Genomic DNA, 115,343 nt, shown 5'->3' with positions numbered 1-115,343 from the left:
GATAAGAAATCTGTAAAATCAATCGGTCTACTTAAATCGTTTTCAAATATCTTTTTAAAGTCTTTGTACTCTTCATCAATATCTAAAGCAGGTATATGTGCATTTGGTCTATCTGTATAAGGTTGTTCGTCTTTTAAGATAAGTTTCTGTAAATCTTTTGGAAATCCGCCAACGGGTTGCCCTAAATCACCTTTAAAAAATTGAACTACAGACTGCGGAAAAGAAATGGTATGTCCGCGTTCTAACACATCTTGCACCGTTAAGTTGTTACTAACTAGGTACTGTGCCATGTCACCCACAACCTTGGAGCTTGGTGTAACTTTTACAATATCGCCAAAAAGTAAGTTTACATCTGCATACATTTTGGTAATTTCATGAAAACGATCTTCCAAACCAAGTGCTTGCGCCTGTGGCTTTAAGTTCGAATATTGACCACCCGGAATTTCGTGTTTAAAAACTTCACCAGAACCCGCTTTTAAACCAGACTCAAAAGGGTAGTAGTAATCTCTTACTGTTTCCCAGTAATTAGAATATTCGTTTAAAGATTGATTGTTTAAATTGCTTGCTCTGTCGTTAAATTTCATCATTTCTACCACAGAGTTAAAGTTGGGTTGCGAGGTTAAACCAGACAAACCACCCAAAGCAACATCAACAACATCTACACCTGCTTCTATTGCCTTTAAATAGGTAGCAGCTTGTATAGAAGAGGTATCGTGCGTATGCAAATGAATCGGAATATTTACCGTTTGCTTTAAAGCACTTACCAATTCGAAAGCAGCATAAGGTTTTAACAAACCAGCCATGTCTTTAATTGCCAAAATATGCGCACCCGCATTTTCGATGTCTTTGGCTAAAGTGGTGTAATATTGTAAGTTGTACTTGGTGTTTTCAGGATTTAAAATATCGCCAGTATAGCAAATAGAACCCTCTGCCAAACCATTGGTTCTGGTTCTAACATGTTCTATACAAGGTGCAATCGATTCCATCCAGTTTAAAGAATCGAAAATTCGAAACAAATCGACACCATGTTCCCAAGATTGTTCTACAAACTTGGCAATTAAATTATCTGGATACGCCGTGTATCCTACACCATTTGACCCACGAATTAGCATTTGCAACAATACATTTGGCATTGCTTTTCGTAACAATTGCAAACGTTCCCAAGGGTTTTCTTGTAAAAAACGCATGCAAACATCAAAAGTAGCGCCACCCCAAACTTCCATACTAAAAATGTTTGGGTTGTTTTTAGCATATCCTTCTGCAACCTTTAACATATCAAAAGTTCGCATTCTTGTTGCCAGCAAACTTTGGTGTGCATCTCTCATGGTAGTATCAGTAAAATGAATTTGCTTTTCATTTTTTAACCATTGCGCAAATGCATCAGGGCCTAATGCAGTTAGTTTGTCTTTTGTACCTTCAGGATACGCCGCATTGGCATCAAATTTAGGTACAACAGGTTTTATAAATTTCTTTGTAGGATCTAATTTTTTAACATCCGCATTTCCGTTTACAATCACATCACCTAAATAGGTAACTAATTTGGTAGCTCTATTTCTAGGCGCTTTAAACACAAATAAATCGGGTGTTTCTTTGATAAAATTAACAGTAACATCTCCTTTTCTAAAAGTTTCGTGTTTTAAGATATTGTCTAGAAAAGGCATATTGGTTTTAACACCTCGAATACGAAACTCTGCCATGGCTCTGCGTACTTTTCTACACGCGCCATCTAAAGTTCTACTATTTGCAGTAACTTTTACAAGCATCGAATCGAAAAAAGGCGAAATAATAGCCCCTTGATACACACTACCAGCATCCAATCGAATTCCGAAACCAGACGCACTTCTATACGTGGTAATTTCACCATAATCAGGTTTAAAATCGTTCTGCGGATCTTCTGTAGTAATTCTACATTGCAGCGCATATCCATTTATTTTAATGGCATCTTGACTCGGTATTTTAATCTGTTGGTCGGTTAATTTATAACCACCCGCAATAAACAATTGAGTTTTTACCAAATCGATATTGGTAACAACCTCTGTAACCGTATGTTCTACTTGTATTCTTGGGTTTACTTCTATAAAATAAATAGCACCATCATCATCAACTAAAAATTCTACTGTACCAATATTATTATAATTTACAGCTTTACAAATGGTAATTGCGTAGTTGTACAAAGCATCTTTTGTTTCTTGCTTTAAATTGTAAGAAGGTGCAAATTCGATTACTTTTTGGTAACGACGTTGTACAGAACAATCGCGCTCAAACAAATGCACTGTATTGCCATAATTATCGGCAACAATTTGTATTTCTATATGTTTTGGATTGGCAACAAACTTTTCTAAAAAAACGGTATCGTCTCCAAAGGCATTTAGTGCCTCTCGTTTACTTTCGTTAAAAGCTTTTTTTAATTCGGCAGCCTCTCTAATAACACGCATACCTCTACCACCACCACCAGAGGCTGCTTTTAGCATTACAGGATAACCAATTTTAGAAGCTTCTTCTAAAGCTGTTTCGATACTGTCTAAAGGGTTTTCGTTACTTTTAATAACGGGTATGTTATTGGCAATCGCCACTTCTTTGGCTGTAATTTTGTCGCCTAAAGATTGAAGAACTGTAACTTTAGGACCTACAAAAATAAGACCATTGTCTTCACATTGTTGCGCTAAATCTGCATTTTCAGACAAGAAACCGTAACCAGGGTGTATGGCATCTGCACCACTTTTTAAAGCGATTCTTATAATTTCTTTGATATCTAAATACGGCTTTAATGGGGCATTGTCTTCACCTATTTGATACGATTCGTCTGCTTTGTACCTGTGTAACGAATAGCGATCTTCGAATGTGTAAACTCCAACGGTTTTTACATTTACCTCTGTACAGGCTCTAAAAATTCGAATGGCAATTTCACCGCGATTGGCAACAAGTACTTTTTTAATCTTCATTTCTTTGGATATTGTTTTTAGTTTTTAGTAAAAATTTCTTGCTAAAGATACTAAGCGAAATCGATGTAGTTGGCTTTTTTTTGATTTTTTTTAAGATTTCCTTAACATTTAACGGTTTTATTACTGATGTATGAATTTAAACGGGTGCTTTTTATATAATGACGATTTTTTGAATGTGTGGGGTTTGGGGTGAGAGGGAAGAGTAGAGAGGTAAGAGATAAGAGGCAAGAAGTAAGAAACAAGAGTCAAGAAGAGAGAATAGAGAGTCAAGAAATAAGAGACAAGAGGTAAGAGGAGGAAGTTATGATAACATACAGTAACGACCTATTTTAAATTTCGTAAGAATTCAAATTGTAAGTAACGGCAAGCATCCAAAGAGGACAGAGCGTAAAGTAAATGTCCAGTGGACATTTATAGCGAATGGGCCAGCTTGCGCTATGGCGTCTGGATGCGATAGTGGATTACAAAGTAGAATTCAAGAAAATTAAAAGTACGTCTAGATTTTTGGTTCTTTTCATCAATGGAAAAGAATAAGAGCAGAAAGAAAAATGAGTCAAGAAATAAGAGGTAAGAAATAAGAAGCAAGAAGCTAGAAGAAAGATAATAGAAGTGAGGCAAGAGAACTATGATAACATACAGTAACGACCTATTTTAAATTTCGTAAGAATTCAAATTGTAAGTAACGGCAAGCATCCAAAGAGGACAGAGCGTAAAGTAAATGTCCAGTGGACATTTATAGCGAATGGGCCAGCTTGCGCTATGGCGTCTGGATGCGATAGTGGATTACAAAGTAGAATTCAAGAAAATTAAAAGTACGTCTAGATTTTTGATTCTTTTCATCAATGGAAAAGAATAAGGATTAAAGAAAAATGAGTCAAGAAATAAGAGGCAAGAAATAAGAGAAGAGAGACAAGAAGTAAGAAACAAGAGTCAAGAAGAGAGAATCATGATAACGTACAGTAACGACCTATTTTAAATTTCGTAAGAATTCAAATTGTAAGTAACGGCAAGCATCCAAATAACGCAGTGGTCTGGATGCGATAGTGGATTACAAAGTAGAGTTCAAGAAAATTAAAAGTACGTCTAGATTTTTGGTTCTTTTCATCAATGGAAAAGAATAAGGGTAGAAAGAAAAATGAGTCAAGAGGCATGAGACAAGAGACAAGAAATAAGAAGCTAGAAGAAAGAAGAAAGAAGAAAGAAGAAAGATAATAGAAGTGAGGCAAGAGAATCATGATAACATACAGTAACGACCTATTTTAAATTTCGTAAGAATTCAAATTGTAAGTAACGGCAAGCATCCAAATAACGCAGTGGTCTGGATGCGATAGTGGATTACAAAGTAGAATTCAAGAAAATTAAAAGTATGTCTAGATTTTTGGTTCTTTTCATCAATGGAAAAGAATAAGGGCAGAAAGAAAAGAAACAAGAGTATGTGTCACATCGAGTGAATTTTACGATTGCAATGAGTAAAATTAGTATCGAGATGATTTTTGTAGAAGGTTATAAAAGTTCTCGATATAATTTTTTGTACCTCAAAATCACTCGAACTCACAAAAACCAACTAATCCCTTTTTCCAAAAGGATACAACTCCTGTTTTACAAAACCCTTCGGAAATTGCTCATCACCTTCAAAACCAATTTCGATGTCTCTACCAGAATACGGTATATAATTCGTTTTAAAAAGATAATCCCAAATACTTAGGGTAATTCCGAAATTAACGCCTTGTTTGCGTTCTTCTGGCAATACTTTTGCATGATGCCAAATGTGCATTTTTGGATTGTTTAAAATATACTTTAACCAACCATAATCCCAATTGATGTTGGCATGGTTTAAGTGCCCAATGGTAATATTAAAAAAATGGACAACTGCTACATCTTGTGCGGTAAAGCCGCCAATAATGGCTAACGGAATGTACTTTAAAGAATTGTACACTACGGGTTCCATCCAATGGTAACGCAAATGCGCTGCAAAACCCATTTCTTTTACCGAGTGGTGTACTTTATGAAAGTTCCATAAAAACTCATAAGAATGCAATAATCTGTGTGTGCACCATTGCACAAAATCAATTACAATAAAAAAGATAAAAATACGGAGTGCAAACGGCAAAGTGTTGAGTTCTAATAGCTGAAAATTGGCAATAGACAAGCCTACAACGCCTAAGATATCATTAAAAACTTCGGCGGCAGCATTTGATAAAGCAATCAATACCAATAAGTTTAACAAAAAGAAATTGAAAAACATGTAAAAGGTATCTAGCCAAAAATCTTTACGAAACAACGACTGATTCTTACGCCAAGGAAAAACAGCTTCTAAACCCCAAACCAAAAGCGAAATTAAAATCAATCCGTAAAAATAATTCTCCCAATTCAATTCAAAAAGAACAGATTGTTTGATGTAGTTCCAGTAATCGGAATACGAATTTTTAAAGAGTTCTATATACTTGTTCATTGGTGCTAGGCTAAACTATTTGTAATTGTAAATAATTGGTCTGTTTTCTTTAAAAGACCTTACATTAAAAGAGATTATTCTATGTTACTCTGCTGTTTACAAAATTAAAGTTTTTTAAGCCTACAGAAAAGCAAGCAAGTGTATTTATGGTAAATTCGTTTTTTTTGTTAAAAACTTCAAGGGATTTGTGAATACCTTTTTCTTTTTTAAAAAGAAAAAGGTATTAGTTTTACAACAAGTTATTATTCAGTCGTTGTAAACGTTAAGTGTGTGTACTGTATTTGTAACTTAATTCTAAAAATTCGAGTTATTTCAAGAAATTAGAATACATGTAGTATCTTTATAAAATACAAAAAAGCCGATAAGATGTTGCTTAAAGGCTTTTTGTAAACGGTAACACTAAAAGAAGTGTGTAGTTTCATATTGAGACCATAAAATTACAATTCTTCTTTAAGCTTACCAAATTTATTTTATTAAAAATAAAGCAGTACAACAGACTGCAACTTGGTAAAAACATGACTTAATTTTTTTAGCGCAAACTCCTGTAAGCAAAAGTATTTGCTTGTGGTTTAACTACATAAAAACGTATGTGGTTGGGCATTGTAGTGCAGAGTTTTAAAAGCGTACCCAAAGAGGAATCTCCTTACATGTGCCTCTAAAAACAAAGCTTGTAAGAAGAAATGTAATTTTAAAATAGATAACAAATGTCAATTAAATATAAAACAATAGAGAGAAAAAATCCGCAGGATAGAACATTAGACGCAAAATATTATGCAGCAGTAGTTGCTAATGGTAGCGTAGATTTTGAAACGTTAGCAGAAATGATTTCTGAACAATCGGCATTGTCGGAAAGTGATTGTTTGTCGCTGTTAAACATCTTAGAGGTAAATATTATTAGAGAGTTAAAACAAGGGCGTATTGTGCGTTTGGGTAAATTAGGAAACTTTCAAATAAGTTTAAGTTCGAAAGGCTTTGAAACTAAAGGAGAAGTTTCTGCAGAAGGCATTACCAATACACGCATTCTTTTTAGACCTGCGGTAAAGTTAAGAACGATGCTTAAAAACTTAAAGTTTACCAGAACAACCTAGTACGCTTTTGTAATTACAAGGTGTAAACATCAAGTAATTTTTAAAAACCTCAATAACTTTAGTTATTGGGGTTTTTTGTTGCCTTTTTTTAGCCTAATTGCGTACGTACCCAACTTTTATTGGAGCAGGGTGCAGTAAAAGTTGCACCCTGATGCAGTAGCAATTGCATACGGATGCAGTAAAAGTTGCGTGTAGAAGTGCTTGTAAAACCTTATTAAAGTACTTTTTAATAGAAAAAAGGTGCTTGTTTAGTAGGGGTTAGTCGTGTAAAAAACACTTGATAAGGTGGTTTTTTATGCTTTACATATGTTTAGAAATTAACATACTATTACGTAAAACCGTAATTTATAGCTATTAAATTAAAGTATTTTTAAAGTTTAGAATTATAGTTGTCATGTTTTTAAATTTAGCTTCTATTCATTTCTTCATAAAAGAAAAGATTGCTACATTTAATGCCAAAAGCTATGATATTCTACAAATACCTATTTAATGAATAAGAAAAACCTGTCTGAAAGAGATATTTGCACCAAGTTTATAAACCCTGCCATTGAAAAAGCAGGATGGAATATGAGAACACAAGTAAGGGAAGAAGTTTCTTTTACAGACGGACGAATCATTGTACAAGGTAAAATGCACACCAGAGGAAAAAGTAAAAGAGCAGATTATATTCTTTACTATAAATCAAATATTCCCATTGCTATTATTGAGGCAAAAGATAATAAAAAAGCAGTAGGGCATGGGATGCAACAAGCATTAGAATATTCAGAGATTTTACAAATACCGTTTGTATTTACTTCCAATGGAGATTCTTTTGTGTTTCATGATAAAACAAGAGCAGACGGCGTACTAGAAGAAGAACTAACCTTAGATAACTTTCCTTCACCAGAAAATTTGTGGAATAAGTATTTGAAGTATACAAATATAGAAACCTCAGAAGCGAAAGAAATTGTAGCAAAAGAATATTACGCAGATGATAGTGGTATGACACCTAGGTATTACCAACAAAACGCAATTAATAGAACCATAGAAGCAGTTGCTAAAAAGCAAAATAGAATTATTTTAGTGATGGCAACAGGTACTGGTAAAACCTATACTGCGTTTAATATCATTTGGCGTTTATGGAAAACAGGTGTTAAGAAACGTATCTTGTTTTTAGCTGATAGAAATGCCTTATTGACCCAAACTAAAAATGGCGATTTTTCTCCTTTTGGGAATGACATTATGCACATTATTAAAAACCGTAAAATAGATAAATCCTATCAAATATATTTTGCATTATATCAAGGATTAACCAGTAATGACGAAGATAAAAACGCCTACAAAGAGTTTAGTCCAGATTTTTTTGATTTAATTGTGATTGATGAGTGCCATAGAGGAAGTGCTTCTGAAGCTTCTGCATGGCGAGATGTATTAACGTATTTTGATGCAGCTACACATATAGGTTTAACAGCAACACCCAAAGAAACCAAAGACGTTTCTAACATGGAGTATTTTGGGAAACCTGTATATACCTATTCTTTAAAACAAGGTATTGATGATGGTTTTTTAGCGCCTTATAAAGTTGTACGAATTACTACAAGTGTAGATGATGGTTGGAGGCCAACTGCTGGTTTAATTGATAAATATGGAAATGAAGTAGAAGACCGTATTTACAATTTAAAAGATTATGATAAGAATTTAGCCATTGATGAGCGAACACAGGTCGTAGCAAAGAAAATAACCGAGTATTTAAAGGCAACAGATCGTTTTGCAAAAACCATTGTGTTTTGTGTAGATATAGACCATGCTAATAGAATGCGACAAGCATTGATTAATGAAAACGCAGATTTGGTTGCCAAACATTGGAATTATTGTGTAAAAATAACAGGTGATGATGAAGTTGGGAAACAAGAACTAGATAATTTTACAGATGTTGAAGAACGTTTTCCGGTAATAGCAACAACATCAAAAATGTTAACCACAGGTATAGATACTAAAATGGTAAAAGTTATTGTATTAGAATCTAACATACAATCGGTAACAGAGTTTAAGCAAATTATTGGTAGAGGTACAAGAATTCGTGAAGCAGAAGGTAAAGTGTTTTTTACCATTATGGATTTTAGAAAGGCAACCAATATTTTTGCAAGACCCGATTTTGATGGAGACCCAGTTCAAATTTATGAGCCATTGCCGCATGAAACAGTTGTGCCACCAGATGAAGAAGAATCTACGACACAGCCTATTGAAGGAGAAACACCTTTAAATCCTGATGATTTTAGACCCACAACTCCAGATGTTGGTATTGATAGTGGAGAAGAAGAAGTAACAAAATATTATGTAAACAACATACCTGTGTCTGTAGTAAATGAACGTGTACAGTATTATGGAAAAGACGGAAAGTTAATTACAGAATCTTTAAAAGATTATTCTAGAAAAAATTTAGAAAAAGAGTTTTCATCTTTGGATGATTTTATTCAAAAATGGAATGCATCAGAAAAGAAAGAAGAACTCATAAAAGAGCTTGCAGAACATGGTGTTTTCCTAGAGGCAATGCGTGAAGATGTGGGGCAAGAACTAGATGCGTTTGATTTAATTTGCCATGTCGCTTTCGACCAACCTGCATTAACCAGACAAGAACGCGCAAACAATGTACGTAAGCGTAACTACTTTGCTAAATACAGCGAAACCGCACAAAAAGTATTAAATAGTTTATTAGATAAATACGAACAAGAAGGTATAACATCTATAGAACAAGGTGCTATTTTAAAAGTACAGCCCTTAAACCAAATGGGTTCTGCTGTAGAATTAGTGCGCGCTTTTGGAAAAAAGAAGGACTTTGACCAAGCCGTTAAAGATTTAGAAAACGAAATATATAATATTGCGTAGTTGAATATTCAAACTAAAATACAACAACCCGAAGGTAGGCGTCTTGAATTTAAAGAAGTCTTACCTAAAAATGCAGAATTAGCAAAAACCATAATTTCTTTTGCTAATGATGCTGGTGGTGAATTATATATTGGTATAAAGAATCAACCAAGAGAAATTTCGGGTTTGCAACATGACCAGTTAGATACTATTGAAAATCAAATTAGTAATATTGTAAACGACCAATGCACTTCAACCATTTTACCAGAAATTTCTTTTATAGAAGAAAATGGAAAACATATCATAAGAGTTTACATTCATAAAGGAAGTAAACCACCCTATTTTATTACTGCTAAAGGAAAAGAAAAAGGAACCTTTACGAGGGTTGGTTCTTCGAATAGATTGGCTTCTCTTGAAATTATTCAGGAACTAGAAAGACAAGGCCAGAATATTTCTTTTGATGCTGAATTATTTTTTAATAAAAATTACGAAGCCTTCAATCTTAATAATTTTAAAAGCTTTTTCAAAGAAAAAACGAATGAAGACGTAACAGTTGAGGTTTTAAAAAAATTAGAACTTGTAAAACAAGAACAAGGTCAGTTTTTGCCTACCAATGCTTTGATTTTATTATCTGATGATAAAATACGTACTCAAATTTTTCCGAATGCTAAGGTAGAGTGCGCAAGATTTAAAGGTACTATTCCTGGAACTTTTATTGATCAAAAAACGATTGATATAAGTATTGCTTTACAGGCAGAACAAGCCTACCAATTTGTATTGCGTCATATTTCACAAGGCACAGAAGATTATAAAGGTGTGTATAGAAACGATCGTTGGGAATATCCTATAGTAGCAATTAGAGAAGTTATTAGAAATGCTATAATTCATAGAGATTATTCCCTTACAGGAAAAGATATTAAAATAGCCATTTTTGATGATAAATTAGAAATCACAAGTCCTGGTAAGTTATTACCTACTGTTGATTTTAATGAGATGGATGCTGGTCAATCTGATGTAAGAAATAAAGTGCTTGCACCCGTTTTTAAACGTTTAGGTATTATTGAGCAGTGGGGAAATGGATTGCAGTTAATTGCAGATGATTTAAAGGAATATCCAGAAATTAAATTGGCATGGAAAGAACCTGGTGTCGCTTTTAGAGTTTCTTTTATAAAGGTAAAATACAAGCAACAGCTAGAGTTGCAGCTAGAGTTGCAGCTAGAGTTACAGCTAGAGATGCAGCTAGAGATGCAGCATGAGTTAAGGCACGAGTTGGAGCACGAGTCTATGTATACTCAAATACTGTTAATAGTGAAAGAAAAAACTTCTTCCAAAAAAGAAATTTCAAGAAAATTAGGGCAGAAGTCTATATCAAGTCAATTAAATATTATTTCAAACAAATTACTAGAAGATAATCTAATTGAAAGAACAATACCAGAGAAGCCCAAAAGCTCCAAACAACAATATAAAATAACAGAAAGAGGAGTTGTGTTTTTACAACTTCTTAAAAAATAATATATGAGTAACATAACAACCAACATAAAAGGTATACGCGATATTATGCGTAAAGACACAGGAGTAGATGGAGATGCACAACGAATCTCGCAAATGGTCTGGATGCTTTTTATGAAAATATTTGCCGATAAAGAAGAAGAATGGGAAATTACTATTGACGATTACGAATCACCAATTCCCGAACATCTAAAATGGCAAAACTGGGCAGCAGATGATGAAGGCTTAACAGGCGATGCCTTAATGGAGTTTATAGAAAACGAGTTGTTTCCAACTTTAAAAGAGTTGGATATTACCATAAGTCCGCAAGCAAAAATTATACGTTCTGTTTTTGATGATACCTATAATTTCATGAAAAACGGAACGCTCTTCCGTCAAGTCATCAACGTGATTAATGAGATTGATTTTAATAGCACTAGCGAACGCCATGTGTTTAATGATATTTACGAAACCATTTTAAAAGACCTACAATCTGCAGGTTCTTCGGGTGAATATTACACACCAAGAGCTGTAACGCAGTTTATGGTAGATATGATTAATCCGCAATTAGGAGAAAGCGTATTAGATCCTGCTTGTGGTACAGGTGGTTTTTTAACCTGTACTATTGATGCGGTTCGTAATCAAGTAAAAACACCAAAAGATAGAGACATACTACAAACATCCATACGTGGTATTGAGAAAAAACCATTACCACATTTATTGTGTACTACCAATTTAATGTTACATGGTTTTGATTTACCTGCTGTACGTAGAGATAATTTACTAAGCAAACCCTATGCAGATTGGGGAGCTAAAGACAAACTAGATATCATTTTGTCAAATCCGCCTTTTGGTGGTGTAGAAGAAGATGGTACCGAAACCAACTTTCCTAAAAAGTTTAGAACCAAAGAAACAGCCGATTTATTCTTAGCCTTAATCATTAAGCTATTAAAAGACAAAGGACGTTGCGCTATTGTTTTACCAGATGGAACTCTGTTTGGCGAAGGCATGAAAACACGTCTAAAAGAAGAGTTGCTGGACAAATGTAACCTACATACCATTGTACGCTTACCAAATGGCGTATTTAACCCTTATACAGGTATTAAAACCAATTTGTTGTTTTTTGAAAAAGGCACACCCACCAAAGAAGTTTGGTATTACGAGCACCAATACCCAAAAGGAGCTAAAAGCTATAATAAAACCAAACCCATTAACATTAAAGAGTTTGATGTAGAAAAAAAATGGTGGAACAAACGTGTAGAAAATGCATTTGCTTGGAAAGTCTCTATAGAAGAGATTAAAAAACGTGGTTATAATTTAGATATTAAAAACCCACACCAAGAAGTAGATACCGTAGAAAAACCAGAAGTGATATTAGAAAAATTTAGAACTACGGAAACTAAAATTTCTAGCATACAAGATAAAATTATAAATGTATTAACCGAAGCTTTAAAGTAATATGCAGCTACTAGAACACTTTAAAGAGTTAACCATTCATCCTAAAAATGCCATAGAATTAAAAGGATTGATTTTGCAATTGGCAATACAAGGAAAATTGACCTCAAAATGGCGAAAAGACAATCTTAATGTTGAAGTATCAAATGATTTATTGAAGAGAATAAAACATTATAATTCAGAACAGTTAAAACTCAATAAAAGAAGAGTAAACATACCTAAAGGTGAAATTAAAAAACTTAATTATTTACCAAAAGGTTGGGTTAAGGTTGTTAATTATGAACTATTTAATCTGCAAAAAGGAAAAAACCCTAAAGATTTATCGGAAACAGTAAAAAAATATATTTATCAAGATATTGCATCTTTAGATAGAGGAAATGTTAGAAGATATAGTGATGATGAAAAAGCACCAAAATGTAAAGAATCAGATATTTTAGTTGTATGTGATGGCTCTCGAAGTGGTTTAATTCTTGATGGAAAACCAGGTATCGTTGGTTCTACTTTAGCTGTTATTCATACACCACCATTTATAAAAGATTACATTAGACTAATTTTTTTACAAGATTTTGAAAGGGCTAATGCTAATATGATTGGCGCTGCAATACCTCATTTAAATACTAAGGGGCTTTTACTTACTACAATTGGTCTTCCACCACTAGAAGAACAAAAAGAAATCGTAAACGTAGTAGAAACTCTTTTTAAAGAAGTAGAGCAATTAGAGCAATTAACGGTAGAGCGTATTGGTTTAAAAGAAGATTTTGTAACGTCTGCTTTAAACCAGCTTACCACCAAGAATGCCAACCAAGAATGGACTTTTTTACAAGACCATTTTAAACCTTTCTTTAATGAAACTACCAATATTAAAAAATTACGAGAAACGGTTTTACAATTAGCAGTACAAGGAAAGTTGACGAGTGAATGGCGAACGAGTCATCCTGAACTCATTTCAGGAACGCATCACGCAAGCCAACTCTTAAAACGCATACAAGAAGAGAAAGCACAACTTATTGCAGACAAAAAAATAAAAAAAGAAAAGGCGTTGCCGAAAATTACTAAAGATGAAATTCCTTATGAATTACCTGAAGGTTGGGTTTGGTGTAGGATGCAAGAAATAGGTTTATTTGAAAGAGGTAAATCAAAACATCGTCCAAGAAATGATTTCAGATTATTTAGTGATGGTAAATATCCACTCGTTCAAACAGGTGACGTTTCTAGTGCAAAAAAAAATGGAGGAATTATTAATACTCATAAATCTCTTTATAATGATTTTGGTTTAGCTCAAAGTCGAATGTGGGATAAAGGAACTTTATGTATTACAATAGCTGCAAATATTGCTGAAACTGGTATACTAGGTTTTAACGCTTGTTTTCCAGATAGCGTTGTTGGATTTACGGAAATAATAGATAATGGAAATTCTTTAGCTAGTTATGTTGAGTATTTTATAACAATTATGAAATCGGATTTAGAAAAGTTTGCGCCTTCAACTGCTCAAAAGAATATAAACTTAGGAATTTTATATCAACTTAAATTTCCACTTCCACCATTAGAAGAACAAAAAGCTATCGTAGAAAAAGTAAATGCTCTAATGGGTCTATGTGATAGTTTAGAGCAAGAAGCACAACAAAGCCAAGAACATAGTGAGATGATGATGCAGAGTTGTTTGCGTGAGGTTTTTGAGGGGGAACGTAAAATGGAAGAGGTATGAGTGAGCAAGAAAAGAATAATACCTTTTTATTAATTTGTGTAATAGTAATTATAATTATTATTTATGTTGGTTCTTTTGGACAAGTAGACTTAACATTAGAAAAAGTATCTAATCAAAATGATGAGGAAAAGCTTAATTTAGGTAAACTACAATCTAGATATAATAAGCTAAAAACTTTAATTCAGAAAAAAGAATCACTAAATTTAAAATTAAATAAAAAATTTAAACGCATTTATTTTGGAGTTCGCTTTGCCCTAGCATCACTTTATTTAGGATATAATGCAATGCTTTATTTTGTTTTTGATATAACTAATTTAGGTGATTTATTGAACTGGAATCAATTTGCTTTAATAATAATAGCGCTATTTTCTTTTATTGCTTTTGGCACATTAACAAATGTTCAAGATTTCATTAATAATATTAAAATGAGATTAGAGTCTAGAACTTATGATAAATATGTTGATATTACAGAGCAATTAGAATTACATAAAAAAGAGGCTATTAAATTAACAGCAACAATATCTAAAACTAAAGCTCAAATAGAGTTGTCTAATAAAGTAATTGTTGAAAACCCTGTTTTAATTGAGGATCGAGATGATATTGGTTAACTAACTTTTATTACTAAAATACTTAAAACACTAGAAGAATAAATAGCATTGTATAAGAAGTAAGTATTGTGGTTGGGGTAAGTGTTATTTATTTAAAGCGCTACTGAAACAGCCTGTTTTACTTGAGGTTTATGACAAAGAATTTTTAAATTATAATATGCTTAATGATTAAAACAATACACGAAAATTGGTTAGAGGAATTCAATTCTGAATTAAAGAACACAAAGACTATATGCATCGTTTCTCCTTTTATTACTGATAATATGGTTAAGCATTTAATAGATAATTTTAAAGGCAAATCTATAAAAGTCATTACTCGTTTCGATTTAAATGATTTCAGAAAAGGTGTTTCTAGTTTAACAGCAATAGAAAGTTTGCTTAAAAATAAAGCTCAAATCAAAGGAGTAATGGGTCTACATAGCAAACTCTATATCTTTGATTTTAAAAGTGTAATTATTACTTCTGCTAATTTCACAAATGGTGGTTTTTTCAATAATAAAGAATTTGGAATACTTTCAGATGAATCTAGAACAATTGAAGAATCTTATAGTTATTTTAAGGATTTGTGGAAAATTGATTCGGGTATATTAAATCAGAATCAAATAAATGAATGGAGAGATACAATTGCTAATTCTAAACCATTGCCTAAAACAAGTGAAGCGCTTCCCGACTATGGTGTTTCTTATCAAAAATCTATAATTGGTAAAAGAAGATATTTTATAAAGTTTTTTGGTAAAGGTGACAACAGATTAACATTAAACCATAAAATTACAGATGAATTAAAAGGAGGGTGCAGTCATTTTGCGTTATCTTTCTCTAGAGCCAAAAATGATGCGCGACCTAGAAGATACAAAAATGGAGATGTCGTTTTTATGGCTAGAATGACCAAAGAACCAAATGATTATGTCATTTTCGGTAGAGCAATTTCTTATACTCATGATAAAAACAGAGATATTGCGAGTAAAGAGGATATTAAGCATATTCCTTGGTTAAAGGAATGGCCAATATTGGTTAGAGTTAAAAATCCAGTATTTATAGATTCTATTTACGGTAATTGTCCAAAACTATTTAATCTAATTGAAGAATTAGATTATGATAGTTTTGCTAGTACAAGGATTAAATATGATAAAGGTATCAGAAATATTAACCCTAAGAATACTCTTATGAGAAAAGGAGATGTTATTCTAAGTGAATCTGGTGCTCAGTGGATGGAGTTAGCTTTTAAAAAGGCAATTGAGCAAGAAGGTGAAGTTGAAAAAACATTAATAGCAAAACTTTATCAAGGACAAAAGATTTTTTAAATATGGCAACAAAACCACAAACCATACAAATATTTTTACCAGACGGTTCACCAACTAGTATTCGTGAAGCAGAACTAACCAATAGATTAGTAAAAGCGATTTTGTTTCCTAGAAACAAAATGCAAGAAGTTGCAAAACGTGAGATGGTTCATTTTACAGGTGTGTATTTTTTGTTTGGTAATACAGAAGATGGCGCAAAACCCTTAGTTTATATAGGAGAAGGTGAAGATTGTTTTACTCGTATTCAATCACACAACCGTAAAAAAGACTTTTGGACACATTGTGTTATCATTACCACCAAAACAGACGAGTATACCAAAACAGACGGAAAATATTTAGAGCATTATTGTTTAGCAAAAGCTAAAGAAATTGGTAGATATGCTACAGACAATGATACTGGTTCTAAAAAGCCATCGATAAGTGAAAGTAGAGAATATGATTTGTTAGATAATTTTGATACTGCCAAAATATTATTGGCAACTTTGGGTTATCCAATCTTTGAAGAAAAACGAAAAGCAAAAAGCCCAAAAGAATTGTTTTATTGCAATGGTAAAGGTGTATCCTCAGTTGGTGAGTTAACAGACGACGGATTTTTAGTGTACAAAGGTGGTACTTCTAGTATTAGTGTTACCAATAGCATGAATAAATGGATTGCTGTATTGCGTAATCGTTTACTAGCAGAAGGCATTCTTAAAGAAGATAATGATATGTATGTTTTTCAACAAGATTATATATTTAACTCACCTAGTGCAGCTGCAGCAACAATTTTAGGACGCTCTACCAATGGCTGGACAAAGTGGAAAGATAAAGAGGGCAGAACATTAGACGAATTAAAAAGAAAGTAGACGTTAAACTCCAAGTAAATTTCTTATTTTAGAAATTATTGTTTGCTTTTCATTATCACCAATAGTAAATTCTTGTTTGCAGTCTAAAAGAGAAAGTTCTTTATTATTTCTTACATTAATTTTAGATAGATTTACAATGGTACTTTGGTTAATTTTTTCAAAACCATAGGGTTCTAATTTTTTAGATACCTCATAAATACTAATTCTAGCATTAGTAACAATAACCTCATCTTGTGCACCAAAAAAATGAACACAATTTTTATTAGCGTGATATTTGTTTACATTTCTTGAAGAGGAAATGTAATAGATGTCGTCTGGGTAAAAGCCAATGTCTTTATTAACGCCTATAGCAAGTGTTAATCGTTTTCCTTTTTTTATAGTTTTATGTCTATTTATTTTATCAATAACTTTATTCTTTAAAATGTATTCAAATTCATCTAGTTCAAAAGGTTTGCTCAAAAAACCAGAAATATCTAAACTATTAATCACCATTTTTTCATTATTAATTGTAGAGGTTAAAAAGATAACTTTTTTATTAGGAGCTATTTTTTTAGCCAATTCTAAACCATTATAGACAGGCATCTCAAAATCTACGATAAGTAAATCAAAGTCGTCTTCGTATATCTCTTCAAAAGCCTTTTTAGAGCTATCGTAGCTTTTAACGTGGTGTAAATCATAATCTTTACTAATAGAAACAATTTTTTCTTGTACTCTTTTTAAAGTTTGTGGATCATCGTCCACAAGAATATAACGTATCATTTAATTTAAGCTCAAAGTTAATTCTGATAAATATTGGTTATTAGGCAATGTTTTATGCTCTAATTTACTTTTTGGATAATAAGCGTTTAACAACTGTTGTAGTGCATTGAGTCCGAAACTACTAGATGTAGCAACTTTAATATCATTATTTAAACCTTGTTCTACACTATTTACCAAACAATAACTTAATTGTTTCTGCTCGTTTTCTTTTAAAATAATACTAATAAAGGAATCGTTGTTATTTAAGCTACCATGTTTTAAAGCATTTTCTACAAACGGAAAAAATAGTGTGGGTTTAATTTTAATAGTACTCTTTTGTTCTCTATTTAGCGTATTGTTAAATGCAATTTTGGTGTTGGGTTTCAAATATTTAATTAAATCTAAAAACATCTGAATATGTTCTAGTTCTTCTTTTAGTGAAGTGTTTTCTTTATGTAAAGCAGTAACATTATAATCTAATAATTTAAAGATGTTTTTTAAAGCCTTAATTGGTGGTATTTTATTTTTATTTGTTTTTATGCTGTAGCTTATTCCTAAAAAAGATTTGTAGCTCCTTTCGGTTTGCTCCATATCATCATAAATTTGACTAATTACATTTTTAATAAAATGTGCGCCTAATCTCGTATTATTTGCTTCTACATTTTTAAAATTAACATACTGCTCATAAGTTCTTTTTTGATGTTTATTAGTTTCTTTGTGTTTGGCTATTTCTTGTTCTTTTTTACTTAAACTTTCAAAATGAATCTTTTTAGTTTCAGCAAGTTCTTGCTTTAATCTTAATAATACATTGTTACTTTTAAGATTTTCACTTTCTAGTTTGATGTAATTATCTAGTTTTTGTTGGTTTTTAGATTTTTCTTTTAAAAGCTGTTCATTTTGTGTTGTTAATTCCTCATTTTCACCTCTATAATAACGTTTAATAATATAGTTGTACAGGTTTCGAAGTATAAATAATGCTAAAATAATTAAGAAAAAAGGTGCATTGTCAATAAGATACTCAAGTTCATCTAAGAACTTATAATAAAGATTTTTCATTAGGGGTGTATTTCAATTTTTTAAAACTAAAATACTATTTTTTATAGAAGTTTTATTAGAAATCACAAAAAAGACAACTTTTATCACAAATACGAGCACTCTTTCACAAATAAGAAAAATTAATTGTAATCATCTGCATCTTTGAAGTATGAAAGGAAGTAAAGTACTTCTTAAAAACTTTAAATAAATTATTATGAGTAAATCAAAACCAATGTCAAGTTCAGCAGCTTCAAGAATTCAAAGTAGTGCTGCAGGCGCATCTAAATCAGGTGGTGTAGCTAAGGGAAGTTTTGCAGCAAGAGCACAAAGTGCAGCTGCAAAGAATTCTAAAAAGTAATTATTGGTGATTCCTCGTCTTTATTCTAAAGGCGGGGAATAACTAGACTGTAGTTAAAGGTCAAAAACAGTATTTAGTAGGCAAAGTATCTACATCACTTTACTAGCCAAGTACTTTTGTACTTCGTATACGTTAATGCTTTTGTTAAATTTTTTGCTTACAGAGGGGATGTTTTCGCTCGAAATCCAAATTTTTAATTCGGCATCCAAATCAAAAGTACCAGAAGTTTCTAAAGAAAATCTAGAAATGCTTTTGTAAGGCAACGATTTGTATTCAACTTTACTACCAGTAATACCTTGTATGTCTACTAAAATTAAGCGTTTGTTGGTAAACATAAACGTATCTCTTAACAATTTAAAACCAAGTTCTATTTGTTCGTTATCCACCAACAATTGTTGGTACTTGTCTGTTAGTTTTTCTGTAGAAATTTCGCTGGCATTGCCTAGTATTTTATTAAATAATCCCATGGGTTGCTATTCAAGTTTAAAAACTGAAAGTTACTAAATCTCTATGAAGTCGCCATAAGCTTAAGTACTAAAATCTTAAAACAGTATTTAAACAAGTTAAGTTTTATCAGTTCTAAGAAACCCACTATCTTTATAGAAACAAACTTTATATAGAATTACTATGGATATCAAACTAGCAGTATTAATAGACGGAGATAACATACCTTCTGCCTACGTTAAAGAAATGATGGAGGAAATTGCCAAATATGGTAACCCAACCATCAAACGTATTTATGGAGATTGGACCAAGCCACATTTGTCTAAATGGAAAAACATGTTGCTAGAAAATGCCATTACACCTATTCAGCAATATGGCTATACTACTGGTAAAAATGCCACAGATTCTGCCATGATTATCGATGCTATGGATATTTTATATTCAGAAAAAGTAGATGGTTTTTGCTTGGTGTCTAGTGATAGCGATTTTACACGTTTGGCAACACGTTTAAGAGAAGCAGGCATGAAAGTATATGGTTTGGGAGAAAAGAAAACACCGAACCCGTTTATTGTAGCCTGCGATAAATTTATTTACATAGAAATCTTAAAGCAAGAAAACGATGACAACGAAGATAACGAGCAAGAGACAACAACAACGGCTCGCGTACCAAAAAATAAGTACGATACCATTACCCAAAAAGAAATTCGATTTATAGCAAGTACCATAGACGATGTTGCTGATGATGATGGTTGGGCATTTTTAGGAGATGTTGGTGGTTTGTTACAAAAGAAACAACCTAATTTTGATTCTAGAAATTACGGTTTTCAAAAATTAACCCCTTTGATAAAATCGATACCAGCTTTCGAAATTGAAAGAAGAGATACGGCAAACGGACGCTTAAAATTAATTTATGTACGTATTAAAGAAGTAAAAGTAGCGATAAAGTCGAAAAAGAAAACATCGATGTAATAGTTGCAGTATACAGGTAATGTTTCTACTGTAAACCATAGTTTGTATTGATAGTTGCATTGCAAGAATTAACAGATTCTTAGCGCCAACTACTAAAAAGGTTCGGTAACTTTGCGGTCCCCTAAAAAGTAACAAAGAGTTATTTACAGACAAACGCTTACATATTATGAACGCTAAGAATACCTTATATTCGATTTTAGATTTGGCTTTGATATCGCAAAACGCCACCTTAAAAGACACCTTTGCAAATATTGTTGCACTAGCACAAAGTGCAGAAAAAGCAGGTTTTACAAGATATTGGTTGGCAGAGCACCACAACTCAGAACACATTGGTTCTAGTGCCACAGCAATTTTAATAGGGCACGCTGCACAGGCAACCAACACCTTACGTATTGGTTCTGGCGGAATTATGTTGCCCAATCATTCGCCTTTAATTGTGGCAGAACAATTTGGTACATTGGCAGCATTGCACCCCAACAGAATCGATTTAGGGTTGGGTAGAGCACCAGGAACAGATAGAGCAACAGCGGCAGCGATTCGTTCAGACTTTATGTCGGCAGCCCAAGATTTTCCTAGAGAAGTTGCTAAAATTCAGCAATATTTTTCGAAAGACAATAGGAATGCCGCAGTAAGAGCGCCAGTAGCAGAAGGGGCAGCAGTACCTATTTATATTTTAGGTTCTAGCACAGATAGCGCACATTTAGCAGCCCAAAAAGGCTTGCCGTATGCATTTGCAAGTCATTTTGCAACCACCTATTTAGCAACTGCCATAAAAATTTATAGAGAAGAGTTTCAGCCTTCGGATGCCTTAGAAAAACCCTATGTAATGGCAGGTGTAAATATTATCATAGCAGATACAGATGAAGAAGCAAAGCGCATTGCAACCTCTTTAATACAATTAATTGTAGGCTTGCTTACAGGTAAAAGAAGTGGTGTAAAACCACCCACAACATTTACAGAAGAACATCAAGAAATTTTAGACCATCCGCAAGTAGATCAAATGTTAAAGTATTCTTTTATAGGAAGCAAAGCTACTGTAAAAGCACAAGTAAAAACGTTTTTAGAAGAAACGCAAGCAGATGAATTAATTGCGGTAACCAATATTTATGACATTGGAGACCGCGTTAAATCGTACCAATTATTTGCAGAAATTATGCAAGAACTACATACAGCATCCTAAAGATGTTATACTTAAAAACCCCAAACATTTGTTTGGGGTTTTTAATTTAAAAGCGAAGTGTTTTGAATACTATTTTTTTAGAATTTTCATGATTTTATGAAACACCTCGTTGTTTTCATAAACTCCCTGAAATTCGTGAGACATTGGCCCGTAAGCAAAAATAGGCACCATAATAGCCGTGTGGTCATACGAAGCAAAATAACCTTCTATTTGGTGTTTTTTTACATTACCCTGCGGAATGCTAAAGCCCGAAGTTTCGTGGTCTGCGGTAATAATTACCAAAGTATCTGGATGCGTGTCTGCAAACTTTAAAGCCTCTGTAATGGCTTTGTCAAAATCGATTGATTCAGCTAAAATACCGGCGGTATCATTTGCATGACCTGCATGGTCTATTTTGGCAGCTTCTACCATTAAAAAGAAGGGTTTATTTTTTTTATGCAAAAAATCTAAACCTTTTTTTGTAGCGTTGGCAAGTAAGTTTCCTCTACCGTTCATAACCGTTTTTAAACCATGTGCAGCCGTAAATATACCCACTTTATCTGCCGTTGAATTTTCTAAATTGTCTAAAGAAGGCAAAATGGTAAAATTACTAGCCAAAGAGGTGTTTTTAAAATTAGCACCGCCACCACCAATAAATAAGTTGAGCTTGCTATTGATAAGATGCTTAGAAATGATAGCATCATCAGACCTGTCGATGGCATGTGCATAAAAAGAAGCAGGGGTAGCCCCGATAATATTGTCTGTTGTTATGCAAGCCGTAGAAAAGTTAGAACTGCTTAAAATTTCTGTAATATTCTGAATTGGTTTTCTAAACGGATCTGTACCAATGGCTCTGTTATTTGTTTTGATACCTGTAGCCAAAGCTGTACCTGCAGCAGCAGAATCTGTAGTAAAATCATCTGCAGCTTGTGTTTTTATAAAACCAATACTTTTTAGTTGCGTTAAAGACAAGTTGCCATTATTTGCCAAAGTTGTGGCAGATATCTGAGCCAAACCATTACCATCACCAATTAACAGAATAATATTTTTTACTGGTAACTCTTTTTGATCTGCACTGTAAGAAGGTTGGTATACCTTAGAAAACGTTGTTGCCGTAATAGCTCTATTTGGCAAAGATTTAAAGTAAGAGGCACATAAAAATGGCTTGTCTGTATTTATAATGTCTACCCCCATATCAGTCAAAGTTCTCCAAGCTCTTTTAGAATCTGGACTTGCCCAAAAACGAAAAGGCTTTTTTGTTTTTTTTGCTTTTGCTATGATGTTTTTAACTTTAGTAGCATCATCGTGCGTCAATCTTCCTTTACCATTCCATTCAGAAAAACGTTTAAAACTTAAACTTACCATTCCTATTTTATCCCATGCTTTTTTTGATACTTCTGTACCTAATTCTTGATAATCAAAATATATATAAGAAGGATAAGTGTTGTAGGTGTTTGCAGGAGGTCTGTTACCAGAAATTACAATTTTGATGTTGTTACTATTGTGTATGCTAGGATATTTTTCGAGTACAGAAATTACATTATTTAATGTAGATACCGCTTCTGATTTGATATCGATTAAAAGCAAAAGTTTTTTACCTTCTTGATATTGTAAGTTTAAAACAGTTTTTAGCGGCTTTGCATACAGTGTTTCAAAAGTGTTTTTAGGTTGTATTTCTGATTGCGTATGCGCCACAAAAAGTTGCTTGTCTTTTAAAAAAACATCGGCTTCAAAAGAAGTAGCGCCGTTAGAGAAAGCGTTCCAGAAAGGAACAGATTGTAAGTAATCATTATGAGAATGAATGATGGGCTTTTGTTGCCCAAAAAGCGTGCAATGCACTACTAAAGTAAGTAGGAACAAAACGCGTGTTATTTTAGAGTAGTATTTCATTATTTTTATTTGTTGTGAATGGCTTTTAAAATTTTATGATAAATTTCATTGTTTTCATAAATGCCTTTAAAAAGTGGTGCACCTGGTCCTTTTGCAAAAACAGGGATTAAAGTACCGCTATGTTGATCGTTGTTAAAGTTGATAGAAACATTGGTTACTTCTTCTTGTTTCTCGCCTGTAGCTTCATCAATAACATACGATTTCCCAATACTTACGCCTCCTGTTTCGTGGTCTGCAGTAACTACCAAAAGTGTGTTTGGGTATTTTTTTATGTAGTTTAAAACAACCCCTAAAGTTTTATCAAAATCTAAAACTTCTTGCTTTAAAAGTTCGGCATCCATGGCGTGTCCGCCCCAATCGATATAAGAACCTTCAATCATTAAAAAGAAAGGTTTCTCTTTTTCTGTCAAATAGTCTAAACCCAGTTGTGTAGCATCTTGAAAAAAGCTTTTTCTACCTTCTAATTTAGATGGCAAACCATCGTTTGCTAATAAATACCCATTTCTTTTGTGAATATTATAAGGAGATAATGCTACAGAATCTAGTTGGTAATTTTTAGCTAGCAATGCAGCATACAAATCTTTCTTATCTTTTCTACGCTTTAAATATTTTAAACCACCACCTGCAAAAAAATCGATATTCGCATCGATAAGGTCTAAAGCGATTTCTTCGTGCGAATCTCTATCTTTTACATGGGCATAAAAAGCCCCAGGTGTAGCATGGGTTATGGGTGTTAAGCTTACCAAACCAGATTGATAACCTTTTTGTTGTAAGGTCTCTATTATGGTAGGAATAGGCAAACTGTCTTTAGAAACACCAATGGCTCTTTTGTATGTTTTTTGACCTGTTGCAAATGCAGTTGCACCTGCGGCAGAGTCTGTAATTGTGTGACTTGTACTTTGTGTTTTTATAAAACCGATTTCTTTAAATTGCTCGAAATTTGGTGCGTCTTTTCCGAAATAAAATGCTGTAGAAACTTGGGCAAGACCCATACCGTCTCCTATCATCAAAATAACATTTAAAGGTTTTTTAGATGTTTCTTTTTTACAACCTATGTACAAAATAGATAGCAAAACCAATAGTGTGTTTTTCAAAATGTTTTTCATGCTATACTTTTAGTGAATCTGATAAAAAAAGGGAGCCCTCTTATTAAGAAAAGCCCCCATACATCAAACATAAAATCTAATATCCTTTATTTTGTTCTAAGTAACCTGGTGTGTTAGAAGCACCATCTATGGCAACTTGTGGTATTGGAAACAACCTGTTGTTTACATTCGCATCTGTTTTTTCTGTCCACGAATCTTCGTAATGACTAAAACGGATTTGGTTTGTTCTTCTTAAACCTTCCCAATAGAACTCGAAACCTAACTCTCTGTATAAAATATCTAAATTGATACTGTTTAAAGCAGTTGGTATAGGTGCACGTGCAGTTCTAGACGTTCTTACAATGTTTACATCTGCTAAGGCAGCCGCATTGTCTCCTTTTCTTAGTTTAGCTTCTGCACGCATCATGTAAATTTCTGCATAACGCATTAATACTAAATCTACGCTACTAAAGTTGTTACCGTTAGGAGAGGTGCGACTAAATTGATATTTAGACACACGAAAACCTGTATGATGTGCTCTACCTTCGTTGGTAAAATCTACTTTTTCTGTAAGGTTTACATAGGCAACATTTTTATCTTTTCCGTTTCCTTTTATTTGTTTTACCGGGTAAATTCTGTATCCATCGCTACAAGTATAAAATGCACCATTTTCATCTTTTCTTGCAGCCCAAGGCACACCTCTTAAAATACCTCTATCAATTTCGAAGTCTTTGGCAGCTACGCAGTAATAGTTATTCTCGTCGTTTAAAGGAGAAAGACCTGTAAGATCTGCTACACCATTTGCTGCTTCTTGTGTGTTTTTTTGTAAAAACCTAGGATCTGCATCTGCTGGGTCTACACTACCATACGCAGCTACCCAAGTTTGATAAAAGTCTGATGTAATTGCTGGTCCATCTGTACCGTCTGCACTTAAGTGTTCTGGTCTTGGGTACATAGAACCAGGAATAGACCAATACGCCCAACGACTGTGTTCTCTTTTTAAGACACCACGTTGGTCTAAAGCAAATATCAATTCTGCATTGCTATTATTATCATCATTAAACAAGTCGAAATATTCTGGTGATAAAGAAAATTGCCCTGAATTGATAATGTTATTGGTATATGTAATAACCTTATCCATATCTTCTGTCGTAAAGTTTGGTGTTCCGTAAGGATCTCTATACACAGCAGCATTTAAGTGTAATCTTGCTAAAAATCCCCAAACCGCAGCTTGTGTCATTCTACCCGGACCTTTATTATTATTTATAAGGTCTACAACAGATAGTAATTCACTTTCTATATAATCTACAGCCTCTTGATTTCTTAAGATTTCTGAATCTTGGCTAGATAATTCTTTTTTAAACACTAAACCCCAACTGTCTAATGTTAACATATTTAAATAGGCTCTTAGCGCAATCATCTCGTACAAAGCACCTGCTGCTTCTGTATTACCTGCATCTGCCAAAGGTCTTAAAACTTCGATGGCACTTACAGTTCTAGAGATGTTGATAGTTAGCTCTGTCCATGCACTTTTAACCAAATCATTTGTAGGTGTGATAGAGTGCGTATGTGCAGCTAAAAATTTACCACCATCATACCAGTCTGTACCACCTCTGTAAGGTAAAATAGCCTCGTCACTAGGTATCAATTGCAAACCGTAGTAGTTTGTGTGTCTCCAAGTCCAAGAAACTTGCCCGTATGCCGGTGCAATAGCACCACTTATGGCTTCTGCTTGTCCGCTACCAGTTAAAGATTCATCTAAAACCTCTTCATTTAAATCGCTACAGCTATAGATACATAAGAAGCTGAATGCTATAAGTGTACTTTTTATTATATTTTTCATTATTTTTTTATTAAAATTCTACGTTTAAGCTTAAAAGAATTGTTTTACTTTTTGGGTAACTAAAGTAATCGATACCAAAAGTTTGGATACCACCTAAAGGACTACCTGTATTAATTTCTGGATCGAAACCGCTGTAATCTGTTATTACAAATAGGTTTTGACCTGTAACTGATAAGCGTAAATTTTTAATGCTTTCGCCAAAACCGATACTTTCTGGAGATAAATTATACCCTATGGTTGCATTGTTTAATCTTAAGAAACTACCATTTTCTAAGTACCTTGTAGAAACTAGGTTAGAGTTTGTGGCAGCTTCGTTTAAAAACTCGACAGCTCTGTTTGTCGTATTAAAAGAGTTGGCTAGGTTACCTTTGTTAAAAGAAGACATGGCTACATGGTTGTATATTTTGTTTCCGCCAGCACCGTTAAAATTAAAACCTAAATCGAAGTTTTTGTAAGTAAAGTTTAAGTAAAAAGCATATACATAATCGGGTAGGGCATTGCCAACTACAGTTCTATCATCATCTAAAATTTCGCCATCATTATTAGAATCTTTAAATTGATTTAAGCCATCTGCACCAATACCTGTAAACTCTTGCATGTAAAAAGCACCAATAGATTCGCCATTTAAAACGCCATTAATAGTAGCACCTGTTTGTCCTGCTCCTCGAGCAGCACCTGTAGTTAAAATTTTGTAAGGCGAGTTGTTTACTGTGTTTTTTGTAAAAGATATATTACCTCCAAAATTATAAGAAAAACGATCGTTTACATAGTCTTTATAATCTAAAGCGATTTCTACACCATTGTTTTCGATTTCCATATTCGGAATGTTAGTCCAGTAAGTAGAAACAGGAACAATAGGATCTGTAGGAGCAACTTCTAATAAGATGTTGTCTGTAACTTTATTAAAATAATCGATAGTACCCGTTAATTTATAATTAAGTAAACTAAAGTCTAAACCAATGTTGGTTTGTGTAGCAACTTCCCACTGAATATTTGGATTGGCTAAACGTGTGAAAATAGAACCGTAAGGGTAACCACTTAAATCTGTAGCACCACTATCTAAAGGATATGTGTCGTTATTAGAGTTGCTTTCTGTATAACTTGCTTTGGTAATTTTAGAAGGTATTTCTTGACTACCTGTTTGTCCCCAACTTGCTCTTAATTTTAAGTTGTTAATTGCAGTAGAATTGGCTAAAAAGTTTTCGTTGCTTATATTCCAACCCAATGCAACCGAAGGAAAATATCCATATCTGTTATTCTTACCAAACTTAGAAGAACCATCTGCACGCATTGTTGCTGTTACTAAGTATTTATTGTCGTAGGTATAATTAAGCCTTCCGAAGAAAGATTGTAACTCGTTTTTAGTTGCAAAAGCCGATTGCGTTGTTTGTTGATTTGCAGTTTCTAATTGATATCTTGGTTCTACACCATTGTCTGGAAAACCTTCTAAGAAAAATTGTTTTTGACTAACTTCTGTTTGCTGGTAAGTATGACCTGCTAAAAATGTAAAACTACTTTTATCACCATACAAATTGTAAGTTAACGTGTTTTCTACAAGTGTATTGCTGTTTTTTGTAGTAGCTGTATTTACACTACCCAATGTTGTATTGGTTTCTGTAGCATATGGTAAGTTTTGCACATCTCTTTCTGTGATAGAGTAGTCTACACCCATGTTTAACTTATAAGTTAACCCTTTTGTGATTTTATAAGAAGGTGCAATGTTTGCTAGAATACGATTGTTATTTGTAAAGTCTCCGTAAAGTGATTCTGCAATAAACGGATTTAAAATATCGTTGCTTAAATTTCCTTTTAACGTACCGTTTTCGTAAGGTGTATCCGTAGGATTTAAACTTAGCATATTACCAACAACTGCATTAGAATTTGGTCTTGTGTTGTCTAATTTGGTAGCAGTTAAATTAAAAGTTACGTTTAATTTATCGTTTATTGCTTTTTGTGATAAATTTAAACGACCAGAATAACGTTTTAAATTACTGTTTCTTAAGATTCCTTCTTGGTCATCTAAACCAATAGAAGCAGCATAAGAAGAATTTTCTGTACCACCACTCATAGAAAAGTTAATGTTATTAGAAATGGCAGCTCTTGTAAGTTCTTTTTGCCAATCTGTAGCGCCACCGCCATCTACTAAAGTACCGTTTACGGCATTTACATTAGCTCTAAATTCATCAGCAGAAAAAACTGCTATTTTATTAGCAATAGTAGCATAACCACTAGAAAGTGTTAGGTTTATTTTTGTTTTCCCTTTTTTTCCTTTTTTAGTAGTAATCACAATAACACCATTGGCAGCTCTAGAACCATAAATTGCTGCAGAAGATGCATCTTTTAAAACTTCTATACTTTCGATGTCTTGAGGATTGATAAAGTTTAAAGGGTTAGAAGCAACACCATTATTTGTGTTGTCTAAAGCAAAACCATCTACAATGTAAAGTGGTGTTGTACCAGATCTTAAACTACCAACTCCTCTAATAATTACATCTTGTGTAGCACCAGGTTCACCACTATTAGAGGATACATTTACACCGGCAACTTTACCTTGTAATAATTGTCCTGCATTGGCAACAACCCCTTTGTTAAAATTTTCGCTTTTTACAGAAGATATTGCACCAGTAACATCTGATCTTTTTTGAGAACCGTAACCAACAATTACAATTTCGTCTAAAGAACTTGAAGTTTCTTTTAACGTTACCTTTAAAACTTGATTACCGTTAAAAGCCATTTCTTTTGTTTCGTAACCTAAAGAAGAAAATACTAAAGTACCTGTTTGATTGTTTAGAGATAATTTGAAATTTCCGTCAAAATCTGTAGCAGTTCCTTTACTGTTATTCCCTTTAACAGTAATAGATACATTTGGTATTGGGAGGTTGTCTGTATTGGAAACTACACTCCCTGTTACCTTTACTTGTGCGCCGGTATATGCTATACACCCAAAGACAAGAATTAATAATAAGTAAAAATTTTTCATTTAAATTGTGTTTTTAGTTTTGATAAAAGTAGTTGGGCAAAATGCTCGGTAGGTGTAAAATTGTTTCTAAGAGGAGTATAAATCGTTCAAATTGGTATATAAAAGATACAGATTGGGTGTAGTTTTGTTACAGTAACAATTCTCTAACATTTAGAAAATCCTACAGTAACAATACTTTTAACAAAACTGTTGTTTAAATTCTTTAGGACTTTTACCATAATGCTTCTTAAATGCTTTGGCAAAATATTTAGGATCGTTATAACCACACTCAAAACTTATTTCTGATATATTTAGTTTTTGCGTTTTTAACAACGCTTCTGCTTTTTGGAGTCTTAAAGACATGATTACATCTGATGGCGATTGTTTTAAACGCTCTTTAAATAATCGATAACATTTTACCCTAGAAATATCTAAAGTATCTACCAACATTTCTACATTAAAAGTTGGGTTGTGAATTTCACTTTTAATAATATGTAAACTCTTTTTTAAGAGCTTGTCATTTGCTGTCTGTAATTGTTCTTTATCAGTTAAAATATCAAATATTTGTTGTTGAAATTTATGGTCTAAGGGTGCGTTGCTTATAGTGTTTATTAAAGAGGCTATCTTTTTTTGTACAAACGAGGTACTTGCTGGTAATTGAATTATAGTATCGATACCAAACTCTACAGACTGTTCTCTTAATTGTGTATTAAAATCTTCTGATATATAGATAAGCGGAATTTTTCTGTTTTTAATTTCATCAGAATTTTTAAGAAAGTACAAGAGTTCTTTAGAAAAAGCAACGTCATATAATACAATGCTATGTATTGTAAGTTGTTTTGTAGCTGCATTTAAATTACTAGCGGTATTTTCGAAAATTAAATTATAGTTGTTTTCTAATACGATTTGATTTGCTGCACTAGTGTTTTCTTTATCACAAAAAACCAATACATTTTTTTTGTCTGAAGCGAGGTTATCTTGTTCGTTAAAATGTTTCCAAGAGATGGTTTCTATTTGTGCATCATTAGTATTAATTGCCGTTATAGGTATTTGTAATAATACTTTAAAAGAACTTTCTAAGTTAAAGTTGTAAAACTCGCCATTTAAATCTTTTATTAAAGTTTGAAACGCTTTAAAATAAGGACTGTAATGCATTACACGATGCCAACTATTTAAAAGTAAACTACTGTTAGAGGCAATTTGTACATTAAAATTACCTGCGTTGTATTTAATTTGTAATTCTAATTGACTGCCTTTATCAGAATATTTTTGAATATCATTAAATAAATATTGAAGCATCAAACGAAAACGTAAAACATCTACTTCTACCCAATTTGGTGTTTTGTTAATGTGAAAACTAAAATCTACTTTGTGCTGTTGCAATGCGTTTTCTAGTTTATTAACACTATTTTTTACGATAGGTAATAAATCTACTACCGAGGTTTTTATTGCGCCAATATCTTTAATTTGACTTAAATAATTCCACTCAGAAATTACTGTAATTAGTTTGTTAGCTTGTGAAAGAATACTTTTTTTGTTTTCTGAATTTTCTGATAAATCGCTTGCTTTTTTTATGATATTAGAAACAGGTTCTTGAAATTCTGATAGCACAAAGGTTTTAAATTTTTCGATTTCAAAATCTTCGTTCTTCAATTGATTGTGTAATTCTAATAGTTTTTCTTTTTGAAGCAGTATTTTTTTATTCTTTTCATCGAGTTTAGAGTTGATGTCTTCTAAATCCTTTTTTTGATTTTCGATTACTTTAGTTCTTGCAATTATTTTTTCTTCTAATTTTTTCTGTTGTCTAATCGCAGCTTTATTTTTGATGTAAATAAACACAACGGCACTCATTAAAATGAGCGCAGTTACTATTATAAAAAATAGAAAGGTTTGGTAAAAAGGTTTTTTAATTTCTAAATTAAAAAGTAGTTTTTGATTACTGTTTTTACCTTCTTTAACTAAAAAAGTATACTTACCAGGTACAAGGTTGCTATAACTTATTTTGTTGTTAAGATTTAGTAAAATCCATTTTTTGTCTTTACCTTCTAATTTGTAATAAATATTTTTTTCTACTTTTATAGGAAATCGAATAGGAATCAAATCGATATCGATGTGGTTTTGATTGTGCGTTTTTACAATGTTTTTTGTGAAGTTTTCATTATAATCTACCCATAATTTTAGTTTTACTTCTGTGTTATTAAATTGAATATTATCAGGATTAAAATAGTTTAGGCCGTTTATACCTCCAAAATATAAATCGCCTTTCGCATCTTGATAATAAGCACCTTCAGAAAACTCAGAAACCTGCCAACCACCCTTTGGGTAGAAAGGTTTTACAGAGAAATTAGTTTTATTAATAATTGCAATGCCTTTGGTTGTACTTATCCAAACATCATTTTTATTGGTTAAAATACCATATACAAGCTGACTTGGTAAACCTTCTTTTTCAGTAATATTTTTAATAATACCTTTTTCCTTATCAAAAATGGTCAATCCGCCTAAAGTTGCTACCCAATAATATCCTGTTTTTAAATCTTTATATACGGCGTAGGTACTGTTGCTTAAGATTCCGTTTTTAGTAGTTATCGTTTGTAGCTCACCATTTTTTAAATCCAATAATTTTATATGATTACTACCAGAAGTAATACTTTTATCTTCTTTATGAAAATTAGAAAGACCTTTTTTAACAGGAATGGTTTGTAGCTTTTCTTTATGCACATCAAATAAGCGTAAACCATTGTTTTCTGTCGCTAAGATTAACTCGTTGTCTATAAAACTTACATCTCTAACATGGTACTTTTCTAATAAATGTTGCCCTTTGTAGCTTTCAAATTTATTTGAATTTAAATTAAATTTGGCAACACCACCCCAACATGCAATCCATAAGTGTTTGTTGGTATCTTCGTAAATGCTATAATTTCTATTTTTAGGAAAATTAGCGGTTTTTGTAGCATCATATAAAGTGTAATCTCCGTTTTTCTTTATTCTGATAATTCCGGCATAAGTTCCTGCCCATATTGTACCATCTGATGCTGTAAATAATGTGCGTATGCGTTTCCAATCTGGTTGTTCTTTTGCTTCTTTAATTACAAACTTTTTATAATTTTTACTATCAGCATTATAAGAATACAAGCCTTTGGTATAATAGCCCAACCAAAGTTTGCCATGAATATCTTTGGTAATTGCGCGTAGCGTTTCGTTTGGGATATTAGGGGTATCTATAGGATGCGGAGCTATAGAGAGAATTTTATCAGAATTTGTATAAGCCATACTTATACCACCATCTTTAGCACCCAACCAAATATTACCAAAGACATCTTCATGCAAGGTTTCTATTTCGTTACTATTAAAACTTGTAAGAGAATAAGGATCTTTAAGATAGTTCTCTATATGGTATTTATTAGATTTATTTAGTTTGTTTCTTATGATAAACAAACCATTTTTACGTGTAGCATACCAAATATTACCTGTTTTGTCTTTTAAAACATCATTAATAACTAGGTTTGGATACTTGGTGAGTAAGATATTTTTTAATCTTACATTTTTATCGTTGGGTAAGTTTGTTGATCTGTTTTTAAATTGGCCTTCAATAAATTCATAACAATTGTTTTTGGTGTAGATAATGATGTTTTCTTTATTTGATATTGAAATGTCTATAGGTTTTTCTTTAAAAGAGTAATTTTTAAACTTTTTATTACCGATGTATCTGCTTACTTTAAAATCTTCGGTAAGTATCCAAATACGACCCTTGCCATCCTTTTTAATTTTAGCTATAAAATTACCTGCAATCGTATTTTTATCATCGATATCATTTTTAAAAATTTTAAAGCTGTAGCCGTCAAAATAGTTCAAACCATCCCAAGTAGCTACCCATAAACCACCATTATTGTCATTTTCAATATCTTTAACAGAATTGTTAGATAAGCCATTGTTAACAGAAAAGTTTTCGAATTTTACTTCTTGACCTAGGGTTTGTAATAAAATAAAAAAAGCAAAGAAAGTGACTCTAGTCATGTTGTAAATTTAAACTTACAAGCATATAACTATAAGATTACTTAAACGTGAATAGTGTGTTAAGTAAAAGCAAAAAAGAAAGGCTAATTGTTATTTAAAGTTGTTAAATTTTAAAAAATAAATAATATTTTATATAAGTAAAAAGAGAATATTTTTAGGTATGCCAAATGGCACTCTAAAGATATTCTCTTTTTAGTATTCTAAAGAATACGTTTATAATTCTTTAACCACCTCTTTAAAAAGTGTAATCATTTTTGGTTCTGCTTTACCAGCAATAGCAATAATTTCTGCAATATCTACAGGTTGTAAATTCTTAGGATCACACTCGTCTGTTAATACCGAAATTGCAGCACATGGCAGGTTTAATTGTTTGGCAACAATTACCTCTGGCACAGTACTCATACCAACAGCATCGGCCTCTAAAATTTGCAACATTCTATATTCTGCCCTCGTTTCTAACTGTGGCCCAAGAACACTGGCGTACATACCTTGATGTAATTGAATTTTATGCGCTTTTGCGATGTCTTTTATTTTTATATTGATTGCTTTTGAATACGGTTCTAGCATATCGGCAAAAATATTACCAAAGGCATTTGCACCGTTAAAAGCTAATGGCGAACTACCTTGAAGATTGATGTGGTCTTCTATCAACATTAAATCTCCTTTTTTATAATCTAGGTTAATAGCACCAGCAGCATTAGAAATTAATAGATTTTGAATGCCCAAGCCGTGCATCGTTCTAATGCCGTAAGTTACTTCCCATGGCGTATAACCTTCGTATAAATGAAATCTACCCGCCATTACGATAACTTTTTTACCAGACAAATCACCATAAATTAATTTTCCAGAATGAAACTCTACAGTAGCTACCGGAAAGTTAGGAATGTCTGCATACGGAATTTCTTTTTCGATGGTAATTTCATCTACCAACTTACCCAAACCTGTACCTAAAACAATACCTGTAGCGGGATTTGTAATACCTTTTGCTTTTAAAAAATCGATGGTTTCTTGTAATTGCTGTTGTTTCATAATTTTAGTTTGGTCTATTTTTATAATAAATGTTGAAAAGCAGGATGGTTTGCTATATCTTCATAAACATCTACATCATTCAATTCGTGTAACAAATGTACTTTTTTATCTTGTAAATCTTTTAAAGTTGCAGCTCTAACCGTTTCTGTGCCCCATTCTTTGTTTTGAAACACTTTTTCGTGCAAGCGATTCATCCCTAACAAATAATAACCACCATCTTCTGCAGGCCCAATAACTACATCATTAGTATCTAATTGATGAAAAGCATGGTCTACCGTTTCTGGTGTTAAATCGTACAAATCGCTACCAATAATTAAAACCTTGTCATAGCCGGCTGTAAAACCATTGTAAAAAGCATTTTGCATTCGAATACCTAAATCTTCGCCTATTTGTTGGTGCTTTTGAAAAATATTAGCATCCCAAAGATCGTTTTCTCTAATTTTAACGGAATAGTACACCGCTTTGTCGGCGTTTACTTGGCTTGCAATAGTTCTTGTTCTATCTAATAGAAACTTGTAAATTTCTAAAGCTTTTTCGTCGCCAACTGTTTTTGCTAAACGTGTTTTTGCTTTTCCTAATTCTGGATTTCTAGTGAAAACAAGCAATAGGTTTTTATGATTTTTAGCCATCGTTTTTTATGAATTTATTCGTAAACTTTTGTGCCTTTATGCAACCACTTGCCCCAGTTTTTGCTGAAAGCATGTACTTTTTCTGTGGGTTTGCCTAAGGTATCTACTACTTTAAAATTGTTGTTTTTCCATTCGAAAATACCACCATATAAATTGTAAACATTAGTATAACCTTCTTGAATTAATTTGTGCGCAATGGTTTCTGAACGGATGCCTAAAGAACAATACACTACAATTTTAGCGTCTTTATCTTTGGGCAATTTTGGAAGTGTTTCTTCGAGTTGAAATTTATCGTATCCAACGTAAATGGCTTTTTTTAAATGGCTTACCTCAAACTCTGCTTTTTCTCTAGCATCTAATAAAATAGCATTGGTTTTTGGCAATGCTAAGGTTTCTACGGATATATAAGGTACGTTTCTAGTGTTCCATTTATTTAATAGTTTGTCTAGTTTTTTTTGTGAAAATGCAGTAGAACTGATTACTAAAAAAAGGATGCAAAGTTTTTTCATTATTTAAGGTTTTATATCATTTTAATGCTTTTAAAAAATAGCAACTAAAAGCTTCTATTAACAACAGCCGCCACCATCGTAATGATATGTAGATTCTGAAAAGAAAATATCATCTCTACCCAATGCTTTTAAGGCAGCCGCAGTTTTATCGCAAATTGCCAACGGTTGATTTTTTAATAAAGTATGGCCCGCTCCATCGTCAAAAAAGTCTTCATCACCATAATAAATAGCTGCTTTACCTGTAAAAATACAAGGGCCATCTGCTGGCATTGGGTCTTTAATTGCGGCAACTTCTATCGATTCTATATAAATTAACTCTTCTGTTGGATAATTTTTAGGGTCTAAAATTCGATACGGCTTTCTAGCTCTAATTTCTATCGTTCCAAAGCCAGCGTCTGTTAAGGCTTTTACGTAATCTGCAATCGACAAACTTCCGCTTAAACATAAGGCACGTAAACGCTCATCATTACGTAATTCGTCATTCATTTCTTGCTCGCAAGTTGGGTCGCTCATTACCAATTTACCATGCGGTTTTAATACTCGGTACATTTCTGCAATGGCTTTCTTTAAATCATCTGACTTAAAAATATTGAACAAACAGTTTTGTGCAGCAACATCAATAGAATTATCTTCTACTGGCAATGCCATAGCATCTCCTTTTCTTAAATCGACAAAATCACTTTGAAACCAATCGTTTTGAGCTTCTGCCTCTTTAAAGTTTTTACGAGAAGCTTCTAACATTTCATCTACAACATCTAAACCAATAACACCACCTTTGTTTCTGTTAAAATACGCAAATTGTAGCAACTCCATACCACCACCAACACCAACGTATAACATTTTTGGGTTGTTGGTTAAGTCTCTAGCATGCACAGTAGAACCACAACCGTAGTTCATTTCTTGCATAATTCTTGGTATTTTTAAACCAGGAAGTTCCCAAATAGGGTTGGTAGTACAACACAAACCAACGTCTGGTGTTAATGCTGCTTCTTTGTATACATTGTGTGTTGTTTCTAAATAGCTCATTTTTTTCTTTTTTTATGTTATAATTGAATTCCGAATCCTTGTAAACCTGTTTCTATGGCAGGTAATATTTCTGTATTATCCCAAATACCCGTAACAATAGTTCTAGAGTATTCTTCTGGCAGCAAACCGTTTTGCATTAATTTGCTTGTTAATTTATAATTATAATTTAAAGTATGATGTGTATAATTAAAATTTTCTTTAGCATCGTCTAAAATTGCATACCAAACACTTGGGTTGCCATCATTTGCTGGCATACCAATTACACCAGGATTTAGCCATAGTTGCCCATTTTGTTGATCTTGAAATGGCAAACCACAATGGCCCGCAACAATTACATCGCTATTGGTAGCAATAAAATTTGGTGCTTTTTTAGACCAATCGGTAGATTTAAATATAAATTCTGATACATTGAAATAAGAACCATGTACTACAGTTGCCTTTTTTGAAGCATACTCAAACTGTATTGTGTTTGGCAAAGTTTTTAAAAATTCTAAAGAGTTGCTAGATAATTTGCTTTGTGCATACGGATACCAAAGTTGCGAAAAACCATCGCATCTAGAGCCTTCTCTAAAATCGCAACCACAGTCTGCTGCATTTTCACGCAACTGAATTTCTACGTTGCCAACAATACTTTTTGCGCCCCACAATTTAAATAATTGCACCGTTTCTTCTGGTTGTGCACAATAACCAACAATATCGCCTGTACAAATACAGTTTTCTGGCGGAATGCCTTCTTTTTCGGCAATTTGTTTTAGCGCTTCTATAGCTTGTAAATTGCTATAAACACCACCAAAAAGCAGTGTTTTACCAGATAGTTTGCCTAAATTTTCTATTTTCTGATCCATGATGGTATATAGTATAATAAAACACAACTTAAAATTCCCCAAACATTTACCCAAAGTAAATCGGCATATTTTCCTGTTGTAAAAATGAGTGTTTCTGGAAAAGCATTAAATAGTAGCAAGAACCCAAAGAGCAAACCACAAGATACGCTTAGGTAGTAACTAATTTTAGGTACTTGCGCTTTCCAACAAATAAATATAGGAGTCAAACCAATAACCATTGTACCCGATATAGTGGTTGCAGATAAGATTTCTGCATTTAAAAAAACAGGAATCGTACCTAAAACGGCTACGGTAATCATCGTAATTCTTCCAAAAGAAACCGACTTTCCTAAATTTAAATCAATTGCTAAAAGTTTAGAAAAAGAAGAAAATGTAGAGTCTAAAGTTGAGGCTGCAGAGGTAATCATTATAAAATTGATAACTAATAGTAATACAACACCCAAGGCTTTACCTACTTCTACAGCTGCTTGCCCAGACATTCCTTTAGTTTGTGCATAGACACCAATTAAACTGAATAAGATAATACAAATTGCACCTAAAATACTTGCCCATAAAAAACTTTTACGCGTTACTTTTGGTGATGAAATAAAACCTCTATCAGTTAAAACAGGGTCGTGAAATGGATAACTAAATGATTGCAATAACGCTGCAAAAAAGAGGTTTAAACCCAATTCGAAACTCCATGTTCCAGAACTTATAATTTCTTCGGATGAAAAATCATCCGTAGTAAAAATTGTACCTAAAATAATTAGCAATAAAACAGAGAAAAGCACCATTTGTATTACGTCTGTAAAAATAGAACTGCTTAAACCGCCTTTTAATGCGTAGGCAAGTGTTAGTAATGTAAACACAATTATTGCGGTAAAATAAGGTGTGCTACCTTGTGCGCCGAAATAGCTTCCAATTACCATGGTGTTGCTCCATACTTCATTAAAAAGTCGAAAAGCAATTAAAATCGAAAAGATTGCCATGGCTTTTTTACCAAATTTTGATATTAGAAATTGATGAATACTTGTAAAACCACCAACAGTTCTTAATTGATATATAATAATACCAGCAATGGCAAAAGAAAGGTAATAACCTGCGTACGCAACACCACCAACCAAACCAAAAGCCAAACCTAAGTTGGCTGCATTGGTAATGCTTTTCGCAAAAATCCAAGAAATGATTAAACTACCTGTTAATACTACTGTATTTGGCGCTTTCTTTTTATGGACTGCTTTAAAAAACTGCGACGTTGTTTTTGCATACGGCGATAAAAAGAACAAGACAAGACTTGAACTTATAATCAATAACCATTGCCAATTTATTACATCCATACTTTATTCGTTCCACCAAACTTTAGCATCCAAACTGTTGCCGTTTGTTGCCGCTGCTGCTTTGTTATAATTTTCTGAATTTAAACTTGCTGCTTCTGCAGGATACGGCATTCGTACCGGAATTAAACCTGCGTTTAAACTTGCAGAAACATCTTTTAATACCGGAAAACCGGTACGTCTATATTCTATCCAACCTTCGTAACCATTTATTAGGGATGCAATCCATTTTTGGGTAATTATTTGGTTTAACGGCGTGCTGTTTGCTGCGTTGTAATTTGCATTTGTTGCTAAATACGTTGCAGGTAAATCGGTGTTCCAAAACTCAAAAGCTTGCGTTACACCTGTGTTGTACAACGTTTCTGCATCAGCATTGATAAATCCTTTTGCGGCAGCTTCGGCTAATAAAAAACTGGTTTCCCAGGCAGTCATAAAATTAGCATCTAAAGTAGATGTGTCTTCTCTAAAAGCAGTACCAGCCAAAGAATAATCTGACAAAGCAACGGATGTTGAGGAGGCATCAATACCGTTTATCAATCCGTTATAATCATTACCCGTTGCATTTGCAAAAGGTCTAAAAAAGGTGCTGATTCTGGTGTCTTCTAAATCGGTTAACACTTCTTCCATCGTTTCCGAAAGTACAAAGTTGTTAAAATCTCCAACTCTTAATTGCGCCAATCTAAAACTGTTTGGTTCTGAATTTGTGAAATCGAAAACAGCATTTTCTGAATTGGATTGAATGTAATTACCATTGTTAAACAAAGTTTGTAATTGTGCAGCTACATCTACTTTTGCAGAAATACGAATGAGGTATTTTATTTTTAGCGAGTTTGCAAACTGAATCCAACGATTTAAATTACCGTTGTATATAATATCGCCTTCTAAAGGTATTGAACCTGTATACGCATTTATTGCTGCGATTCCTTTATCTAAATTGTCTAAAATTCCGTTTTCATTTTGATAAATGTCTTCTTGTAAATCGTAAGCCGGGGTTACCGTTCCTTCGATACCATTAAAAGCTTCAAAATAAGGCACATCGCCAAATAAATCTGTTAATCCGGCAGCCATATATGCTTTTAAAATTAAAGCAGGTCCTTCGTAAACCGCAAAGGCAGGTGTTTCTTTGGCTTGCTTTAAAATGATTTCGTTGTCGCGTAAATTGGTGTAAAAAATACTCCAAGGATTACCACCTAATTGCGGACTTTTTAAATCGTGTCTATCAAACAAATTAAAATCTAAAGCTGTACGGTGTTGTGCCAGTAAATCTCCAGCAACAAAACCTTCGTAACTCATGTTTTCGCCAAAATTATAAAGTACTTGTCTTAACAAGAGATTTGGTTGTACCGCAACTGGTGCGTTTGGATTGGTATTTATTTCTTCAAAATCTGTGGTGCAACTTGCAAAGATTATCGCAAAAATTGCAAGGATGTATATGTGTTTTTTCATGGTGCTTTCTTAAAAATTAAATCCTACTTTAAAACCGAAACTTCTACTTGTAGCATAACTCATGTCTTCTACACCGCTTACAAAACCATTGCCTTGTACTGCCAATTGTTCTGGATCGAAATGCGGATTTTCTGTAATAACAAATATGTTATTACCGATAAAAGAAAAGTTCATGGTAGAAGTGTCTTTTAAACCTAAAAAGCCTTCTGCTAAATTTAAAGTATAACCAATAGAAAACTGACGAAGTTTTAAATAAGAAGCATCGTATACATTGTTTTCTTCATGATTTCTATCATAATATTGTCTGTAATAACTTTCTGCAGAAACAGCAACAGTGTTTGGTTGGCCAGTATTTACATTAACACCTTGCGCCACAATACCTGCATCTGGTCTAAAAGAAGTTTCTGCCAATTGACCACCAACATTACCCAAAGCGCTAGTTCTAGACACAATTTCGCCACCTTGTCTCCAATCAAATAAGAAATTGGCATTCCAGTTGTTATATGCAAAACTATTGTTCCAACCCAAAGTAAAATCAGGATTGTAGTTTCCTAATTTTATCAACTCGTTATTGGCAATATAACGGCCGTTATCATCAATTAAAAACTCACCATTTTCATTTTTCTGATAACCCGTACCGTATAAATCTCCTACTTGTCCGCCTTCTTCTACTTGAAACCAAACGGTTTGGTTGGCACTATTGTAAATTCTACTATACGCCAATGTTAGTCTACCTTCATCTTGTGGCAAATCTTTAATAGTAGATTTGTTAGTAGCAAAGTTGAAAGTAGTATTCCATTTAAAATTAGATGTTTTAATTGGGGTTCCTCCTAAAATAATTTCGATTCCTTTGGTGTTTACCTTTCCGCCATTGATTACTTGTTGATTGTAACCTGAAGAAATTGCAATAGGTAAAGAAATAATTTGGTCTTTGGTAGTTGCGTTGTAATATGTAAAATCAAAATTTAAACGATCTCTAAAAAAACGAATGTCTGCACCAATTTCATAAGACGTAGTTAATTCTGGTTTTAAGTTTGCGTTTGGTATAAAATCTTGATTGCTAAAAGTAGGTTGCCCATTAAAAGTAGTCTGCGACACAAAAGCACCAGAAGTTTGGTACGGATTGGTATCGTTACCAACCTGTGCAACACTAGCTCTTAGTTTTGCAAACGAAATACTTTCTGGTAATTCTGTATAATTCGAAAGTATAAAACTAGAAGACACAGAAGGATAAAAGAAAGAAGTACCATCTACAGAAAAAGGAGTTGCCAAAGCGCTAGACCAATCATTTCTACCAGTAATATCTAAGTATAAAAAGTTCTTATAACCAAATTTTGCAATTCCGTATAACGAATTAATTCTCTTTTTAGAATCAAACTGAAACACTTCTATCGGAGAAGCGGCATTGTTTAAACTAAAAATACCAGGTTGTGCCAAATTAGTTGTTTGCGATTGTTTTGTTGATGCCGTTTGGTCTAATCTGTTACCACCAAAAGAAGCATCAAAAGTAAAATTACCAAAGGTGTTTTTGTAGTTTATTAAAAAATCGGTATTAATTTCTCGATAAAAAACATCATGTTCTGCATACGCTCCGTTTTTAAAACGATTAGAACTAAAATTACGTTTAAATTGTCTTTTTTCTGATGAATAATCCATTCCAGAGCGCAAAGAAACACTTAAGTTCTCTGTAAAATTATGGTTGATGGCGACATTACCAAAAACACGATCTCTGTTAAAAGAATTGGTGTTTTCTTTTAAAATAAAGTACGGATTATCGAAATAGGTATAGTTAAATGAATATTGTTGCACGCCTTCTAAACCTGGTTGCCAATAATTTTTTAAACTGTTGATGTCTAGAGAACGAGGTCCCCAAGCTACTAAAGAATAATTTACGTTTTCACTACCGTAACCATTAGCTGGTCTATTATCACTGCTAGAATTTACATAATTTACACTACTCGTAATTTTTGTTTTTTCTGTTGGACGAAAGGTCATTTTTAACGCTGCCGTTTTTCGTTCTAAATTTACACCAGGGATAATAGATTCGCTATCTAAATCGGTTAGTGATAATCTGTAAGAACCTGTATCAAAAGTATTGGTTATAGCAACATTATTTACGGTTGTAACACCTGTTTGATAAAAGTCTTTTAAATTATCTGGGTTCGATTTAAATAACGTAGGCGTGATATTTTCGCTAGAATACAGCGATGTGTCTCCACCTCGCACAACAGTTCCGTCTTGTAAAGTTACAGGCGAATCGAACTGAGCTATAAAATTACCAGCATCTAATCGAGGTCCCCAAGAGTAGGTGATTAAATCGTTAGTACCGCCACCTAAGCCGTCTACATATTCGAAGTTGCCAGCATTTCCTTGACCATATTCATTCTGAAAATCTGGCAAACGAAAAGCATTATCAAAAGTAATAGAAGAGTTAATGCTTACGCCTAAACCTTTCTTTTTGCTACCATCTTTTGTCTTGATCACAATAACACCGTTAGATGCTCTTGTACCATACAATGCTGCGGCACTTGGCCCTTTCAAAACGGTTACAGATGCAATGTCATCCGCATTTACTTCCATAGCACCATTTCCGAAATCTATTTCTTGGAATCCGGCAGCGGCTTCATTGGTAAAATTAAAAACAGTATTGTTGTTAATTGGCGTTCCGTCTACCACAAATAACGGATTGTTATTAGAAAAAGAAGCCTCACCACGAATGGTGATTTTAGAAGATGAACCAACGCCAGTTGCACCTTGTGATACCGTAACACCGGCTAATTTACCAGATAAGTTGTCTAAAAAGTTAGGTGTTTTTACTTCGTTAATATCCTTAGATTTGATTTCTTGAACTACATAACCTAATTCTTTGGTTTGCCTGTTTACACCTAAAGCAGTTACAACAACTTCATTTAAACTAGTTGCAAGTTCTTCTAAAGCGATATCTATTGCAGTGTTATTATTGATGGCTACTTTTTTAGTTTGGTAACCTAAATAGCTAAATGTTAAAAATTGGGTGTTTTTAGAAATAGTTATGGTATAATTACCATTTAAATCTGAAGTTGTACCGTTTGTATTTGTAGCTTTAATGCTAACGTATGGCAAAACTTCGCCAGAACTTTTATCAGTAATAGTTCCTGTAATTTTTTGTTGTGCAAAACCAATGCTTGTAACAAGCATAAGTATACACATAGTAATGTATTTCATCGAGTGAATTTTTGTGTAAAATAAGGTTGATTTGTATTGTTAAACAATACTAAAATTATAGATACGCAAAAAATAGGGGAGAACCCTTGTTGTAGTTTTTAGTAAATGAAGAAGTTTTATAAAACGAAACCTTGCTAATATTGTATATTTTAATAGCAAAAATTGTTTTCTTTAAAAGTAGAAAAACATCTAAAGAAAGTGTTTTAAAACTTTGTAAAATCGTTTTAATATCTTCTAGCGCATCAATATCTATTAATAACTCTAAAAAAGAGATTTGTTCTTTTTTAATTGTCGAAATCGCACCAATAGACGCTTGTAGTTTATTAGTTTGCCATGGTAATTTTAAAAAGGTTTCTTTATTAAAATGTGCCTTTTTAAGTCCCATTAAATAAAATCCACCATCTTTAGAAGGCCCTATAACAAGTTGTTTGTTTGTTAAAGATGTATTCGCATCTAATAAGTGCTTTGTTTTTAAATGAGGTGTATCATTACCAATGGTAATAACATTATCAAACCCTTTTTTAAAAATGAAATCGATAGCATTGGTAAAACGTTCACCAAAAGAAGCTCCTGTTTGTTCTTTTTCTGAAATAACAAAATAAGGGAGTTTCGATTTTTTAGCCGTTTTTAAAGTCTGCTTGTTTAAAGCACTAAAAATCTCTGCAGATAGAAATTCTTTTCTCTCTACTTCTTTAGCTGCTGAATTTGCAAAAATTAATAAGGCGGTTTTTTGATTCATAGATTACGCTACAACTCCTTGGCAACTACTTCCTGCACCGGCGGTACAACCATAACAATGCTGATTGATAATAATATTTCTATTTTGTAATAATTCTTCATTATAATCAGAAACGTGCTTTACTTTACTGGCAACTTTTAAATTAAGCATTTGGTTAAAATCACAATCATACAACCAACCGTCCCAACTTATAGAAATTGTGTTTGTACACATTACATTTTCTACAGCAGCAGGATTGTAGGCGTCTAATAAAGAATGCATATAATCTTCGTAATTATCTGAAGCAATTAAATAATCTAAAAAACGACTAATTGGTAAATTTGTAATGGCAAATAAACTATGAAAATCGATGTCAAAATCGGCTTTTAAAGCTTTCTTAAAATCGTTTTCTAATGCCATTTGATCTCCTGGTAAAAAGGCTCCTGACGGATTGTAAACCAAATCTAACTTTAAATTAGAACCCGGCATACCATAACCTACAGCATTTAATTCTTGTAAAGCTTTAATCGATTTATCAAAAACACCATCACCACGTTGCTTATCTGTTTTTCCACGCGTCCAATGTGGCATCGAAGAAACAACATGTACATTGTGTTTTTTGAAAAACTCTGGTAAATCGTAGTACTTTTTATTAGCTCTAATAATTGTTAAGTTAGAACGTACAATAAAATCTTTAATTCCGGCTTTAGAAGCTTCTTCTACAAACCATCTAAAATTAGGATTCATTTCTGGTGCACCACCAGTTAAATCTAGCGTGTGTGCTTCTGTTTTTTTAATAACATCTAAACACTGTTGCATGGTTTCTACCGTCATGATTTCTTTACGATCTGGACCAGCATCTACATGGCAATGTTCGCAAACTTGGTTACACATATAACCTAAGTTTATTTGTAAAATTTCTAATTTTTTAGGACGTAAAGGAAACTGATTTGTTTCTTTAATTTTAGCAGCAAAAGTTGGTAATTCTCCGTTTGCAAATATGCCGCTAGAAAGAATTTCCATTTGACGAGACGTATTAGCAATATCGTTATTTCTTGCTTTTAATGATTTTGTAGCCATTTATTTTTTAATATTCTTTAGCAGTTGCAGTTTTCAGTTGGTTTTTGGTAACCTTTATCTGTAAACCGTTTGCATGTTTCGCTTTATTTTAAATAAAAAATTGTTCGCAGTATTTACGAAGAAATTTGTGTTTCGGTTTTAGATTGATAAAATATAAATGTTTTTAGATGCATGCTTGCGCGGAAATAAGCAATTTACACAAAAACGAATGAACGTTTTTGGCACTCTAATTTACATTTCTAATTTGTTTACTTTATTCATCATTTGCACACCGTGTACCAAAGTAGCACCACTTTTAATGGCAGCACCCACATGTATAGCTTCCATCATTTCGGGTTTTGTAATACCACGTTGCAAACCATCTTTAGTATAAGCATCTATACAATACGGACACTGTTCTGTATGTGCAACGGCTAAGGCAATTAAAGATTTTTCGCGGGCAGTTAACGCACCCTCTTCAAAAACTTTACCATAATAATCAAAAAATTTATTTCCTAATTCTTCGCTCCATTCCGTTATTTTTCCGAATTTTCTTAAATCTGATGCGTCGTAATATGTTTTTGACATTCTTTGTTTTTTAGAATTGAAATTGAAAGATACAAATAGTTTTCAAACAAAAATAGCATTTTAGAAATGCTATTTTTCGTTCAAGCTCCAATCGTAATTTAAGTAACTGATTTTTGCCTTTTTATTGATTTTGATATCAGCATATTTATTTAAATAATCGATAACAGACCCTTCTTTTGTAAAATCATCTTTAAACCAATTAAATATTGAAGAAATTTTTACTTTTTTTTCTGATAACTTGTTTCTAGAGCTATCATTTACAAACGCTGTCATTAATTTTTCTAAAGCGGAATCAATATTTTGTTCCGTAAAAGCCATATTTGCTAATTTAGGACAAGAGCCCGATGCACAATTAACACCCACATGAATTCTTGGATCGAATAAATTTTTACGTAAAATTTCGTGTTCTATATGGTCTAAAGTATAGGTCTTTCCACCAACTTTGGCAAAGGGAATTTTCCAAGCAGTTTTTCCATCTTCTTTAATATCGGTAATACTTTTTAATGGGTAATTGTCTAAAATTATTTTTAAAGTATAAGCATTATAGGCGTTTATCCAAAAAGCTTTTTGTTTAGCAACAGACCAAGAAGAAGTTGGTTTTGTTTCTTCTAAGTAAGAAATGTATGTGTTTAATTTTGCCTCGTCTGCTTTTAAGTTTTTATAATTTACCAAACCTTGTTTAGAAACGTGTGTTTCTAATAAATTATTAAAAATAGAAGTTTGTGCTTGTAATTGCATAAAGCTAAAAGAGACGAAAAGGAAGAATGTTAGTTTTTTCATTTTTATAAATTGTATGTACTTTTTTAGACGCAGTAATTTTAATTCAATTACAAAATTTCTTCTCCAATTTTTAAATGAAACCTTTTTCGAAACAAATAAACCAAGCCATATAAAATCGGAGTATCTAATGCTGCTACAATAACTTTGAATAAAAAGCCACTAATTAGTAAGCTAGTAAATATAGACCACGGTAAAATTTTAAAAGAAGATAATAAAAATAGCACGGTAAAAGTGTCTATAAATTGCGAGGCAAAAGTAGAAAAGTTATTGCGTAACCAAAGATGTTTGCCGTTGGTTTTCTTTTTCCAGAAATGAAAAATTTTGATGTCTACAAATTGCGCACACAAATAAGCCATCATCGAAGCAAAAACAGCAAGCCGAGAGAGACCAAATACTTTATGAAATTCATTATTATTAATAGGAGAGTTCTCTATTGCAGGTGCAAAATCTGCTACTAAAATAATTAGCATCGAAAAAAAGGAAGCGAAAATACCAGCAATTACCACTTGATTCGCTTTCTTTTTACCATAAATTTCTGATAAAATATCTGTAATTAAAAAAGTAATAGGATACGGCAAGATACCAACAGAAACCTCAAATTTATAAAGACCAAAGGGTTCCCAATAAAAGAATTTTTGAAAAATCAAATTAGAAGCTACCAAAGAAGCGATAAATAACGCCGCCAACGTAAGGTATATTGTATCTGCTAATTGTCTGTCTTTTTCTCTCATAAGAACGAAGGTACTAAATATTAGTTTTGTTTCATGAAAAAACTAATGTATTAAACAAAGTTAATTTAGTACATTAATAATTATATGCTTAATTTGATAAAAATAGTAGTTTTACAGTCTCTAATAAAAAGGTTATTTTTGCGCCACAAACAACAAAAAAAGAATAAAAATGAAAGCATATATTTTTCCGGGACAAGGAGCACAGTTTACAGGAATGGGATTGGATTTGTATGAGAAATCTGCATTAGCCCAAGAATATTTCGAAAAAGCAAATGACATATTGGGGTTTTCTATTACCGATATTATGTTCGAAGGAACTGCAGAGCAATTAAAAGAAACAAAAGTTACACAGCCTGCAATTTTTTTACATTCGGTAATTTTAGCAAAAGTTTTAGGAGATTCTTTTAAACCAGAAATGGTTGCAGGGCATTCTTTAGGTGAATTATCTGCTTTAGTTGCTAACGGAGTTTTATCTTTTGAAGACGGATTGACATTGGTTTCTAAAAGAGCTTTAGCAATGCAAAAAGCCTGTGAAATTGCACCGTCTACAATGGCAGCAGTTTTAGGGTTAGCAGATGAAGTTGTAGAAGAAACTTGTGCAGCTATAGATGGAGTAGTAGTTGCTGCAAATTACAATTGCCCGGGACAATTAGTTATTTCTGGAGAAATTGAAGCAGTAGAAAAAGCCTGTGAGGTTTTAACAGAAAAAGGAGCAAGAAGAGCATTGTTGTTGCCTGTTGGTGGTGCATTCCATTCACCAATGATGGAGCCCGCAAGAGAAGAATTAGCCGCCGCAATTAAAGCAACTACTTTTAGTGAGCCAACCTGTGCGGTATATCAAAATGTAGTAGCAAAAGCAGTTACTAATCCAGAAGAAATTAAAGAGAATTTAATAGCACAACTAACGGCACCAGTAAAATGGACGCAATGTGTACAGGCTATGATTGCTGATGGAGGAACAGAGTTTATAGAAGTAGGGCCAGGTAAAGTATTACAAGGATTAATGCGTAAAATAGATAGATCTGTTGCTGCAAGTGGAGCTGTTTTAGCAGAATAAATAAAGGAATTTTCAAATAATAAAAATCCCAATTTCAATATTTTTGAAATTGGGATTTTTTATTCTAATAAACTAAGATTTTAATTCTTAATTTTCTTTTGTCTTTCGTTCAATAAAACCGGTTCACCATACCCTAATTCTTTCATACGATTTAATTGTGTTTCTGCATCACCAACAATTAACCAAATCATTTTATTAGGATTTACGTATGTGTTTGCCAATTCAGAAATTCTTTCTTTGGTCATGTTATTCACAGTTTCTTCTCGATCGCTTATATAATCTGCTTTCATACCGTAATTTGCAATATTAGATAACATTCTTAGTTTAGCACCAGCAGTTTCGAAAGCTCTGGCATTACTTTTAATTAAGAAACCTTTGGTTGTTTCTAAATCTTTATCAGAAAATGTTGTAGGATACTCTTCTAAAATTTTCTTAACTGCTTGTGCAGATTCTAAAGTAACATTAGATCTTACACCACTAGAAATTGTAAAAGTTCCTTTTGCTTTTGTTCCTGAAAAACCAGAACGAATACCGTAAGTATAACCTTTTCCTTCTCTTAATTCTTGCGTTAAACGAGACGCAAAACCACCACCACCAAGAATATAATTCATAACAGAAGCAGCGTAATAATCTTTATCTGTAGCTGCTAATGCTGGTGCGCCAAATTGTAAAACAGATTGTTTTGCATTTGGTATATCATAAAAATAAACAACAGGTTTGTTAGGTGCATTTGGTGTTTTATATTCCGGTATTGTAACAGCTTTTGAGTGCCAGTTTGTGTTTAAAGAAGCCAGAGAATTTACAACAGTTTCTTCTGTAATGTCACCAACAACTAACATTTTTGCAACAGAAGGAGAAATGTAATTGTTATAGTATTCTTTTAAATCTTCTATAGAGATATTTTCTACTGATGAAATTGTACCTAATGTGTTTTTAGATCGGATGTTGTCTTCACCATAAATTAGAGTATTGTATGCATTTCTTGCAACCGAGTTTGGACTTGCTTCTTGTTGTCTTAAATTAGAAATAGTTGCTTTTTTAAGTAATGCAAATTCTGTTTCATCAAATCTTGGTTGTAACAACATTTCTTGTGCTAAAGCCAAAGTTTTGGTATAGTTTTTAGCTAAAGTTGTTCCGCTTAAAGTAATGTTTTCTTTAGTTGCGTAAATGTAGATAGAAGCACCTAATTCTTGAATAGCTTCTTCTAATTGTTGTACGCTTTTGTTTTTAGTTCCTTTATTTAACAAGTCTGCAGTTAAATTAGCAACACCCAATTTATCTAAAGATTCTAATAACTGTCCACCATCAATAGTCAAGTTAAAACGCACTAATGGAACTTCGTTATTTTCGATCCCGTAAATTTTTAAACCATTTTCTAAATCTGCTTCGTAAACTTTTGGCACTGCTAATGAGGGTGCTTTACCATATTCTGGTTCTATACTTCTATCGAAAGAAGATGGAGTTTTCTTATAAGTAGCTGCAATTTTAGGGTTAAAAGTTTCTTCTGCGCCATTAACAATTTTTTCTTCTACAACATTTGCCAAAGTAGAACCTTTAAGAGCAAGTTCTGCGCTATTTTTAGGAACAAAACTAGTAGCAATGTAATTTTTATCTTTAATATACGTATTGTAAACTCGCATTACATCGTCTTTAGTGACTGCCAGTGTTTTTTTGATATCTTCTGTAGCAAAACCAGGATTTCCTAAATATGTATTATTAGAAGCTAAGTTAGATCCTTTCCCTAAAACACTCGATAAACCTAAATAAAATTGAGTTTCTTGTCCTGCTTTTATTCTTTGCAAATCTTTATCAGAAATACCTTCAGATTCAAACTTTGCAAACCCCTTTTCTATACCTGCTTTTACTTCATCTAAATTTTTACCGTTAAAAGCTCTAACAATTAATTGAGTTTCACCAGCCAATTCAGATGCATAATTATACATCACTGTGTTAGATGTTAATTTTAAATCATCTACTAAAACAGTGTTAAGTGGTGCAGATTTTCCGTCTGATAAATACTGAGTTAAAACTTCTAAAGCATACGAATCTTCGTGATACATTTCTACACTTGGCCAAACCATTGTTAATTGTGGTACTCTGGCAAAATTGTCTTCGTAATATAAAAACTTTGTTTCTTTAACTTCACCCGGTTTTTTCTCTAAAGCCGGAATTTCTTCTCCTTTAGGAATTTCATCAAAATATTTATGAACCCATTTTGTTGCTTCTTCAATATCAATATCTCCAGAAAGAACTAAAGTAGCATTATTTGGCACATACCATTTCTTGTAAAAATCTTTTACATCTTGTAAAGTTGCATTTTGTAAATCTTCTAAAGAACCAATTACTTGCCAATTGTAAGGATGATTTTTTGGGTACAAGTTTTTACCGATTACGTATTGATTGTGTCCGTAAGGTCGGTTATCTACACTTTGTCTTTTTTCGTTTTTTACAACTTGTTTTTCTTTTGCTAAAACAGGTTCTGTAACCGTATTTATAAAATACCCAAGTTTGTCTGCCTCTGCCCAAATCATTTTTTCTAAAGCATCTTTTGGCACTGTTTGTAAGTAGTTTGTTCTGTCTCTAGAAGTAGAACCATTAGCACCAGAACCACCAATTCTTGCACTCATTTTATCTAAACCACCTTTTCCTAAGTTTTCTGATTCTAGAAATAGTAAGTGTTCAAATAAATGAGCAAAACCTGTTCTACCTTCTTTTTCTCTTGCAGAACCAACATGAACCATTAGTTCTACTGCAACAACAGGATCTGATTTGTCTACATGAAAAATTACATCTAAACCATTGTCTAATTCGATTTTTTTGTAGTTAACACGAAGCTCTTTTGTTTTTTCTTTCGAAGAATTGTTACAAGCTATAAAACTTGCAATTGCTATAAAAGCAATACATATTTTTTTCATTTTAGTTGATTTTAAGACTTTAAAGTTACTAAAATAGAAAGTGAAGATTTATTGTTTTGCTGTTAAATTATAACTAAAAAAAAATCTCAAAACATTTGTTTTGAGATTTGAACTTTTATTTAGCTAAAACACAATCGCTACAATCTTTTATTTGACCGTAATATGTTTCTCTATATTTATGTACCGTTTTAATAGGTATTACGTTTAAAATTGTTTTTTTAATGTAAGTTACGTTTGTGTGAAGTCTACCCATTTTTGGTGTGTAACGCTTTTCTAAACGTGTTTTTCTTTTAATTTTAATCAGTTTCATGTTTTCTAGTATCATTGTAATTAATATGCTGCAAAGTTAGAGCGATAAAAAAGCGATGTCAATTTATAAGTGTTAAAACCCTAAGATAAACGCTAGAAATAAGAATCTGAAAATAGAAGTTGGTTGCAATTGTAAATATGATAATGCTAGCGGAATATAATTGTCATATAAAAACTCATTTTTCGTTAATTTTTGATAAAAAACACAAAAAATCACCATAAATTAACATAAAATACGTCAATTTATAGTGATTTCTTCTAAAACTTACTTTTTTAAAAAGCTATTTATTTTGTTGCTGTTGCCATTTCCAGGCAGATGCTAATGCTTCTTCTAAAGATTTTTCTGTCTTCCAATTTAATTCTTTATTGGCAATAGTTGTATCTGCATAAGCAGCTGTTATATCGCCTTCTCTTCTGCCAACAATTTTATAATTTAAAGATTTTTTAGCGGCTTTTTCAAAAGCTTTAATTACTTCTAAAACAGAGCTTCCTGTACCTGTACCAACATTAAAATACTCAAATTTTTCTTTGTTGTTTTTCTCTAACAGACGTTGTAATGCTGCAATATGTGCTTTGGCTAAGTCAACCACATGAATATAATCTCTTACTGCTGTACCATCTGTTGTATTGTAATCATCACCAAAAACTGATAATTCTTTTCTTATTCCTGCTGCGGTTTGTGTAACATACGGAATTAAATTTTGAGGAACACCAATAGGTAACTCACCAATTTTAATACTTTCGTGCGCACCAATAGGATTAAAATAACGCAAAGCAATTGCATTTATGCCATGTGCTTTACAGGTTTCTTGTATAATTTCTTCTCCTATTTGTTTGGTATTGCCGTAAGTAGATTCAGCTTTTTTAACAGGTGCATTTTCGGTAATTGGTAATTCATCTGCTTGCCCATATACGGTACAAGAAGAAGAAAAGATAAAGTTATCGATATTTCTATCTCTCATTTCTTGCAAAATGTAAACCAAACTACCAATGTTATTTTCGTAATAATCTAAAGGATTTTGAACACTTTCTCCAACAGCTTTAAAAGCTGCGAAATGAATAATTCCGTCAACTTTATTGTTTTTAAAGAAATTATTTACATCACTTTTTATACGTAAATCAATTTGATGAAACTCTGGTTTAGTACCAGTTATATCAGCAATATTATCTAAAACACTAAGCGTAGTGTTAGATAAGTCGTCTATAATAACTACTTCAAAACCTTTTTCTTGAAGTTCTACAACTGTATGCGAACCAATAAAGCCTAAACCACCTGTAACCAATATCTTTTTCATAGAAAGTTGTTATTTGATAAAGTTATTTATTGTATTTGTAATAAATTCTAATTGCTCTGTATCTAATTCTGTGTGCATTGGTAAAGAAATTACCGTTTGAATTAGCTTGTTAGTAACAGGAAAATCCGTTTCATTATACCTATCGTCTTTATATGCTTTTTGTGCGTGTAAAGCAACAGGGTAATAGATTGCATTCGGAATTCCGCTGTCTAACAAGTGCTTGTGTAGTTCATCTCTTTTGCCATTTGTAATTTGCAATGTGTATTGATGAAAAACATGACAATCACAAACATCACAAATTTCACCGCAACTGTTAGTCGCGTTCGATTTTGTGGTTGGTGTAATAATATTAGGATTGTTTGCAAATGCTTTGTTGTAAAACCTAGCAGCATTTCTTCTTGCATTGCAATAACTATCTAAAAGCGGTAATTTAGCTTTTAAAACACCCGCTTGTATAGAATCTAATCTAGAGTTTACACCAACAACATCATGGTAATAACGTGTGTACATTCCGTGATTTACAATTCCTCTAATTGTATGTGCGAGTGCATCATCATTTGTAAAAATAGCACCGCCATCTCCGTAACAACCTAAGTTTTTAGAAGGAAAAAATGAGGTTGTACCTACATTACCAATAGTACCAGCTTTTTGTTTTTTACCGTTTTTAAAAGTATAATTAGCACCAATTGCTTGTGCATTATCTTCAATAACAAACAAATTATGTTCTTTTGCAATTTCCATTACTGCATCCATATTGGCAACTTGTCCAAATAAATGAACCGGCACAATAGCTTTTGTTTTTGGTGTAATTGCTTTTTTTAGTGCATCAATATTAATATTAAAAGTATCTTCATCTACATCAACTAAAACTGGTGTTAGTTTTAATAGTGCAATTACTTCTACAGTTGCAGCAAACGTAAAATCTGCTGTTATAACTTCATCACCTTGTTCTAAACCCAAGCCCATCATTGCTATTTGCAATGCATCTGTACCATTTGCACAAGGTATTACGTGTTTAACACCTAAATATTTTTCTAAATCTGCTTGAAATTCATGAACCAAAGGACCATTAATATAAGCCGATGTATTTAGTACTTGTTCTATAGAATTATTTACAGAGTCTTTAATTTTTGCATACTGACCTTGAAGGTCTACCATTTGAATTTTTTTCATGAAGTATGATTTAATAATCAGTTTCAAAAATACAACTTAAATCTATTATCTTTGGATTTATGAAACACATTTCGATGAAAATTATCAAAAAAATTGTAGCAATTTTAATTGTCATAGTAATAAGTTTAGGAATAGCAAGTTGGATTTATTTTAATAGTTTAAAACCAACATACAATGGCGAAATACAATTAAAAAATACAACAAAAGATGTAGCGGTTTATTTTGATGAAATAGGTGTACCACACATAGCGGCAGAAAACCAAAAAGATGCTTACTTGGCTTTAGGTTATGTGCATGCGCAAGATAGATTGTGGCAAATGGAACTGATAAGAAGAATTTCTGCCGGAAGGTTGGCTGAAATTTTCGGAGAAAAGTTAATTCGAACAGACAAACTATTTTCTGGTTTAGGAATCGAAGAAGCATCAGAAAAAACAATACAAAATTTAGATAAGAATTCTGAAGCTTATAAAATGGCTACGGCTTATTTAGACGGAATAAATCAATATATAGAAAACGGAACAACACCGATAGAATATCGATTGGTTGGTGTAAAAAAAGAAAAATATACGCTAAAAGATATGTATAATGTTTTTGGTTATATGGCTTTTAGTTTTGCGATTGCGCATAAAACAGATCCAATGCTTAATGAAATTAAAGAGAAATTAGGCAGTACATATTTTAATGAATTGATTGGTGTAGAAGATAAAAACTTAACTCTAATTCCTAACGAAAAGAATGCAGAAATAACAGGTGCTTTTTCAGAAGCAATGCAAAATCTTACAGCAGTATTGCCAATAGCCCCTTTTATTGGAAGTAATTCTTGGGTTATTGGAGCAGATAAAACAAAAAACGGAAAGGTAATTTTTGCAAACGATCCTCACATTGGTTATTCGCAACCTTCTGTTTGGTATCAAGCACATATTAAAACTCCAAATTATGAAATGTATGGTTTTCATTTGGCATTAGTTCCTTTTCCTCTTTTAGGACATAATAAAGATTACGCATATGGTTTAACAATGTTCGAGAACGATGATATCGATTTTTATGTTGAACAGAACAACCCAGAAAATAAAAACCAATATTTGTATAAAAATGAAGTGCTAAATTACAAGAAAATTCAAAAAAGATTAAAAGTTAAAGACGCTAAAGATTCTTTATATACAATAAAAGTTAGTAAACATGGGCCGTTAATGAACGGAATTATAGACCAATTGCAAACAGAAAAACCAATAGCAATGCAATGGATTTATACCAAGTTAGAAAACCAAATAATGGATGTTGCTTATGAAATTTCTCATGCAAAATCTTTATCAGATTTTAAAAAGGGGGCAAGTAAACTGCATGCGCCTGGTTTAAATATGATGTACGGAGATGCTAAAAATAATATTGCATGGTTTGCTTCTGGTAAATTGTATAATTACAGAGATTCTTTGTACACAAAAACATTTTTAAACGGATCTTCTGGTACAGATGAGATTTTAAATTATATAGATTTTGATGAGAATCCGCAAGCCATTAACCCTACAAGTAATTATGTATATTCTGCAAATAATCAACCAGATTCTATTCAGAACAAATTATATCCTGGTTATTATTTAGTAGAGGATAGAGCCAAAAGAATAGAAAATTTGTTAACTCCTAAAAACGATTGGTCTAAAGAAGATGTGGCAAAAATGCTTATGGATGTTACATCGCCCGTTATACCAGAAATTTCTAAAGATTTAATAGCAGCATTAGATCAAAGTGATTTTTCTGCAAGTGAAAAAACAGCAGTAGCTATTTTAAAAGAATGGCAAGGTAATTTTGACAAAGAAGAAGTTGCGCCTACAATTTATAATAGATTTATTTACGAGTTTCAAAAAAATACTTTTGCAGACGAAATGCAAAAAGGATATTTTCAATTTATAAACACGCCTTTTGTAGAAAAAGTGTTGCCCGTTCAAGCAAAAAGAGAAAATTCTGTTTGGTGGGATAATGTGAATACTGTTAATAAAATAGAAACCAAGCAAGAGATAGTTACTACATCATTTAAAAAAGCATTTCAGTTTTTAGAAAATCAATTAGGAGCCAATGTTGCTGGTTGGAAATGGAAAAGAGTACTAACTGTAGAACACAAACATGCTGTTGGCGAAGTAGCTTTGCTTAGAAAATACTTTAATGTTGGCCCGTTTACAACCAATGGCGGAGACCAAGTAATAAACAATCAAATTTACGATATCGATTCTACAGGATATTATAAGGTAAAAGCAGGACCATCTACAAGAAGAGTTGTCGATTTTTCTGATGTAGAAAATAGTTTGTCTATTATACCAACAGGTCAATCTGGTCGTGTATTTAGCAAGCATTATAAAGACCAAGCTCAAAAATACTTAAATGGTGAGTATGTAAAAATGATGCTAAATCAAACAGAAATTAAAAACAGTAATAATCTTTTAATCTTAAAAGCGCAGCAGTAATTAGTATAACTAATTTTAAAATGTACTTTTGCTGCATAAAAAATAAATAATGAGTTTACAACAAGAATTAGAAAGCAGAAGCGGTAACCAATGCGAATTATGTGCTGCAACAAATAATTTATCAATTTACGAAGTAAAACCAACTTCTACAGGTGGTGTAGATGGTAGTTTGTTAGCTTGCGAAACTTGTATAACTCAAATAGAAAATCCAGAAGCTACAGATGCCAATCATTGGCGATGTTTAAATGATTCTATGTGGTCTGAACACAGAGCTGTAAAAGTTGTTGCTTGGAGAATGTTATCTCGCTTAAAAAACGAAGGTTGGCCACAAGACTTGTTAGATATGATGTATTTAGAAGATGACGATTTACGTTACGCTAAAGAATCTGGAGATCATTTAGACGAAAGTGAAAAAATTATTCATAGAGATGCCAACGGTGCTATTTTACAAGCCGGTGATTCTGTTGTTTTAATTAAAGACTTAAAAGTAAAAGGTTCTAGTATGGTTGCCAAACAAGGTACAGCAGTTCGTAGAATTTCTTTAGATCACGAAAATGCAAAATATATAGAAGGCAAAGTAGGACCAACGCAAATAGTAATTATTACAGATTACGTTAAAAAAATGGCAGAAAAAGAGTAAACAGCTTAGAGTAAATTTCTTAAAGAAAATTGTATCAAGAAGTTGGGCGTTACCTTTCAGGTCGCGCTTTTCACTATATCTTTTTTTCGTACCTCAAAAAAGGATGCCGTTGCAATCGCTAACGCAACTACCTGCCAACAAATAGCATTACAACATTTTTTGTTGCTTCTTATAAAAAGAATCGGCTTGCAATTTCATTAAATCGCGAGCCATTTTTTGTTTGTATTTATACAACTCTTCTTCTTCGGCAATATCTTTATAGACTTTATTGTTCAAGTCTATATCGGCAGCCAACATTACTTCTCTTTGATGCACTTGTTGTTGCACCCAAGTTTTAATAGCAGATTCTTGTTCTTCTAGTTTAAAATCATATTCACCTTTCGGAGCAATTAACTTTGCAAAAATTGGAGATGTTTCTATGGCTAAAAACAACAAGAAAATAAAAAAGGATGGCAACCAAGGCAATTTGTTTAATGCATTTACTCGAGCCATTAAACCGTCAAAATTAGCAATGATAGGTTGTGTTTTAGTCTCATTTAATTTCTGATTTTCAATTAAAGCGGCAATTGCTAATTCTTTGGTTTCTATTTTTGCAGCATTGTCTTTTTTAAGTTGGTTTAATTCAGCCAAAGCAATATCGTGTTTTTCTCTTTTTTCTTTATACACAGGTCCTTTACCTAATAGTTTGGTTCCTTTTCTTCCTTCTGCTTCGGCAATATAAGTGTCATATAACGCATTAGTAGTAATTTCTTTTTCGACGATTTCAGTTTTTAAAGCATCGATTTCGCTATTAATTTTAGTGATTTCCGGATTAAATTGTGCGGCTATTTGAGTTTTGTTATCTAAAGTCATCTGATTTTTTTCTGTTAACAAAACCTGATTGATCTCTTTTTCGAATAACTTTAACTCTAATGGTTTAGAAATAACTGTTGCAATAATAATTGCCAATATTATTCTTGGTGATGCTTGTAAAAACTCTTTCCATTTAGAATCTCTTTTTTTAATTGTAGCTACTATAAATCTGTCTAAATTAAAAATTAGCAAACCCCAAACTACTCCAAAAATAAGAGCAGTAAAAATAGTATCGAAAACAGTATATAACGCATAACTTGCAGAAATTGTAGCCATAATTGCTGTAAAAAATACAGTTGCACCAATACCAACATATTTATTTTGTTCTCCGTCGGCACAATTATTTAGAAGATTTTTATCTGCACCAGAGCAAATAATAAAGAATTTTTTAAGCATAAGATGCAATTTAGTTGTTGATGGAAAATTTTTATCAATTTTTTTTCTCGTTGTCGTAAACCATCAACGCTAGAAAAATGAATTTATTTTACTTTTTAGAAACTTTTAGTCTGTAACAAAGAGTGTTAGATGTCGTCTTCTTAGTATAAATCAATAAAACCAAATACCATGAAATATTTACAATCAACTACCGTATTAGAAAGAGGAATTTTAACTTCTAGTTATAAGAAAGAAATAAAAAATAGTATTGCTAGAGAAAAAGGAAAGTCTATTTCTAAAATAAAAAGCTTTGTTTTTAATCATCAAACAAGACAAGAAAGTCAAACCGCAGTTATTTTACAAGTTTCTTTATTTGTATTTGCGTTGGTTATGATTTCTATTTAATAGCTTATTTAAAATAGTTGGCAAGTATGCATGCGTGAAGGATTGCAGCATTTGTTTGAGCTCTTTTGTGAAGTATGAACAAAAAGCGAGTGCAAAAGCCTGACCTGAAAGGGCACGCTAAAACAAAAAAAAATCCATCTTAAAACAAGATGGATTTTTAAATAATTTATGTTTTGCTTTTAACTTAAAGCTTCTTTAATTCTTTTAATTGCTTCTCTTAACTGCAATTCTGATGCTGCATAAGACATTCTAATACAATTTGGCGCACCAAAGGCTTCACCAGTTACTGTTGCAACATTTGCTTTTTCTAGAATAAATAAAGAAAAATCGCTTGCATTTTCAATGGTAACACCGTCTATTGTTTTGCCAAAAAATGCAGAAATATCAGGAAAAACGTAAAAAGCACCTTCTGGTACATTTACTTTAAAACCTTCTATTTCTCTTAATAAACCAACAACAAGATCTCTACGAGTTCTAAACTCGTCTACCATATATTGTATTTTAGAAACTGGCGCTAATACAGCTGTAATTGCAGCTCTTTGCGCAATACAGTTTGTACCAGAAGTAACTTGTCCTTGCATTTTAGTACACGCTTTTGCAATCCATTCTGGGGCACCAATATAACCGATTCTCCAACCTGTCATGGCAAATGCTTTTGCTAAACCATTTACAGTTATTGTTCTATCGTACATGCTTTCTATGGCAGCAAAACTAAAAGGCTTTGCACCGTAGTTGATATGTTCGTAGATTTCATCTGATAATATATAAACTTGCGGATGATTTTCTAATACAGCTGCTAAAGCTCTGTATTCTTCTTCGCTGTACATAGAACCACTTGGGTTGTTTGGCGAGTTAAAGAAAATCATTTTTGTTTTTGGCGTAATTGCACGTTCTAATTGCGCTGGCGTAATTTTAAAATCGTCGTCTATTGAAGACGGAATTTCAACAAATTTAGCCTGACTTAATATAGATATTGCAGAATAACTAACCCAATATGGTGCAGGTAATAAAACTTCGTCACCTGGGTTTAACAATACTTGAGCAACATTTGCAATAGACTGTTTTGCACCCGTAGAAACTACAATTTGATTTGGTTTATAATTAATATTGTTATCACGTTCAAATTTTGTGCAAATTGCTTCTTTTAACTCTAAATAACCGTCTACTGGCGTGTAAGAATTATAGTTTTGATTTACAGCTTCTATTGCCGCTTCTTTTATAAAGTCTGGAGTGTTAAAATCTGGTTCTCCTAAACTTAAACTTATAATATCTTTTCCTTCTGCCTTTAATTCTCTGGCTTTAGCAGCCATTGCTAATGTTTGCGAAACAGGTAAGCTGTTAATTCTGTCCGATAATGGATGTTTCATTGTGTACTACTGTTAGTTGTGTGTTTTTGTTATGCTATTTCTGGGTTTTTTCCTAAAACTCCTAAGTGTCTAAAATGTTCTATAATTGCTTTACGCATGGTATCGTATTCATTATAAGGTAAATTAAACTCACTTGCAGTTTCTTTTACAATTTTAGCTAATTTATTATAATGTACATGAGAAATATGCGGAAAAATATGATGTTCAACTTGATGATTTAAACCACCCGTATAGAAGTTTACCAACCAATTGCTAGGAGCAAAGTTAGATGTGGTATATAATTGATGGACTGCCCAAGTGTGTTCTAAATTACCATCTTTATCTGGTAATGGCATGTCTGTATTTGGTACAATGTGTGCTAATTGAAAAACCAAACTCAAAATCATACCAGCAGTATAATGCATTACAAAAAAGCCAATAATTACTTTCCACCAAGAAATATCTAATACTAAAATTGGTAAAGCAATCCATAGTGCGTAATAGGCTATTTTCGAGATTACTAGTTTTGTCCATTCTGTAGTAGGATTCGGAAATTTACCATAAGATAATTTTCTTTTTAAATACCTACGCATTTGTTTTACATCTGTAGTTATTGCCCAGTTTATTGTTAACAAACCGTACAAGAAAATAGAATAATATTTTTGAAATTTATGAATGTTAAACCATTTAGAATGTTGTGAGAAACGTATTATTCTACCAGCGTCAATGTCTTCGTCATGACCTTCTACGTTAGTAAATGTATGGTGTAAAACATTGTGTTGCACTTTCCAGTTATACACGTTACCAGCTAAAATATAAATGCTGCTACCCATTAGTTTATTTACCCATTTTCTTTTAGAGAAAGATTCGTGGTTCGCATCGTGCATAACATTCATACCAACTCCTGCCATACCAACACCTGTTAAAACCATTAATAAAGCCATTGCCCATTGTGGCATTGATACAGTTAAAACTAGTATAAACGGAATTAAAAATAGAGAAAACATAATAATTGCTTTTGAGTACAATTTCCAGTTTCCGGTTCTTTTGATGTTATTTTCTTTAAAATAGGTATTTACTCTTTTATTTAGAGTTCTAAAAAATTTAGCTTTATCGACTCTAGAGAAAGTTATTGTTTTCATTCAGTGTTTTAATATTGATTTGCAAAAATAATCTTTTTGAAATTGCTTTTTATGATAAACGTCAGGTTTTGTTACTAATTGTTTGTTAACAATAACTATTTTTGCAATTCAAACATTACAAAGATGGATATCATTCACAAATATTTTAAAAATTTATCAGAAACACAAATAGCACAATTTAGCAAGTTGCAAGAATTGTACAAAGATTGGAATTTAAAAATTAATGTTGTTTCTAGAAAAGATATAGACGAGTTGTATTTACGCCACGTTTTACATTCTTTAGGTATTGCAAAAGTTATGCAGTTTAAACCAGGTTCTAAAGTTATGGATGTTGGTACTGGTGGTGGTTTTCCTGGAATTCCGTTAGCAATTTTATTTCCAGAAACTCAATTTCATTTAGTAGATTCTATTGGTAAAAAGATTAAAGTTGTAAATGAAGTTAAAGAAGGCTTAGGTTTAGAAAACGTAAAAACTTCGAATTGTAGAGTAGAAGAAATTAACGATACCTACGATTTTATTGTAAGTAGAGCAGTAGCACAAATGGAAACTTTTGTTGGTTGGACAAAAGGTAAAATTGCTAAAAAGCAAAATCACGATTTAAAAAACGGAATTTTATATTTAAAAGGTGGTGACTTGTCTGAAGAGCTTAAATTATATACTTCTGCAACAATTTATGATTTGCCAGATTATTTTGAAGAAGATTTTTTCGAAACAAAAAAAGTAGTGCATTTAGGCATGAAGTTTAAAGGCTAATCACCTAACAAATCATTAGTAAACGAGTTTGCCCTTTTTCTTTTGGCGCTCTGTGTATACAAGGTAAAACTTTGCTTGTAGGATGGTCTACAGCTAATTTCCAGAAATTTCCAATGCCCAAATTTGTAATTTGTGCGTTGGGATTTGCTTGGTAATGCAAATCAAAATAAAAGTCTGATAAAAAAGTTTCAAAACCTTCTTCTTTACCGTTGTGTAATTTTAATAATTCTTTTCGTGTTTCCGGAATCAAGATTTTTTGTGTTGCTTCAGAATTCGAAACAATTTCACTAGCTTCTCCGTAATAAGTACAAAGATAGGTTGCTGTTGGTATTGGCGATTTGTCTACGTGAAAAGAATAAACATCCGTAGGGAAAAAAGGGTAACTATCATCTGCATCATAATTTTTTATGATATTTAAAACGGGTGCAGCTCCTTTTTCTTCTAACATTTTCATGTCATTTAAAAGTAATTCTCTGGCTATATTTCCCTTTTTAGTCAATTTTAAAGCTGCTAAATCTTTTGCACTGATTACTGTAATTTTATCTGTACAAATTATTTTATTTATTATTTCAGCAAAATTACCCTGTAAAGAACGTTGCAAACAAATTGCATTTACATCATCTTTAAAAGTAGTTTCTAAAAAAGAATCAAAACTAAAAACTTCTTTAACGTTTTTGTTAATTTTTAAAGATGTACTCATAGAAATTTAAATATGTGTTAGTACTGTTAAAAAATAGAAGAAGCTGTTTTTGTTGTAAAATTTTCTAAAAATAACATTCCTTTAAAAGAATTTCCTTTTTCATTTAATTTAGGGCTCCAAACAGCAATACAATATTTATCTGGATGAATCGCTACAATACCACCACCAACACCAGATTTACCAGGCAAACCAACACGAAAAGAAAACTCTCCAGATTCATCATAAAAACCACATGTAAGCATTATTGCATTAATTCTTTTTGTTTGGCTTTCCGTAATAATCGAGTTTCCTTTATGAGTTGTGTAATTATCTTCTGTTAAGTACATAAAGATTTCTGTTAACTCTTTACAAGTTAGCTCTAAAGAACAGATATGAAAATAGAAATCTAAAACATCATCTACATTGTTTTTAATGTTACCAAAAGATTTTATAAAATTACAAAGTGCAACATTTCTAAAACCAGTTCTTTTTTCTGATTCAGCAACTTTTTCGTTGTAATTAATATTGTAATTGTTTGCAATTTCTCTACAAAAATCTAAAAAATCTTCTTTCGGATTTTTTAAATGACCAATTAATACATCGCAAACTACAATTGCACCAGCATTTATAAACGGATTTCTTGGTATACCTTTATCAGATTCTAATTGTTGTAAAGAATTAAAAGGATTGCCAGAAGGCTCTACATCTACACGTTGCCACAAGTTTTCTCCTTCTAATTGATAAGCTAGTGTTAATGATAAGATTTTTGAAATACTTTGGATAGAAAACTTCTTTTCAAAATCACCAACACCATAATTTTGTTTTTCGATAGTTGTAATGCTAATACCAAAATTTTCATCAGAAATACAACCTAACTCTGGTATGTAATTGGCAACTTTACCTTCGTCTTTAATGTTTTTTATTTCAGCATAAATATTGTCAATTATGGTTGGATATTTTTTCATCTATTGTATTATATTTTTGTGAGACCAAACTTAGCTAAAATGAAAGTTACAATACCTATTAAGACTAATAATATAATTACTAATAGTAATAAACCAATTAAAAATCTAAAAAATTTTAAAACCGATTTACCTACAGAAAGTTTGTATAATTTTTTAAATGCATATAAATAATATAGAATGTATGCAATTACACTATAAAAGTAAATTGAAGGATGAATTAACATCGCAGCAATAAAAGCAATGATAGAAAAGTAAGTTGTTAAACCATATAAATAAGAATTCATTACAATATGTTCGCCAAAATTATGTGGTTTTCTATAGGTCCATTTACTTAACAATGCATAAAATGGTAAAAACAAAAAGGTTAAGAGGTTGTAATAATGAAGCATAAACTGCATCATGTTTTCAGAAACCTCTAATTGTTTCTGAGCCATTTTCTTATTAACCTCCATTTTTTGAAGTTCTTCTTTAGATACGTTTTTAAATGCAGATACATCTAAATTTGCAGTTTCTTTAAGTTGACTTATATCTTCTGATCTAAAGTTACTTTGCATGTTTATAAAGTCGTCTGCAAAATAATTAAATATAATAAGAGATAAACCAGCACCAATAGCTAAAAAAGCAAACGGATTCACGTATTTTTTACGAACACCTATAAGGTATTCTGTTAGAACTTCATCTGGGCTAGTAATCATTTTTTTTAGAGTCAAAAAAAACTTACTATCAATACCAAATACATTAATAACTAATTCTGTAACAAGTTGTTTAAAAGTAATTCTATTAACAATAACTTTGGCGCCACAATTATCACAAAACTGGACATCGTTTTCTAGCTTTTCTTCACAATTTTTACATATCATAAATCAAATATAAATAAAAAAGGAACTACATTTCTGTAGTTCCTTATTAAAAATTTATGTGTAATTAGAAGTTTTATAAAGCTTCTACAAACAAACCTTCGTCTGTTTTGCTCACTTTTGCAACTTCCTTTTTAGTTAAGCCTTTAATTGTTTTATCCCATTTTTTATTAGATAAACCAGATTGTGTTTTTAAATCGTTTAAATCTATTTTTCCTGCTTTTTCAATCATAGCTAAAACCGCTTTTTCTTCGTCGTTTAACTCTATAGAAGGCGCTTTTTTCTCTGGTCTCATTTGAGGAAAGAAAAGTACTTCTTGTATCGATTGATTGTTTGTTAAAAACATAATTAATCTGTCCATACCAATTCCCATACCAGAAGTAGGAGGCATACCATATTCTAAAGAACGTAAGAAATCGTGATCTATAAACTCTGTAGCTTCATCGTCTCCTTTTTGAGCCAATTTAAGCTGATGTTCGAAACGCTCTCTTTGATCAATCGGGTCGTTTAATTCTGAATATGCATTTGCTATTTCTTTACCGCAAACCATTAATTCGAAACGTTCTGTTAATTCAGGATTGTCTCTATGTTCTTTACAAAGCGGCGACATTTCTTTAGGATAATCTGTAATAAATGTTGGCTGAATGTAGTTTCCTTCACATTTTTCACCAAAAATTTCATCAATTAATTTTCCTTTACCCATTGTTTCATCAACAGGAATATTCATGCCTTTAGCAGCTTCTCTAATTTCATCTTCTGTTTTTCCTGTAATGTCAAAACCAGTAAAATGCTTAATAGAATCTGCCATTGTAACTCTAGCATACGGTGCTTTAAAATCAATTTTATGTTCACCAAAAGTAGCTTCAGAAGTACCGTTAACCGCAATAGCACAATGTTCTAATAATTTCTCACAGAAATCCATCATCCAGTTGTAATCTTTGTAAGAAACATAGATTTCCATAGCTGTAAATTCAGGATTGTGTGTTCTGTCCATTCCTTCGTTTCTAAAGTTTTTAGAAAACTCATAAACACCATCAAAACCACCAACAATAAGTCTTTTTAAATATAACTCATTTGCAATTCTCATGTATAACGGTATGTCTAAAGAATTGTGATGTGTAATAAATGGTCTTGCCGCAGCACCACCAGGAATAGGTTGTAAAACTGGCGTTTCAACTTCAAAATAACCAGCATCATTAAAGAAAGAACGCATTGCATTAAACAATTTTGTTCTTTTAATAAAAACTTCTTTTACATGTGGGTTTACAACTAAATCTGCATAACGCTGTCTGTAACGCATCTCTGGATCTGTAAACGCATCATAAGTAACACCGTCTTTTACTTTTGGCATTGGTAAAGGCTTTAAAGCTTTAGATAATAACTTAAAATCTTTAACCATAACGGTTTTTTCACCAACTTTAGTTGTAAAAAGTGTTCCGGTAATTCCTACAAAATCTCCTAAATCTAATAATTTCTTAAAGACATTATTGTATAAAGATTTGTCTTCGCCAGTACAAATTTCATCTCTATTAAAATAAAGCTGAATTCTACCTTCACCATCTTGTAACTGTGCAAAAGAGGCTTTACCTTGTATATTAATTACCATTAATCTACCTGCAATAACCACCTGTTTATCTTCCGCAAAGTTCTCTTTAATCTCTTTCGAATTGGTATCTACCGGAAATAATTCTGCAGGATAAGGGTTGATACCCAAATCTCTTAATTTTGTAAGCTTTTCTCTACGTACAACTTCTTGTTCTGATAATTGCATTTCTTATATATTAATGATAAATTTTTAAAGACTGCAAAGATACAATCTTTCAAGAATTTAACAATTGTAGATTTCAAGAAAATAATAAATATTTCTTGTAGATATCATAAAACGTTGTATATTTGCCCGCTACTTTTTGTTGAAGTAGCATTTAGTTGTGTTGTTTGGCACTTTATAAAAAGTGTCGTGGTTTTGTTAACCAATGGAAAGCTTCCCTTAAATGGGACGCTTTTTTTTTGCTCTAAACTCAACAAAATTTCCTTTTTTGAAGCTATTCCTGCTTTACGCACTCGCTTTTTTTTATTCAGAAAAAGAATAAAAAAAGAGCTCAAACAATGCTGCAATCAGGTCTAAGCGCATTTGTAAGCTATTATACAATTCTATTTTATGTCGCAATTTTTTATAAACTTATATCTTTTGTCAAAATTAGAATTAGAAAAAAGAAGCTTTGTATTCCCAAAATTTCATCAGAAATAGAATTACAAAAACAAAAGATACCGAAAACTTTATAGTTGCAGAAGCTAAAATTCCTATAAACGAACCGAAAGAAGCCTTTAAAGCTCTGTTTGTATCTTTACTATCATACATAAGTTCGCCAATTAATGCGCCAAAAAAAGCACCAATTAACAAACCAAAAGGAATCGGAATAAAAAACAAACCAATAAATAAACCTATTGTTGTGCCATAAACACCATTTTTACTGCCACCAAAACGTTTAGTTCCTATTGCCGGAATGATATAATCTAATACCCAAATTAGAATTGCAATTGCCAATGTAATTCCTAAGAAAGTCCAATTAGTTGCTATTACAGATGTAAAATGTAAGATTAACAAACCCAACCAACCTGTTAAAGGACCAGGTAAAACAGGTAAAAATGAACCTACAATTCCTAAAAGAACCAGTAAGAAACCTATTATTAATAAAAAAATATCCATAAGTACTTTTATTGTAAGACGAAGTTATAAAACGTTTGTTACATTAATTTATAACTAAAAAATTAGTTTAAACTAATTTTTTAGTTATATTTGTATTGTTGAACTAAAAACTTAGTTATAATATGAGTAAACAATTAACAAAAGCAGAAGAGCAAATAATGCAAGTATTGTGGGATTTAAATGAAGCCTCTGTAAAAGAAATTATAGCTGTTTTACCAGAACCTAAACCAGCATACAATACTGTTTCTACAATAGTAAGAATTTTAGAAAATAAAGAATTTGTAGCGCACAAACCGTTAGGTAGAGGTTTTATGTATTACCCAATAATAGACAAAGAAACTTATAGCAACCAGAGTTTACATAAATTAATGAATGGTTATTTTAATGGGTCTTTTAAAAGTATGGTTTCTTTTTTTGTAAAAGAAAACAAAATGGATGTTAAAGAGTTAGAGTCTATTTTAAAAGAAGTTAATAAGAAAGAATAAAAAATTAAATGCTATGATTAATTATATAATTCAAGTAATCTTATTTCAAATATTGTTTTTAACTATTTATGATTTCTTTTTAAGTAAAGAAACCTTTTTCACTAAAAATAGATGGTATTTGTTAAGCACACCAATACTGTCCTTTTTATTACCATTAATAAAAATACCAACATTTCAAAAAGCGGTTCCGCAAGAATATATTGTGTACTTACCAGAAGTCGTTATATCTCCAGAAACTGTTATTCAAAAATCAACTTGGTATCAATCTATAAATTATATCGATATCATATTTGCCATTGGTGTTATTGTTTTTACAGTGGTTTTTTTATCAAAATTAATACAGATATTCAAGCTTATTAATTCTTATAAACTTGTAAGAAAAGTGGGGTATACTTTGGTTTTAATCCCGAATCAATCAAAAGCATTTTCGTTTTTTAATTATATTTTTTTAGGAGAAGAAATTCCAGAAAATCAAAAAGAACAAATAATTGCGCACGAGTTAGTACATAGTACTCAAAAGCACTCTTTAGATTTATTATTGTTTGAGTTTTTAAAAATTATAATGTGGTTTAATCCGATGATTTTTATTTACCAAAAAAGAATTACGCTAGTGCACGAATATATTTCTGATGAAGTTGCCACCAAAAATGAACCCAAAGAAAATTACATAAATAAATTGCTATCAAGTTTTTTTCAGGTTGAAGATATTGCATTTATCAACCAATTTTACAAACAAACATTAATTAAAAAAAGAATTATTATGATGAAGAAAAAACAATCTAAAAAAATGAATCAGTTAAAGTATTTGGTATTGATTCCTGTATTAATGAGTATGCTTTTTTATACTTCTTGTGCAGATAATGAACTAAAGGAAATTTCAATTTCTAAAAAAGAAGTACAAACAATGTATCGAAATCAAGAAGGGGTTCTTGTAAGTAAAAAAGGAAAGGAAGAAACATATTTAGATAATTTTATAGGAAGAGAAGCGCCAATAGGAGCAAAGAAAATTTCAATAAATGATTTATCTAACAATGAAAGAGAAGAATATGAAATAATGAAAAATATAATTGACGAAAGAGGAAAAGATGGACCTGAGTTTGCTGAAATATTTAGTTTTCATCTTTATAAAATGCCAAACGGAAGAAATGCTAGTGCAATGTTAATGAAATTGGATAAGACAACAAAAAAGACTGAAAAGCGAAGTTCTAAAGATAGTTCTGTAAATATTTTAAAAATAGAAAAGGCTCCAACTTTTCCTGGGTGTGAGGAAGGAGATAAAAATTGTCTTCATAAAAATATTCAACAACACTTTTCTGAAAATTTTGATACAAACTTGCCAAATAATTTGGGCTTATCAACAGGTAAAAAAAGAGTTTTTGTTGGTTTTAAAATAGATAAAAATGGAGAGGTTATAGATTTGCAAGCCAGAGCTCCGCATCAAGAAATTAAAGAAGAAGTTTTAAGAGTAATGAGTAGTTTGCCAAAAATGATTCCTGGTGAAAATAAAGACGGAAAAGTTGTGGTTAGTTACAATGTACCATTTACTATTTTGGTAAACTAATTTAAAATAAATGAAAAAGAGAATTTTAATTGTATTACTATTTGTGGTAGTAAAAGTCGGGGCGCAAACCTCGGCTTTTTCTGCGATAGATAGTTTATCAGATAATGGTAGATATCATTTAGCATTAAAAAAACTAAAAGCAATAAAAGACCAATCGTTTTTGTCAAACTATAAAACTGCTGTTATTTACGAATCTATCGATAACTATAAAGAAACAGCAAATTATTTAGAAAAAGCTTTAGATTTTAAAGAGGATAAAAAAGCGAGTTTAAAATTGGCAAAAGCATATCAAAAATTAAGTAAATCGAATCAATCAATTGCTATTTATGAGAAATTATTGGCAAAAGATTCTTTAAACTTAATTTTAGAATATCAATTGGGTAAATTGTATTTACAGTATAGAAAAAGCAAAAAAGCCATTTCTTTATTTAAAGATTTAATAGAAAAAGATAGTACAAATGCTCATTATTCTTATCAATTAGGTTTAGCATATGCGTACACTAAAGATAGAGATCGTATGATAAATAGCTTTATCAAAACTTATAAAAAGGATAGTTTACATGTAAAGTCAATTTCAAAATTGGCTCTTAGTTTTTTTAAGTTAAGAGAAAAGGATTCTACTTATTTGTTTATTAATAAAGGTTTAGCAGTTGCACCAAACCATATCAATATAAATAAGGTGAAGGTAAATCAATTTTACAGAGAGAAAAAGTATAAAGAGATTGTACCCATTTTGTTAAAGCTAGATAGTATAAAACCTATGGATTTGTTTACAAACACAATGTTAGGTAAAGTGTATTACAATTTAGAAGATTTTGACAATGCAAAAGTAAGATTTGAAAATGCAGCAGAAATAGACGCAACTAATTTTAAGACTTTTACCTATTTAGGCCATATAGGTATGAAAAAAGAAAATTTTTCTAAAGCAATGTTTAATTACTTAAGAGCAGCAACTATTGGTAAAGAAAAACGAGACGAAGAATATTATGGTTTGGCATCTGCATATTATAAAATGAAACGACCTAAAATGGCTTTGCGTTTTTATGAAAAAGCATTTGAAGAAAACCGTAAAAATCACAATGCAAAATTTCAGGTAGCTAAAATAACAGACGATCTTTATAAGGATAAAAAAATGGCTTACAAACAGTATAAAAGCTATAATGAACTTTTTAAAAATTTAGATAAAGTAGAAAGCGAATATGTACAAAAAAGAATATCTGAAATTAAAAAAGACTACTTTATGAGAGGTGAGAAGTTAGAAGAGTAATTCATTAAATTTTAGTAGTTTTACAATGCAAATAAAACATTGTTTCAATTACTCCTAAAAAATGAGATTACTACTAACATTATTATTACTAATATTTTCTTTTTCTATACAAGCACAAGATAATAAAGACTTGGCAAGAGTTTATTTTAATAAAGCGCTTAAAAGTTTTGAGGCGTTAGATTTAGAAAAAACAACCAAATATTTACAAAAAAATAAAGAATTAAATAACGGAATTACTCAAGAGAAAATAGCCATTTTTGGCTCTAAATTTTTTTATGATTTAGGAGATTACATAAAAGCAGAAGAATATTTTAAAGCTTTTTTTAAGTTGAATAAAAACAAATCTTCACAAAGCTATAAAGATATGCTTGTGGCATATACTAATAACTTAGATGCTAAAGATTCTCCTAATAAATCGGTAAATAAATTAAAAGTTTTAAAACAAAAAAAGGAAAAGCAAGATGCTTTAGATAACGCAAAAAATCTAGCATTAAAAAAACAAGAAATTGCACGGTTAAAAAAGGCTATCTTATCTTTAGAAAAATCCCTTTCTTATGTATCTAATAAAAATTCTGATCAATATAAAAAGATGAAGTCTTCTTTAGATAAAATGAAAGAAAACTTAAACTCTTTAGGCGGAACATTAAATACTTCTGATACAAATGTTTCAACAAACAAAACTGTTGATGCAAATAATATTTTTACAGAATTAACTAAAAAACCATCAAAACCAGAATCTTTTACTATCATAGAAACGCCGCCAATTTTTCCTGGTTGTGAAAAAGGTTCTTCAAAAGAAATTAAAAATTGCTTTAGTTTAGGTGTTAAAAGACATTTTCTGAAAAATTTTGACGCAAATCTTCCAAGTAAATTAGGATTAACTGTTGGTTTAAAAAAGATTATTATACTTTTTAAAGTAGATGAAAAAGGTAATGTAATTAATATTGATGCAAGAGCGCCGCATCCTAAAATTAAGGAAGAAGCTATAAGAATTGCGACTTCTTTACCTAAAATGACACCAGCAACTCAAAGAGGTAAAAACGTTAAGGTTGCTTATAGTTTTCCGTTTTCTATAATGGTAGAATAAAAATTATTATTTATTTAAATTACGTTAACTTTATATAATGGTATTTCGAACAGTTTTTCTGATGCTTTTTATTGCAGTATTTGCTTCTTGTACTAATTTTTCTTTTGGTACAAATAAGCAAATACAGGCATTAGATACAATTGTTAATTTTTCTTCGGTAGATACTTCGCCTTCTTTTAAAGTTTGCGATTCTCTAATAGCTAAAGAAGAAAAATCGAATTGTTTTAGAAATACAATTCATAATAAAATAGGAGAGGAGTTACTAAAACATGAGTTTGCTGTAGATAAGGCTGTTTCAGAAATAGTTTTTGTGGATTTGGTAATCGATTCTAAAGGAACTATTTTATTAAAAGACATAGAATCATCCGAAGCAATTAAAAACAGTTTACCACAGTTAGATAGTATTATATTACTTTCTGTAAATAAAATACCTAAAATATATCCTGCTATTAAAAGAGGAATTCCTGTAACAACAAAATATAGGCTGCCCATTTTAATAGAATTAAAAGAATAAAAAAGCCATTTTAGAAAATATAGATTCTCTAAAATGGCTTTTTAAATTTGTTTTAAAACTGATTTTTTTAATTCAGCATTTTCCAAAGTTTGTCTTTTAATTCTTGTAAACCTTTTTGAGCAACCGAAGAAATAAAGATAGCTTCTACACCTTTTGGTAATTCGGCTTTAATTTCTGCTTGTAACTCCTCATCTAACATATCTGTTTTAGAAATAGCTAACAATCTATCCTTATCTAATAACTCTGGATTGTGTTTTTTAAGCTCGTTTAAAAGAATTTCATATTCTTTATTAATATCATCACTATCTGCAGGAACTAAGAATAATAACGCAGAATTTCTTTCGATATGACGTAAAAAACGATGACCTAAACCTTTACCTTCTGCAGCACCTTCTATAATACCAGGAATATCTGCAATTACAAAAGATTGATGATTTCTATATTCTACAATACCTAAATTTGGTTTTAGTGTTGTAAAAGCATAATCTGCAATTTTAGGTTTTGCAGCAGTTAAAACAGATAATAAAGTAGATTTACCCGCATTAGGAAAACCAACCAAACCAACATCTGCTAATAACTTTAATTCGATTCTAAACCAACCATCTTGACCATCGATACCAGGTTGAGCGTATCTTGGTGTTTGGTTTGTAGAAGATTTAAAATTCCAGTTTCCAAGTCCGCCTTTACCTCCAGGTAATAAGATTACTTCTTTTTGATCTTCTGTAATTTCATGCAAAATTTCATCCGTATCTGCATCTCTAATAATTGTACCCAAAGGTACATCGATATAGATATCTTCTGCATCTTTACCAGTACTTCTACTTGCACTTCCGGCGCCACCACCTTCTGCTCTAAAATGACGTTTAAACTTTAAGTGAAATAGTGTCCACATGTTTTTATCTCCACGCAAAATTATGTGTCCTCCACGGCCACCATCACCACCATCAGGTCCTCCTTTGGTAATGAATTTTTCTCTGTGTAAATGCACAGAACCTTGACCTCCTTTACCAGAAGATGCGTAAATCTTTATATAATCGACAAAATTTCCTTCAGTCATGTTTTCTAATTAAATATAAAATTAAATGCTTAATTACATTTAATTTAAAAATCTATAAAGTATCAAATACTTTAGAAATTCTTTGTGTTATTTCTTCTATAGAACCAACACCATTAATTCCGTAATATTTATCTTGAGCTTCAAAATAATCTTTAAGAATTGCAGTTTTTGTGTTGTATTCATTAAAGCGGTTTCTAATTTTACCTTCGTCGGTATCGTCTGTTCTTCCGCTTGTTTTACCTCTTTCTAATAAACGGGTAACTAATACGTCTTCTGGCACTTCTAAAGCAACCATACCATTTATTTGTTCTCCTTTTTCCGCTAAAAATGCATCTAAAGCTTCTGCTTGAGATTCTGTTCTTGGAAAACCATCAAAAATAAAACCTTTAGCATCTGTATTTTTTTCTACTTCTGCTTTTAGCATGTTAATAGTAACCTCATCTGGTACTAAATTTCCATCATCCATATATTTTTTAGCCAACATACCAAGTTCTGTTTGGTTTTTGATGTTAAAACGGAATACGTCTCCAGTAGAAATGTGTACTAAATTATACATTTCTTTTAAATACTCTGCTTGTGTTCCTTTTCCAGCTCCTGGAGGGCCAAATAATACGATGTTTTTCATTTGTGGTGTTGTTGATAATTGATATATTTCTGGGTAATTTCTTCCTAAACCATTATAATCTAAACCATAACCAACAATAAATTTATCTTCGATACTTTGACCGATATAATCTATGGGTAGTTCTTTTCTAAAAACATCTGGTTTAAAAAATAACGTAGCTACTTTTAGTTGCTTTACATTTTTATCTTTAAAGATATTATAAATTTCTTGAAGCGTTGTACCTGTATCTATAATGTCTTCTAAGATGATAACGGTTCTGCCAGTTAAATCTTCGTTAATACCAACTAACTGTTTAACATTATCTGTACTACTTGTGCCATTGTAAGAGGCTAGTTTTACAAAAGAGACTTCACAATCGCCTTGATATTCTCTAATAAAATCTGCTGCAAATAAAAAGCATCCGTTTAAAATTCCTACAAAAATAGGAACTTCATCTTTTGGTAAATCTGCTTTTACAGCTGTTGCTAAATACTTTACAATTGCCGAAATTTTATCCTTATTAATATAAGGTTTAAAATAAAGGTCTTGAAGTTTTATAATACTCATAAGTTTGCAAATATAACTGCTATTAATGAAATGAAAAAACCGTTTTCTTATGTTTAAGCACAAGAAAACGGTTTTTGTTAAGTTAAGTTAGAACTATTTGTTCTTTTCTTCTTTTTTTGAAGTATCAAACATTATTGGTGTTGCCACAAATAAAGATGAATATGTACCAACAGCTACACCTACAATTAAGGCAAACATAAATCCTTTAATAGAATCTCCACCAAACAAGAAGATTGCTAACATTACTAATAATGTTGTTAAAGAAGTGTTGATTGTTCTTCCTAAAGTAGAACTTAATGCTTTGTCTACAACTTCGCTGTATTTCCAGTTAGAATGGATACTTGCAAATTCTCTAATTCTATCGAATATTACCACGGTATCATTTAGCGAATAACCAACAACGGTTAATATTGCCGCAATAAACGATTGACCAATTTCCATATCAAAAGGCATAAAGCTATAAGTAATAGAGAATACACCTAATACGATTAATACATCATGGAAAACTGCAATTACAGCACCAATAGAGAAAGATACCTTTCTAAAACGTAATAAAATGTATAAGAATACTACTAATAAAGAACCGAATACTGCATATAATGCTGATGTTTTAATATCATCTGCAATAGTTGGTTCTACTTTAATATAACTCATTACACCAGCACTTTCTTTTTCGAAACCTGGTTTAAAGTTTTCGTAAGAAGTATCACCTAAATAAGATTGTAAACCTGTATACAAAGTACTTTGTACTTCTTCGTCTACTTCTTGTCCTTCGTCTTCTATTTTATAAACTGTTGTAATTTTTAATTGATTTGGCGTACCATAAGTTTTTACTTCTGGTGCAGTACCAAATGCTCCTTTTAAAGTTTCTGCAACTTCTGTAGCATTCATATCTTGATCAAAACGAACAACATAAGATCTACCACCTTTAAAATCAACACCTTGCTTTAAACCGATAGAAAAAATAGAGATTAAACCTCCAATAATAATTGCACCAGAAATTACATAAGCAATTTTACGTTTCTTTAAGAACTCTACATTAATATTTTGGAACCATCCTTTAGAGATAGAAGTGTTAAATGTTAATTTAGAATTTTTATTTACAGCACCGTCAATTAATAAACGTGTAATAAATACTGCAGTAAATAAAGATGTTGCAATACCAATCATTAATGTTAATGCAAAACCTTTAATTGGTCCTGTACCAAAAACATATAAAATAATACCTGTTAATAAGGTAGTAATGTTTGCATCAATAATTGCAGATAATGCTCCTTTTACAGAGAATCCTTCTTCTACAGATTGCTTTAAACCTTTCTTTTTAGATAAACTTTCTTTAATTCTTTCGAATATAATTACGTTGGCATCTACAGACATACCTATTGTTAAGATAATACCAGCAATACCAGGTAAAGTTAACACAGCATTAAATGATGCTAAAATACCGAAGATAAATAAAATGTTTACTGCTAATGCAATATCTGCATATAAACCAGCTTTACCATAGTATAAAACCATCCAGATTAAAACTAATAAAATAGCTAAACCAAATGAGTTGATAGAAGCGTTGATAGATTCTTGACCTAAAGAAGGCCCAACAACTTCTGCTTGAATAATTCTTGCAGCAGCTGGTAATTTACCTGCCTTTAATACTGTAGCAATATCTTCTGCTTCTGCAACAGTCATGCTTCCACCAGAAATAGAAGTGCTACCACCTGTAATTGCATTATTTACTGTTGGTGCTGTATAAACGTTATCATCTAATACTACAGCAATAAATTTGTTTGGTTGTGCAGCTAAATCTGTTGTTAATTTTGCCCAAGCTTTTGTTGCACCACTATTCATTGTCATGCTTACTTCTGGCTTGTTTAATTGACTGTATACTTGAGACGCATCTAAAATTACATCACCTTCTAAAGGTGCAACATCATTTCTGTTAGATTTTATAGCGTATAAAGCAACAAATTCATCAGCTTCAAACTCATCATCTGAAGTTGCATTTCTTTCTGTAGTAAAAGATTTATAATCCCATAAGAATTTTACATAACGTAACTCGTTTGGTAATAAATCTCTAATTTCTTTTCTCTTTAATAAATCATTTACTTTTGCAGTATCAATTACTTTAGAATAACCAATTGTAGAGCTTATTTGTGCTTGCATTGGGCTTAAGTAAGAGAAAAGCATTTTTTGATTTACTTGTGTAGAGTCGATAGATTCTCCTAATAAATCATCAATATCATCTTTTTTAGTAGTGTCCTTTACTTTTTCTGTTACAGATGTATCTTTTAATAATTCGATAGACTTAGAGTTTGCTACAGATAAATATTGTAAAACTTCTGCATTTGTGTAAACTTCCCAAAACTGTAATTCTGCTTTACTTGTAATTAAAGAAGTTACACGTTCGATGTCTTTAGCACCAGGTAATTCAATTTGAATTCTACCAGAGTTACCAATTCTTTGAATGTTTGGAGAAGAAACTCCAAATTTATCAATTCTACTTCTTAATACTTCAAAAGCAGTACCAATAGAACTGTTTATTTCTTTTTGTAAAGTTTCTCTAACAGAAATATTGTTTTCGTTAAAAGAGATTTTATCACTTAAGGCTTTTGTACCAAAAATTGATGGATCGCTTAATTTAGTATCTCCAGCAAGTAATTCAAATTCTTCGAAAAATAAATCTAAATAGTTAGAGTTACTACTTTTTTGCTTCTCGTCAGCAATTTCTAAAGCCTTGTTAAAAGCTTCGTTTTTAGAGTCGTTAGATAAATTCTTTAAAACTTCTTTTACAGAAACTTGTAAGATTGCATTAATACCACCTTTTAAATCAAGACCAAGATTCATTTCTTTGTCTCTTACATCGTTATAAGTGTATTCTGCAATACCTAAATCTACAATGTTTTTATTTGCAACACTGTCTAAATATTTTTTTTCTGTTGTTGCTTTTAATCTAGCATCATTATCCGTTACTTTTTCTTCTGCATATACTTTTGCATCATCTTCTACCTTATTGGCTAAAAATGTAAATGATAGTTGATATAAACTCACTATTCCGAAAAGGATAGCGAATACTTTAATAAGTCCTTTGTTTTGCATGTTTTTTATTTTATTGTCTGCTTTTTTTTGTTAAAAACGAGCAAATATATAGTTTCTCGAATTATCAGACAATTAATTTTTTTGTATGTTTTTTTAGCGTATGAGTATGGTTCTCATAAAATTGAAGTGTATTCTTAAAAAGTGTTTAAAAATACTTTTTTTAAGATAGATAAGACTTTGGGCCAGCCCTAACTTCTGGTTCTTTACAAGAAGCTTTATCTTTTGTAAAAGGATTGTCCTTATTTACTTTGTAAGCAGTTTTATACAATTGTTCTGCAGTACTACTTTCTAAGTTTTTAATTAAAGCACTATAGTTAACAGTAGTAAAACGATCTGAATTGTATTTAATTTCGAATACAAACTTCTTATCTACATTAGATAATTGTGTTGCATCATTTAGTTCGTAAACATCAAAATTATAATTTGTTGAGTTCTTATAAGGAGAATTTGTATTTAAAAGTAATTTATTCTCTTTAGAAAGAATTTCTCTTATGTTTTTAATATCAATCTTACTAAAATAAGAGATCTTTAATGTGCTAGTTTCAGATTTATGAATTACAATATTTGTAATCCCAACTTTTAGTAGTTTTTCTTTAACTTCTGCAATAGATTTTTCAATATCTTTTTCATTAATATTTGCATCAACAAATTCTAGAACAATTTCTTGGTTCGGTAAAGAAACTTGCTCTTGGAATGCGCCAAAGTAGATAAATATTAAAAAGAAAGTACTAAAGTACCATTTTGCTTGCATGCGCCAAATATATAAAAAAATGTTGTTTTACTTTCTAATTATATAATCTTATTTAAATGAGTTTGTTAGAGTGAAAATTATTTATATGTTAAAGTTTGTTTCGATTCTGATTATCGTTTTATAAAATATGAAATTTAACTATATTTATTTTTCAAAATTGATAAAATAACATTCAGATTATATAAAAATGAAACACCAAACAGATATTGCAATTGCTCAAGCAAAAAAGTTGTTGCATATAAAAGAAATTGCAGCAAAAATAAATGTGAAAGAAGACGATTTAGAAATGTATGGTAAATACAAAGCTAAATTGCCATTACATTTAATAGATGAAACCAAAGTAAAAGAAAATAATTTGGTTTTGGTAACAGCATTAACTCCAACTCCTGCCGGAGAAGGTAAAACAACAGTTTCCATAGGATTAACTGAAGGATTGAATAAGATTGGGAAACAAGCGACAGTGGTTTTGAGAGAACCTTCTTTAGGGCCTGTTTTCGGAATTAAAGGTGGTGCAGCTGGCGGTGGATATTCTCAAGTTGTGCCAATGGAAGACATCAATCTGCATTTTACAGGAGATTTTAATGCAATCGAAAAAGCCAATAACTTACTATCTGCTTTGATTGATAATAACATTCAAAGTAAAACAAATAACTTAAACATCGATCCTAGAACTATTCTTTGGAAACGTGTTATAGATATGAATGATAGAGCTCTTAGAGATGTAACTATTGGTTTGGGAGGAACAGCAAACGGAATACCTAGACAAGATGGCTTTAATATTACTCCGGCATCAGAAGTTATGGCAATTCTTTGTATGGCTTCTGATTTAGAAAATTTAAAAGAACGATTGGGTAACATTTTTATTGGTTTTACTTTCGATAAAAAGCCAGTATTTGCAAGAGATTTGAAAGCCGAAAATGCGATGGCAATTTTATTAAAAGATGCTATTAAACCAAATTTGGTACAAACTTTAGAAGAAAATCCTGCAATTATCCATGGCGGACCATTTGCAAATATTGCACAAGGTACTAACACCATTATTGCAACTAAAATGGGACTTTCTTTGTCTAATTATGTTGTTACAGAAGCTGGTTTTGGTGCAGATTTAGGTGCAGAAAAATTTCTAAATATTAAATCTCAGTTTGCAGATTTAAATCCGAAATGTGTAGTTTTAGTAGCTACAATTAGAGCTTTACGTCATCACGGTGGCGCATTAAAAGATGCTTATGATACTGCAGACTTGGTAAAAGTAAAAAAAGGTTTTGCTAATTTAGAGAAGCATATAGAAAATATTAGAAAGTTTAATATAGAACCTGTAGTTGCAATAAATTCTTTTATTTCTGATTCTGAAGAAGAAGTTAATTTTTTAATTGAAAGTTGTGCTAATTTAGGTGTAAAAGCGGTCCTTTCTAAAGGATGGGCAAACGGAGGAGAAGGTACAAGCGATTTAGCAAAAGCTGTTGTAGAAGTTGTAGAAACAAAAGCAACACAATACAAACCTTTGTATAATTGGCAATCTCCTATAAAAGATAAAATAGAAATAATTGCTAAAGAAATTTACGGTGCAGATAAAGTTGTTTACGATAACAAAGCGCTATTAAATCTAAAAAGAATTGATAGGTTAGGTTTTAATGATTTTGCTGTTTGTATGGCGAAAACACAAAAATCATTTTCCGATAATGATAAATTAATAGGTAGGCCTAAAAACTTTATAATTACAGTTCGAGAAATTGAGATAGCAGCTGGCGCACAATTTGTTATTCCTATTCTTGGTAAAATGATGAGAATGCCTGGGTTGCCTTCTAACCCTGCATCAGAAAATATGTTTATCGATAAAAACGGAGTTATTTCTGGATTGTCATAATTTAAAAGTTTTAAATTATAGTAATAAAAAAAAGTCTAGCTTTTTAAAGCTAGACTTTTTAGTTATAATTTAAATAAGAATTTCTTATAATTCTAATAAACCGTTTGTTTTAGAAACACCTGCAGCAGATTCTTCTAAATGAGATTTTTCTGCATCGCTTAAGTTGATTTCTACAATATTTTCAATTCCGTTTTTACCTAAAACAACAGGAACTCCAATACATAAATCGTTTAAACCAAATTCTCCTTCTAATAAAGTCGAACATGGAAAGATTTTTTTAGTATCACAAGCAATTGCTTGTACCATACCAGAAACTGCAGCACCAGGAGCATACCAAGCAGAAGTTCCTAATAAACCAGTTAATGTTGCACCACCAACTTTAGTATCTTGTTTTACTTGTTCTAATCTTTCTTCTGAAATAAATTCTGAAACAGGAACAGAGTTTCTAGTAGCTAATCTAGTTAAAGGAACCATTCCTTTATCTGAGTGCCCACCAATTACCATTCCGTCAACATCAGAAATAGGAGCACCTAAAGCTTCTGCTAATCTATATTTAAAACGAGCAGAGTCTAATGCACCACCCATTCCGATAATTCTATTTTTAGGTAATCCTGTAGTTTTATGAACTAAATACGTCATAGTATCCATAGGATTCGAAACTACAATGATAATTGTGTTTGGAGAATGCTCGATTAAACTAGCAGAAACCATTTTTACAATTCCGGCATTAATACCAATTAATTCTTCACGAGTCATCCCTGGTTTTCTAGGAATACCAGAAGTAATTACACAAACATCAGAATTTGCAGTTTTAGTATAATCATTTGTGCTTCCAGTAATTTTAGTATCAAAACCATTTAAAGAAGCTGTTTGCATTAAATCCATTGCTTTACCTTCTGCAAAACCTTCTTTAATGTCTAAAATAACAACTTCAGAAGCAAAATTTTTAATAGCAATGTATTCTGCACAACTAGCACCTACTGCACCTGCACCAACAACTGTAACTTTCATATTTATATGTTTTTTATTTGTTTAAAATATATCCCGCTAAAATACAATTTTTTAGGCGAATTTTTAACTATTTTAAACCAAAAAAGACATCTTAACGAGATGTCTTTTTTTGTTGAATATTTAAATAAAAATTATCTAATGCTAATTGCAATTCCTAAATTAGCAGTGTTATATTCTTGTAATGTATAACTACCAAATATTTTAAAGAACCCTAAGCTTAATCTTGTACCAAGTGTTGTTCTAAATCCGCTAGCGTTAAATTCAGAATCTATAGGATCTGTAATAGTTCTTGTTTGTCCACCGTAAGATAATTCATAGTCTCCTAACATTTTTAACGTAGAGCTACCAGAACCGTAACCAAAACCACCATATAAATTAATAAAAGGGAAGTTTAATGAAGCTATAGCTTCTACATTGTATGAGTTTAATTTAAATTGAGCAATTCCATCAGTTACATCTACAGCGTTACTGTCTTCAATGTTATAATCAACATTCATAGTTGTATAAGCGGCTAAAATAGAAACATGTAAAGGTGTTTTGTCTAAAGGACCAAACCAGTTTGTGATTTCTTTTTTTAATCCAATACCAAATAAATCTCCTTTTACATTGTCAGAACCAACTTTAGGAACCAACCTTAAACTAACTTCAAATTTAGCAGGTAAACCTAAGTTTAATTGAACTGCAGGTGCAGGAACAGCATTAAGAGGTAAGCTTTCTTTTACACCGCCTGGTGCTTCAAAAGATGTTGTATAAGTTATTGCAGGATTATTTGGGTCTTGAAAACTAACAGCTGTTAATGGAGTAAAGTCTTCTGAACCAGCAACAGTTGCAGCAGATATAGAACCAGTATTTATAGAGTTTAAACCAGATAAGGTAAACATTTCATCTTCTTCTGGAACTAAAGAGGCATTTAAACCAATAGAAAGGTCGAATCCGAAAGGGCTATGAACTTTTGCTGTGTGATACCAACCATTATTCATACTATGTATTAATCCTTTCATTGCAGGATTGATATAAGCATTTATTAATTTACCACGATCTTGATCACTTGCTAATAAGTAGCCTTCAAAACCGTCTTGAGCATTGGTGTTAAAGGCCAATGCAATGGCTCCTAAGAAAATTAAAATAGATTTTTTCATGTTTAGTTATGTTTTAGTTATGTTTCTATAATTAACGGGGAAACTTAAGCGAATATATAAAATTATGTTAATAGACTGCTAAAATATTAACCGTTTTGCTACAAAAAAGGGGAAAATACCTAAAGATAGGTACAAAAAAGCCTCAACAAATAGTTGAGGCTTTTACTTTTAAATTCAATGTTTTTTAAACATCAATTTTAGCATATTTTGCATTACGTTCAATAAAATCTCTACGTGGTGGTACTTCGTCTCCCATTAACATAGAGAAAACTCTATCTGCTTCTGTAGGACTATCAATTACAACTTTACGTAAAGTTCTAAATTCTGGATTCATTGTTGTATCCCATAGTTGTTCTGCATTCATCTCTCCAAGACCCTTATATCTTTGGATGTTTACACCACCACCTAATTTCTGAGCAATCAAATCACGTTGATTATCATCCCAAGCGTATTCTCTTTTTTGACCTTTTTTAACTAAATATAAAGGTGGTGTTGCAATATAAATATATCCTTGCTCTACCATTTCTCTCATATATCTAAAGAAGAATGTTAAAATTAAAGTTGCAATATGCGATCCATCTACATCGGCATCACACATAATAACTACTTTATGATATCTTACTTTTGATAAGTTTAAAGCTCTAGGATCTTCTTCTGTACCAATAGAAACACCTAAAGCAGTAAACATGTTTTTGATTTCTTCGTTTTCAAAAACTTTATGTTGCATTGCTTTTTCAACATTCAAGATTTTTCCACGAAGTGGTAAAATTGCTTGAAAGTTTCTGTCTCTACCTTGTTTTGCTGTTCCACCTGCAGAATCTCCCTCAACTAAAAATATTTCACATTGAGCAGGATCAGTTTCAGAACAGTCAGATAATTTACCAGGCAAACCACCAATACTCATTACAGTTTTACGTTGCACCATTTCTCTGGCTTTACGTGCTGCATGTCTTGCGGTTGCTGCTAAAATTACTTTTTGTACAATTGTTTTAGCATCGTTAGGGTTTTCTTCTAAATAATCGGTAAGCATTTCTGAAACCGCTTGAGAAACTGCAGAAGTAACTTCTCTGTTACCTAACTTAGTTTTAGTCTGTCCTTCAAATTGAGGTTCTGCAACTTTAACAGAAACGATTGCGGTTAATCCTTCTCTAAAATCGTCTCCTGCAATTTCAAACTTTACATTTTTTAATAAACCAGATTCATCTGCATATTTTTTAAGCGTACTTGTTAAACCACGTCTAAAACCAGATAAATGTGTTCCACCTTCATGCGTATTGATGTTATTTACATAAGAATGTAGGTTTTCTGCGTAAGAAGTATTGTAAACCATAGCAACTTCAACCGGAATTCCGTTTTTCTCACCTTCCATAGAAATCACAGAAGCTGTTAGTTGCTCTCTTGTAGAATCTAAATACTTTATAAATTCTGGTAAACCTTCATCAGAATGAAAAGTTTCAGAAACAAAGTTGCCTTCATCATCTGTATTTCTTTTATCTGTTAAAGTAATTGTAATTCCTTTATTAAGATACGCCAGTTCACGTAAACGTGTAGCTAAAGTTTCGTAGTTGTATTCTGTAGATTGCTGAAAAATTGACTTGTCTGGTAAAAAAGTTACAATGGTACCAGTAAAGTCTGTTTCGCCAATCGTTTTTACAGGATATAAAGCTTTACCTCTTTCGTATTCTTGCTGCCAAATTTTACCTTCTTTATGTACTGTTGCAGTTAAATGGTCTGATAATGCGTTAACACAACTTACACCAACACCATGCAATCCACCAGAAACTTTATAAGAATCTTTATCGAATTTACCACCAGCACCAATTTTTGTCATTACAACTTGTAATGCAGAAACGCCTTCTTTTTTGTGAATTCCTACAGGAATACCACGACCATTATCTTTTGTTGTAATAGAATTGTCTTCGTTAATTGTAACATGTATAGTGTCACAATGTCCTCCCATTGCTTCATCAATAGAGTTATCTACAACTTCGTATACTAAATGGTGTAAACCACGCACACCTACATCACCGATATACATAGAAGGACGCATTCTTACATGCTCCATACCTTCTAACGCCTGAATACTATCGGCAGAATAATTATGTTTTTTTTCTTCGCTCATTATATATAAAGTGAATTGTTAATTTTAATTTTTGATGAAAATCGCAATTACAAGTACGAATTTCAGTAAACTCAAATTTACAATTTTCAGTCTAATTTTCAATAGTTTTTAGCGATTTGGTGTGAAAATTATCAACATTTGTTGATTTTTTAAAAATGTCTTAAATCGCTTAAAAATGGCTTTATTTTTAATTTTGCTACTTTTTAATTCTATTTTAAAAATAAAATTATCAAAATAAGCTTAAAACTGATGTTTTGTAAGGATGAAACAATCGTGGTTTTAGTTTTTAAAGAAAATTAAAGCTTTTTAGAGGTGAGTTAATGGTTAGATGTTAATTAAAATAAATAGATAAAAAAGTATTAAGAACAAACTTAGTTTTCTTAATAATTTGTTTATCAATTGATAGCTCTTTTCGAATCTGTAATTAGGATAACTAAGATTTAATAGTCTGAAAATTTGATGTTATAGTATTGTAAATTATATGTAAAAAAAGACTTTTTATTTTTAAAAAAGTAACCATTGTATCATTTTAGGTTAACATCTTTATGGCTGATAGGAAATAAATTTGCCGTCTAATTTAACCTAAAAATAAAAATAAATGTACTTTAAATCTTTACTCACTTTTTTAATGCTTTTTACTATTGTTAATATAAATTCACAAAATGTTGGAGCCTTAAAAGGAGTTGTAACTTCTGATAATGGAGAGCCTATTATGGGAGCAAATGTTCACATCAAAAAGTTGTCTAAAGGAACAACTTCTGATGAAAACGGAAAATTTATGTTAAGTAAAATTGCTTATGCAACTTATATCGTAGAAGTATCTTATTTAGGGTATAATACGGTTTCAAAAAAAGTTGAAATAAGTGATATGGTCACCACTCAAAATTTTGTTTTAAAAGAGAGTTCTTTTATGTTAGAAGGGGTTGTAATTACTTCACAAAAAAGAGAACAAAAAAACAAAGATGTACCAATTGCTATTACATCTTATGGTACAGATTTTATAGAAAATCAAGGAACATTTGAATATGATGCCTTGTCGGAATATGTACCAGGTTTTCAAGTACAAATTCAAAGTGTTAACAATCCTGGAATTGTTATTAGAGGTATTACAAGTGATAGCGGAGACTCTAGAGTAGAACCAAGAGTTTCTATTTTTCAAGATGGTGTATCAATTAGTAAATCTAGAGGTTCTGTTGTAGAACTTTATGATATAGAACGTGTAGAGGTGCTTAAAGGTCCGCAAGGAACATTATTTGGTAGAGGCGCTCAAATTGGTGCAATGCACATTATTCAAAACAAAGCAAAAAACGAAACATCTGGTTCTTTAAAGTTAGGATATGGTAATTTTAATCAGTTTTTAGCAACAGGTCATTTCAATGCGCCTTTAGTAGAAGATAAGTTATTTTTTAGAGCTGCTGCCATTTATAATAAAAGAGATGGTTTTATAGAAAATATTTCTGGAGGAGATTTAAATGGGAAAGAAACACTTGCTTTTAGAACGTCTTTTAAATATTTATTAAATAACGATACAACTTTAGATTTTATTGCCAATTGGCAACAAGATACACCTCCTGGAACTTCTTTTAAAAGTGGAACGTTTGCACCTGCAGGAGGAGATACAAATCCGAACACTTTTGCAGATTTAGAAAGAGGAGAAGAGTTAGGGTTAGATAGAACTGTTTGGGGTGCTACTGCAATTTTAAAACATAGTTTTAATGATATTTGGGATTTAACATCTACAACTGCTTACAGAGAGTTTGATTCTAATGAGGCTTTTGATGCAGATGGAACTGTTGCACCAGCATTATTTTTTAGTGAAATATCTAAAGGGAAACAATTTAGTCAAGAATTTAGATTTAATTTTGATACCGATGATAAATTTAGAGGTTTCTTTGGTGCAAACTTCTTTTATGAAGATGGTTCGCAAAATGTACCGTGGGAGTATGATGAAAGAAGTGTTGCAATGTTACTTTTAAATTCTGATTTTTTAGTTTCTAACGGAGTAGCGATTTTAGCACCTTCTTTACCAAATGATCCTAATGTGTTTGGCGCACTTGCTGGTGCTCCTTTAAATTCATTTAATAAAGAAACTTATACAAATTTTGGAGAAAACTACTCTGGAGATCTTTTTGTAGATGCTTCTTATGATATTTCAGAAAAATTGTCTGTTACAATGGGGTTAAGAGCAACATTAGAAGAAATAAATGCAGGCTTTGAGGTAATAGATTCAGAAAATCCATCAGTCTTAGGGTATTTGTCAGGAAATTTTCCAAATGTATTATTTGCTTCAACTAATCAAGAAAAAATAGAAGCTAATGAAAGTTTTTTATCTGCAGTTGGTCGTTTTGCAGTAAATTATGATATAAATAATAATATTACGCTATTTGGTACAACCTCTAGAGGAAGAAGACCAAATGTTATTAGAGTTACAGCAACAGAAACAACAGTTTTATCAGACGAAATTGTTTGGTCTTATGAAGTAGGTGGAAAATCATTATTTTTTAATAATAGTTTACAATTTGATGCCAATGCTTATGTGTATGATTATTCTAACTTTCAAACAACAATTACAAAGTTTGAAAACGGTGTTTTAACTTCTGTACCAGAAGATAGTGGTAACGCTAGTTCTTTTGGTTTTGAATTAGCTATGCAATATGCGTTTTCTAAAACATCTAGTTTTTTTGCTAATTATGGTTACATAGATGCGTCTTTCGATGATAAAGACTCAAACGGAAATGATCAAATACTTGCAGGAAACACTTTTAGATTGACTCCTAAAAACTCTTTTTCTGCCGGATTTAATTTTAACGTAAATGTTAATGAAAATTTAGGATATTTTTTTAGACCAACTTACACATATAAATCTAAAGTGTTTTTTGAAGAAACTAATTTGCCAAACATATCGCAAGATGCGTATGGTATTTTAAACTTTAAAACAGGTTTGGTAATTAACAAAGATTATGAACTTACATTTTTTATGAATAACGCATTGGATAAAGAGTATATTATCGACGCGGGAAATACTGGTGGCGCTTTTGGTATACCAACTTTTATATCTGGTGCTCCTCGATTTTTTGGTGTTCAATTAAAGGCTAGCTTTTAATTACTTAAACAATAATCAAAGGTTTCTAAGATGTTTTAGAAACCTTTTTAAATATTTACAATGAAAAAAAATATCCTAACGTTTTTTTTATTAATTTTCTCTGTAGCTATTTTTAATTCTCAAGAAGTTTTCGATTTAGCTAGTTTAGAAAATAGTATTAAGAATAAAGAAGCAAGTGTGAAAGGAATGAAACCTGGTAATGAAGCTAGAATTATCTGGTCTAATAAGTATAAAGAAAAACAATCTCCAATTGCATTTGTGTATTTGCATGGTTTTGGAGCTAGTGGTAGAGAAGGAGAGCCTATAATGAGTATGCTTTCAAAAAAATACGACGCAAATGTTTACTTATCTCGTTTAAAAGAGCATGGTTTAGATAGAGATGATAGTTTTATTAATTTAACACCAGAAAATTATATAGCATCTGCAAAAGAAGCTTTAGAAATAGGAAAAAAAATTGGTAAAAAGGTTGTTATAGTTAGTACATCAACAGGAGGTACATTGAGTTTGAAACTAGCATCAGAAGATGCTTCTGTTTTAGGATTGGTAATGTATTCTCCGTTTATCGGTTTAAAAAACCCTGCTTTTAAAACAATTTTAACTCCCGAAGGAAAAGCAGGTTTTATAAAAATGAATGGTAGTGAAATTGTAAAACAAAAAAGGCCTGCAGAGCAAGCGAAATATTGGTCTACAAAATATCACGTTAACGGTTACGAGGCTTTGATAAAAATGCTTACGAGTAATATGACCTTAGAAACTTTTGCAAAAGTTAAGATTCCTGTTTTTGTTGGTTATTATTACAAAAATGAAAAAGAACAAGATCAAGTGGTATCTGTAGCAGCAATTCTAGAGATGTATAGTAATTTAGGTACTTCTTTTGATAAAAAGAAAAAAGTAGCTTTTCCAGAAGCTGGCAATCATGTAATTGCTTGTGATTTAAGGTCGAATGATTGGGAAGGTGTATACAATGAAACTGTGTCTTTTATTGATCAAATAATTTTAGAGAAAAACAATCAATATAATTTTGAATTACAAGGGCATAGAGGCGCTAGAGGTATATCACCAGAAAATACAATACAAGCTTTTGAAAAAGCATTAAAGTTAGGTGTAAATACATTAGAATTAGATGTTGTAGTAAGTAAAGATCACAAGGTAGTTGTTTCTCATGAACCTTGGTTGAATAACGATATTACTTTAGATGTAGATGGAAATCGTATAAGTAGAGAAAACGCTATTGCTTTTAATATTTATAAAAACAATTACAAAAACATAAAGAAATACGATGTTGGTTCTTTAGGGAATTCTAAATTTCCTGAGCAAGAAAAAGTTGCTGCTTATAAACCTTTATTATCTGAAGTAATTTCTTTTGCAGAGCAAAAAAACGCTAATATTCTTTATAATGTTGAAATTAAAAGCACACCAACAGATGAGAAAAATGGATATCAGCCATCTGTAAAAGAGTTTTCAGATTTAGTGGTCAACACATTAAAAAAGACTAAGGTTTCTTTAAATAGAATTGTGATACAAAGTTTCGATCCTAGAGTTTTAGAGTATATTCATGCTATATATCCTGCTTATAAATTAGCTTTTTTGACTTATAAGGATGATTTTAAAACAAACATGAAAATGTTAAGTTTTATGCCAGAAATTTATAGTCCGTACTTTTTATTACTGAATAAAGAAGAGGTAAAAAATATTCAGAAGAATAATATGAGAGTTATTCCTTGGACAGTTAATAAAAAACAAGATATGATTAATTTATTAGAAATGGGAGTAGATGGCTTAATTACAGATTATCCTAATATCGCAATTCCCTTAAGAAAATAGTTTTATCAAAAATTGCGAATTTTTAATATTACAGCTTTCTTTTTATCTTTTAAAAAAGTAATTTTTATTTAAATAAGCTTTGTTTTTTATCATATCAGTAATTAAACATCAATATATTGTAGATTATGTAAAGGCTAGATAAAATGATAAAAAAGAAGGTTTTGTAACATAATTTCTACATATATTTGTCAATATCAATAGATAATATGACAATTAATAACAACAATCGTAATTTCAATAATCCTAATATATAGGAAAGGAAGGTTGTTGTCAAAAAAATATATAAAGCCTTCCAAATTTTTGGAAGGTTTTTTTTTGAATCTAAATTTAAAGAGATGAGTAAAATAATGACGGTAGACATTTTGTCTAGTATTAAAGGAGTAAAACCATCAGAATCGGTTAATAAATTATTCGACGTAATTAAAAATGCCAATAATAATACTACCAATGTCAATTATAATAATGTTGTGTCTTTAGATGATTTAAGAGAAGATGTTGTGATAGAAAGTTCATTAACAGAAAAAGAAATAATTAAAGAAAACTTTCCGAAAGAAAAAGATGGTTTTTTAGTAGTTGCTAAAGTGATAGAAGATTAATATGAGTTCGCAAATAAAAAAAATACATCAGCAATTGGTGTCTAAAGAAATTACTTGTACAGCTTTGGTGCAAGAAAAGTTAGACTTGTTAAAGCAGAATTCTCATAATACTGTAAATGCGTTATTAGATGATATTGCTTTAGATTTAGCAAAAAATGTAGATGATAAGATTGCAAAAGGAGAAAAGATAGGTCTTTTAGAAGGAATTCCGTTTGGTATAAAAGATGTTTATATGTTGCAAGGAACCTATACAACGGCGAGTTCTAATTTGCTTAAAAAATACAAATCGTCTTACACAGCCACTGCAATTCAGAAATTATTAGACGCAGGTGCAATACCTTTAGTTAAAGAAAATTGTGATTCTTTTGGACATGGATCATCATCAGAAAACACCATTTTTGGAGCAGTAAAAAACGCTGTAAATCCTGATTTAGTTGGTGGAGGTTCTAGCGGAGGTTCTGCAGTAAATGTTGCAAAAGATTATACAGTTTTTTCTATTGGAGGCGATACAGGTGGTTCTATTAGACAACCTGCTGGTTACAATAAAGTATATGGGTTAAAACCTACGTATGGTAGAATTTCTCGATACGGTTTAATGGCTTATGCGTCTTCTACAGATTGTGTTGGCCCGATTGCAAAATCAATAGAAGATATCAAAATTGTTCTTAATGAAATTAGTGGTAAAGATGTAAAAGATCAAACTACTTATACATCAGAATTAATTTCTGATGAAACCAAAAATGATGTAAAATTTGTTGGTTATTTTAAGAGTTTTATTGAAACAGATGCAATCTCTAAAGAAATAAAAGATGATTTCTTAGCTACTTTAGATAAAATAAAATCGAAAGGAATTGAAGTTAAAGAATTAGATTTTTTTGATGCAGATATTTTAGTATCTACATATTACACGCTTGCAATGGCAGAAACCGCATCTAATTTATCTAGATTAGATGGTACAAATTATGGTGATAGAGTAGAAGGAGAAAATTTAAAAGATACGTATTCGATTACCCGTTCAGAAAAATTTTCTGAAGAAACAAAAAGAAGAATTGTTGGTGGTAATCAAGTTTTATCACAAGGTTTTTCTGATGAAATTTACTTAAAAGCACAAAATTTAAGAGATCAAATTTCAGCAAGATTTAGCAAAGATTTCGAAGCTGTAGATGTTATTTTATCGCCAGTAACACCTCAAAATCCGCCTAAAATTGGCGATAGTTTAAACAATCCTTTAGCAATGTATTTGTCTGATGCTTATACGGTTGGTTTTAGTTTAGGAGAATTGCCAACACTAACAATACCAAAAGGCACAAATACAGGTTTACAAATTACAGCAGATAAAAAAAATGATGCAGAAGTATTACATTTTGCGAACTTCTTAAACGATATTTTATAATGGAACTAGCGCAATTAAATGATGCTTTAAAAGCACACGATTTAGAATTGATAATTGGTTTAGAAACACACGTTCGTTTAAACACAAAGACAAAATTATTTTGTTCTTGTCCTAATGAAGAAACAGAAATACCAAATACCAATATTTGCTCTGTTTGTACAGGTCAAATGGGTGTTTTACCAGCAATTAATAAAGAGGCTATTACAAAAGCGATTTATTTTGGTAAAGCTGTAAACTCTACATTTTCTAATGAAGTTATTTCTTGGGATAGAAAACATTATGAATATCCAGACAATCCTAAAAATATACAAATAACTCAATTTCATAATCCTGTTATACCAAATGGACAAGTTTCTTGTTTTAGAAACGATGGTTCAGAATTTACAGTAGATTTAACACAAGTGCATATCGAAGAAGATGCTGCAAAATTAATGCACGAAAAGAAAGTTTCTTTGGTAGATTTTAACAAAGCTGGTGTGCCGTTAATAGAAATTGTTACAGAACCTTGTATTAGAAATATAGAAGATGCCTCTACTTACGCGCAATATATTCAAAGAATTGTGCAAAATTTAGGTGTTTCTGAAGCCAACTTAGAAAAAGGAGAGTTTAAATCTGATGTTTCTGTTTCGTTAAGAAAAAAAGGAACGACTGTTTTAAATCCTAGAACCGAGATTAAAAACTTAAATTCTTTTAAGTTTATGGTAGAGGCTTTAAAAGAAGAAATTGAAAAACAACTTAATTATTTTACAGAGAATAAAACGTTTAGACCAGATCAAACCACAGTTTTATGGGATGCAGATTTAAAGCAAACCAAAACAATGCGTAAAAAGGAATTTGAAGCAGATTATCGTTTTATATCAGAACCAGATTTACCTTTTGTAAGTATCAAACAAGTAGTAGAAACTATAAATGTAGATATTAGTTCTTTACCTTTTGCTGTAGAGTCTATTTTGATTAAAGGCGGAGTTTTACCGCAAGATGCTAAGTTTTTTACGGCAGATTCTTTGCGTTCTAAAACATTTGTATCTCTTAATAATGCTATTAAAGATCCTTCTTTTGTTGCTAAAACTTTAGTAAATAATATTGCTGCAGATGAATACGAAAACATTCATGATATAAATGATTTAATAGAAATTTTTAAACTTTTTAAGGAAGATAAAATCACTTCTGTTTTAGTGCATAACGGAATTTCATCTTATTTAAAAGATGCAAGTTTTGATTATAAAACGTATTTTGAAAACAATACAATTTCAGAAGATAAAATTAAAGCTGCTGTTTTAAAAGTAATTTCAGAAAACGAAGCAATTGCAAATGATATTAAAAACGGAAACAAAGGAAAAGCGGGAATTTTAGTTGGTAAAGTAATTGCAATTATTGGTAAGGGAGCTTCAGGAAAAGTAATTCGTGAAGAGATTCTTAACGCTGTTAGCGAAAATTCAGCCCTTAGCAATTCGCCTTTAGCAGTTAGCGAAAAGCTAAAGGTTAAAAGTCAACAGGCAACTGCTAAAAGCGAGGAAGAGTTACAAAAAACTCCTATTATAATTAAAGAAGAATACAGAACACATAAAATATCAGATTTATCAGAAGCATCTATTTCAGAAAATGTAGTTTTATCTGGTTGGGTAGCAAGTGTTAGAGATCACGGTGAGTTAATGTTTATTGATTTACGTGATTCTAGTTATCAAATTTTTCAAGTTCGTTTAAGTAGAGAGACTTTTCCTAATTTAGATGAATTGGTAAAATTAAAACCAGAAACGGTAATTTCTGTTGAAGGTTTAGTTGTAAAAAGAAATGAAGATGATTATAATGCTGGTTTAAGAACTGGTAAGTTAGAGTTAGAAACTGCAACTTTAGAGATTTTAAACTTATCAAAAACGTTGCCTTTTGAAATTAAAAGAGCAGCAAAGAGTAATGAAAAAGTTCGTTTTGAATACAAGTTTTTAGATCATAGAAACGATGAAGTTCGCAAAGCAATAGTAAATAGACATAAAGTAATTAAGTTACTTAGAGATATTTTAGATGAAGAAGAGTTTTTAGAAATTGAAACGCCAATTTTAACGGCAGGTACAGATGAAGGAGCAAGAGAATTTATTGTACCTACTAGAAAACAGGCAGGTTCATTTTATACATTGCCACAGGCACCACAACAATTTAAACAAATGTTAATGGTTGGTGGTTTTGAGAAATATTTTCAAATAGCACGTTGTTTTAGAGATGAAGATTCTCGTGGAGATAGACAACCAGAATTTACGCAATTAGATATAGAAATGGCATACGCAAGTATGCAGCAAATTATCGATTTAAATACTAAGATGTTTAATGAAGTTGTGAGAAAAATTTATGGTAAAAAATGGATTTTACATCCTTTTGAAGTAATAACTTACAAAGATGCGATGGATAAATATGGTTGTGATAGACCAGATTTGCGTTACGGTTTGCAAATGCAAGATATTACCGAAATTGTAAAAGACACAACTTTTCAGGTTTTTAGTAAGCCAATAGAAGAAGGCGGAATTGTAAAATGCATTAAAGTTTCTGCAAAAGAGCAAGGTAATAAGCGTATGTCTAAAGGGCAAATTGAAAATTTAACAGCCATTGCACAACAAAACGGTTTAGGTGGTTTAGCGTATATTATTGTTAATGAAAACGATTTACAATCTCCAATAATTAAGTTTTTAGGAGAAGAAATAGCTGCAAACATAATTAACACTACAAAGGCTAAAGTTGGTGATATTGTATTTTTCTCTGCAGCAGATTATGCTACAGCAAATAAAGCCTTAGACGCTGTTCGTCAAGAAATGGCAAAAATATTAAGATTGATAAATCCGAAGGAGTTAAGACCAGCTTGGGTTGTAGATTTTCCGATGTTTGAAAAAACAGATGAAGGAAGATGGACATTTACACACAATCCTTTCTCGATGCCAGCAATTTACGATTTAGAAAAGCATATGAACGGAGAAAGTGAAGAAATAGGAACAATTATTGCCCAACAATACGATTTAATTTTAAATGGTTATGAAATTGGCGGAGGTTCTGTACGTGCACACAAATCTGAAATTTTAGAAGCAACTTATAAAAATATGGGTTACAATAAAGAAGAAATGATGAAAAGCGTTGGAACAATGTATAAAGCTTTTCAATATGGTGCACCACCACACGGAGGAATTGCTTGGGGTGTTGATCGATTAATGATGATTTTAGAGAAAAAAGCTTCTATTAGAGAAGTGATGGCTTTTCCTAAAACTGGTACATCAGAAGATTTATTATTTAATGCGCCATCAATTTTATCAGATAAAAAGGTAGAAGAAATGAATGTGAAAATTATGAGATAATAAGATTTTAGTTTTTTTAGAATCGTTATTGTATTCATTCATTAATAGTTGCAAAAACATCAAAAAAAATAGTAAAATAATTTTATTTTGTTTAGCTTTTTTTACGTATATTTAAACATAATTAACAGTTTTAAATAAAGCCCGTAAAAATAGTTGTCTATGAAAAAAATAGTAGCATTAATTTTTTTGTTTTTAAGCATACATTCATTTTCTCAAGAAATCATTCGTAAGAATATTAAAGGGAAGATTATTGTTGAAGGAAATGATTTAGAAGGAATAACAATTTTTAATTCTTCAACTAAGAAAGGTGCAGTTTCAAATGAAATAGGTGAGTTTGATTTATTAGTTGGAGAAAACGATAGCATAAAAGTTAGAGCTCTAGAATATCAAGATTTCGATTTTACTATTAATTCAGATATTTTAACATCAAGAAAAGTTACTATTTTTTTGTTAGAAGAAATTAATAAATTAGATGAGATTATAGTTTCTACTAGAAAATTAACCGGTAACTTTCAGACGGATGTAGAGATTACGAATAGGTTTATAGAAAAAAAAGATGTTATTTATTTTGGAGCGAAAAGAAATGCAGAATTAACTACAATAAAGAATGTTGAGGTTGATAAAATGCATTATCCTAAACAAACGCTTGTAGATGGATTGAATATTGTTAACGTTGTAGATCAATTATTAATACCTTTATTTAGATCAGAAGTAAAAAATAAAAAAGAAGCTGGTATACCAGAGGTTCCTGTAAAAGCTGTAAAATATTACTTAGCCTCTAATTTTTTAATAAACAATTTTAATATTCCAGAACATAGGGTAGAAGAATTTGTAAGGTTTGTAGAAGATGATACATTTGATTTTAAACTATTAAATTATGGAAATGAAATAGAATTACTAGAAATCTTAAACCAAAAAAGTAAAACATTCTTAAAAAAAAATAAATAGTAATAAGCTTTAGGTTTTAGAAAAAAAACAAAAACCTAATAAAGGTTGTTTATTTTAAAATTCTATCTTATTTTTGTTGCAAGTATGAAAAATAACACAAACAATACATGGTGGTGGAACTCTCTTATCTAATAAGTGAGAAGAAACCTATATGTATACAACATAATAAAAAAGGCTTATCTCACGATAAGCCTTTTTGCTTTTATTAAGCATCATTTCGAGAAGTCAATGAAACATTTATTTCTCTTTAAACAAACAAATTGTTACCGTAAATTTTACGAGACAATTACATATTATCAATATGAAGAAAATACAATTTAAGACTACTTTTAAGACAAAAATTGCAGATACAATAACACCTGTAGGTTTGTATTTACGTTTTAGAGATACATACGCAAATACACTTTTATTAGAAAGTTCAGATTATCATAGTAAAGAAGAAAGTTTTTCTTTTATAGCTATAGAGCCTGTTGTAACGATTAAAGCAGAGAATCATCATTTAAAATTTTCTCATAAAGGAGAAGAATTGGCTAACAAAGAAATTGGTAGAGATTTTAATGCGATTTTTGAGAATTATAGCAAAGCAATCGATTTAGATTGTCCGGCAGAATTAAAATCATTTAATGGTTTATATGGTTATACAACTTACGACTCTGTACAATATTTCGAAAACATAGATTTAAGTGTTAAAGAAGCGCCATCTGAAATACCATTAATGCAATATAGTTTTTACAGATTTATTATTGCAATCAATCATTTTAATGATGAAATGACATTGATTGAAAATATTGAAGAAGGTTATGAGTCTAGAATAAAAGAAATTCAAACAATTATAGATGCACAAACTTTTAATACACAAAGTTTCGAAATTGTTGGAGATGAAACTTCGAATGTAAAAGGCGAAGAATTTATAGAGTATGTTAAAAAAGCAAAATCTCATTGTAAAAGAGGAGACGTTTTTCAGTTAGTTTTATCACGTCAATTTCAACAAAAATTTAAAGGAGACGAGTTTAATGTGTATAGAGCTTTACGTTCTATCAATCCGTCGCCATATTTATTTTATTTTGATTATGGTTCTTTTAAATTGATGGGATCTTCACCAGAAGCGCAAATTAAAATTTCTGCGGGTAAAGCAACCATTAATCCAATAGCTGGTACGTTTAGAAGAACTGGCGATATGGCAAAAGATATTCAATTAGGTAAAAAATTATCTGCAGATAAAAAGGAAACTGCAGAGCACGTTATGTTGGTAGATTTGGCACGTAACGACTTAAGTAAGCATGCAGATAAAGTAGAAGTAGAGGTTTTTAAAGAAGTACAGTATTTTAGTCACGTTATTCATTTAGTTTCTACAGTTTCTGGGCAATTAAAAGGAAACCCTATAGAAATTGTTGGCGATACTTTTCCGGCAGGAACTTTAAGTGGCGCACCAAAATACAAAGCAATGCAGTTAATAGATACTTATGAGAATCAATCTCGTGGATTTTATGGTGGAGCAGTTGGTATTATAGGTTTAGACGGTTCTGTAAATTTGGCAATTGCAATTCGTAGTTTTGTAAGTAAAAACAATGTGTTGTATTACCAAGCAGGTGCAGGAATCGTAATTCATTCAGATGAAGAAAAAGAGTTACAAGAAGTAAATAACAAATTAGCAGCGTTAAAGAAAGCGTTGTTTTTAGCAGAAAATATATAATTGGCTGTTCGCTTTTTGCCTTTAGCTATTTGCTGAAAGCCAAGAGCCAAGAGCTAAAAGCTTTAATTATGAAAATATTAATATTAGACAATTACGATTCGTTTACCTATAACTTGGTTCACATGGTAGAAAAAATTACAGGAAATTTTCCTGCAGTTTTTAGAAACGATGAAATAAGTATTGCAGATGTTGCAAATTATGATATGATTATGCTATCTCCAGGACCAGGAATTCCTGATGAAGCTGGTATTTTAAAAGAAGTAATTAAAACATATGCTGGTGTAAAACCAATTTTTGGAGTTTGTTTAGGTTTACAAGCAATAACCGAGGTTTTTGGTGGTAAAATTATCAACCTTAATGATGTTTTTCATGGCGTAGCAACAGAAATGAAAGTAACAGATAAAAATGCGACTATTTTTAAAGATGTCTCAGAAACATTTTTAGCAGCACGTTATCATTCTTGGGCAGCAACAGATGAAGGTTTTCCAGAAGAATTAAAAGTAACTGCTAGAGATGAAGATGGCTTAATACAAGCAATTGAACATGCTGTATATCCTATTTCTGCTGTACAATTTCATCCAGAATCTATTTTAACAGATGTTGGCGAGCAGTTGGTTACTAATTTTATCAATGCAAATTCGTAATGAAAGCAATTTTAAACAAATTATACAATCACGAGAGATTGTCTAAATCTGAAGCCAAACAAATTCTGATAGATATTGCATCAGAAAAATATAATGATGCGCATTTGGCTTCATTTATGACGGTTTTTATGATGCGACCAATCACGGTAAACGAATTATCGGGTTTTAGAGATGCATTAAAAGAATTGTCTATTAAAGTAGATTTTTCTGACTTTAATACGATTGATATTGTTGGTACAGGCGGAGACGGAAAAGATACATTTAATATATCTACCTTAACATCGTTTATAGTTGCAGGTACAGGACAAAAAGTAGCAAAACATGGTAATTATTCGGTTTCTTCTCAATCTGGTTCTTCAGATATGTTAGAAAGTTTTGGCTATAATTTTACAAATGATGAAAATGTTTTAAAAGAACATTTAGAAAAAGCAAATATTTGTTTTTTACATGCACCTAAATTTCATCCAGCAATGAAAGCTGTTGGACCAACAAGAAAGGCGTTAAAATTAAAAACGTTTTTTAATATGTTAGGGCCTTTGGTAAATCCGAGTTCACCAAAAAACCACATGTTGGGTACATTTAATTTAGAAGTTGCACGTTTGTATAATTATATTTTACAAGAAGAAAATATCAATTACGGTATTATTCATGCACTAGATGGTTATGATGAAATATCATTAACTAGCGGATTTAAATTGTTTACTAAAAACGGAGAGCAATTAATTAATCCAGAAGATTTAGGTCAGAAAAGAATACAACAATCAGAAATATTTGGAGGGAATTCTGTTGCAGATGCAGCAAAAATCTTTAAAACTATTTTAGAGGGAAACGGAACTGAATCTCAAAACAACGTAGTTTTAACAAACGCAGCATTTGCTTTAACAATTGTTGATGAAACTAAATCATTTGAAACAGCTTTTGAAGAAGCCAAACAATCATTATTTGGTTTAAAAGCAAAACAAACATTAGAAAAATTAATTAGTATTTAGCATTTATATTTTTAATAAAAATAATGGCAAAAAAGAAAAAGAACTTATTTCTAATTGTACCTGGTTTTCTATTTATTGGTTTGGCAATAGGTATTCAGACAAAAGAATTATTTAAGCAAGCAGCTGTTGGGTTAATTGTTGGATTAATTGTTTATTTTTTTCTTAGGTATAGAAATAATTTGAATAAGTAATAAAAGTTTTTTAAATATAATTTAAGTAGTAATTATATTTAGCATAAATTAATAAGAATAATGACAATTTTAGATAAAATAATCGCATTTAAAAAGAAGGAAATTGCTAAGATAAAAGCAGAAATTCCAGTAAAGAAATTAGTAGAAAGTCCTAATTTTGGTAGAACTGTTTTTTCATTAAAAAAATCATTATTAGAAGTTGGTTCTACAGGTATTATTGCAGAGTATAAACGTCAATCTCCGTCAAAAGGAATTATAAACGATAAAGCTACAATTGCAGAGGTTACCAATGGGTATTTAGATGCAAATGTTGCAGCGCAATCTATCTTAACAGATACTTCTTTTTTTGGTGGTACGATGGCAGATTTAATGGAGGCAAGAGTAATCAATCAGCAAAAACCTATTCTTAGAAAAGATTTTATTGTTGATGGTTTTCAAATTGTAGAGGCAAAAGCAATTGGAGCAGATGTAATTCTTTTAATAGCCTCTTGTTTAACTGCAACAGAACTAAAAAACTACGGAAATTTAGCAACAGATTTAGGACTGGAAGTTTTATATGAAGTACATACACAAGAAGATTTAGATAAAATTAACGATTTAGACAATAAAATTATAGGTATTAATAATAGAAATTTAAAGACGTTTGAAGTAGATTTAGATCACTCTATTAAACTTTCTAGTCAAATACCAGATACTTGTTTAAAAGTTTCTGAAAGCGGAATTTCTGATCCAAAAATTATTACAGGATTAAAAGAATTTGGTTTTCAAGGTTTTTTGATTGGAGAAAATTTCATGAAAACAGAAAATCCAGGAGAAGCTTGTCAAGAATTTATCAGTCAAATTAGATAGGTATGAAACTGAAAGTTTGTGGAATGAAGTTTACAGAAAATATTCAGCAGTTGGCTGATGTAAATCCAGATTACATGGGTTTTATTTTCTATGAAAAATCAAAAAGAAATTTTGAAGGTATTATTCCTGAATTTTCTAATTCTATAAAAAAAACTGGTGTTTTTGTAAACGAATATATCGAGATTGTAATTTCTTTGGTAGAAGAATATCGATTAGATGCAGTTCAATTACATGGTGATGAATCCGTAGATTATATTACCGAATTAAAAAAACAATTAGCAGAAAGAAGGCTGTTGTTTATTGATGAAAATAAGCAGATTAAAAAGAAAAAAAATCAGCATTATATTTCAAAAAATGAAGTTGAAATTATAAAAGTTTTCGGAATTAAAGACACTTTTGATTTTGATGTTTTAAAACCATACTTAGACGTTGTAGATTTCTTTTTATTTGATACAAAAGGAAAAGAAAGAGGTGGTAATGGTACAAAATTTGATTGGTCTGTTTTAGAGAAATATCCTTTTGATAAGCCTTTCTTTTTAAGCGGTGGTATTGGTTTAAATGATTTAGAACAAGTACAAATAATAGCAAAGTCTAATTTACCTATTTATGGCTTAGATGTAAATAGTAAATTTGAAATAGAACCAGGATTAAAAAATATTAATGAAGTTAAAAGCTTCAAGAACAAAATATAATATGAAATCAAAGTTTCAACCAGATAAAAACGGATATTTCGGACAGTTTGGAGGTGCATTTATACCAGAATTGTTATATCCTAATGTAAAGGAATTAGAAGATAATTATATTCAAATTATCGAATCTAAAGAGTTTCAAGACGAATATAAATCTTTACTTAAAGATTATGTTGGTAGACCTACGCCTTTGTATTATGCTAAGCGTTTATCAGAAAAATATGCAGCTCATATTTATTTAAAAAGAGAAGATTTAAACCATACGGGTGCTCATAAAGTAAACAATACAATTGGTCAAATTTTAATTGCACAAAAATTAGGTAAAACTAAAATTATTGCAGAAACTGGTGCCGGACAACATGGTGTTGCAACAGCAACAGTCTGTGCTCTAATGGGATTAGATTGTACAGTTTTTATGGGTGAAAAAGATATCGAAAGGCAAGCGCCAAACGTTGCTAGAATGAAAATGTTAGGTGCCAAAGTTGTGGCAGCAACTAGCGGAAGTAAAACGCTAAAAGATGCAACCAATGAAGCAATAAGATATTGGATTCAGAATCCAGAAACATTTTATTTAATTGGATCTGTGGTTGGTCCGCATCCACATCCAGACATGGTTGCACGTTTACAAGCTGTAATTTCTGAAGAAATGAAATGGCAATTAAAAGAAAAAACAGGTAAAGAAAATCCTGATACAATTATTGCTTGTGTTGGTGGTGGTTCTAATGCTGCCGGAGCATTTTACCATTATATGGATGAACACGAAGTAGAATTAATTGCTGTAGAAGCTGCTGGTTTAGGTGTTAATTCTGGTGAAAGTGCCGCCACTTCTCAACTAGGTGAAGTAGGTATTATTCACGGAAGTAAAACTATTTTAATGCAAGATGATTATGGGCAAATTGTAGAGCCATATTCGATTTCTGCAGGTTTAGATTATCCAGGAGTTGGGCCATTACATGCTTATTTATATGAAAGTAAAAGAGCTAAATTTATGAATGCTACAGATGCAGAAGCGTTAGAAGCAGCATATGAATTAACAAAAATTGAAGGAATTATTCCTGCTTTAGAAACGGCACATGCTTTGGCAGTTTTACCAAAAATTGAGTTTAAAGAAAATCAAGTTGTAGTAATTAATTTATCTGGAAGAGGAGATAAAGATTTAGAAACTTATATAAAACATTTAAAAGAATAATGAATTCTAATTTAAAGTTTATAGAAACAGAATTAATGCCCTTAAGAATTAAATTAAGAGAGCACGATTTATATAAAACACTTAGTTCTATAGAAGATATTAAGTTTTTTATGGAAAGCCATGTTTTTGCTGTTTGGGATTTTATGTCGCTTTTAAAAGCTTTACAAATTAATTTAACTTCTGTTTCTTTACCGTGGTTACCAAAAAAGAACACAAATCTTGTTCGTTTTATAAATGAAATTACATTAGCAGAAGAGAGCGATGTAAATAAAGATGGCGTTTTCAAAAGTCATTTTGAAATGTATGTTGATGCAATGAAAGAGTTTAGAGTAGATACTTCTAATATAAAAACATTCTTACAAAGTATTCAAGAAGGTACTACTGTAAAAAAATCCTTAGAACTAGTCTCTGTATCAGATGCTGTAAAAGAGTTTGTAAATTTTACTTTTGATATTATCAACTCTAAAGAAACACATAAAATTGCTGCAGCTTTTACTTATGGAAGAGAAGATATTATACCAGATATGTTCTTAAAAATAGTAGAAGAAACTTCTTCAAAAGAAAATATTACTTTTGATAATTTTACATATTACTTAGAAAGACATATAGAGTTAGATGGTGATGAACACGGACCGTTGTCTTTGCAAATGATAGAAGAATTATGTGGAGACGATAACACAAAATGGCAAGATGTTTTAGATGTTGCAAAAAGAGCTTTACAGGTAAGAATTAATTTATGGACGGCAGTGAAGCAAAAATTAGAAAGTAAAAAAGAACCAATTTTAGCATGAAAAATTTAGAAAGTATTTTAGAAGAAAAAGATAATTTATTATCTATTTATTTTACATGTGGTTATCCGAAATTAGATGATACGACGCAGGTAATTTCAGAATTAGAAAAAAGTGGTGTAGATTTTATTGAGGTGGGTTTGCCTTATTCAGATCCGCTTGCAGACGGGCCAACGATTCAAGATAGTAGCCAGAAAGCTTTAGCAAATGGTGTGAATTTAGACATTGTTTTTGATCAATTAATGTCTATTAAAGATTCAAACAAAACTCCATTGGTTTTAATGGGATATTTGAATCAGATGCTAAAATATGGTGAAGATAAATTTTGTCAGAAAGTTATAGATTGTGGCATTAATACGGTTATTTTACCAGATTTACCTATGGTAGAATTCGAAAATCATTACAAAGATTTATTTGATAAATATGGAATTACAAACGTATTTTTAATAACTCCTCACACATCAGAAGAAAGAATTCATAAAATAGATAATTACACAAAGTCTTTTATTTATGTAGTTGCTTCTGCTTCTATTACGGGAGCAAAAGGAGAGATTTCTAATAATCAAATAGCTTATTTCGAAAGAATAAAAAATATGAATTTGAAAAGTAAGCTTATTGTAGGTTTTGGTATTTCTGATAAACAAACATTTAATACGGCTTGTAATTATGCAAACGGTGCTATTATAGGTTCTGCATTTATTAAAAACTTGGGTGCTAATGGTGTCTCAGGAATTAAGGATTTTATATCACCAATTATATCATAAAAAAAAGCGAAACTTTTAAGTTTCGCTTTTTTTTTAATTTACACTTATCAATTTAATATCAAAAACTAAAACAGCACCACCAGGTATTCCTGGTCTACCATTTAAACCGTAACCTAAATTATACGGTACAAGTAATTTTCCTTCTCCGCCTTCTTTAAAATACGTAATTCCTTCTGTCCATCCTAGAATTACTTGATTCAAACCAAAAGAGATACCTTCAGAACTACTTTCATCAAAAGTTTCACCATCTAAAAAATATCCTTTGTAAGCCACGGTAACATTAGAACTATTAGTTGGTCTAGCACCAGAGCCTTCTTTAGATATAACGTAATACAAACCAGTATTACTTCTATTTGCATTTAAATCATTAGCTTCAATATATTTAATAATGTCTTCTTCTGTTTGCGGTTTAAAATTAACTTCGTCACTTACACAAGAAAAAAGTGAACATATTGTTACAAAAAGAACTAAGTATTTTTTCATTTTTATGATATAATTTTAAACAAATATAAGTTGAATTATTTAGATACTTTAAAATCTGAAGCAAGTATAATTTGGTGATACTTATCCAATCATTTAGAACTTACAAAAGTGTATATATTTCTGTATTAATATTTTAAATTGTGTGAGATTCGTTAAATAAAACTTAAAAAAGTCTTAAACAATTTTCAAATTATCAGAATCGTTACTAATAAAGGCTAACTTAGGTGTTTTAAATTCAAATAATATGACTAAAAAAACGATTCTAATTATTGCATTTCTATGTAATTTAACTCTTTTAAGCGCACAAAACACGTTAATAAGAACCCCAACAATTAGTCCTGATGCATCTAAAATGGCATTTGGTTATCATGGTGATATTTGGGTGTTAGACTTAAATACAAATCAAAAAAACAGATTAACCATAAATCAGGCTTACGAAAGTAATCCTATTTGGAATTTTAAAAGCAATGAAATTGTTTTTATGTCGAATAGAAAAGGAAGTCGAAATATTTTTAAAACGGATTTAAATGGAGGTATACCAAATCAATTAACTTTTTATCCAACTACAGACACACCAAGTCAATGGCAAGAAAATGGTGATATTATTTTTTCTAGTAATAGGATTTTTAAAGGCACAGAAAGAGAATCATCTATCTATAAAATTAACGAAAAAGGAGAAACACCAACTCGTTTTATGACTGCTTTAGGAAGTCAGGCTTCTGTTTCACCAAACGGAAAATTGGTAGCTTTTGTAAAAGGAACATGTAGGATTTCTAGAGAAGATTATAATGGTCCTGCGCAAAGAGATGTTTGGATTTATAATATTAAAACGAAAGGATATCATCAAATTACAACTAGTAAAAAGAACGATCATACACCACTTTGGGACGCAAATAACAACTTATATTACATAAGTGCGCAAAGTGGTAGATACAATATTTACAAAACGACTTTAAATGAAAATGGAAGTAAATTAGGAGTTGAAAATCAACTAACAAATTTAAAAGTTGATGGAGTTTTATCTTTTTCTGTTAGCAACAATGGTACAATTATTTACAATAGCGGAATTGAAGTTTTTAAAATGTTGAATGGAAAAACAACAAAAATCAATTTAAATTTAGCTACAGATAATCGATTTAATTTAGAAGAAACTAAAACAGTTACAGACGGAATTAGAGATTTAAGTGTTTCTCCAAACGGAAAGTTAATCGCTTTGAGTATTAACGGAGAAATCTTTGTGAAAGAAAATAATAAGGATAAAACTAAAACGAATAATGTAAGCAATCATCCTTATAAAGATGACAATCCTTTTTGGATAGATAATAATACTTTAGGATTTTTATCAGATAGAAGTGGTCAAAATGAATTATATAAAGTTGTTTCTACGGATGAAAATGTGAATTTACACCGAAGTTTAAAGACCAAAGTAACACAACTTACAAATAGTAAAATTGATGTTTTTGAACCAATTTTATCTCCTAATAGAAAGAAATTGGCATATAGAATTGGTAGAGGTCAATTGGTTATTGCAGATGTAATTAACGGCAAATTAAGTAAGCCAAAAAGTTATTCTGATACTTGGGCAGCTGCAAATAGTGTTGCATGGAGTCCGGATAGTAAATTCATTTCTTATTCTCAATCAGATTTAAATTTTGATAGCGAAATTTATATTCAATCTGTCGAAAATCCTTCGAATAAGATGAATGTTTCTATGCATCCAAGGTCAGATTCTAATCCTGTTTGGAGTCCTGACGGTAAAAAACTTTCATTTGTTTCTAATAGAGCAGGAGATAGAGGCGGTATCAATTATGATACTTGGATGGTTTGGTTGCAAAAATCAGACTGGGAAAAAACAAAATCTGATTATAAAGAAGGAGACTATTATCAACCAAAAACAGAAAAAAAGAAAGACAAAAAAGAAGTTGTTGTAAAAATAGACGAAGATAAAATTTACGACAGATTGGTTCAGTTAACTAGTTGGGCAGGTAATGAATACGGAGCAATCTTTAGTGCAGACAGTAAAAGTATTTATATTTCTGCTACAAACCCAGCAACTAGAAAAAATGGTTATTATAAAGTTGATTTATTAGGAGGAACACCTAAAGAAATTAAAGGAGTTACTTACCTTGGCGGTAATAGCTTAAACAAAGAAACATTATACTATTCATCTAGAGGAAAGTTAAAATCTTTAAACTTAAAGACAGATAAAGTTTCTTCTTTTTTACATGCTGCAACTTATACAGTTGATAATTATAAATTAAATGAACAAGTTTTTTATGAAGGTGTAAGAGCAATAACCGCTGGATTTTATGATCCTCAATATCATGGTTATAATTGGGATAAAATAGTCAAAAGATACACACCTTGGGTTTTATCTGCAGCCACAAAACAAGATTATACTTTTATGTATAATAATATGTTAGGGCAGTTAAATGCAAGCCATATGGGTTATAGAGGTAGTTCGCCAGAAGAAGTTTCTAGTGATAGAGTTGGCCTTTTAGGTTTGGCAGTTTCTAATGTTAATAATGGTGTTAAAATCGATTATATTTTACCAAATTCAGCCGCTACAAAGACGAATGTTTCTTTAAATATAGGTGATGTAATTACTGCTGTAAATGGAAAGAAAATTAATAAAAACACTAACTTTTACAGTGTTTTAAGAAATACTTCTGGTAATGAAATTCTTTTAACTTTAGCTGATAAAAAAGAAGTTGTTGTAAGAACAGAATCTACAAGAACCATAAGTGGTTTGCGTTATGAAGAATGGATAAATTCTCGTAAAAAATTAGTAGAAAAATATTCTAATGGACAATTAGGATATATTCATATACAAGGAATGAATTTACCAAGTTTTGAACGTTTTGAACGAGAATTAAAAGCTAGTGGTTATGGTAAAAAAGGGATTGTTATTGATGTGAGAAATAATGGTGGTGGTTGGACCACAGATCGTTTGTTAGCAGTGTTAACATATCAGCAACATGCATATACAGTGCCACGAGATGCTACAGGTAATCTACAGAAGAACAATTTAAAATACAAAGAAAATTATCCTTTTAATGAGAGAGCAGTTTTATCTGTAAATACGAAACCTTTAGTTGCTTTGTCTAATCAAAGTAGCTATTCTAATGCAGAGATTTTTGCACACGCATTTAAGAGTTTAAAATTAGGTAAATTAGTAGGGCAACCAACTTTTGGAGCTGTAATATCTACCGGTAGTCATCGTTTGCAAGATGGTGCTATACGAATGCCGTATAGAGCTTGGTATGTAAAAGAATCTGGTTTAAATATGGAACACGGTCCTGCAGTGCCAGATGTTTTAGTAGAAAACAAACCTGGTTGGAAAGCAAGAAATGAAGATGATCAATTAAAAAAAGCTGTAGAGGTTTTATTACAAGATCTTAAATAGTATATAAAAAAAAGGGTTGATGAAATGTATTACTTCATCAACCCTTTTTTTATTTCTCTAGTTTTATTTATTCAGAATATACTTTTTCACCATTTAAATAGGTTGCTAAAACTTTTGTTTTAGGAATTTTTTCTTCTTCAATTTGCATAATATCTTGATTTAAAATTACAAAATCAGCAAATTTACCTACTTCAATAGAACCTTTTTCTTCTTCTTCGAAATTAGAGTATGCAGCCCAAATAGTCATACCTTTTAGAGTTTCTTCTCTTGTTAATGCATTTTCCATTTGAAAACCTTCTTCAGGATAATTTTCTAAATCTTTTCTTATAGTAGCAGCATAAAAGGTTAAAAACGGATTTACTTGTTCTACCGGAAAATCTGTACCTAAAGTAATTTTACCGTATTTATTTAGTAGATCTTTAAAAGCGTAAGCTCCTTTCATTCTTTTTTCTCCGATTCTATCTTCTGCCCAATACATATCAGAAGTTGCATGTGTTGGTTGCACAGACGGAATTATATTTTCAAAATAAGAGAAATCATCTTCAGAAATTATTTGCGCATGTTCAATTCTCCAACGTCTATTTTTAGCATCTTTTAATACTTCTTTATAGGTTTTAAGCATCCAAGTATTGGCAGAATCACCAATTGCATGTGTGTTCATTTGATAATCTGAAGCAGCAATTTGTTTTGCTATTTCTTGATATCTTTCAGGTGAATAAATTAAAGCTCCAAAATGATTTTCTCTATCAGAATAAGATGTTCTCATAGCTGCTCCTCTAGAGCCTAAAGCACCGTCACCATACACTTTAAACGAACGAACGTTTAATTTTTCTGTTTTAATAATTCCTTTATTTATATAATAATCTATTTGCTCTTGCTTGTCGCCAGATACCATTGCATAAACACGCATTTTAAGCGTATTTTCTTTTTGAAGACTGTCTATTAACTCGATAGTGCTTCTGTCTAAACCAGCGTCATCAACAGTAGTTAAACCATATGAAAAAGATATTTTTTGAGCATCTAATAAACCTTGTGTTGCTTCTTCTAATGATGTTGATGGGAATTTAATAAAATCCATAGCTGCGTCAATTAAAACCCCTGTCATTTTACCATCTTTTATTATAATTTCTCCACCAGAAACTTTTGTGTCTTTTGTAATACCTGCTAAATCGATGGCCGCTTGGTTTACTAACAATGCATGACCATCAACTCTGCCGACTGCAACAGGTGTTTCTGGAAATAAAGCATCTAATTTTTCTTTTGTAGGAAACTCTTTTATATCCCAATCGTTTTGATCCCAACCACGACCAGTAATAAAACTTGTATTTTTTTCTTTCTGAAAAGCAACAATTTTCTCTAAAACTTCGTCATAACTTTTTGTGCCTTCTAAAGAAACTTTTTGTTGTTGTAAACCCATTCTAAAAAAATGACAATGTGCATCAATTAAACCAGGAACAATTGTTTGGTTCTGTGCATCAACTATGTTTTTAGATTCGTATTTACCTTTAATTTCGTCGTTATTACCAACGGCAACAAACAAACCGCCTTTAATAGCAAAAGCTTCTGCTTTATTAAAGTCGTTATTTACAGTATAAGTGTTAGAATTTAAAACAATTAAATCTACTTGCTCTTTTTTACAAGAGAAAATTGAAATTAGGGTTAAAATTAAGATTAAATTTTTATTCATTTTTTAATAATATATATAGATTAAATAGATGCAATACATTAATAGAAATTGTAGCGGAATTCTAACATATGCAATTTTTTTTGATCCTATGGCAGGTCTAATTTTGGTGGCATCCCAAATATGAATTGGTAAAAAGATTACCAATAGTATAAAAATTCCTACAGATGCATTTTTTACACTAGTAGTAAAAAATAAACCTAAGCCAAGAAAAAACTCTAAGGCACCAAAAACATAATTTATTAATAATTTTGGTAGAAATTCAGGTATAAAATGTTTGAAAATTTTGGGTTTTATAATATGCATTATTCCTGCAAAGCAAAATAAAATTCCGAAGAAAATTCTTAAAATAAGTACAGTCGTTTCCATTATTATGGTTTCACAATTTGATTGTTGTACAAGTACTTGTCCATAAGGTAAACAATACTAGCCATAGATGCGCTACCTAGTTCTAGTTCTCTTTTATTTACTTTATCAAACGTGTCTCTACTTGTATGGTGATAATCAAAGTAACGCTGGCTATCTGGTCTGTAACCAACTAAAGTAACGTTTTCTGCTTGAAGCGGTGCAATATCTGCACCAGAACCACCTTTGTCTAAATCATGTAATCCGTAAGGAGATAGTAATTTTTTCCAGCTTTGTAGCAATGCTGTATTCGAGTTGTTTGCTTGAATAGAAAAACCTCTAGGTGTATGACCGCCCGCATCAGACTCTAAACCACCAATATGTTTTTCTTTATTCAATTTAGCTAGTTCTGCATATTTTTTTGCACCACGTGTTCCGTTTTCTTCATTCATATAAAACACAATTCGTATTGTGTTTTTTGGTTTGATGTTGTTTTTCTTAAATAAATAAGCAACCTCTAGAGATTGTACAATTCCGGTTCCATCATCATGAGCACCTTCACCTAAGTCCCAAGAATCTAAATGACCACCAACAACAAAAATATTTTCTGGTGTTTCTGTTCCTTTAATTTCTCCGACTACATTAAAAGAAGGAGCGTCTGGTAAGGTTTTACAACTTTGCTTAAAGTAGAATTTTAAATTTGGATTTGTTTGTAAATCTTTACTTAGAATATTTGCAGCTTTGCTACTAATTGCAGCAGCCGGAATATGTTTTTCTTTTGGTAAATCATTATACGTCATTGTTCCTGTATGCGGATAATCATCTACAGAATTTGTCATAGAACGAACAATAACACCTTTTGCACCAAATTTACCACATACTGCAGCACCTTGTACTCTTTGATCTACGCAACCGCCATAAGCGCCAAATGTGTTTATTAAAGTATTATCAAAAGGTCTGTTAAAAAATACAATTTTACCTTTCATTTTATCTCCTAATTTTTCTGCTTCCTCTAAAGATTTTACTTCTAAAACTTCTGCTAACACGCCAGTTTTAGGAGTCGCAACAGAAAAACCTAATGCACAAATAGCAACATTTTTTTGAACTCCGTTAGTTGTATAAGTGGCAATTTCTTTTTCTCCTCTAACCCAATGTGGTACCATTACGGGTTGCAACCAAACCGAATCTAAACCTACTTCTTTCATTAGTTTTTCTCCCCAAATTACTGCTTGTGCAGCTTCTTTAGAACCAGATAATCTACCACCAATATTTTGCGTTAAATCTCTTAACCATTCATAAGATTTACCTTGGGTTAATGCGCTATTAAAAAGTGTTTTTATTTTAGTAGAATCTATTTTTTCTTCTGATGAGAGTCCGTTATTAATTTGTTTTTCTTGCTTATTATTACAAGAAATAATTAATAAAGATAATGTAAGTAGAAATAATGTTTTTTTCATGTTTGTAGAATAATTTTAGAATTGTTAAAGCTACAAAAATGAATTGACAAAATTATTTTTTTATAATTTGATGCTGTTTATTTATATTATTGAATTTAATGTTTTAAAAATCAAACTTATAGGTGAAACCGGCTAAGGCTTGAAACCCTTGTGTATTAAAATTTGCAAATCTTTGATAATTAGTATTTAGTACATTATTTAATTTAAGAAAAGCAGAGAATTTATCGTTAAAATGATAACCACCATCTAAATTTACATCAATAAAAGAATTTAAAGTTTGAATACCACTTAGACTAGAATGAAATTCTGCGTTGTATAAAGCATCCATTCTTTCATCAACATAAAATATATTTGCGGTCGCATACCATTTTGTTTTTTTATATTTTGCTAAAAAAGCACCTTGTAAGCTTGGTAAATTCCAACTTTCTAAAGCATTTAATGTTGTATAGTTTTTTGCTTCTACTTGAGTAGAGAAAGTAAGGTTTTTGTTAAAAAGATATTCAAATTCGGCAAAAATAGTATTGGATTTAACATCATCATAAAAAATGCTGAAAGAATTACCGTATTCATAACCTTTCAATTCTTCGCCGTTAAACGTGGTACTATTTCCGTTAGATTTTGTATTGTTTCTTAAAAAAAGAGGTTTATCTTCTTCTTTAACAACACTAGCTTTAATATTGTAGCTAATACTTTTAGTTAAATTTCCTTTTAAACCTAAAAAAATATTCGAAGATTCTGCTGTTTGAGTAATAAATAAACTTGGAGAAACATAAGGGTTTACTTCTGTGAACTTTTTATAAGTGTTGGTTTCTAAATTACCTGTTAAACCTGTATAAATATTTACATATTGTTTATATATTGGGGTTTGTAAAAACAAATCTGGAAACATAAAAAAGTTTGTAATATCATTTTCTGTATCAACAGAAACAAATGTTCTTAAACTAGCTTTTAAAAGTAAATTCCCAAATTCATGTTTATACTCTGGAATTAATTTTGCCGTAATTATATTGTAATTTATTCCATTAGAATTGTTATAGTTTTCAGTAAAATTACCGTTTAAAACTTCTACGCCCGCATCAAAAGAAATCGTATTTAAATTGTAATTTATAAAGTCTAACGGAAAATCTAATTTTGTATTAAAACTTGCATAAATTTCTGAGCTATTGTATTTATCAGTAAAATATGAAGCTGTAATATTACCATAATCGATATAAGAATCATGAAACTTAAAATGGCCCGTAGTTTTAAAGTATGTGTAATTTTGATCTTCTTCTATACCATTAATAACTGCTTCACTATAAAGAATATCTGTAGGTAAACCATACCAATTATAATGGTTTCTTTCGACTTCTAAACCAACTTTCCAATCGAAATATCTTTCTTCTTTTTTAAAATATGCCGAAGATTTAAAATTTAAAAATGTACTATTTAATTTAGTGTCTTTAATGTTTTCTTCTGATGAATTAAATGTAGCATGTACACCATATTCATCATTAAATCTTGTGTTGTGATAAATAAATAACTCTGCATACGGACTTATGTAATTCCCAATTCCGGCTGCAAAATAATTGTTATAAACTCTTTCTTTAACACCAACATTAATACCTTTTACAACACCCGTTTTAGGAATAAAAGTAGAGGCAACAGGTGCAGAAAATATAGAATATTTCAATTTTTTCTTATCACTTTTTTTAAGTAATTGAATTGTAGGGTTGTTTTTAATTTTTTTTACATCAGCAATTTTAGGGTTGTATTTTGTAACAACATTTACAACCTCTGTTTCTACTACAGTATCTTTCTTTTTCTCTTGCGAATTAGCAGAGAAAACAACCAATAAAACTATAATTAATAAAAAGCCTTTTCTCATTAGTTCTTCTTTTCTGGTGTTACTGAATTATTTGTTTTGGCTTCGTTTTCTCTTATTGTATTTAATTCTAATTCTGCATCTTTAACAATATCATCAAACTGTTTAAAGTTTTTAATTACATTTTCTAAAACAAACGTTGCTTGATAAACATCATTTAATCCGTAATAATTTTTACCCATTATTACATAACTTTTTACAGCCCAGTATTTGTAATTTGCATATTTGGCAATTAACTTTTGTACTACTTTATTAGATTCTTTAAATAGTTTTTGTTGATTTTTAAAGTAAGCATTGTAAAAAAGAGCTTCTGCTTTTATCTCGCCAATAGCTGTAGCTTCTATCTCTTTATAATATTTTTCTGCAGTTATAAAATCGTTACTTTTAAATGAAGATCTTGCAATTATTTTTTTTGCATCATTGCTAATAGTTGCATCAAGTTTGTCTTTTTGCAAGATTTTTTTAGCATACTCTGTTGCAAAATCATAGGCTTCTGTTTCATAATATCCTTTCATTAAATTACTCTGTGCATAAATAATGTTTTCTGTAACATAAGCTTCTTCTTCTAATCGATCTAGAAGAGGTAATGCGGTGTTAAAATCGTCTTGATTTAAATAAATTTGAGATAATTTATTTAGTGAATCTTCTGTAAAATCAGATGTGTCTTCGTTAATAACAAATTCGAAATAAGGAATTGATTTTTTATATTCTTTTACTTGAAATAATACATCTGCTAAATAATAATTTGCTTTTATTTTATGAGTTCCTTTAGGGAATTTTCTAATGTAATTCTGAAGACTATTTATAATATCTTCTCCTTTTTTAGATTCTAAATATTTTTTTTCGGCAACGGCAAAAGTAGTATTGTCTAATTCTGAATTTGTAATATTTATAAATTTTAATGTAGCAACCCAATTTACATAATCTTCTAAATTTCCTTCTTCAATATACACATTTCTTGCGTTTGCAACGGCTTCTAAGGCATCTGGTGAATTTGGAAATTTTGCAGCAACATCTTTATATTTCATTAAAGATTGCATGTTAGAATTGTCGTTAAAATACAATAAACCTTGTCGCAGTAAAGCTCTAGAAACAAAGGTGCTTTTCGGGTGTTTTTCAATCAAACGGTCATAAGCAATATGAGCATTTTTATGATCCTTTATTTTAGAGTATGTGTTTCCTAATTGGTATAAAGCATCGTCCTTTAAATTAGAAACTTGGTAGTTATTTATTACATTTTTTAAAGCTGTAATTTTTTCTTCATTTTTATCTATAAAACCATAACTCATACCTATTTGAAACTGCGCATAATCTGCACCAAGACCAAAATTATCAGTAACATTTTTATATGTAGAAATTGCTTTTGTGTAATTTGTAGTGGCAAAGTAACTGTCTGCTAATCTAATTAAAGCATCGTATTTTAAATTGTCTGAAATGCTATCCTTTTTAAGAAAATTTTTAAAATAATTACCAGCATTTTCATATTGTTTTAGTTTAAAATAACTGTAACCAATATTATAATTTAATCTAGAAAATTCATTGATGTTTACTGATTTTGAAGCGTTATTAATAGCTATAAATTTAGACAATGCATCTTTGTAGTTTTCTAAAAGATATAAGCTTTCTGCTTCCCAATATTTAGCTCTCTGATTAATTTGGTTAATTTTAGATTTCTTTGCTTCTATGAAAAACGGAACAGATTCGGATAACTTATTTTCGTTGAACAATTGAATTCCTCTATATAAAGAGACCTCATATGTTAGCGCAATATTTTCTTCGGATTTTTTTTCTGATAAAAACGCCAAAGCACCTTTGTAATCTTGCTGGTTTAAGAAAGAAGAAACTACTAATTCGTTAATTTCTTGATACGCTTTAGATTTCGGATATTCTTTTAAATAATTTTGTAAAACTTGTGCTACGGGCTCAAAAGGGTTTCCCTCTTCGTAGCTAAGTTTTGCATAATTTAAAGCCGCATCTTGTTTTATGTTTTTGTCAAAATTCATTAAAGAAGCCGATTTAAATGCGTTTAAAGCAGCACTTTTATTCTCTAATTTCATGTAACATTCACCTAAATGATAATATGCATTTTGAGAAACTGAATTTTTTTGATCGATAATTTTATTAAAGCTGTTTACAGCATTTTCAAAATCGTTTTGTTTGTAATACGCATATCCTAATTGGTAAAAATCGGTGTTATTCCATTTTCCTTTTGTGCCTTTGTAGGCTTTTAAATAAGGAATAGATTCTGCATATTTATTTAAATTAAAATAACTTTCTCCAATAATTTTAGCAACATCAGATTTTAATTTTCTTTCTATTGTTGGGTATAACTCTAAACCAACTTTAATACATCGTTTAAATTTACCTGCTTTAAAACTAATATCTAATAAATAATAAGTAATTTCTGCTCTGTAAGATTCGTCGTCTGCAATTTCTTTTAAGGTAGATTCTGCAATACCGTAATCTTCTAATTTATAAGAAATAAATCCGAAGTAATATCTCGAATCATTACCATATTTAGCATCATTAATTAAAGGTAAAAATCTTGCTTTGGCTAATTGTAAATTATTTGTAGCTAAAAAGCAATAACCCATTTTAAAATTAAGTTCTTTTCTGTTTTCTTTAGAAAGATTATCTAAGTTTACTTTCTGAAACCATTTTAAAGCATAAGCTGCTTTTTTATTCGCAAAATAGTAGTTTGCTACATTGTAAAAAGCAATATTTTTTTTATTACTGTTTGGGTTTTCTTCTACAAAAGTTAATACTTTTTTATCTGCGTCTGCTCTATTTAATTTTATTGCAGACATTGCTTCGTAGTAATTTGCATCAGATTTTAAGTTAGAACCAACACTTGCGTCTTCTGCAACTTTACTAAAAGTTTTAAAAGCAGCAGCGTAAGCTTTAGAATTGTATAATTTTAATGCATTATTATACGTTGTTAAATTTGTTGCATCTGCAATTG

General features: G+C 31.1%; 86 protein-coding genes (2 of these 86 only partly in view). 38 read left to right on the top strand and 48 right to left on the bottom strand.

Annotation, left to right across the window (positions count from 1 at the left end; genetic code table 11):
• Both B5464_RS03135 and B5464_RS03130 read right to left on the bottom strand, forming a co-directional pair.
• A protein-coding gene (locus B5464_RS03135) for a pyruvate carboxylase (RefSeq protein WP_079737151.1) crosses the window boundary here: on the bottom strand, positions 1–2,942 show its 5' portion. The gene continues 514 nt to the left of window position 1, outside the view; the window shows 2,942 of its 3,456 coding nt (coding positions 1–2,942); the start codon lies at positions 2,940–2,942; the stop codon falls past the left edge of the window.
• 1,564 nt (positions 2,943–4,506) lie between these two features.
• Complete coding sequence (locus B5464_RS03130; RefSeq protein WP_079737150.1) at positions 4,507–5,394, bottom strand: sterol desaturase family protein; 888 nt, start codon at positions 5,392–5,394, stop codon at positions 4,507–4,509.
• Between the two features lie 704 nt (positions 5,395–6,098).
• Here B5464_RS03130 and B5464_RS03125 point away from each other — a divergent pair.
• The 8 genes from B5464_RS03125 to B5464_RS03090 all read left to right on the top strand — a co-directional run bounded on the left by B5464_RS03125 (position 6,099) and on the right by B5464_RS03090 (position 16,728).
• Positions 6,099–6,482: an HU family DNA-binding protein gene (locus B5464_RS03125; protein WP_079737149.1), complete on the top strand. Its 384-nt coding sequence runs from the start codon at positions 6,099–6,101 to the stop codon at positions 6,480–6,482.
• A 489-nt stretch (positions 6,483–6,971) separates the two neighbouring features.
• Complete coding sequence (hsdR, locus tag B5464_RS03120; RefSeq protein WP_079737148.1) at positions 6,972–9,347, top strand: EcoAI/FtnUII family type I restriction enzme subunit R; 2,376 nt, start codon at positions 6,972–6,974, stop codon at positions 9,345–9,347.
• Positions 9,348–10,838 carry an RNA-binding domain-containing protein gene (locus B5464_RS03115; protein WP_079737147.1) on the top strand — a complete coding sequence of 497 codons (1,491 nt, stop codon included), beginning with the start codon at positions 9,348–9,350 and terminating at the stop codon, positions 10,836–10,838.
• A 3-nt stretch (positions 10,839–10,841) separates the two neighbouring features.
• Positions 10,842–12,272 (top strand): class I SAM-dependent DNA methyltransferase, encoded by a 1,431-nt coding sequence (locus B5464_RS03110; protein ID WP_079737146.1) that lies wholly within the window; start codon positions 10,842–10,844, stop codon positions 12,270–12,272.
• Position 12,273: 1 nt separating this feature from the next.
• Positions 12,274–13,974 carry a restriction endonuclease subunit S gene (locus tag B5464_RS03105; RefSeq protein ID WP_079737145.1) on the top strand — a complete coding sequence of 567 codons (1,701 nt, stop codon included), beginning with the start codon at positions 12,274–12,276 and terminating at the stop codon, positions 13,972–13,974.
• Positions 13,971–14,582 (top strand): hypothetical protein, encoded by a 612-nt coding sequence (locus tag B5464_RS03100; RefSeq protein WP_079737144.1) that lies wholly within the window; start codon positions 13,971–13,973, stop codon positions 14,580–14,582. Before B5464_RS03105 ends, B5464_RS03100 begins: the two co-directional genes overlap by 4 nt.
• 164 nt (positions 14,583–14,746) lie before the next feature.
• Entirely contained in the window at positions 14,747–15,883 is a 1,137-nt protein-coding gene (locus B5464_RS03095) for a phospholipase D-like domain-containing protein (RefSeq protein ID WP_079737143.1), read from the top strand.
• A 2-nt stretch (positions 15,884–15,885) separates the two neighbouring features.
• Positions 15,886–16,728, top strand: a complete 843-nt coding sequence (locus tag B5464_RS03090; protein WP_079737142.1) for a GIY-YIG nuclease family protein — start codon at positions 15,886–15,888, stop codon at positions 16,726–16,728.
• A gap of 3 nt (positions 16,729–16,731) precedes the next feature.
• Here the strand turns inward: B5464_RS03090 and B5464_RS03085 are convergent, their stop codons facing one another.
• The gene (locus B5464_RS03085) at positions 16,732–17,487 is read right to left on the bottom strand and encodes a LytTR family DNA-binding domain-containing protein (RefSeq protein WP_079737141.1); all 756 of its coding nucleotides are present in this window, start codon (positions 17,485–17,487) and stop codon (positions 16,732–16,734) included.
• The gene (locus B5464_RS03080) at positions 17,488–18,522 is read right to left on the bottom strand and encodes a hypothetical protein (protein WP_079737140.1); all 1,035 of its coding nucleotides are present in this window, start codon (positions 18,520–18,522) and stop codon (positions 17,488–17,490) included.
• Positions 18,523–18,715: 193 nt separating this feature from the next.
• Between B5464_RS03080 and B5464_RS03075 the strand changes: the two genes are divergently transcribed.
• Complete coding sequence (locus B5464_RS03075) at positions 18,716–18,859, top strand: hypothetical protein (protein ID WP_079737139.1); 144 nt, start codon at positions 18,716–18,718, stop codon at positions 18,857–18,859.
• An 89-nt stretch (positions 18,860–18,948) separates the two neighbouring features.
• Here B5464_RS03075 and B5464_RS03070 read toward each other — a convergent pair whose 3' ends face one another.
• Positions 18,949–19,326, bottom strand: coding sequence for a PH domain-containing protein (locus tag B5464_RS03070; protein WP_079737138.1), 378 nt, complete (start codon positions 19,324–19,326; stop codon positions 18,949–18,951).
• 160 nt (positions 19,327–19,486) lie between these two features.
• Between B5464_RS03070 and B5464_RS03065 the strand changes: the two genes are divergently transcribed.
• Both B5464_RS03065 and B5464_RS03060 read left to right on the top strand, forming a co-directional pair.
• Positions 19,487–20,272, top strand: a complete 786-nt coding sequence (locus tag B5464_RS03065) for an NYN domain-containing protein (protein WP_079737137.1) — start codon at positions 19,487–19,489, stop codon at positions 20,270–20,272.
• Between the two features lie 166 nt (positions 20,273–20,438).
• Positions 20,439–21,452, top strand: coding sequence for an LLM class flavin-dependent oxidoreductase (locus B5464_RS03060; protein WP_079737136.1), 1,014 nt, complete (start codon positions 20,439–20,441; stop codon positions 21,450–21,452).
• 69 nt (positions 21,453–21,521) lie between these two features.
• Here the strand turns inward: B5464_RS03060 and B5464_RS03055 are convergent, their stop codons facing one another.
• The 18 genes from B5464_RS03055 to B5464_RS02970 all read right to left on the bottom strand — a co-directional run bounded on the left by B5464_RS03055 (position 21,522) and on the right by B5464_RS02970 (position 47,102).
• Positions 21,522–23,321, bottom strand: a complete 1,800-nt coding sequence (locus tag B5464_RS03055; protein WP_079737135.1) for an alkaline phosphatase — start codon at positions 23,319–23,321, stop codon at positions 21,522–21,524.
• A 5-nt stretch (positions 23,322–23,326) separates the two neighbouring features.
• Entirely contained in the window at positions 23,327–24,427 is a 1,101-nt protein-coding gene (locus B5464_RS03050) for an alkaline phosphatase (RefSeq protein ID WP_079737134.1), read from the bottom strand.
• A 76-nt stretch (positions 24,428–24,503) separates the two neighbouring features.
• On the bottom strand, positions 24,504–26,249 hold the full coding sequence (locus tag B5464_RS03045) for a RagB/SusD family nutrient uptake outer membrane protein (protein WP_079737133.1): 1,746 nt from the start codon (positions 26,247–26,249) through the stop codon (positions 24,504–24,506).
• Between the two features lie 10 nt (positions 26,250–26,259).
• Positions 26,260–29,229 (bottom strand): SusC/RagA family TonB-linked outer membrane protein, encoded by a 2,970-nt coding sequence (locus B5464_RS03040; protein ID WP_079737132.1) that lies wholly within the window; start codon positions 29,227–29,229, stop codon positions 26,260–26,262.
• Positions 29,230–29,406: 177 nt separating this feature from the next.
• Positions 29,407–33,222, bottom strand: coding sequence for a two-component regulator propeller domain-containing protein (locus B5464_RS03035; RefSeq protein WP_079737131.1), 3,816 nt, complete (start codon positions 33,220–33,222; stop codon positions 29,407–29,409).
• Positions 33,223–33,435: 213 nt separating this feature from the next.
• Complete coding sequence (locus B5464_RS03030) at positions 33,436–34,251, bottom strand: purine-nucleoside phosphorylase (protein WP_079737130.1); 816 nt, start codon at positions 34,249–34,251, stop codon at positions 33,436–33,438.
• A gap of 20 nt (positions 34,252–34,271) precedes the next feature.
• On the bottom strand, positions 34,272–34,880 hold the full coding sequence (locus B5464_RS03025) for a TIGR04282 family arsenosugar biosynthesis glycosyltransferase (protein ID WP_079737129.1): 609 nt from the start codon (positions 34,878–34,880) through the stop codon (positions 34,272–34,274).
• A gap of 14 nt (positions 34,881–34,894) precedes the next feature.
• The gene (locus B5464_RS03020) at positions 34,895–35,389 is read right to left on the bottom strand and encodes a rhodanese-like domain-containing protein (protein WP_079737128.1); all 495 of its coding nucleotides are present in this window, start codon (positions 35,387–35,389) and stop codon (positions 34,895–34,897) included.
• A 57-nt stretch (positions 35,390–35,446) separates the two neighbouring features.
• Entirely contained in the window at positions 35,447–36,415 is a 969-nt protein-coding gene (gene arsM / locus B5464_RS03015) for an arsenosugar biosynthesis arsenite methyltransferase ArsM (RefSeq protein WP_079737127.1), read from the bottom strand.
• 17 nt (positions 36,416–36,432) lie between these two features.
• Positions 36,433–37,260 (bottom strand): metallophosphoesterase, encoded by an 828-nt coding sequence (locus tag B5464_RS03010; protein WP_079737126.1) that lies wholly within the window; start codon positions 37,258–37,260, stop codon positions 36,433–36,435.
• The gene (locus B5464_RS03005; protein ID WP_079737125.1) at positions 37,245–38,579 is read right to left on the bottom strand and encodes a sodium:solute symporter; all 1,335 of its coding nucleotides are present in this window, start codon (positions 38,577–38,579) and stop codon (positions 37,245–37,247) included. Before B5464_RS03005 ends, B5464_RS03010 begins: the two co-directional genes overlap by 16 nt.
• Positions 38,580–38,582: 3 nt before the next feature.
• Positions 38,583–40,022 (bottom strand): SusD/RagB family nutrient-binding outer membrane lipoprotein, encoded by a 1,440-nt coding sequence (locus B5464_RS03000; RefSeq protein ID WP_079737124.1) that lies wholly within the window; start codon positions 40,020–40,022, stop codon positions 38,583–38,585.
• Between the two features lie 9 nt (positions 40,023–40,031).
• Positions 40,032–43,226 (bottom strand): SusC/RagA family TonB-linked outer membrane protein, encoded by a 3,195-nt coding sequence (locus B5464_RS02995; protein WP_079737123.1) that lies wholly within the window; start codon positions 43,224–43,226, stop codon positions 40,032–40,034.
• A 55-nt stretch (positions 43,227–43,281) separates the two neighbouring features.
• Positions 43,282–43,965 carry a DUF2064 domain-containing protein gene (locus tag B5464_RS02990; RefSeq protein WP_079737122.1) on the bottom strand — a complete coding sequence of 228 codons (684 nt, stop codon included), beginning with the start codon at positions 43,963–43,965 and terminating at the stop codon, positions 43,282–43,284.
• Positions 43,966–43,968: 3 nt separating this feature from the next.
• Complete coding sequence (gene arsS, locus B5464_RS02985) at positions 43,969–45,024, bottom strand: arsenosugar biosynthesis radical SAM (seleno)protein ArsS (RefSeq protein ID WP_079737121.1); 1,056 nt, start codon at positions 45,022–45,024, stop codon at positions 43,969–43,971.
• A 231-nt stretch (positions 45,025–45,255) separates the two neighbouring features.
• Positions 45,256–45,591: an arsenosugar biosynthesis-associated peroxidase-like protein gene (locus B5464_RS02980; protein ID WP_077809920.1), complete on the bottom strand. Its 336-nt coding sequence runs from the start codon at positions 45,589–45,591 to the stop codon at positions 45,256–45,258.
• A gap of 69 nt (positions 45,592–45,660) precedes the next feature.
• Positions 45,661–46,371: a DUF547 domain-containing protein gene (locus B5464_RS02975; RefSeq protein WP_079737120.1), complete on the bottom strand. Its 711-nt coding sequence runs from the start codon at positions 46,369–46,371 to the stop codon at positions 45,661–45,663.
• Between the two features lie 47 nt (positions 46,372–46,418).
• Positions 46,419–47,102: a queuosine precursor transporter gene (locus B5464_RS02970; RefSeq protein ID WP_079737119.1), complete on the bottom strand. Its 684-nt coding sequence runs from the start codon at positions 47,100–47,102 to the stop codon at positions 46,419–46,421.
• A gap of 169 nt (positions 47,103–47,271) precedes the next feature.
• Between B5464_RS02970 and fabD the strand changes: the two genes are divergently transcribed.
• Positions 47,272–48,159 carry an ACP S-malonyltransferase gene (fabD, locus tag B5464_RS02965; RefSeq protein WP_079737118.1) on the top strand — a complete coding sequence of 296 codons (888 nt, stop codon included), beginning with the start codon at positions 47,272–47,274 and terminating at the stop codon, positions 48,157–48,159.
• Positions 48,160–48,239: 80 nt separating this feature from the next.
• Here the strand turns inward: fabD and B5464_RS02960 are convergent, their stop codons facing one another.
• The 4 genes from B5464_RS02960 to B5464_RS02945 all read right to left on the bottom strand — a co-directional run bounded on the left by B5464_RS02960 (position 48,240) and on the right by B5464_RS02945 (position 53,851).
• On the bottom strand, positions 48,240–51,074 hold the full coding sequence (locus B5464_RS02960; protein WP_079737117.1) for a pitrilysin family protein: 2,835 nt from the start codon (positions 51,072–51,074) through the stop codon (positions 48,240–48,242).
• A gap of 115 nt (positions 51,075–51,189) precedes the next feature.
• Complete coding sequence (locus B5464_RS02955) at positions 51,190–51,384, bottom strand: hypothetical protein (protein ID WP_077811377.1); 195 nt, start codon at positions 51,382–51,384, stop codon at positions 51,190–51,192.
• A 280-nt stretch (positions 51,385–51,664) separates the two neighbouring features.
• Entirely contained in the window at positions 51,665–52,678 is a 1,014-nt protein-coding gene (gene galE, locus B5464_RS02950) for a UDP-glucose 4-epimerase GalE (RefSeq protein ID WP_079737116.1), read from the bottom strand.
• A gap of 9 nt (positions 52,679–52,687) precedes the next feature.
• On the bottom strand, positions 52,688–53,851 hold the full coding sequence (locus B5464_RS02945) for a DegT/DnrJ/EryC1/StrS aminotransferase family protein (RefSeq protein WP_079737115.1): 1,164 nt from the start codon (positions 53,849–53,851) through the stop codon (positions 52,688–52,690).
• Positions 53,852–53,925: 74 nt separating this feature from the next.
• Here B5464_RS02945 and B5464_RS02940 point away from each other — a divergent pair, with 74 nt between their 5' ends.
• Entirely contained in the window at positions 53,926–56,307 is a 2,382-nt protein-coding gene (locus B5464_RS02940) for a penicillin acylase family protein (protein ID WP_079737114.1), read from the top strand.
• Between the two features lie 49 nt (positions 56,308–56,356).
• Positions 56,357–56,947 carry an alkylphosphonate utilization protein gene (locus B5464_RS02935; RefSeq protein ID WP_079737113.1) on the top strand — a complete coding sequence of 197 codons (591 nt, stop codon included), beginning with the start codon at positions 56,357–56,359 and terminating at the stop codon, positions 56,945–56,947.
• Between the two features lie 147 nt (positions 56,948–57,094).
• Here the strand turns inward: B5464_RS02935 and B5464_RS02930 are convergent, their stop codons facing one another.
• Positions 57,095–58,195 (bottom strand): DUF4407 domain-containing protein, encoded by a 1,101-nt coding sequence (locus B5464_RS02930; RefSeq protein ID WP_079737112.1) that lies wholly within the window; start codon positions 58,193–58,195, stop codon positions 57,095–57,097.
• A gap of 168 nt (positions 58,196–58,363) precedes the next feature.
• Between B5464_RS02930 and B5464_RS02925 the strand changes: the two genes are divergently transcribed.
• On the top strand, positions 58,364–58,579 hold the full coding sequence (locus B5464_RS02925) for a hypothetical protein (RefSeq protein WP_079737111.1): 216 nt from the start codon (positions 58,364–58,366) through the stop codon (positions 58,577–58,579).
• Positions 58,580–58,758: 179 nt separating this feature from the next.
• On the opposite strand, the gene B5464_RS02920 is transcribed toward B5464_RS02925, so the two are convergent.
• Complete coding sequence (locus tag B5464_RS02920) at positions 58,759–59,946, bottom strand: pyridoxal phosphate-dependent aminotransferase (RefSeq protein WP_172830851.1); 1,188 nt, start codon at positions 59,944–59,946, stop codon at positions 58,759–58,761.
• Positions 59,947–59,975: 29 nt separating this feature from the next.
• The gene (locus B5464_RS02915; protein WP_079737110.1) at positions 59,976–61,067 is read right to left on the bottom strand and encodes an acyl-CoA desaturase; all 1,092 of its coding nucleotides are present in this window, start codon (positions 61,065–61,067) and stop codon (positions 59,976–59,978) included.
• Between the two features lie 123 nt (positions 61,068–61,190).
• Between B5464_RS02915 and rsmG the strand changes: the two genes are divergently transcribed.
• A complete protein-coding gene (rsmG, locus tag B5464_RS02910) occupies positions 61,191–61,820 on the top strand; it encodes a 16S rRNA (guanine(527)-N(7))-methyltransferase RsmG (protein ID WP_079737109.1) in 630 nt (209 codons plus the stop codon).
• A gap of 4 nt (positions 61,821–61,824) precedes the next feature.
• On the opposite strand, the gene B5464_RS02905 is transcribed toward rsmG, so the two are convergent.
• The 5 genes from B5464_RS02905 to B5464_RS02885 form a co-directional block, all read right to left on the bottom strand.
• Entirely contained in the window at positions 61,825–62,520 is a 696-nt protein-coding gene (locus B5464_RS02905) for a hypothetical protein (RefSeq protein ID WP_079737108.1), read from the bottom strand.
• A gap of 26 nt (positions 62,521–62,546) precedes the next feature.
• Complete coding sequence (locus B5464_RS02900) at positions 62,547–63,464, bottom strand: glutaminase (protein ID WP_079737107.1); 918 nt, start codon at positions 63,462–63,464, stop codon at positions 62,547–62,549.
• A gap of 8 nt (positions 63,465–63,472) precedes the next feature.
• Entirely contained in the window at positions 63,473–64,324 is an 852-nt protein-coding gene (locus B5464_RS02895) for a DUF3667 domain-containing protein (protein WP_079737106.1), read from the bottom strand.
• 73 nt (positions 64,325–64,397) lie between these two features.
• Positions 64,398–66,092, bottom strand: a complete 1,695-nt coding sequence (gene lysS / locus B5464_RS02890) for a lysine--tRNA ligase (protein WP_079737105.1) — start codon at positions 66,090–66,092, stop codon at positions 64,398–64,400.
• Between the two features lie 432 nt (positions 66,093–66,524).
• Positions 66,525–67,028: a DUF456 domain-containing protein gene (locus B5464_RS02885; protein ID WP_079737104.1), complete on the bottom strand. Its 504-nt coding sequence runs from the start codon at positions 67,026–67,028 to the stop codon at positions 66,525–66,527.
• 122 nt (positions 67,029–67,150) lie between these two features.
• On the opposite strand from B5464_RS02885, the gene B5464_RS02880 reads away from it, so the two are divergent.
• From B5464_RS02880 to B5464_RS02860, 5 genes are all read left to right on the top strand, one after another.
• Positions 67,151–67,513: a BlaI/MecI/CopY family transcriptional regulator gene (locus tag B5464_RS02880; RefSeq protein WP_077809903.1), complete on the top strand. Its 363-nt coding sequence runs from the start codon at positions 67,151–67,153 to the stop codon at positions 67,511–67,513.
• A gap of 13 nt (positions 67,514–67,526) precedes the next feature.
• Positions 67,527–69,074, top strand: a complete 1,548-nt coding sequence (locus tag B5464_RS02875; protein ID WP_079737103.1) for a M56 family metallopeptidase — start codon at positions 67,527–67,529, stop codon at positions 69,072–69,074.
• 10 nt (positions 69,075–69,084) lie between these two features.
• Positions 69,085–70,341 (top strand): tetratricopeptide repeat protein, encoded by a 1,257-nt coding sequence (locus tag B5464_RS02870; protein WP_079737102.1) that lies wholly within the window; start codon positions 69,085–69,087, stop codon positions 70,339–70,341.
• Between the two features lie 61 nt (positions 70,342–70,402).
• Positions 70,403–71,428, top strand: a complete 1,026-nt coding sequence (locus tag B5464_RS02865) for an energy transducer TonB (protein WP_079737101.1) — start codon at positions 70,403–70,405, stop codon at positions 71,426–71,428.
• 61 nt (positions 71,429–71,489) lie between these two features.
• Positions 71,490–71,942, top strand: coding sequence for a hypothetical protein (locus tag B5464_RS02860; RefSeq protein ID WP_154066920.1), 453 nt, complete (start codon positions 71,490–71,492; stop codon positions 71,940–71,942).
• Between the two features lie 67 nt (positions 71,943–72,009).
• On the opposite strand, the gene obgE is transcribed toward B5464_RS02860, so the two are convergent.
• From obgE to B5464_RS02840, 4 genes are all read right to left on the bottom strand, one after another.
• The gene (obgE, locus tag B5464_RS02855; RefSeq protein ID WP_077809898.1) at positions 72,010–72,999 is read right to left on the bottom strand and encodes a GTPase ObgE; all 990 of its coding nucleotides are present in this window, start codon (positions 72,997–72,999) and stop codon (positions 72,010–72,012) included.
• A gap of 52 nt (positions 73,000–73,051) precedes the next feature.
• Positions 73,052–74,170: an adenylate kinase gene (locus B5464_RS02850; RefSeq protein WP_079737099.1), complete on the bottom strand. Its 1,119-nt coding sequence runs from the start codon at positions 74,168–74,170 to the stop codon at positions 73,052–73,054.
• Positions 74,171–74,263: 93 nt separating this feature from the next.
• Positions 74,264–77,263 carry a protein translocase subunit SecDF gene (gene secDF / locus B5464_RS02845; protein WP_079737098.1) on the bottom strand — a complete coding sequence of 1,000 codons (3,000 nt, stop codon included), beginning with the start codon at positions 77,261–77,263 and terminating at the stop codon, positions 74,264–74,266.
• A 160-nt stretch (positions 77,264–77,423) separates the two neighbouring features.
• The gene (locus B5464_RS02840) at positions 77,424–78,014 is read right to left on the bottom strand and encodes a hypothetical protein (RefSeq protein ID WP_079737097.1); all 591 of its coding nucleotides are present in this window, start codon (positions 78,012–78,014) and stop codon (positions 77,424–77,426) included.
• A 187-nt stretch (positions 78,015–78,201) separates the two neighbouring features.
• Here B5464_RS02840 and B5464_RS02835 point away from each other — a divergent pair, with 187 nt between their 5' ends.
• Complete coding sequence (locus tag B5464_RS02835) at positions 78,202–79,878, top strand: formate--tetrahydrofolate ligase (protein ID WP_079737096.1); 1,677 nt, start codon at positions 78,202–78,204, stop codon at positions 79,876–79,878.
• An 84-nt stretch (positions 79,879–79,962) separates the two neighbouring features.
• Here B5464_RS02835 and mdh read toward each other — a convergent pair whose 3' ends face one another.
• The 3 genes from mdh to gyrB form a co-directional block, all read right to left on the bottom strand.
• The gene (gene mdh, locus B5464_RS02830) at positions 79,963–80,889 is read right to left on the bottom strand and encodes a malate dehydrogenase (RefSeq protein ID WP_079737095.1); all 927 of its coding nucleotides are present in this window, start codon (positions 80,887–80,889) and stop codon (positions 79,963–79,965) included.
• A gap of 131 nt (positions 80,890–81,020) precedes the next feature.
• Positions 81,021–82,028 (bottom strand): DUF6588 family protein, encoded by a 1,008-nt coding sequence (locus B5464_RS02825; protein WP_079737094.1) that lies wholly within the window; start codon positions 82,026–82,028, stop codon positions 81,021–81,023.
• Positions 82,029–82,212: 184 nt separating this feature from the next.
• On the bottom strand, positions 82,213–84,150 hold the full coding sequence (gyrB, locus tag B5464_RS02820) for a DNA topoisomerase (ATP-hydrolyzing) subunit B (RefSeq protein ID WP_079737093.1): 1,938 nt from the start codon (positions 84,148–84,150) through the stop codon (positions 82,213–82,215).
• A gap of 598 nt (positions 84,151–84,748) precedes the next feature.
• Here gyrB and B5464_RS02815 point away from each other — a divergent pair.
• The 15 genes from B5464_RS02815 to trpA all read left to right on the top strand — a co-directional run bounded on the left by B5464_RS02815 (position 84,749) and on the right by trpA (position 103,142).
• Positions 84,749–87,253 (top strand): TonB-dependent receptor, encoded by a 2,505-nt coding sequence (locus tag B5464_RS02815; protein WP_079737092.1) that lies wholly within the window; start codon positions 84,749–84,751, stop codon positions 87,251–87,253.
• A 60-nt stretch (positions 87,254–87,313) separates the two neighbouring features.
• Positions 87,314–89,077, top strand: a complete 1,764-nt coding sequence (locus tag B5464_RS14495; RefSeq protein ID WP_079737091.1) for a glycerophosphodiester phosphodiesterase family protein — start codon at positions 87,314–87,316, stop codon at positions 89,075–89,077.
• A 335-nt stretch (positions 89,078–89,412) separates the two neighbouring features.
• Positions 89,413–89,673: a hypothetical protein gene (locus tag B5464_RS02805; protein WP_172830850.1), complete on the top strand. Its 261-nt coding sequence runs from the start codon at positions 89,413–89,415 to the stop codon at positions 89,671–89,673.
• Position 89,674: 1 nt separating this feature from the next.
• Entirely contained in the window at positions 89,675–91,066 is a 1,392-nt protein-coding gene (locus B5464_RS02800) for an amidase family protein (RefSeq protein ID WP_079737089.1), read from the top strand.
• Positions 91,066–94,398: a bifunctional amidotransferase subunit GatB/aspartate--tRNA ligase AspS gene (gene gatB/aspS, locus B5464_RS02795; protein WP_079737088.1), complete on the top strand. Its 3,333-nt coding sequence runs from the start codon at positions 91,066–91,068 to the stop codon at positions 94,396–94,398. The genes B5464_RS02800 and gatB/aspS overlap by 1 nt, the downstream gene beginning before the upstream one ends.
• A 159-nt stretch (positions 94,399–94,557) precedes the next feature.
• Complete coding sequence (locus B5464_RS02790; protein ID WP_079737087.1) at positions 94,558–95,346, top strand: carboxypeptidase-like regulatory domain-containing protein; 789 nt, start codon at positions 94,558–94,560, stop codon at positions 95,344–95,346.
• 301 nt (positions 95,347–95,647) lie between these two features.
• Positions 95,648–97,039, top strand: a complete 1,392-nt coding sequence (locus B5464_RS02785; protein ID WP_079737086.1) for an anthranilate synthase component I family protein — start codon at positions 95,648–95,650, stop codon at positions 97,037–97,039.
• A gap of 68 nt (positions 97,040–97,107) precedes the next feature.
• Positions 97,108–97,683 (top strand): aminodeoxychorismate/anthranilate synthase component II, encoded by a 576-nt coding sequence (locus tag B5464_RS02780; RefSeq protein WP_079737085.1) that lies wholly within the window; start codon positions 97,108–97,110, stop codon positions 97,681–97,683.
• The gene (trpD, locus tag B5464_RS02775) at positions 97,683–98,672 is read left to right on the top strand and encodes an anthranilate phosphoribosyltransferase (RefSeq protein WP_079737084.1); all 990 of its coding nucleotides are present in this window, start codon (positions 97,683–97,685) and stop codon (positions 98,670–98,672) included. Before B5464_RS02780 ends, trpD begins: the two co-directional genes overlap by 1 nt.
• 23 nt (positions 98,673–98,695) lie before the next feature.
• On the top strand, positions 98,696–98,863 hold the full coding sequence (locus B5464_RS14430) for a hypothetical protein (RefSeq protein WP_172830849.1): 168 nt from the start codon (positions 98,696–98,698) through the stop codon (positions 98,861–98,863).
• Between the two features lie 60 nt (positions 98,864–98,923).
• Entirely contained in the window at positions 98,924–99,712 is a 789-nt protein-coding gene (gene trpC, locus B5464_RS02770; protein WP_077809883.1) for an indole-3-glycerol phosphate synthase TrpC, read from the top strand.
• 2 nt (positions 99,713–99,714) lie between these two features.
• Positions 99,715–100,404, top strand: coding sequence for a phosphoribosylanthranilate isomerase (locus tag B5464_RS02765; RefSeq protein ID WP_079737083.1), 690 nt, complete (start codon positions 99,715–99,717; stop codon positions 100,402–100,404).
• A gap of 1 nt (position 100,405) precedes the next feature.
• The gene (gene trpB, locus B5464_RS02760; protein ID WP_079738961.1) at positions 100,406–101,590 is read left to right on the top strand and encodes a tryptophan synthase subunit beta; all 1,185 of its coding nucleotides are present in this window, start codon (positions 100,406–100,408) and stop codon (positions 101,588–101,590) included.
• Positions 101,590–102,381: a DUF3050 domain-containing protein gene (locus tag B5464_RS02755; protein WP_079737082.1), complete on the top strand. Its 792-nt coding sequence runs from the start codon at positions 101,590–101,592 to the stop codon at positions 102,379–102,381. Before trpB ends, B5464_RS02755 begins: the two co-directional genes overlap by 1 nt.
• On the top strand, positions 102,378–103,142 hold the full coding sequence (trpA, locus tag B5464_RS02750) for a tryptophan synthase subunit alpha (RefSeq protein ID WP_079737081.1): 765 nt from the start codon (positions 102,378–102,380) through the stop codon (positions 103,140–103,142). The genes B5464_RS02755 and trpA overlap by 4 nt, the downstream gene beginning before the upstream one ends.
• A gap of 33 nt (positions 103,143–103,175) precedes the next feature.
• On the opposite strand, the gene B5464_RS02745 is transcribed toward trpA, so the two are convergent.
• Positions 103,176–103,625 carry an FKBP-type peptidyl-prolyl cis-trans isomerase gene (locus B5464_RS02745; RefSeq protein WP_079737080.1) on the bottom strand — a complete coding sequence of 150 codons (450 nt, stop codon included), beginning with the start codon at positions 103,623–103,625 and terminating at the stop codon, positions 103,176–103,178.
• Positions 103,626–103,869: 244 nt separating this feature from the next.
• Here B5464_RS02745 and B5464_RS02740 point away from each other — a divergent pair, with 244 nt between their 5' ends.
• Positions 103,870–107,031 carry a S41 family peptidase gene (locus B5464_RS02740; protein ID WP_079737079.1) on the top strand — a complete coding sequence of 1,054 codons (3,162 nt, stop codon included), beginning with the start codon at positions 103,870–103,872 and terminating at the stop codon, positions 107,029–107,031.
• A gap of 67 nt (positions 107,032–107,098) precedes the next feature.
• Here the strand turns inward: B5464_RS02740 and B5464_RS02735 are convergent, their stop codons facing one another.
• The 5 genes from B5464_RS02735 to B5464_RS02715 form a co-directional block, all read right to left on the bottom strand.
• Positions 107,099–108,718 carry an amidohydrolase gene (locus B5464_RS02735; protein WP_079737078.1) on the bottom strand — a complete coding sequence of 540 codons (1,620 nt, stop codon included), beginning with the start codon at positions 108,716–108,718 and terminating at the stop codon, positions 107,099–107,101.
• Positions 108,719–108,721: 3 nt separating this feature from the next.
• Positions 108,722–109,084, bottom strand: a complete 363-nt coding sequence (locus B5464_RS02730; protein ID WP_079737077.1) for a hypothetical protein — start codon at positions 109,082–109,084, stop codon at positions 108,722–108,724.
• A gap of 2 nt (positions 109,085–109,086) precedes the next feature.
• A complete protein-coding gene (locus B5464_RS02725) occupies positions 109,087–110,517 on the bottom strand; it encodes a M20/M25/M40 family metallo-hydrolase (protein ID WP_079737076.1) in 1,431 nt (476 codons plus the stop codon).
• 103 nt (positions 110,518–110,620) lie between these two features.
• Positions 110,621–112,384 carry a TonB-dependent receptor gene (locus B5464_RS02720; protein WP_231963637.1) on the bottom strand — a complete coding sequence of 588 codons (1,764 nt, stop codon included), beginning with the start codon at positions 112,382–112,384 and terminating at the stop codon, positions 110,621–110,623.
• Positions 112,384–115,343: the 3' portion of a tetratricopeptide repeat protein gene (locus B5464_RS02715; protein WP_172830848.1), read on the bottom strand. 79 nt of this gene lie beyond the right edge of the window; the window shows 2,960 of its 3,039 coding nt (coding positions 80–3,039); the start codon falls outside the window, past its right edge; the stop codon is at positions 112,384–112,386. The genes B5464_RS02720 and B5464_RS02715 overlap by 1 nt, the downstream gene beginning before the upstream one ends.

This window comes from Polaribacter sp. KT 15 (assembly GCF_900143115.1).
In the GTDB taxonomy this organism is placed as follows: domain Bacteria; phylum Bacteroidota; class Bacteroidia; order Flavobacteriales; family Flavobacteriaceae; genus Polaribacter; species Polaribacter marinaquae.
The sequence above is the reverse complement of the archived record's forward strand: the minus strand, read 5'-3'. Positions and strand labels throughout refer to the sequence as shown.

Coding starts and splice junctions, on each gene's coding strand:
- B5464_RS03130 (WP_079737150.1), bottom strand. CDS start 5,394: ATGAACAAGTATATAGAACTCTTTAAAAATTCGTATTCCGATTACTGG.
- B5464_RS03125 (WP_079737149.1), top strand. CDS start 6,099: ATGTCAATTAAATATAAAACAATAGAGAGAAAAAATCCGCAGGATAGA.
- hsdR (WP_079737148.1), top strand. CDS start 6,972: ATGAATAAGAAAAACCTGTCTGAAAGAGATATTTGCACCAAGTTTATA.
- B5464_RS03110 (WP_079737146.1), top strand. CDS start 10,842: ATGAGTAACATAACAACCAACATAAAAGGTATACGCGATATTATGCGT.
- B5464_RS03105 (WP_079737145.1), top strand. CDS start 12,274: ATGCAGCTACTAGAACACTTTAAAGAGTTAACCATTCATCCTAAAAAT.
- B5464_RS03100 (WP_079737144.1), top strand. CDS start 13,971: ATGAGTGAGCAAGAAAAGAATAATACCTTTTTATTAATTTGTGTAATA.
- B5464_RS03095 (WP_079737143.1), top strand. CDS start 14,747: ATGATTAAAACAATACACGAAAATTGGTTAGAGGAATTCAATTCTGAA.
- B5464_RS03090 (WP_079737142.1), top strand. CDS start 15,886: ATGGCAACAAAACCACAAACCATACAAATATTTTTACCAGACGGTTCA.
- B5464_RS03085 (WP_079737141.1), bottom strand. CDS start 17,487: ATGATACGTTATATTCTTGTGGACGATGATCCACAAACTTTAAAAAGA.
- B5464_RS03080 (WP_079737140.1), bottom strand. CDS start 18,522: ATGAAAAATCTTTATTATAAGTTCTTAGATGAACTTGAGTATCTTATT.
- B5464_RS03075 (WP_079737139.1), top strand. CDS start 18,716: ATGAGTAAATCAAAACCAATGTCAAGTTCAGCAGCTTCAAGAATTCAA.
- B5464_RS03070 (WP_079737138.1), bottom strand. CDS start 19,326: ATGGGATTATTTAATAAAATACTAGGCAATGCCAGCGAAATTTCTACA.
- B5464_RS03065 (WP_079737137.1), top strand. CDS start 19,487: ATGGATATCAAACTAGCAGTATTAATAGACGGAGATAACATACCTTCT.
- B5464_RS03060 (WP_079737136.1), top strand. CDS start 20,439: ATGAACGCTAAGAATACCTTATATTCGATTTTAGATTTGGCTTTGATA.
- B5464_RS03055 (WP_079737135.1), bottom strand. CDS start 23,321: ATGAAATACTACTCTAAAATAACACGCGTTTTGTTCCTACTTACTTTA.
- B5464_RS03050 (WP_079737134.1), bottom strand. CDS start 24,427: ATGAAAAACATTTTGAAAAACACACTATTGGTTTTGCTATCTATTTTG.
- B5464_RS03045 (WP_079737133.1), bottom strand. CDS start 26,249: ATGAAAAATATAATAAAAAGTACACTTATAGCATTCAGCTTCTTATGT.
- B5464_RS03040 (WP_079737132.1), bottom strand. CDS start 29,229: ATGAAAAATTTTTACTTATTATTAATTCTTGTCTTTGGGTGTATAGCA.
- B5464_RS03035 (WP_079737131.1), bottom strand. CDS start 33,222: ATGACTAGAGTCACTTTCTTTGCTTTTTTTATTTTATTACAAACCCTA.
- B5464_RS03030 (WP_079737130.1), bottom strand. CDS start 34,251: ATGAAACAACAGCAATTACAAGAAACCATCGATTTTTTAAAAGCAAAA.
- B5464_RS03025 (WP_079737129.1), bottom strand. CDS start 34,880: ATGGCTAAAAATCATAAAAACCTATTGCTTGTTTTCACTAGAAATCCA.
- B5464_RS03020 (WP_079737128.1), bottom strand. CDS start 35,389: ATGAAAAAACTTTGCATCCTTTTTTTAGTAATCAGTTCTACTGCATTT.
- arsM (WP_079737127.1), bottom strand. CDS start 36,415: ATGAGCTATTTAGAAACAACACACAATGTATACAAAGAAGCAGCATTA.
- B5464_RS03010 (WP_079737126.1), bottom strand. CDS start 37,260: ATGGATCAGAAAATAGAAAATTTAGGCAAACTATCTGGTAAAACACTG.
- B5464_RS03005 (WP_079737125.1), bottom strand. CDS start 38,579: ATGGATGTAATAAATTGGCAATGGTTATTGATTATAAGTTCAAGTCTT.
- B5464_RS03000 (WP_079737124.1), bottom strand. CDS start 40,022: ATGAAAAAACACATATACATCCTTGCAATTTTTGCGATAATCTTTGCA.
- B5464_RS02995 (WP_079737123.1), bottom strand. CDS start 43,226: ATGAAATACATTACTATGTGTATACTTATGCTTGTTACAAGCATTGGT.
- B5464_RS02990 (WP_079737122.1), bottom strand. CDS start 43,965: ATGAATCAAAAAACCGCCTTATTAATTTTTGCAAATTCAGCAGCTAAA.
- arsS (WP_079737121.1), bottom strand. CDS start 45,024: ATGGCTACAAAATCATTAAAAGCAAGAAATAACGATATTGCTAATACG.
- B5464_RS02980 (WP_077809920.1), bottom strand. CDS start 45,591: ATGTCAAAAACATATTACGACGCATCAGATTTAAGAAAATTCGGAAAA.
- B5464_RS02975 (WP_079737120.1), bottom strand. CDS start 46,371: ATGAAAAAACTAACATTCTTCCTTTTCGTCTCTTTTAGCTTTATGCAA.
- B5464_RS02970 (WP_079737119.1), bottom strand. CDS start 47,102: ATGAGAGAAAAAGACAGACAATTAGCAGATACAATATACCTTACGTTG.
- fabD (WP_079737118.1), top strand. CDS start 47,272: ATGAAAGCATATATTTTTCCGGGACAAGGAGCACAGTTTACAGGAATG.
- B5464_RS02960 (WP_079737117.1), bottom strand. CDS start 51,074: ATGAAAAAAATATGTATTGCTTTTATAGCAATTGCAAGTTTTATAGCT.
- B5464_RS02955 (WP_077811377.1), bottom strand. CDS start 51,384: ATGAAACTGATTAAAATTAAAAGAAAAACACGTTTAGAAAAGCGTTAC.
- galE (WP_079737116.1), bottom strand. CDS start 52,678: ATGAAAAAGATATTGGTTACAGGTGGTTTAGGCTTTATTGGTTCGCAT.
- B5464_RS02945 (WP_079737115.1), bottom strand. CDS start 53,851: ATGAAAAAAATTCAAATGGTAGACCTTCAAGGTCAGTATGCAAAAATT.
- B5464_RS02940 (WP_079737114.1), top strand. CDS start 53,926: ATGAAAATTATCAAAAAAATTGTAGCAATTTTAATTGTCATAGTAATA.
- B5464_RS02935 (WP_079737113.1), top strand. CDS start 56,357: ATGAGTTTACAACAAGAATTAGAAAGCAGAAGCGGTAACCAATGCGAA.
- B5464_RS02930 (WP_079737112.1), bottom strand. CDS start 58,195: ATGCTTAAAAAATTCTTTATTATTTGCTCTGGTGCAGATAAAAATCTT.
- B5464_RS02925 (WP_079737111.1), top strand. CDS start 58,364: ATGAAATATTTACAATCAACTACCGTATTAGAAAGAGGAATTTTAACT.
- B5464_RS02920 (WP_172830851.1), bottom strand. CDS start 59,946: ATGAAACATCCATTATCGGACAGAATTAACAGCTTACCTGTTTCGCAA.
- B5464_RS02915 (WP_079737110.1), bottom strand. CDS start 61,067: ATGAAAACAATAACTTTCTCTAGAGTCGATAAAGCTAAATTTTTTAGA.
- rsmG (WP_079737109.1), top strand. CDS start 61,191: ATGGATATCATTCACAAATATTTTAAAAATTTATCAGAAACACAAATA.
- B5464_RS02905 (WP_079737108.1), bottom strand. CDS start 62,520: ATGAGTACATCTTTAAAAATTAACAAAAACGTTAAAGAAGTTTTTAGT.
- B5464_RS02900 (WP_079737107.1), bottom strand. CDS start 63,464: ATGAAAAAATATCCAACCATAATTGACAATATTTATGCTGAAATAAAA.
- B5464_RS02895 (WP_079737106.1), bottom strand. CDS start 64,324: ATGATATGTAAAAATTGTGAAGAAAAGCTAGAAAACGATGTCCAGTTT.
- lysS (WP_079737105.1), bottom strand. CDS start 66,092: ATGCAATTATCAGAACAAGAAGTTGTACGTAGAGAAAAGCTTACAAAA.
- B5464_RS02885 (WP_079737104.1), bottom strand. CDS start 67,028: ATGGATATTTTTTTATTAATAATAGGTTTCTTACTGGTTCTTTTAGGA.
- B5464_RS02880 (WP_077809903.1), top strand. CDS start 67,151: ATGAGTAAACAATTAACAAAAGCAGAAGAGCAAATAATGCAAGTATTG.
- B5464_RS02875 (WP_079737103.1), top strand. CDS start 67,527: ATGATTAATTATATAATTCAAGTAATCTTATTTCAAATATTGTTTTTA.
- B5464_RS02870 (WP_079737102.1), top strand. CDS start 69,085: ATGAAAAAGAGAATTTTAATTGTATTACTATTTGTGGTAGTAAAAGTC.
- B5464_RS02865 (WP_079737101.1), top strand. CDS start 70,403: ATGAGATTACTACTAACATTATTATTACTAATATTTTCTTTTTCTATA.
- B5464_RS02860 (WP_154066920.1), top strand. CDS start 71,490: ATGCTTTTTATTGCAGTATTTGCTTCTTGTACTAATTTTTCTTTTGGT.
- obgE (WP_077809898.1), bottom strand. CDS start 72,999: ATGACTGAAGGAAATTTTGTCGATTATATAAAGATTTACGCATCTTCT.
- B5464_RS02850 (WP_079737099.1), bottom strand. CDS start 74,170: ATGAGTATTATAAAACTTCAAGACCTTTATTTTAAACCTTATATTAAT.
- secDF (WP_079737098.1), bottom strand. CDS start 77,263: ATGCAAAACAAAGGACTTATTAAAGTATTCGCTATCCTTTTCGGAATA.
- B5464_RS02840 (WP_079737097.1), bottom strand. CDS start 78,014: ATGCAAGCAAAATGGTACTTTAGTACTTTCTTTTTAATATTTATCTAC.
- B5464_RS02835 (WP_079737096.1), top strand. CDS start 78,202: ATGAAACACCAAACAGATATTGCAATTGCTCAAGCAAAAAAGTTGTTG.
- mdh (WP_079737095.1), bottom strand. CDS start 80,889: ATGAAAGTTACAGTTGTTGGTGCAGGTGCAGTAGGTGCTAGTTGTGCA.
- B5464_RS02825 (WP_079737094.1), bottom strand. CDS start 82,028: ATGAAAAAATCTATTTTAATTTTCTTAGGAGCCATTGCATTGGCCTTT.
- gyrB (WP_079737093.1), bottom strand. CDS start 84,150: ATGAGCGAAGAAAAAAAACATAATTATTCTGCCGATAGTATTCAGGCG.
- B5464_RS02815 (WP_079737092.1), top strand. CDS start 84,749: ATGTACTTTAAATCTTTACTCACTTTTTTAATGCTTTTTACTATTGTT.
- B5464_RS14495 (WP_079737091.1), top strand. CDS start 87,314: ATGAAAAAAAATATCCTAACGTTTTTTTTATTAATTTTCTCTGTAGCT.
- B5464_RS02805 (WP_172830850.1), top strand. CDS start 89,413: ATGAGTAAAATAATGACGGTAGACATTTTGTCTAGTATTAAAGGAGTA.
- B5464_RS02800 (WP_079737089.1), top strand. CDS start 89,675: ATGAGTTCGCAAATAAAAAAAATACATCAGCAATTGGTGTCTAAAGAA.
- gatB/aspS (WP_079737088.1), top strand. CDS start 91,066: ATGGAACTAGCGCAATTAAATGATGCTTTAAAAGCACACGATTTAGAA.
- B5464_RS02790 (WP_079737087.1), top strand. CDS start 94,558: ATGAAAAAAATAGTAGCATTAATTTTTTTGTTTTTAAGCATACATTCA.
- B5464_RS02785 (WP_079737086.1), top strand. CDS start 95,648: ATGAAGAAAATACAATTTAAGACTACTTTTAAGACAAAAATTGCAGAT.
- B5464_RS02780 (WP_079737085.1), top strand. CDS start 97,108: ATGAAAATATTAATATTAGACAATTACGATTCGTTTACCTATAACTTG.
- trpD (WP_079737084.1), top strand. CDS start 97,683: ATGAAAGCAATTTTAAACAAATTATACAATCACGAGAGATTGTCTAAA.
- B5464_RS14430 (WP_172830849.1), top strand. CDS start 98,696: ATGGCAAAAAAGAAAAAGAACTTATTTCTAATTGTACCTGGTTTTCTA.
- trpC (WP_077809883.1), top strand. CDS start 98,924: ATGACAATTTTAGATAAAATAATCGCATTTAAAAAGAAGGAAATTGCT.
- B5464_RS02765 (WP_079737083.1), top strand. CDS start 99,715: ATGAAACTGAAAGTTTGTGGAATGAAGTTTACAGAAAATATTCAGCAG.
- trpB (WP_079738961.1), top strand. CDS start 100,406: ATGAAATCAAAGTTTCAACCAGATAAAAACGGATATTTCGGACAGTTT.
- B5464_RS02755 (WP_079737082.1), top strand. CDS start 101,590: ATGAATTCTAATTTAAAGTTTATAGAAACAGAATTAATGCCCTTAAGA.
- trpA (WP_079737081.1), top strand. CDS start 102,378: ATGAAAAATTTAGAAAGTATTTTAGAAGAAAAAGATAATTTATTATCT.
- B5464_RS02745 (WP_079737080.1), bottom strand. CDS start 103,625: ATGAAAAAATACTTAGTTCTTTTTGTAACAATATGTTCACTTTTTTCT.
- B5464_RS02740 (WP_079737079.1), top strand. CDS start 103,870: ATGACTAAAAAAACGATTCTAATTATTGCATTTCTATGTAATTTAACT.
- B5464_RS02735 (WP_079737078.1), bottom strand. CDS start 108,718: ATGAATAAAAATTTAATCTTAATTTTAACCCTAATTTCAATTTTCTCT.
- B5464_RS02730 (WP_079737077.1), bottom strand. CDS start 109,084: ATGGAAACGACTGTACTTATTTTAAGAATTTTCTTCGGAATTTTATTT.
- B5464_RS02725 (WP_079737076.1), bottom strand. CDS start 110,517: ATGAAAAAAACATTATTTCTACTTACATTATCTTTATTAATTATTTCT.
- B5464_RS02720 (WP_231963637.1), bottom strand. CDS start 112,384: ATGAGAAAAGGCTTTTTATTAATTATAGTTTTATTGGTTGTTTTCTCT.